This window comes from Arenibacter algicola, from assembly GCF_018860365.1.
GTDB lineage: Bacteria > Bacteroidota > Bacteroidia > Flavobacteriales > Flavobacteriaceae > Arenibacter > Arenibacter algicola_B.
Window position 1 is genome coordinate 1 of record NZ_JAHKPO010000015.1, and the last position, 102,912, is coordinate 102,912.

The following is a 102,912-nucleotide window of genomic DNA, read 5'->3' on the forward strand; positions in this document are numbered from 1 at the left end:
CTTATTTTAGGACGGGACAGCCATAGTAAAAAAAAGGCCCTAATTTCTTAGGGCCTTTTTTTTATAGGAATGGGGATCTTATCCTATCCCCATTAATTCAACGTCAAATATAAGGGTGGCATTTGGTGGAATAACCCCTCCAGCGCCTGCACTTCCATAGGCCAAATTAGAAGGAATTACAAACCTGGCCTTGTCCCCAACCTTCAATAGGCCGATGCCTTCATCCCATCCTGGAATTACCTGGCCTACACCTAATTGAAAACTAATAGGTTCCTTCCTCTTATAGGAAGAATCAAAAACTTGACCGTTCAACAAAGATCCTTCATAATGCACGGAAACATTTTTTCCGCTGACAGATTTGGCTCCCTTTCCCTCTTGAACAATTTTATATCTAAGTCCGCTTTCAGTTTCGTTAAAGCCTGCGGCTACCTTATCCAATTCAGCAGCTAGTTTTTTCTTTTCCTCGGCAAGTCTTTTTTCCCTTGAACCCTCAAAAGTCCTAAAAGCTTCTACCGCATTCCATTTATCAGCTTCTTCACCTATTCTTTCTATGGTTAAACTTTCTATTTTATCACCTTGTTTAATAGCATCCACAACATCCTGACCTTCTACTACGCGCCCAAAAACGGTATGCTTGTTATCTAACCAAGGAGTAGCTACATGCGTAATAAAAAATTGGGTTCCATTTGTTCCTGGACCGGCATTGGCCATGGATAGTACACCAGGTCCGTCATGAGTAAGGTCTGGATGAAATTCATCATCAAATTTATAACCTCCGTCACCCGTCCCAGTTCCCAGTGGACAGCCACCTTGAATCATGAAATCCGGAATAACCCTATGGAATTTTAATCCATCGTAATAAGGCTTACCTTGAGCTTTGATACTATTTTCTAGATTACCTTCCGCCAAGGCTACAAAGTTACCCACAGTCCCAGGGGTTTTATCATGGGTAAGCTTTACCAGTATTTCTCCTTTCGAAGTATTGAATTTTGCGTAAATTCCGTCTTGCATATCGCTGTTTTTTAATTAGTCCGCAAAGGTAAGGATAAGTTTTCTGTTTATAAAAAGCTCTGTAGATTAGAAAACATTAATCTAGCCTCTTACAAGCATTATACACAATAAACTTCCTTCCGCCAGGTCCTATGCCTATCGTTAGAGGCAGTAACTATTTAATGCCATATTGATCAAAGAGGTAGATTAAACTGGCCATAGAGGCAGCTCCAAGTTCCAATTCCCTTTTATTTACATGGGCAAAGGTATCGTTTGCAGAATGGTGATGATCAAAATACCGCTGACTGTCAGGTCTTAATCCCGCTAAAACAATATTATCATTTTTTAACGGTCCAATATCCGCTCCACTCCCGCCTTTTACAAACAGATGTACCAAATAGGGTTCAAACAAACTTTTCCAACCCTCGACCTGCTTAAAATTGGCCTGATTGCAATCAAAAGAAAATCCACGAGGCGTAAAACCACCGGAATCACTTTCGAGGGCAAAAATATGTTTCTCATTATTTTTGGACGCCTGCTCCGCATAGGTGGTACCGCCACGAAGCCCGTTTTCCTCGTTCATAAAGAGCACCACACGTATGGTGCGTTTAGGCCTATATCCTGTAGCCTTTAACAACCTCAGTACTTCCATGCTCTGCACACATCCGGCACCATCATCATGTGAACCATCACCCAAATCCCAGGAATCCAAATGTCCTCCCACTACCAAAATTTCATTTGGATAGATACTCCCTTTTATTTCCCCAATTACATTATAGGAATCTACATCTGGCAATATTTTACAATTTTGTCTAAAGAAAAAATTTATGCCCGGATTAAGTTTCAAGGTAGCACTTAGCAGTTCTGCCCCATTGGTACTTATGGCCGCAGCGGGAATCCTGCTTTCCATTGGTGTGTCTCCATAACTCATAGCACCCGTATGGGGAAAATCGTCCAATCTAAGGTTCAACGATCTTACAATAACCCCTACAGCCCCGTATTTGACCGCTTCTGCCGCACCTGAATATCGTTGGTCCCCGCAGCCCTTGTAGGACATAAAGGTGTTAATATTGGTTGGGTCCATGGCTTTATTAAAAAATACGATCTTACCTTGAATTTTCTCTTTCCCCAATACTTTTAAGCCTTCGATCCCCTGCACCTCTACAACCCCGGCCTTTATACCGCCAAAGGGGGTTGCTACAGATCCGCCCAAAGCGCAAATAGGAACATTGTTGGTCAATCCGGGATCGCTCTCTATATAAGCAAATTCCGGTGTTCCCCTCACCCATTTTGGGACTTTAACGGGCTGAAGCCAAACGCGGTCCAACCCCATGGTATCCAGAACTTTTTTTGTGTAATCCACGGCCTTCTGTGCCTGTAAAGAACCTGAAAGCCTTCCTCCAATCTGATTGGATAAATAATTTAACCAAGCATAGCCCTTTCCATTGGTAAGGGCCGTATTGTATATTTCATTAATTTGTTTTTGATCATTGTCCTGCGCTTCAATCTGAGTTGTAATTAGTAAAAATACCAGCAATAAATACCTCATTCGTTTTCCAGTTGTTTTTTATATTGTTCTAAATTAGCTTTTATTTTATCATCCAGTTCCGGTTCCCTTATATCTTTGTATTTTTTTAACTCTTCATATAAAATAGAAGCAACTATTAAGCGGGCAGCCTTTTTGTTGTCCGAAGGAATAACAAACCAAGGGGCATGCGGTTTTGAAGTATTGTTAAGTGCATCTTCATAGCATTTTTGGTACTGATCCCATATAAGTCTTTCCTTTAAATCCCCAGGGGAGAACTTCCAATTTTTCTTCCTTAATTCCAACCTGCGTAATAAGCGTTGTCGCTGCTCTTCTTTGGACAAATGCAGAAAAAATTTAAATATAATAGTTCCATTTTCTGCAATATGGCGTTCAAAATTATTTATTTGCTCAAAGCGTTTGTCCCAAAAACTTTGATCTATGTCATCTACACTATGGATCCCAGGAATATGTTCGTTCATAATGTATTCCGGATGCACCCTGGTTACCAAAACATTCTCGTAATGTGTGCGGTTAAAAACCCCAAATTTTCCCTTGGCAGGCAGGGCAATATAATGCCGCCAAATATAGTCGTGCTTTAATTCCAATTCTGTTGGCACCTTAAAACTGTGGACTACCACTCCCCTGGCATTAAAATCTTTGAATACTTCCCTGATCAAGCTATCTTTCCCTGCAGTATCGGTACCCTGTAAACAAATTAAAACGCTGTATTTACCATGGGCATACATGGTATCCTGAAACTCCCCCAGCTCTATCCTAACGCTTTCCAGCGCTTTCCTTAATTTTTTGTCCAAGGACTCCAAATCTTCCCTTGTATTTAAATCTGCTAATTTAATTTCGCTATCAACCCTATAAGTCGCTGCTTCTATGTTCTTCATGAATTAGTTTTAGTGCTCCATTATTGAGCAATTAAAAACAAAAAATATATGAAATTTTTCATATTACCTAAAAGATAAGGCTAGAATCCCTTAAGTAATAGGAATTATTGGAGATTTCTAAAATATTAACTCTTGTCGTAAGCCATATGCCATTTATAGGGCATTAAATCTGTTTCTGACAATAGGGAATTGCCTTTACTTTTCCAAAGTAAAATAAGAGACCTTGTGGGACTTTATCGATCATTTATTAGGAAATCCGTAGAAAAAAATAACCGTATATCCATAGAAAGCTTCAATTGGTCTAAAAAAGTAGTCCATATCTGTACTTCATCGAAAAAATCATGAAAAAATAAAGTCGTAAGATTACCTTTACAAGGTTATATTTCCCAGTATAACGATAAACTAAAACCTACTTTATGAGACTTTCCGTTATAACTGTTTGTTCTTTGGCGCTGTTTATTTTTTCATCCTTTAAGAGTAACAAAGCCTGTGAATACGCCGGTTCCAATATCGGTTACATCCAATCACAAACTGAAAAGGCAATAGCCAACGAAGACATTAACATGTCCAAATATTTTGCCTATAAAGCGTTGAACGCCATAGTGAAATCCAAGTCCCAATTAGAAGATTGCGGCTGCGAGCATGCCATGGAGCTTATACACGAAAGTTCTGTTAACTTAACCAACGCTACCAGGGCTACCTCTCTACCAAGTGTCAAAATATTACTAAAAAAGGCTTTGGATAATGCTTTGGGAAGTATGGAAGCCTTGGACGAACACGACTCCCATGATAGCAGGTACAATAATGATGTTCTGGCCATGAACACCAAGACTTCCATAGCTGAAAAAGAATCACATAGACCTCTGGATAAAAATACCCTTGAAATCAAAGTGGATATTGCTTTGGAAAAGTTCAAGGAATCTTTGGACAAGGTGGTAGAGTCTGTGGACTGCAAGGAAGCCACGGCATTTGCACAAAACGTGTACAATATTTGTGAACAGCAACTTATGAAACCTAATCTTTCCGAAGGCAAAAAATATTACAACTTAAAAACCAAGGAAATTGCTGCCAATGCCCTTAAAAAGTTGAGCGGTTGCAATAACTAGGAATTAGGCTGAAAAATAGATAAATAAAGCGGGATTTATCCCCAAACGGCTAATTATCACCTTTAGCCATAGATACCCAATTAGCCCTTCACCATTACAACCAATGTTGTTTATTTACTGGCAAAAGATTTTACATCTTCCTCGTTTACCTCATTGCCCCCAAGTATTATAAGGCGCTCTACAACATTTCTCAACTCCCTAATATTCCCTGTCCAATCATACCCCTTTAATAGGGAAATGGCTTTTGCCGAAAATGTTTTTGGCGCACTTCCATGCTCGGAGGCTATTTTTTCGGAGAAATGCTTTATAAGTAAAGGAATATCATCCCTTCTATCGTTTAAGGCAGGAACCTTAATAAGAATTACGGCCAGCCTATGGTATAGGTCTTCACGGAACCTTCCGTTTTCTATTTCCTTTTTTAGGTCCTTATTGGTTGCGGCCACTACTCTGACATCTACTTTGATATCTTTATCCGACCCAACCCTGCTTATTTTATTCTCCTGAAGTGCCCTGAGTACCTTTGCTTGGGCAGAGAGGCTCATATCCCCTATTTCGTCCAAAAATATAGTTCCACCATTGGCGGCCTCAAACTTACCGGCCCGGTCCTTTACAGCTGACGTAAAAGCTCCCTTAACGTGCCCAAAAAGTTCGCTCTCTATCAATTCGGAAGGGATTGCCGCACAGTTGACCTCTATTAAAGGATTGGCATTTCGTTCGCTTTTTTCATGGATCCAATGGGCCACAAGTTCCTTACCGGTACCATTGGAACCCGTAATGAGGACTCTGGCATCGGTTGGGGCCACCTTCTCTATCATTTCCTTAATTACGGAGATTTCTTTGCTTTCTCCGATCATTTCATAGTTTTTACTAACTTTTTTCTTTAAGATCTTGTTCTCCACTACCAAATCCTTTCTATCCAAGGCATTGCGCACGGTAGTCAACAACCTGTTTAGATCTGGCGGTTTCGAAATATAATCGAAGGCACCGAGCCTCATGGTATTCACTGCCGTATCCAAGTCTCCGTGCCCGGAAATCATAATAAAGGGGATTTCGGGCTTTATTTTTCTAGCTGCTTCCAAAACTTCGACCCCATCCATTTTGGGCATTTTTATATCGCACAGTACAAGATCAAAATCATCTTTTTTTATTGTTTCCAACCCCATCAACCCATCTTCGGCCTCCTCTACTTTATAGTTTTCATTTTCCTCCGAAAGGATTTTTACCAAAACCCTTCTAATGGCCGATTCATCCTCTATAACTAGTATTCTAGACATAATTAAGTATTTTAAATTCCAATTCTAAAACCTGTTCTAAAATAGAAACTAGGCTGATCGTTCAATGTAAAAATATCATTTCGGTCTTCATCCCTCAGCACACCTGCCTGAAACAAGGTATGGCCGGCATAGCCATAAAAGAAAATATTTTTGGCCACCGCATATTGGTATCCCAATGTAAACAAAGCAACCGAGGTGGAAATGGAAGAGGCAACACCAGAATCCGAGCTAATCACCGTATTCTGTAAATTTACGTAATATCCATCCAAAATAAACTCCGTTTGCAGCATATGATTATCGTTAAAAAAGTACTTCATACCACTTTTTGGAGCCCCCACCACATATGCCCAATTGGGATGAAACCTCTTTTCAAAATAGACCAAGGGCAAAGGCACTCTAATGGCTACCGTTGAGTTATAGGCTATTCCCAATACCAAGCGTGTTGGTTTCTCAATTTTTGGTCTATCCCGAAGCGCCCCTATGGTCATGTTCACGGAGACATCCCCTTGACCAATATCGTTGGTCAAAGTTGACGATAAACGAGGTGTTAACACCCCAACAAAGCGCCAGTCCGTATTGTATTGCAATATGTAGGCCATATTTAAATCGGCCACGTGAAATGTTTCTGTGATTACATCGTCATAAGGTGTTCTACGATTTAGATCGTATTCAATGCGGTTGTATTCGCCCCCGACAATAATATTGTCGTTCTTCCCCACTTTAATTGGCACGTTGGCCACCAATTTAATTCTGGACAACTTTGCTTCAGCCGTATTTCTGGGCATTAGCATATACTCCAACCTAAAAACATCCGGTGTTTGGGCAAGACAAAAATTGATCGACAATAAGAATCCCAATATGAATTCCCTACCCTTTATTCTAATTCCCATTCCCAACATCCTTTTTTTCGACTTGCATTGTTTGAATTGGACGGGATTGAAACATATGCACATCCCTTTGAGGAAAAGGAATACTTATATTATGTTCCCTAAATTTAGCATCAATCATATACCGCATAGCACTTTTAATTTTTGGATCTCCATAACTGTCATTAATGAAAAAATTGATGGAAAACAATAATGCAGAATCCCCAAAGTCTTCAAAAAGAACAAATGGCTTGGGATTTTTTAAGACCCCTTTCTGTTCACTAGCGATATTTTCCAAAATTTTAGTCACCAAAACAACATCGCTTCCATAGGCCACTCCAACCTTAACGTTCTCCCTAGTACTTTTATGATTTTGAGTATAATTATAAATGCTATCCGTTAAAAATTGATGGTTGGGAATTATAATTACCTTGTCATCCCTTGTAAGTGCCCTCGTAGTCCTTAATCGTATTTCAAACACCTGTCCTACTTTTTGATTTACCTCCACAATATCCCCAACGCGCAAGGACTGATCTGTTATAATCAGAATACCGGAGATGATGTCCTGGAACAAATATTGAAGGGCAAATCCCAAACCAACAAACAGTGCCGCCGACGCGGTCAACAAGACGGTGAGATTAACCCCGGAGGTATGCAGAATAACCAACACCACAAATATGTAGAACAAGTATCTTAAAAATCCAAAAACACTGATAAACTTATTCTTGTCCTCTTCAGGCAACTTTGCAGTGACCAGTTTGTGAACCAGTTTTAGGAAAAAGTTTACTACAATTATTGAAATAATTATGGTTAAAAAGGTAGCTGCCGTTATATCCACCTTATCCCCATTCCAAATTTTATAGCTTAGGAATTCATTCAAGCCATTAAAAAAATTCTTTAGTTCTTCCATACTAATATTTCAGCCATTTAAGCAAATCCCTATAAGAAGGCTTTTTTCCGTACATCAATATCCCTACCCTATATATTTTGGCCGCCAGCCATACAATACCGATAAAAGTGATAATTAATAGTAGAATAGAAACCACAACCTCCCAAATTGGCACCCCTCCTTCACCGATACCGCCCGGTAGACGCATGAGCATTACAATAGGTGATGTTAAAGGAAATAATGAGAATCCTACAGCAATAGGGCCATGAGGGTTATTAAAGACAGAAAAGAAACCTACATAAATGGCCAACATTAATGGCAATATAATTGGAAAAATAAACTGTTGTGTATCTGTCTCGTTGTCTACCGCAGCCCCTATTGCCGCATATATTGAGCTATATATTAGGTAGCCGAGGACAAAATAGATCACAAAAAAACAAATAAGCATTATCCAAGGTATCCTAAAAAGTTCGTTCGCATATAATTGCATGGCAGAATCTGATGCTGCCACATAGGCAGCCCCCCCTATTAAACCAGGTGCATTAGTTGCCCCGGAATTAAGGGCGGATGGATCAATGTCGAAAACAAGAATCAATACACCGAACATTACAAAAGCCGAAATAATCCAGATAGCAAATTGGGTTACTCCGGCCAAGGAGGTCCCAATAATTTTTCCCAGCATAAGCTGAAAGGGTTTCACTGAAGAGATAATTACTTCTATTATCCTAGTTGTTTTTTCCTCTATCACACTGCGCATAACAAATCCACCATAAATAATGATGAACATCATGATCAGGTACCCAAATGCCCCACCTATAAACGCCTTGATTTCGGTTATTCCCTTCAGGTTCTGTTCCCCGGTAAAGGTAGCAGTCTTGATTTCAAAATTATTGCCCACACTCTCGAAATCGGATACCGACACCCCTAGTTCCTGTAATCGCTGCAAACGTAAACGGTCTTCGAACACATCTTCCAAATTATCCAATAAAGAAGAACCCGGAGCATCCTTGCTGTAAAAGAAAGACCTGCTTGCCACTTGTTCCAAGTCCTGTTCATTGGGAATGTAAAGCAAGCCATAAAATCCCATTTTCTGAATAGAGTCCTTCGCCGCCTCCAAGCCAATATCCTTAAACTTTACATACGAAGTGCTTTCCGTTCCCTGAAAATCTGTGGAAAAATAATTGCTTTCATTTAATATGCCAATAGTCCTTATTTCGTTATCATTGATCTTGGTCAGATACACAATAAGAACTACCATTCCCACCATGAGGATCGGACTCAAAAAAGTCATGACCACAAATGATTTATTTCGAACTTTTGCTAAATATTCGCGTTTTATGATGAGCGATAACTTACCCATAAACATTATTTGGATTGAACGGTTCTTATAAATATGTCGTTTGCTGATGGAATTGTCTCCATAAAATTGTTGACATTTGCCTTGCCCGATAAATGGGATAGAAAGGGACCTGTATCATCAGAGGGCAATTGCACCGTAAAATTTAGTTGCAATCCATCGTCTACATATTCCGAAGATAGAATTTCAAATTTATCCTTTAGATCCTCCAAGAGTCCGTTGGCGCTTTGTATACCTAGTCCTACCTTATAAATATTATTCCTATATGCTTTTTTTATATCACTAAGTTTGCCATCCAATATTTTCTCGGACTTGTGTACCAAGGCAATATACTCGCATAATTCCTCCACAGATTCCATTCGGTGCGTAGAAAAAATTATGGTGGTGCCTTTATCCCTTAATTGAAGGATTTCATCTTTAATAAGATTGGCATTTATAGGATCAAAACCGCTAAAGGGCTCATCAAAGATCAGAAGTTTTGGCTCGTGTAAAACTGTAACAATGAATTGGATCTTTTGAGCCATGCCCTTGGAGAGTTCCTGTATTTTCTTATTCCACCAATCCCCGATCTCCAGTCTATCGAACCAATATTTTAACCTGTTTTTGGCATCGGCCTTGGACAGTCCTTTTAACTGGGCAAGATATAGGGCCTGCTCCCCCACTTTCATACTTTTATAAAGTCCCCTTTCCTCGGGCAAATATCCAATCATAGAAATATGTTGGGCCTGCAAAGGCTTGCCATCAAAGAAAATTGCCCCATGATCCGGATAAATTATTTGATTAATTATCCGTATCAATGTGGTTTTCCCAGCTCCATTGGGTCCCAGCAGACCGTAGATACTATTTTTGGGAATTTCCAATGAAACTTTGTTGAGAGCTATATGGCTCCCAAACTGCTTGGAAACCTCATTAGCGACCAATATATTATTCATGTATGCAATTTCCCCAAAGATATATAATTGCTATTTAAGAGATAGGCCGGAAATTTATAAATTATACTTTTTCACATTATTTAACTATGACAATATTATGAACCGCGGACTACGTAAAATTTCGAAATAAGAAATGCCAAAATACCCTATGCTACAAATAAAAAATCTTGATAGAAATGGGTTTCAGCAAAAAAACTTACCAAGTTCAACGCTGAGATTCCGCCAAGGGGCGGGATTAGTTCAACCAACCATGTTTACTGCGCTCCTTCGGAGTTTTCGGACATCCCTACTAAGAGATCCCGCCAAAGGGCGGGATTAGTTCAACCGGCCGTGTTTACTGCGCTCCTTCGGAGCTTACGGACATCCCTACTAGGAGATCCCGCCAAAAGGCGGGATTAGTTCAACCATCCAACTTTAATTCGCTTCCCTGAAGCTCTTAAAGTCAGGATTTCACTAACAAAACCCACCCGGCATAACGTTAAGATCCCGCCAAAGGGCGGGATTAGTTCAACCAACCGTGTTTATTGCACCCCTTCGGGGCTTATAAAAACGGGGTTTCACTAAAAAACAAAACCCACCCTTAACGAATCAAGGATGGGAAAAAAAATTGCTATGAAAAAGAAAATAATACTGGTTTCCCAATATTATCTCAAATATACGTTTTTTATTTAAAACCGTAATCGCTCTTCTAGGAGAACATATCCTTGACCTTTTCGAAGAAAGATTTATCCGATTTCTCGGGTCTAGGCTCAAAATTTTCGTTGTTCTGCATACGCTCGAAAAAATCCTTTTGCTCCTTATTTAATTCTTTTGGTGTCCAAACATTTACGTGCACCAATAAATCTCCACTGCCATAGCCGTTTAAACTGGTAATACCTTTTCCTCTTAACCTTAAGATTTTACCGGACTGAATCCCAGCTTCCAATTTAATCCTTACCTTACCTCCAACGGCATCAATCTCTTTAGAGGTACCTAAAACTGCTTCAGAAATACTAATATAAAGGTCGTAATGAAGATTATCCCCTTCGCGCTTTAGCGTATCGTGCTCTTCTGTCTCAATGGCCACCAATAAATCCCCGGGAACTCCATTTCCTGGAGCATCGTTTCCTTTGTTGGGTACTTTTAACTGCATACCATCCTCTACCCCAGCAGGAATATTGATACTCACGGTTTCCTCAGAAACCTTTAGTCCATTGGCATCCGCATCACTAGGTTTCTTATCAATAATTTGTCCACTTCCCCCACAGGCACTACAGGTAGCTGCGGTCTGCATTCTTCCGAGAATTGTATTGGTTATTTTGGTTACCTGTCCACGACCTCCACAGGTCCCGCAGGTTTGATAGGTTACCCCTTCTGCCTGAACTTTTCTCCTTACTTTTATTTTCTTTTCAACCCCATTCGCTATTTCCTCGAGGGTCAACTTAACCCTGATTCTTAAATTGCTTCCCTTTACACGTCTTTGGCCACCACCGCCACCAAATCCGGAAAAGCCACTAAAGCCTCCACCGCCAAAGGCACCGCCGAAAATATCACCGAACTGGCTAAAAATATCATCCATATTCATGCCACCGCCGCCAAATCCGCCGCCGCCCTCAAAGGCTGCATGACCATACTGGTCATAACGTGCTTTCTTATTAGGGTCGCTTAATACTTCATAGGCTTCGGCCGCTTTCTTAAACATTTCCTCTGCCTTGGCATCACCAGGGTTCTTGTCAGGATGGTACTCGATTGCCTTTTTCCGGTAAGCTTTCTTTACTTCAGCCGCTGTAGCATTTTTCCCAATGCCCAAGATGTCATAATAATCCTCCTTCATAAAATATTTTTAATTTCCAACAACCACTTTTGGATGGCGTATAATTTTATCACCCAGTTTAAAACCTTTTTCTACTACATCTACTACCTTTCCTTTCAACTTTTTACTAGGAGCTGGAATTTGGGTGATAGCATCGTGAATTTCCGCATCAAAAGCGTCACCTTGCTTGACTTCAATTTCTTGCAGACCTTTATTTTTTAAGGTTTCCTTGAATTTATTGCTTATTAATTCTACGCCCTTGAACATTTCCTGATCCTCCGATTTGGTAATTTCCTTTAATGCACGGTCAAAATCATCAATAACTGGCAGTAATGACACAATAACTTCTTGGCCTGCCGTTTTAAACAAATCCATTCTTTCCTTGGATGTACGTCTTTTATAATTCTCAAATTCTGCAAAAAGACGTAAAAACTTGTCCTTTTCCTTATTCAGATCTTCCTGCAATTGCTCTTCCTGGCTAAGTTCTTCTCTTTGATCAAAGTCCCCGCCCCCGGTAGATGAACCGTCTTGTTCCGATTCTTGATTCTCTATATTGTTCAGAACATCATCTTCCATCTCTTCTGTTTTATTTTCGTTGCTCATTTAAAATACATTTATATACTTCCGAATTTCAAATGGCAAAAGTACTGCCAATTCTTTAAAAATGTCATAATGTCATTAAACTTTATAAAAAAACATCCGCCAATGGCGGATGTTCAGAACTCAAAAAACTATTATGATTATTATGCCTATGAAAAAAACTCATTCCGGTAGAGCGCATCCATAGCCCTATACTCTCCTTTGTCCAAATAAATATTTTCCAATGCCCTGCAAATATTGGGATATATAAAATCAAAACCCGAATCTTCAATTTTTTTACTACTTACACGCTGACTGGCAAATAACAAATAGGACATTTCACCTAAAACCAAACGCATCAGTGTTCTTGGAATATTGGGCAGAAACAAAGGTCTTTGCAAAACTCTTGCAATTTCCTTGGTAAGCTTAACATTGGTCACCGGATTTGGGGCCACCGCATTATAAATTCCCGTTAGGTCATTTGAAATTACATGTAGAAATAACCGGCCTAGATCTTGAAGATGAATCCAAGATTGCCATTGATTGCCCGAACCCATGGCAGCCCCCATATAATATTTTACGGGCTTGGCCATTTCCGGCAATGCTCCTCCTTTATCGGACATTACCAATCCTATCCTAATCTTGGCAGTTTGGATATTCAATTTTTCAAAGGCATCTACCTCTTTCTCCCAAATAGATACCACCTCGCCCAAGAAACTATCATCTATATCTTCTACATCTTCCCTATAATATTGGGAAAGGGAATTGGGGTAAATCCCTATTGCTGAAGCAGACACTATTGTTTTAATACTATGCGCTCCTACTTTGGATATAGCCCCCAACAAAGTTCTCAGGGATTTTACCCTACTGTTAAGTATCTTTTTTTTATTGCTTCGTGTCCATCTCTTAGATATGCTGGACCCTGCTAGATTGATTATTGTAGTTACCCCATTGAAGCAATTTGCATCTATTTCATCTTTTTCCGGATTCCAGTAAAAGCCATTAAAATCCGTCTGGGAAACGATTTTATCCTTATTGGTGGTCAAGTAATTTACCGAGATATTGTTTTGTTTGCACAAATTCACAATTTCACTCCCCACCAAACCTGTTGCACCTGTTATCAAAACCTTCATACCCTTGCTTTCTTTCTATCAACTTTGATATAAATATATGGGTTTTTAGGATTTAAATGATTGAATTTAGTTTAGGTTTAACAGTCCAAGTCCTTGAGATGTGAAGTAATCCATAATAATAGTACAACAATTAAGAAACCTTTAAGGCTCTCAGCATTTCCCTTTTCCCTGGAGGCCCTGGTAAACGTTCCACAACAAACCCTACAGCCTGCATAGCTCTCCTAACACTTCCTTTGGCCGAATAGGTAACCAACACCCCATCTTTTTTCAATGCCTTGAACATAATGGCAAAAACTTCCTCGGTCCAAAGTTCTGGTTGCACCCTGGCACCAAAGGCATCGAAATAAATCAGATCAAACAGATTAACGTCTGAAATTTCCTTAAAATCGATCTGCTGTTTTATCAGTGAAAAATTGGCCGATATTGGATGTGATTGCTCCCAAGAAGTTTGGTGCATATTAAAAAAATGCTGTTCAAAATCCTTTGCATCCAGTGCCCCACTATAGTTTAACTGCTCCAGTTCTTCAGGGAGTACTGGATAAGCCTCTACACCTTTATAAGCTATATCCAAACCTAGCTTTTCAGATTCCACCAATGTTATAAGTGCATTCAAGCCCGTTCCGAAGCCTATTTCCAAAATAGACAATTGTCGGTCACGGAACAAGGACAAACCGTGCTTTATAAAAACATGATAAGCTTCCTGTACAGCACCGTGAATTGAATGGTACTGTTCGTTCCAATCTTCGATCTGAATGGTTTTGGAACCATCTGCGGTAGTTATGATTTTCCTTTTCAAATTATTCTTTTATCAGTATTCCATCTGCCTCAAAAGCATATTTTTTCTCAACCTTTATTATAGCAGCAATTTCCTCTTCAGATTTTCCCCCATCACGGGCAAAATGTCTTTGGTCCGTTATACTCATTTCTTCAACAAAGGCCAAACCATTTACAATAACCTCTTTTCCCACTAATTCCTGTGGTACAAAGAAACCATAGTCCTTAAATTTAACCATGCTTACTTCGCCATTCCCCAATTGCAATTTCATCCAACATCCTTTTGCCTTACAAACCTCCGTTACCAGACCGGAAAACTTGGATACAAGCCTATCTGCTTTGGACATTTTTTCATAATTCCCAAGCATTTCCCCACTACTTAAGGCGTCGGAATCGTCAAATTGAGTTCCAAAATATTCATAACTCTCGTCAATTAAGGATGTCTTGGTCGGCACCAACGTCTTATTTTGCGCCACACTAGCCGAAAACACCATAAAAATCACAATCAAAATGTTAAATTGCCTCAAAATATTCAGAATTTAAATCACTTTACAAAACTGGGTATTTTTAGACGAAAAAAGAAGTACTACTAATGATATTTGCTTAATTTTATTGCTTTAAATTAAATCTCTATGCAAACTGTTTCAAATTCAATAATAGTTGAGAAAGTTAAAGACTCGAAAATTGATAAAGTAGATTTTGATAATTTATCGTTTGGGAAGTATTTTACAGATCACATGATGGTCTGCGATTATAAGAATGGCGCTTGGGAAACACCAAAAATAGTTCCCTATCAACCCATTACGCTTGACCCATCCGCTAAAATTTTTCATTACGGACAATCTGTTTTTGAAGGAATGAAGGCCTATAAGGACAAAGATCAAAATGTCTGGCTCTTTCGTCCTTTGGAAAACCAAAAACGGATCAACATATCGTCCAAAAGACTTGCCATGCCGGAATTCCCTGAAAATTACTTTATGGACGGTTTAACGGCACTTTTGAAATTGGATCATAAATGGATTCCAACTGCCGAAGGAAGCTCCTTATATATTAGACCTTTTGTATTTGCGTCTGGATGCGGATTCCATGCTTCCCCCTCGGACGAATACAAATTTATTATTGCCTGTTCCCCATCGGCCTCCTATTTTGCTGGGAAGGTAAAAGTTTTGATAGAGGAGAAATATTCAAGATCGGCGAATGGTGGTGTAGGTTTTGCAAAGGCCGGTGGTAATTACGCCGGACAGTTTTACCCTACACAGTTGGCAGTTGAAAAGGGTTATAACCAAGTAATTTGGACCGATGACAACAGCCACGAATATATTGAGGAGGCTGGTGCCATGAATATTTTTGTTCGAATAAATGATACTTTAATTACCAGTCCTACGAGCGATAGAATATTGGACGGTATAACCAGAAAGAGCATTATAGAGATTGCCAAAGACGAAAACATAGCGGTAGAGGTTAGAAAAATTACAGTAAAGGAGGTTGTTGAAGCTTCAAAAAACGGTAGTCTTAAAGAAATGTTCGGAGCAGGTACCGCTGCGGTAATCTCCCCTATCGCCACTTTTGGTTACCAAGAAAAGGATTATGACCTTCCGGAAATAAAAGATAGTTACGCCTCCATTTTAAAGAAGCGTATTACAGACATACAATATAACAAGGCCGAAGATAAATTTGGCTGGAGATATCAAGTGGATATCAAGTAATATTAAATTTACACCTATAGAAAGCCCTTCTTCTGTAATAAATAGATGAAGGGCTTTTTTTTTGATTCAATTGTACATCCCAAAATTCGATGCCCTATTTTTTATCCAAAATGTCTACCAAGTTGGGCTTAAAATAATTGGGCCCTTTAAGCACTTTTCCATCCTCCCTATAAATAGGTTTGCCATCTTCTCCCAATTTACTCATATTGCTCCGTTGTATTTCCTCGAAAACTTCCTCAATTTTATATTGCATACCATGTTCCAGTATAGTTCCACACAATATATATAACATATCACCAAGGGCGTCCGCCACCTCAACTACATCGTTGTTGGTTGCAGCCTCCAAATATTCCTTATTTTCCTCGTCCATCAAATTAAACCGAAGTAAATTCTTATCCTTGCCCAAATCTGCCCTGATCTCTTTGGAAACACCCAACCCAAACGAATTATGAAACAATTCTACCGCACTAAGTTTACTTTTCATTATTGTAATTATTTAAGTTAGATTTGCGTAAAAATATAAATATGTTCAGTACCGGACAATTAATTTTTGCAGGTCTTTTCTTTGTCGCTTTTGTAGTAATTACTGCGATATCCTATCAAAAAGACAAAAAATTACATGAAAAAAATTACAAAGGCGTTAAATGGGTAGGACTTTTCTTCACATTATTCATAGTAATATTATTCCTTATTAAATATTTCCTTAAAAATTAACATTTATTTTTGCTTCCCCATAAAAAGAACACCCTCATATAACAAATTGGACTTTTAGAACGTTTAATGTACGAAATGACGTAATTTTGCGTTAAGTAACTAAATCACTTAGTTGTATGGTAACTTTTTTCAGTATTTTATTAGTTCTTATTGGCATAAACGCATTACTTTTTTTAGTTAGTTTTAACAGTAGCCCCAAAAAGAAAGAAAAGTCCGTCAAAAGTATTTCAGAATCTACTACAGTAATCTTCCCCCTAGATTTAATTAACTCGAAATATAAGAAGGCAGTTTAATTCTTGTCTAAAAGAAAATTAATGCACCTTTGCCTAAATACTATTTTATGGTAGTATTTACAATTACACTATGCCCATTATTGAGACCTTTATATATATGATATATTTTATTTACCTTGACCAAGGAATAAAAGCAATATGTAAATGAAGCAGTTTCTACTCGTCTTTCTTGGAGGGGGCCTAGGTAGCGGCTTACGGTTTTTAATAAGCAAAACATTCAATAATACTTTTCATAATTTTTTTCTCGGCACTTTTATAGCGAATATATTAGGTTGCCTGCTTATTGGTTTTATCTTAGGACTTTCTATTAAAAACAATTTCCTTACAGCCAATCAGACCTTATTATTAACTACAGGCTTCTGTGGTGGCTTCACTACTTTTTCAACTTTTGCCCTGGAACAACACTCCTTTCTAAAAACCGGGGACCTCATCAACTTTGCTGCTTATACCCTTGCCAGTCTTGTAATTGGAATCCTTGCCGTAGCTATGGGATTCTGGTTTTCCAAGTTATAAACTCCCATCAAAATCTTTTAACACATTTATTGACCTTTCTATTTATTTTGGTGGAATTGGTCATTTTCCTGCATTATCAATAGTAAAACACCAGAAAAGACGCGATTTTTTCAGTTTTTGACCAAAACAAGTGTTAAAAGTTTTAACAAATCAACATAATAATCTTTATGAATCACTATACCCTTAAAATAAATGGGGCATTTTTATATAAAATGTAATTCTAACGCATATACCCCCTAAAAAATAGGGGGGTATGCATTTAATATATATTTTTGTCTCATAAATAATAAATCAATTATGAAAAAAATCGAGGCAATTATTAGGAAGTCAAAATTTGATGACGTAAAAAAAGCGTTACATCAAATTGGAGTAAACTTTTTTAGTTACTGGGACGTAACGGGAGTTGGAAATGAAAAAGAAGGTCATGTCTATAGAGGCATTTCCTATAGTACATCCGACATTCAACGCAGGTATCTTTCCATTGTAATATCGGACGATTTCTTGGAGACTACCGTAAACACTATTCTGGAAACAGCGTATTCCGGCAACGTAGGTGACGGTAAAATTTTCGTTTCCGAAGTTTTGGAAGCCTATCGCATCAGAACAAAAGAAAGCGGAAAAGCAGGAATTAACTAAAAAAATTAAGAACCAACAAACAACAACAACATGGACGTAGGATTATTTACAGCAAATAACGTTTGGATGATGATATGTACGGCTCTCGTATTCTTCATGCATTTAGGATTTTCACTTTTGGAAATCGGACTAACCAGACAAAAAAACACAATCAACATTTTATTTAAGAACGTATTCATCATTTGTATAGGATTACTCCTATATTATATAGGAGGATTTAACCTTATGTATCCAGGTGATTTCAACGGCTATCTTGGTTTTGCAGGATTCGGCCTTGAAGCCCCCATACTCCCAGATGGTAGTTTGGACCTTACCTATAGTGAAGGATATACCTATTGGACAGACTTTCTTTTCCAAGCGATGTTTGCCGCAACAGCTGCTACCATTGTTTCTGGAGCAGTAGCAGAACGTATTAAACTAGGCGGATTCATGATATTCACCATAGTATATGTAGGTCTGGTATATCCAATTGTAGGATCTTGGCAATGGGGTGGCGGATTCCTTTCCACACTAGGTGGTGAAGATGGAGGTTTCCATGATTTCGCAGGATCTACCTTGGTACATTCCGTTGGAGGATGGGCAGCTTTAATTGCCATATATATATTAGGACCAAGAATTGGTAAATTTAACGAAGATGGCACACCAAATGCAATTCCAGGACACAACATTCCTTTGGCAGCAGCAGGGGTACTTATTCTTTGGTTAGGCTGGTTCGGCTTTAATGGAGGATCGGTATTATCTGCAGATCCAGCTGGGACTTCAATAGTATTGGTTACAACTTGTTTGGCAGCAGCTGCAGGTGGTATAGGATCTTTTATTTTATCTACAGTTCTTTACAAAAACTATGACCTTACCATGATGTTGAACGGTATCTTGGGCGGTTTGGTAGGAATTACAGCCGGAGCTGACTTAATGTCTCCTTTCGAGTCCATCCTTATAGGTCTAATTGCAGGTGCAGTTATTGTATTGGGTGTTGCCTTGGTGGACAAATTAAAACTGGACGATCCAGTTGGAGCAGTTGCAGTGCACCTTATCTGTGGTATCTGGGGTACTTTGGCAGTAGGAATCTTTGGAGTTAAAGCTGGTGTAACACAATTTTTATATCAGTTAACAGGAGTAGCTGCAGCTGGTGTTTTCTGCTGTGTTACTGCATTTATCATTCTTTTCGCAATCAAGAAAACTTCTGGTATCAGAGTTTCCAAAGAAGAAGAATTGGAAGGCTTGGATTTACATGAGCACGGAATGGATGCTTATGCCGACTTCAGAATGAACCAACACTAATAAACAAAACAAAAGGTAACGGAGCGTTTTGCAGAACGCTCCGTTAATAACCTTTTTTCATCACAATACTCAATAATTAGCTAACATCCTTAGACAAAGGATACAAACAATTGAATTATGAAAACGATTATTTATACAAAATACGTAAAAAATTTACTATTACTAGCATTTGCCCTTGCCTCAACAGTAACTTTCGCCCAAGAAGACGAAGAGGAAGCCAAGAAATTTAGCCTAAGCGGAAGTGTTGATGCCTACTACAGAACTAACTTAAATGGTGACAACGGTTTTGACGATACTTCTGGCCTACCTAATGCCGCTCCTGGATCTTCATTTGCCAACTTGCCTGGTTTTGCTTTAGGAATGGCCAATGTGATTGCCGCTTACGAAGGAGAAGATGTTGGGTTTGTAGCCGACCTTGTTTTTGGACCTAGAGGAACAGATGCTATTTTTGCTTCTCCTTTATATTCAGCTACCGGAAACATTGTAAACCAATTGTATGTATACTGGAATTTAAGCGAATCGGTTAAATTGACATTCGGTAACTTTAACACCTTCTTAGGTTACGAAGTAATATCCCCTGTTGCCAATTTTAACTACAGTACATCCTACTTGTTTTCTTACGGTCCTTTCTCCCACACTGGGTTGAAAGCAGACTTTGCCCTATCTGATGATTTTAGCTTAATGTTGGCGATCATGAACCCAACCGATCAAACTGAATTGAATCCTACAGAGAAATATGCTTTCGGTGCTCAATTGGGATATAGTGGTCAATTCCTAAACTTCCTTGCTGATGACGGGGCATTTGAAATTGACTTCACAGGTGGATTTGATTTATCAGAATCATTCTTTTTAGGAGTCAATGCGGCCCTTTACGATAATGATGATATTGGTTTTGCCGGTGTAGCTCTTTATCCACAATACGCTACTTCTGATAACTTTACCTTAGGATTAAGAGGTGAATATTTCACAGAAACAGGAGACTATGGCGCCATTGGAACTGGGGTTGAAGATTCCAGTGTTTTTGCAGTAACTCTTACAGGTAGCGCCACAATAGGCAATTTAATAATCAAGCCTGAGTTGCGATTGGATAGTGCATCAGATGATTCCTTTAATTTTCTAGATTCGGATTTGGCCCCACAAAAGAGCTTATCCTCATTTGTACTAGCAGCCGTTTACTCTTTCTAAAAAAATTGAGTTTATTATTTATAGCCCCGCTTAATGCGGGGCTTTTTATTTTCATTCCTTTTTAAACGCCTTCACCCCTGCTGTAATCTCAATATCGAGCCTATTCTGCTTGGGAACCAACGGACAGGAATATTTTGGATTGTAAGCACAGTATGGATTATAGGCCTTATTAAAATCCAAAAGAATTGTATCTCCTGTGGGAATGGTCAAGTCTAAATATCTTCCCCCACCATAAGTTTCCTCCCCATTGGTAAGGTCCGCAAAGGGCAAAAACAAATAATCCCTGTATTTCTCCTGTTGCATCAATTCCTGATTTTGATAAACTTCCAATTTATGGGTACGTCCTTTTAGACTAAAAGTTATAATCCCAAAAACAACCTCCTCCGTCTGTCGTTCTGTAGTGGTCGGCATCATAAAAGGTAAGGCCTCGGGGGTCCGAGTGAATTTTGCGATAATCCTATAGGTGGTATCCGGCTCATAAAAATCCAAAGTTGTAAAATCCTTTCTAAACCTATCCGGCAAGGGCGAGGTTTCAGGATCCTTGAATTCTTCATTCATTTTTTTCTGAAATTGCACAATATCCTCCATGGCCCCGGACTCCAGTTCCACCGTATTCTTTTCCTCTTGATCATGGTACCTCTTTTCCTTACAGCTCAATGACAATAAGAATAAAACCAAAAATAATTGCTTCATTTTCCTACTTTTGGCATAAAAATACAACATCCATTTTTCTGAATAAAAGAATTTTGGATAGCAACCCTACCTTAGGCCGGTTTATGAAGTAAATCCGAAACTATTAATGGAAGTTTTTTTGTAAAAAAGTTTAAATCTAAAAAATAGTTACCCTCGCCCTTGTCCGTTTCCCTGAAATCGGAACTAAATATGTGATGAGGAATGACACTAGGAATCAATAGCCTTCAACAAGCCATAATTACCCCTAGGACAGTTACTTATTCTTCAATGGTTTCGTAACGGGCATCTTTTAAGTATTTGGCCACAATGTCATTGAATTCGGGGGTTATACGTAGCAAAGCGGTATTTTCCAAACCATATAATTCAACTTTGTCCGTATATCCTTTCTTTAATAATTCTTCCAAATAAAACAGGGAGGTTCCGTAATCCTCCATTCTAGCACTATTCGATATTATTTTGAGGTAATAGCTATGGTCCAAGGGATCCGTTATCGTCTTTAGCATCCAAAGCAGACTCAGAACTTCCTGATCTACCTGACTTCCGGAATTTACTATATCTATATTATCTTCGATCAGTGCATTTACATAACCCAAAAGACGTTTTCCCATTTCTCTTTCCGCCTCTATTTTACTGTTATCGTATTTCTTCAACTCACCCATTTGATAAATCCACCAACCCAAATTATTATAATTATAGGTTGCTAAATCCTCCTCCAAATAATATACATAATCCTCCTTAATAAATGACTCCTTCAATAAAGTGTTGTTCTCATTGCGTGTCATGGTCTTAAAAAGCTTATCTTTTTTAAGTTCACGCTTTATTTTTTTAAGGGAATCCGTATCCTTCAAGACCCTATATACGGACATAACTTCATCCAATAAATTATCGGCCTGAATTAATCTGTTGGATCTAATCAAAAGATTGATTTCCTCCAAATTTTGGGCATACGTATCATTTATATAAACCTCATCATTCTCCGATTGCCCTTTAGCCATGGCTGACAAAGTGAAAATTTCCAAGGCCTTTCCAAGATATTTGGTATCTGGCCATTCATGCCCCCCGTTAAATACCAATAATTGATTGGGAAATTTTAAACGCCCCATAAGGGACTTCCCAACCAACATTTCCGGATAGGCATAATCCTCCTTTCCTACAATACCTATAAAATGAAATAAATTGTTCGTATCCAATATATCCATATTGGGATATACGGCGCCGCAGGAAATTACGCCAGCTATACCTCTTACAAAAATAGGTAGCACTGATGCAAATCTGGCACCACTATCAAAGCCGGCACTATAGGTTCTATTCTTATGAATGGGCAACAGTCCAATAATATCATTGAACATTCTTCCTGTAATCAGGATATTCTGGGAAGTGGTCAAAGAATCATTTACATTGTTTGGTGCCGCAAGAATATACCCATGCTTTTCCGCCGCCCCCTTGAACATACGTATGGCCCTTTTTCCTTGACCTTCCATATCAAAAACAAAAAGTATGGGCCAATTCCTATCCATTTCAAAGCTGGTAGGTAGAAATAGGGAATAACTTTCAGATATGGAATCCTTTACCACAATTGAATCGATTACGACACCTTTTTTCAAGGTCATCTGTTGTGAACTACCCAATAAACCGACTCCAAGAAACAGAAATAATATTATTTTTCTCATAGAATTATTGTCATCAAATATCTAGCCAAATTAATATAATATTTCGGCCATTCCGAAACGCCATAGATACTGTTAACCGTTATTACAGCTAAAAATACTTCCAGCTCTTTGCACCTAGGCGTTACAATACATTAAATTAAATAATAAAAATATAGCACCAAAGCTATCAACCTCTTTTAATTACAATTTACCTGTTATATAGCTACTATTACGCCTCTCTTTTTTTAATGGGCGCGTTGGACACTACATCGGATAGAATAATATGGGTACGCGTCTCCCCATATTGAATAAGCTTGTCTATAAATTTTTCCAAATGAAATTGATCTTTTAAGACCACCAACATTATAATATTTTCATTGCCCGTAATCCTATAACAATTAACTACTTCTTCATAAGTGTTTACAATATCCAAGAAAGGCCGTAACTTCCCCATAAAGGCACGCAGCGTAATTATAGCTTTTAATTGATAACCGGTATGTGAATGGGACACCACAGCTTTGTAACCTGAGATAACCCCGATGTCTTCCATTTTCTTCACTCTTTCGGCAACCGCAGGGGGTGTTAAGCCCACTTTTCGGCCAATATTGGCAAAAGATTCCCTGGCATTTTCCTGAAGTAATTTTAAAATCTTCCAATTAAGGACATCAATCTTTGTATTCAAAACTAAATGGATTAAAATTATTAACTTTCAATAGCTAAAATACAATTTTACTTTGTTATATAAACTCCAATTTGCTAATTTCGACGTAATTTTATATAATAGAAGTTGTTATAAAAAGATGCCTTACAAAAACTTAAGTACGATTCCGATTTATCGCAAATCCTTGGATCTTTTACAGATGAGCAGGGAAATTGCTTCGTACCTATCCTACAACAAGGATCTGCTTAAATTATATCAATCTAACAGCCATAGGGATATTATGGTAGATTCCCTATTAACTGATTCTATTTTAATTCCGCAACAAATTGAAGCAGCCGAACGCTCCGAGTGCTATGCTGCCCGAATGAGAAGTGCCACCTTTATCAATGTTATCATAAGAAATATAAGTTCTTATTGTACCGGTTTGGAAAAAGATGGGGTTAAGGAAAAGGAATACTTAAATCTTTTGAGAAGCGAAATTAAAAGTTTCAGAAGGTTGTACAAGGTGTGGAGACGATCTATTAGGAGCTAATCCTTTCTGCTTATTTCCCTGTATTTTTAATTCATAAGAATCTTATATTTTACCCATAATCGACCTTAAAACCAATTGAGTCCATATCCGCTCAGCTACATATTCCTCCTGTACTGACCCCCTACAGCAAACAACGCATCTGTAATTTGCCCCAAGGAACAGAACTTGGTAACCTCCATCAACTTTTCAAAAATATTCTCGTTTCTAACCGCTATTTCCTGTAACTCCTTTAATTGGGTATTGGCAGTCACCCCCATCATAGCATGTAAATTTTCCAAGGTACCTATTTGGGCCTGTTTTTCGGACTCTGTAGCACGTATAACTTCTACTGGCAAAATTGTTGGCGAACCTTTGGAGCTCAGAAAGGTGTTTACTCCTATAATTGGAAATTCCCCGTTGTGCTTTAACGTCTCATAGTAAAGGCTCTCCTCCTGAATTTTGGATCTCTGATACATTGTTTCCATGGCTCCCAGTACACCCCCACGTTCTGTAATACGGTCAAACTCCAATAACACGGCTTCTTCCACAAGATCTGTCAACTCTTCAATTATAAAGGAACCCTGTAAGGGGTTTTCATTTTTTGTCAAGCCCAACTCTTTGTTTATGATCAATTGAATGGCCATAGCTCTACGAACGGACTCCTCTGTTGGAGTGGTTATTGCCTCATCATAGGCATTGGTATGCAAAGAATTACAATTGTCATAGATAGCATATAGCGCCTGTAATGTAGTACGGATATCATTAAAATCTATTTCCTGGGCGTGTAAGCTTCGCCCAGAAGTTTGGATATGGTACTTTAACATCTGCGCCCGGGGATCAGCTCCATACTTAAGATGCATTGCCTTTGCCCATATGCGCCGCGCAACCCTTCCAATTACGGCATATTCCGGGTCTATCCCATTTGAAAAGAAAAAGGATAGGTTGGGACCAAATTTATTGATATCCATCCCCCTACTTAAATAATACTCCACATAGGTAAAACCGTTAGACAGCGTAAACGCCAATTGGGTAATGGGATTGGCCCCTGCCTCTGCAATGTGATACCCGGAAATGGAAACCGAATAAAAATTGCGTACTGAGTGCTGAATAAAATATTCCTGAACATCCCCCATTAGTCGGAGGGCAAATTCCGTTGAAAAAATGCAGGTATTTTGAGCCTGATCTTCTTTTAGGATATCTGCCTGCACCGTACCCCTTACCGTATTGAGAGTCTTCTTTTTAATTTCGGCATATACACTTTTGGACAAGACCTGGTCTCCCGTAATACCCAATAGCATTAAGCCTAAACCGTTATTTCCTTCCGGTAACTCTCCCCTGTATTTTGGCCTAGGGACACCTTTTGACTCGTATAATGCAGCTATTTTCCCATCTACCTCATTTTCCAGCCCATTTTTTAAAATATATTTCTCACAATTCTGATCAATAGCGGCATTCATAAAATAACCCAACAACATGGGCGCAGGACCATTGATGGTCATACTAACAGAGGTAGTGGGGCTGCATAGATCAAATCCGGAATACAATTTTTTGGCATCGTCCAAACAGCAGATGGAAACCCCTGCGTTGCCAATTTTTCCGTATATATCAGGCCTATAATCCGGATCCTGACCATACAGGGTTACCGAATCGAATGCCGTGGATAAACGCTTGGCCGGCAATCCCAAACTAACATAATGAAAACGCCTGTTTGTACGTTCAGGGCCACCTTCCCCCGCAAACATTCTTGTAGGATCTTCTTCTGTTCTCTTAAAAGGATAGAGTCCGGCTGTATAAGGAAATTCACCAGGTACATTTTCTTGGAGAATCCAACCCAAAATATCGCCCCATGCCCTGTATTTTGGAAGTGCCACTTTTGGAATATCGGTTTGGGCCAGTGATTTTGTATGAGTTTCCAATTTTAACTCTTTTCCCCTTACCTTAAAACTAAAGATTGGAGTTTTGTACTGTTGAACCTTTTTTTCCCAATTTAGGATCAGTTCCCAATTATGGGAATCCAGATCCATTTTTATCTCATCGAACTCTTTGAACAGGAGCAACAATAATTGTTTTTTATCCTCAGGTAGGGATAACTCTAAAATTGCTTCCGTATTTAACCCTTCTTTTAGGAGAAATTTATTAAAATCTACCTTGGCATCCACCCTGCAAATAGCTTGTATAGTCTTAAAAATACCGTATAACTTTTGGGCCAACTCGGCTTGATGAAGCACCTTTTTATCATAGGCCCGATTGTTGTCGGCTATTTCGGACAGATAACGTGTACGCGAAGGAGGAATTATATAAACCTTCTCTTCATCGCCATTTCCTATTTGGAATTGGGAATTTAAGGCTGTTCCGGTTTTTGAAACCAATTTATCCATTACGGACTTATACAAACGATTCATGCCCGGGTCATTAAATTGTGAGGCTATTGTCCCAAAAATAGGTAGCTCATCCTGATCAGCCTCCCAAAGTCCATGATTGCGCACATATTGCTTTTTCACATCCCTTAAAGCGTCCAGAGCCCCTCTTTTATCGAACTTATTAATAGCTACGATATCCGCAAAATCCAACATATCTATTTTTTCCAGCTGGGTGGCCGCCCCAAATTCGGGTGTCATAACATATAAGGAAACATCACTGTGTTCAATAATCTCGGTATCCGATTGGCCAATTCCCGAAGTTTCCAAAATAATCAAATGGAACCCTGCCACTTTTAGAACCTGAACTGCCTCGTCTACGTGTTTGGACAATGCCAAATTGGACTGCCTAGTAGCCAACGATCTCATATAGACCCGGGAATTGTTGATGGCGTTCATGCGTATCCGATCTCCCAACAAAGCACCCCCCGTTTTCCTTTTGGATGGATCAACAGAAATTATCCCGATGGTTTTAGCTGGGAAATCCAATAGGAATCTTCTGACCAATTCATCTACCAAACTAGATTTTCCAGCACCTCCCGTCCCCGTAATTCCAAGTACCGGCACGGTACTTTTCAATTCAGCCAAATCCGAAAAATCCTTTAGAAAATCCTCATGCCTATTTTCGGCCAAGGTAATCAGCCGCGCTATGGCATTTACATTCTTTTCTTTTAATAATTGGACCATTGACCGCCCCTCTGGAATTTCCAAAGAAGGAACGGGAAAATCACTTTGCCTAACCAAATCATTTATCATTCCCTGTAGCCCCATGGTCCTGCCATCATCCGGAGAATATATTCTGCTTATCCCATAATCCATTAATTCTTTTATCTCCGCAGGAAGAATTACCCCTCCACCACCTCCAAAAATCTTAATATGGTCCGCACCCCTATCCCGTAAAAGATCGTGCATATACTTAAAATACTCCATGTGCCCTCCCTGGTATGAAGTAATGGCAATGGCATTTACATCTTCCTGTATGGCACAATCAACCACCTCGGACACACTACGATCGTGACCCAAATGAATTACCTCCACACCGGTAGACTGAATAATACGCCTCATCATATTAATCGCCGCATCGTGACCATCAAACAAGGATGCTGCCGTAACTATACGAACTTTATTTTTAGGAATATATGGTGGCTTCTGCTTCATAACTTCAATACTAATTCCCTTTTATCGATTTAATAAAATACCCGTATTCACAATCACTGCTCCATGCGATTATTCAAGGAATTGGATTAGGGAGGCGCACTCTTTTTAATAGACAAAAAAAGGACCATTATTTGGGTGCAATTTAACGAAAACGCAAAAATTATAGCAATAAAATTAGAATTTTATAAAAATACCCCTCAACCTGAGTACTTCATTCCTAAAATCCTAATTTTGCGACCTAAAATGATTAAACTTTGAAGACAACTATCCTCATTAATTGCCCCGACCAATCCGGAATTATCAGTTCGGTAACCGGATTTATACATAGAAAAGGTGGCAATATTATTTATATTGATCAGCACGTAGATAAAGAAGCGGGTGTGTTTTTCATGAGACTGGAAAGCGATTTTGAAAAGAACATTCCAGCTGTGAAAAATTTGAAGCAAGAGTTTGAAAATGAATTGGCCCTACCCTACCAAATGGAGTGGAGTTTGTATTTGGGATCCGTAAAACCTAAAATGGCCCTTTTTGTTTCCAAATACAATCATTGTTTATACGATTTATTAAGCAGGTACAATTCAGGTGAATTGGAGGTTGATATACCCTTCATCCTAAGCAACCACAGTGATTTGGAATATGTGGCCAAACAATTCGATATTCCATTTTTTCATGTACCTGTAACAAAAAGCACAAAAAGTGAGGCCGAAAACCAGCAATTGGCACTTTTGAAAGAATATCAAATAGATTTTATAGTACTGGCTAGATATATGCAAATTGTAACCAGCAAGGTTATTGACAACTATCCCAATAAGATCATCAACATACACCATTCCTTTCTTCCGGCCTTTGCCGGTGCAAAGCCATACCATGCCGCCTTTGAGAGGGGGGTTAAAATTATAGGTGCCACCAGTCATTACGTTACCGAAGAATTGGATGCCGGTCCTATTATAGAACAGGATGTTACCACTGTGACCCATGCGCATAGCATCAAGGACTTTATAACCAAGGGAAGGGATTTGGAAAAAATTGTACTATCCAGGGCCGTAAAGCTTCACATTAGAAGGAAGACAATGGTCTACAACAACAAAACCGTAATTTTCTCGTAGCCCCAAGTACTAAATCCCTATAGCATAAGTTATAGTTGTAACTCTAAAATTTTAAAATGAAAAAAATCTTATTAGCCGTAATCCTATTTCAATTTATTGGATGTTCGGAATTACAACAGGTAGTGAATCAATTACCCCAAGGAGGTACCATTGGCAATGACGAAATTGCAAACGGATTAAAGGAAGCCCTTAATATGGGAATCGATAAACAGGTAAGTAAACTTACCGCAACCGATGGCTTTTTTGGTAACGAACTGGTAAAAATTATGCTGCCCGAGGAATTACAGAAAGTAGACAAAACCCTCAGGGACATTGGCCTGTCCAGCCTAGCCGATGAAGGCCTAAAAATACTGAATAGGGCCGCAGAGGATGCCGTTGGTGAAGCGACCCCCATATTTGTCAACGCCGTAAAGGGAATGACCTTTACCGACGCCAAAAACATTCTTTTGGGATCGGACAATGCAGCAACCATATACCTTACCAATGCTACACAAACAGAACTCTACAATAAATTTAACCCTGTGATCAAAAACTCCTTTGAAAAGGTGGGGGCAGATAAGATCTGGAACAACCTAATTACGAGATACAATAACATTCCCCTTACCAATAATGTAAATCCGGATCTTACAGATTACGTTACCCAAGAGGCCTTGAATGGGGTATTTACGATGATTGCCGTTGAAGAAAAAGAGATTAGGAACAAGGTTTCTTCAAGAACCACGGAGGTGTTGAAAAAAGTTTTTGCCCTACAGGATTAAAAATGAACAATTTATGGGCTTTTTACGCAATTAATCCTAAAAATTTACGTTACACTTAAACAAGCAGACATTACAACCTTTAATTTGCCTAGAAAAGCGATACAGTTATATCTAAAGAATTTGAGTTAGTATTTTTTGAGTTAGTTAGTTTAAAACCGGTGGGAGCACCGGTTTTTTTGTGCAGTATACTATTTACAAAGAACCCACATCCATTTGGATTTAACAACAATGTCAGATCCAATATCAACTATTCCCTTAAAGGATAAGTTTAAATTATTTTACCAAAAGATACTGTATGACCGTATCATTAAAAAACCGTGGCTGCTCCACATTTACAACATGTCCACAGTTTTGGACCACTATCAGTTCGGCACTTTTATGATCCAACACAATTTGTTTAATTGTGGGCAAGAACAAATAGTCCTCTGCCCCCATTACGTAAAGCGTAGGAATTTTTATATCTACCGTTCTAAAAAAGTGGAGCAATGGATTAATCTCCGAGGTTAACTTGAACCATCGGATAAATTCCTTTTGGTACAATTTTTTCGCCTCGCGAACAAAAAGTAATCGCGATTCCTTATGGTTCTTATTCGGCATAATTACAAAGGCAAAAAATTTGTACAGCCATAAATAAGGGACTATGGATTTTAAAATAACCCCAAGTCTCATCAATATTTGAGACCTTAGGTTTAATTTCATAATGGCCCCTCCCATAATCATGCTCTCCACCCGATGGGGGTGCTTCTCTGCTAAATTTCGGATCAAGATTGTGCCCAGGGAAATTCCAATAAAATGAGATTTTTCAATCTTTTCAAAATTGATCACCTCCAATATATCCTCAGTTATATTATCAAAAGTATACTTGTTCTTAAAGGCATCCTTTAGATGTATCTTAGAATTGCCATGCCCCCTTAGATCCAATAAAAGCACATTAAAATGCTTTTTAAATTCCCTAAGCTGCTTGTACCAAATAGTAGAGCTACCTCCTGCACCATGCACAAAAGTCACCCATTTGGTAGAGGTATCATGGCTATGTATATTATAACTTATCAATATTCATTTTTTATAAATGTAGTGTAAATTCCAATACTCTTGATAGGGCTCAAATAAATCAAAATATACTCTCCAACATTGCCACAAGGTTAAAAAATAGACAAATTACCTGATTATTAGATAAATGCACTTTCAGATAGCTCCCCTTAAACCTTGTTTCTAGTTATATTTGTAAGAAAAAAATTATATGGAAAATCAATATTGTAAAGTTGGCTCGGTATCCCCAATGATCAACAGTTCAAAAGAAATAAGCTTTTTGGAATGTCAATACCAAAGTTTCATGGACAAGGCGACCAGTAAAAAATATTCCGATTCAAAACTTGCCGAATTTTTTGAATTGAAAGCTTCAAAAATCCAAAAAATCATTCAAACCCTGACACATTAGAAAACTTAGCGTTTTTTAAGTTCCACACTCATTTCCTGTTGCAATTCTTTTGCCTTTTCGGCAGAAGCCTGCGCAAAATTTTCTTGGTCCGAGGCATAAATAATCCCCCTGGATGAGTTTACCAAAAGACCTACATTATCGCTCATCCCATATTTGCACACTTCAGCTAAGCTGCCTCCTTGCGCCCCTACTCCCGGAACAAGAAGAAAACTATTTGGAATAATATTTCTTATTTCAGTCAAAAAAGTCGCCTTGGTCGCACCAACTACATACATTAGATTTTCGGAATTTTCATAAGTTTTTGAAATCTCCAGTACCTGCTTGTACAGCTCCTTTCCGTCTACCATTTTTGTTTGAAAATCGAACGCCCCCATATTGGAAGTTAGTGCCAGTAATATGGTATGTTTATCCTTAAAAGCTAAAAATGGCTCCACGGAATCCCTTCCCATATAAGGTGCAATAGTTACAGAATCGAATCCCAAATCCTCAAAAAAGGCTTTGGCATAACGGGTGGAGGTATTACCAATATCTCCACGTTTGGCATCTGCAATTGTAAATATTTCGGGGTAGTTGCTATTTAAGTAGTTGATGGTTTTCTCCAAAGCCTGCCATCCTTTTATCCCATAAGCCTCATAAAAGGCGGTATTGGGCTTATAGGCAACACATAAATGGTGTGTGGCATCAATTATAGCCTTGTTAAAAGCAAAAATGGGATCTTCCTCTTGTAATAGATGCTTTGGAACCTTATCCAAGTCCGTATCCAACCCAATACAAAGAAAGGATTCCTTTTTTCGAATCTCTCCAACTAAAAAATCAGTGGTCATAGGAATTAAAATATCTCAGAGGCCTCCTTTAATTTCTCCGTATTCTCAACCAAACTCAATTCGTCTATGATACGTTGAATATCGCCATTAATAATGTTTTGTAGGTCGTAAAGCGTTAATCCGATCCTATGGTCTGTTACCCTCCCTTGTGGGTAATTATAGGTTCTAATTTTAGCCGAACGGTCACCACTACTTACCTGTGAATTTCTCTTGGCGGCATCTTCCTCCTGTTTTTTGGCCAATTCCATATCATACAATCGCGAGCGTAGTACCCTAAAAGCCTTTTCCTTGTTTTTGTGCTGTGATTTCTGATCCTGACACTGTGCCACCAAACCTGTTGGTATATGGGTTAGACGTACTGCCGAATAAGTAGTGTTAACGGATTGACCTCCTGGTCCGGAAGAACAGAAAAAATCTATCCGCACGTCCTTGGGATCTATCTGCACATCAAAATCCTCGGCCTCTGGAAGCACCATTACCGTAGCGGCACTGGTATGGACCCTTCCTTGGGTTTCGGTCTGTGGAACACGCTGAACCCGGTGTACCCCTGCTTCAAACTTAAGGGTACCATAAACATCCTCGCCAGTAACCTCGAACTGAATTTCCTTATATCCGCCACTTGTACCTTCACTTAGGTCGATTACATTCGTTTTCCATCCTTTGGACTCGCAATATTTGGTGTACATTCTGAAAAGATCGCCCGCAAAAATACTGGCTTCATCCCCTCCTGTACCAGCTCTAACCTCCACTACTACGTTTTTGGAATCTTCTGGATCTTTAGGAATCAGCATCAATTTAATCTCTTCCTCCAATTTGGGCAATTTTTCCTTGGCCTCCTCCAACTGCATTTTGGCCATATCCACCATTTCAGGATCACTGCCATCGGAAAGAATCTCCTCTGCCTCAGATATGTTATTGGTATACTCCAAATAAAGATCCCTCTTATCTACCAGTTGTTTTAAATCCTTATATTCCTTATTTAGTGCCACATAACGCTTTTGATCAGCGATAATACCAGGCTGAATTATAAGGTCCGAAACCTCATCAAAACGTTGCTTTACTATGTTTAATTTATCTATCATATACAATCTACACTTGGACTGCGAATTTACGATAATTTTGTACATTTAAGCATATCCTATTCAATAGATGAATTCAATTTTCAATTTTAGAACCTTTCAATTGAGTTTCCACTTTGCCAAGCCTTACCTTTGGATATCCTTTCTTATTACCGTTTTTATGCTATTTAGCGGGAGTGTTATTTTTAAGATATCCCACCTAAACACCATGATCCTGAGTTCCAAGATATTGTTCTACCTAGGGGTCTTCCTGACGTATTTTGACATTGGATTGCGAAAGCGTTTAACGTTTTATCAAAATTTCGGCCTGTCCAAAACAGTCCTTATCCTAATTTCATTTCTCTTAGACACCTTCATAACCCTATTATTCATTAAACTCGTCCGTTTATTTTGACCTTGGAAATAGACAGCGTTGATTTGGAGTTTGATGGAAAAAAGGTTCTGTACGGCATTTACATAAAGTCGGAACGCGGAAAAGTTACCGGAATCCTCGGAAGAAATGGCAGTGGAAAAACTTCCTTGTTGAGAATATTATTTGGGGATCTACAGCCTAAATACAAGAACATCCGTACTAATGGAAAGTGCCTGCCCAGACCTTTGTACCGAACAGAAAAAATAGGTTACCTACCCCAATATTCACTTTTGCCAAAGCATTTAAATATTAACCGTGCATTTAAGCTATTCAATGTTTCATGGGAGCAGTTCCTTAACCTTTTCCAGAGTTTTAAGATATATAACAAGAAAAGGATAAAAGACTTATCCAGTGGGGAAATTAGGGTTATTGAAGCTTACTTAGTTCTCATGTCCAATAAGGAAATTATACTTTTGGACGAACCCTTTTCATTCATTGCACCAATATATGTGGAGAAATTCAAGGCCCTTATCCGCCAGGCAAAGAAAAGGAGTATTATAATCCTGACCGATCATTTTTACAATGATATTTTAGCTGTCAGCGATACGGTCTATCTTCTTAAAAATGGTTGTTCAAAAAAAATAGAAGACAAGGCAGAACTTAAGAGAGAAGGCTATATTAATTAAGGCTCAATTGAATAAGATACCGCTGCTTTTGTGCATTTTATTATTACTGTCCACAATAATGGCCTCGGTCCCCTTTAATTGGTTTATCAGTGCCATTCCCGAATCAACTCCAAGTACAAAAATAGCCGTGGCCAACGCATCTGACCATTCGGCGGTTTTGGAAAAGACCGATACACTATTTATTCCTGAAATAGGGTTTCCGGTCCGGGGATCAAGTATATGGGAATATTTCTTACCGTCAAATGTGATAAATTTATCATAACTCTCGGAAGTAGCTACAGAAGATTCCAGAACGGGCAGCCACGAAAATATCTTGTCCTTGCTCAGCGGATTTGCAATGCCGATCAACCACTTTTCCCCGGTAGCCTTGGTACCCCATGTAGTTAGATCACCGGAGGCATTGATAACCCCTGCGCTAACCTGCTTCCCCACCAAAAGTTCTTTGGCCTTATCGGCCGCATAACCCTTTGCTATACCGCCTAGACCGATCTTCATCCCTTTGAATTGCAGGAATACCGTACGATCTTCCTCGTTCAGGATAATTTTTTTATACCCCACCTTGCTTACGGATTGTTTAATTTCCTCCTTGCTAGGCTTATATTTCATGGAACCATCAAACTTCCAGATCTTGTCCAACCCGGCAAATGTAATATCAAATGCACCATTGGTTATTTCAGAAATCTGGTTTGCCCTTTCAATTAGCTTAAACAGCTCTACACTTACCTTAACAGGCTTTATTCCGGCATTTTTATTGATTTTTGAAGTTTCCGATTCCTCGTCCCATGAAGATATCAGTTTTTCTATTCTTTTAATTTCAGAAACAGCCTCTTCAATATTTATATAGCCTATTTCCTCATTATCGGCTACTACGGTAATATCAAATTTATCGCCCATTAAGTTCACCGATCGCTGAACGGTAACATACTTAAGCTCCTGGGCATGGCCTATTAGGACCATACAACATATTAAAAAAGAAAATAAAACCCTCACCCTAGAACAAGATTAAACATTGAACATTTTTTCTTATTGCCTAGAATAATTGTATTGTAATTGCAGGGCCCGGATATACTTAATGTAAACCCAAAAACATTAACCGCAAGGGCACTACCTGACTTGAGAATTGTGTGCGACTTCCTACTGCAAAAAGACAGCAAAGAAAATGGCCATAAGACATAAAACAAGAGTCCGAACAATGATTTTAAGGAAAATCCCATGTAAGCAAGTAGGTTAAAAATCAGTTTTGATTATTCAAAAACACGCAGGATCTGCCCGTCTAACTCCGTTTTAAATATTTTAAGGGGCTTTGATGGATCATTGCCAATTTGATTTAAAGGGGTACCGGTCTGACTAAAGGTAGAACCATGCGTGGAACACTTGAAATAGCCACCATTATCCGTTTTAAAACTTATCCCATCGGTCTGTTGATGACTACAGATTTGGCTTGCTGCCACAAAATCACCTTCCAAGTTTTTTACAACGACCACATAATTCTTTATTATAAAATCGCCATTGTTTTGCAATTTGGCACCTTCTGCCGAACTTAAATCAATGGTAAAATCGACCCCCGTTGGCACGGGTTTAGGATCTATAACTTCATCACTATCTGATGAACAACCATGTAAGCAGGGAAAAGCAAGGGCAAATGCCGCTCCGGTACCTAAAGTCCTTAAAAACTGCTTTCTTTCCATAACGTAATTTCTTTATAAAACAACGTAGGAAAAAGGGTATTCGTATACCTTAATACACAAAGGTGCCGTACTCGCTTTTAATTGTGAGCTTTTTAACAGAATTCTCTTCCACCCTACCTACAATTTGGGCTGAAACCCCAAAGCCTTCCGAAATGGCAATAAGGTCTTCCGCAATAGCAGGATTTACATACAATTCCAACCTATGTCCACAATTAAAAACTTGGTACATTTCCTTCCAGTCGGTCCCCGATTGTTCTTGAATTAATTGGAACAACGGAGGAACGGGAAATAGGTTGTCCTTAACAATATGGAGGTTATCTATAAAATGAAGAATTTTGGTCTGTGCACCCCCACTACAGTGTACCATTCCATGAATATCTTTAGCACTGTATTTACCTAGAATTTTTTTTACAATGGGGGCATAGGTACGGGTTGGGGATAAAACCAATTTCCCCGCATCCAAAGGAGCATTGGGGACCTTATCGGTCAACTTCACCTTACCTGAATACACCAAATCTTCCGGCACTGCCGCATCATAACTTTCAGGATACTTTTCTGCCAAGTATTTGGCAAAAACATCATGTCTGGCAGAGGTAAGCCCATTGCTTCCCATACCTCCGTTATATTCCTTTTCATAGCTGGCCTGTCCTGAAGAAGATAAGCCAACAATTACATCTCCAGCTTCTATTTTGGCATTATTGATTACCTCACTCCTTTTCAATCTGGCCGTTACGGTTGAATCAACGATAATGGTGCGCACCAAATCCCCAACATCTGCCGTTTCCCCTCCCGTTGATCTTATCGTAATCCCGTGTTTTTCCAAATCCTCTATCAACTCTTCCGTACCATTGATTATGGCTGATATGACCTCTCCAGGAATTAAATTCTTATTTCTTCCTATGGTAGAGGACAACATAATATTGTCCGTAGCCCCAACGCAAATAAGATCGTCCACATTCATGATCAGGGCATCTTGTGCTATTCCCTTCCACACGGAAATATCACCTGTCTCCTTCCAATACATGTAGGCCAATGAGGATTTAGTTCCGGCACCATCGGCGTGCATCACCAAACAGTACTCATCATCATTGGTCAGGTAATCGGGTACAATTTTGCAAAAAGCCTTGGGAAACAAGCCCTTATCTATGTTTTTTATGGCATTGTGCACGTCTTCCTTGGAAGCAGAAACCCCTCTTTGATCGTATCTTTTGCTATTGGATGAGCTCATGAATAAAAGTTTGCGACAAAAATAGGAGAATCCACAAAAAAAGCCCACTAATTGTGGGCTTTTAATACAATAATTTCTAAATGACCAATTTATTTAATGAACAATAGTTCCCTATATTTGGTTAGAGGCCAATATTCGTCGCCTACCAATTGCTCCAGTTTATCGCAATGGTACCTTATTTCATCAAAATAAGGCCTCACATTATCGCAATAAGCAATGGCCTTTTTATTGATGTCGGTCATATTATTGGCTATCTTTCTTTCGTCTACCATAGCATCGGTCTTAATTTTGATGGCACGAATATGCTCGGAAATTCGCTCAACAACATCCAACTGACTTTCTGACATTTTTTTGTGGGCGGCACCATAAATTTCTTTTAGACCTATCACATTTTTTATCAATTTATTCTGATATTCCACTGCAGCAGGAATAATATATGCATAAGCCAACTCATTAAAGACCCTACCTTCTATTTGAATATGCAGGATATACTCTTCCAATTCCACCTCTTGTCTAACCCTAACCTCAATTTCGCTCATGACATTCATGGACTTGAACAGCGCCAAACTTTCTTTTGAGGTAAGTATCTGCAGGGCCTTGGGGGTATTTTTGTTATTGCTCAAGCCTCGGGATTTGGCCTCATTTTCCCATGCTTCACTGTAACCATCGCCCTCGAACCTAATTCTTTTGGAAGTTTTTATATATTCCCTAAGGACATTAAAGATAGCCTCATCCTTTTTAAGACCTTTTTTATCCACCAGTTGATCTACCTCCTTTTTAAAAGCCATAAGTTGCTTGGCAACAATGGTATTTAATATCGTCATAGGTTTGGCACAATTGGATTTGGAGCCTACGCCCCTCATCTCGAACTTGTTTCCTGTAAATGCAAAAGGGGAGGTACGATTGCGATCGGTATTGTCCAGAAGAATTTCTGGAATCTTACCTACCACGTTCAACTTTAATTCCGTCTTTTCCTCAGGCGACAACTTCCCTTTGGTCACTCCTTCCAATTCATTTAAGACCTCATTCAGCTGTTCCCCTATAAAAATGGACAAGATAGCTGGAGGTGCCTCATTGGCCCCCAATCTATGGTCGTTTCCTGCAGAAGCAATGGAAGAACGCAATAATTCCTCATAATTATCCACCGCCTTTATAGTGTTCACGAAAAAAGTTAAAAACTGGAGATTTTTCATGGGAGTAGAACCAGGACTAAGCAGATTAACACCGGTATCCGTGGACAAAGACCAATTGTTGTGCTTACCAGACCCATTTATACCCCTAAAAGGCTTTTCATGAAAGAGTACTTTAAAAAAATGCTTATCAGCAATCTTTTCCATGACATCCATGAGCAATAGATTGTGATCTACGGCCAGATTGGTTTCTTCAAAGATAGGAGCCAACTCAAATTGATTGGGAGCTACTTCATTATGTCTGGTTTTTACGGGAATCCCCAGTTTAGTACATTCCCTTTCCAAATCTTTCATGAAATTCAATACGCGATTTGGAATAACTCCAAAGTAGTGATCGTCCAACTGTTGGCCTTTTGCCGCGGAATGGCCTACTAACGTACGGCCTGCCAAACTAATATCTGGTCGGGAAAAAGCCAATGACTTGTCTATTAAGAAATACTCCTGTTCCCAGCCTAAGGTGGCGTATACTTTGGTTACATTTTTATCAAAGAATTTAGCTACTGCAGTCGCGGCTTCATCCATGGCATTCAATGCCCTTAAAAGTGGAGCCTTATTGTCCAAGGCCTCCCCGGTATAGGCTACAAAAACGGTTGGTATACATAGGGTGGTGCCATAAAGAAATGCCGGAGACGTTGGATCCCAGGCCGTGTAGCCCCTGGCCTCAAAAGTATTACGTATCCCCCCGTTTGGAAAACTGGAGGCGTCCGACTCTTGCTGCACCAACTGGCCACCACCGAACTTTTCCATCACTCTTCCTTCTGGCGAAAAATCAAAAAAAGCATCATGTTTCTCGGCTGTGGTTCCTGTAAGCGGTTGAAACCAATGGGTGTAATGTGTTGCACCCATGGATATTGCCCAGGTCTTCATCCCTTCCGCTACTTGATCGGCAACTTTTCTGTCTATTTTAGCACCGGACACGACGGCTGCCTTTACCCTGTCATAAGCATCCTTGGTCAAGTATTGTAACATACGTTCCTCATTGAACACATTCATCCCAAAATATTCCGAACGTCTGCCGGTTTCCTCCACATCTATTTCAGTTCTGGCATGACTGCTTGCTATGGCCTTAAATCTTTGATTTGACATAAATACATTTTTTGACAAAAATAACAATTCATTAAAATAATCTACATAAAATACATATTTAATAATATACCCCCAAAAAAATAGGGGTCTCCGAAAAAATATCAACATTATAATCATTTAACCCACTAAAAAATGGCATATGTGTTGAAAATTATTATTTTTGTCTGCGTTAATAATAAAAATCAACAATACATATTATGAGCAAGTCTAAATTAGAATACATTTGGTTGGATGGGTACGAGCCCACACAAAACATGAGGAGTAAAACTAAGGTTGAGGAAAATTTCAGCGGTAAACTGGAAGATTGCCCAATATGGTCCTTTGATGGAAGTTCAACCCGACAGGCTGAAGGAGGATCTTCTGACTGTGTGTTAAAGCCAGTAGCCATTTATCCTGATCCACATCGCATCAACGGCTATTTAGTAATGACAGAAGTTATGAATGCCGATGGTACTCCCCACGTATCCAATGGTAGAGCCACAATCGAAGATGAAGACAATGATTTCTGGTTTGGATTTGAGCAAGAATATTTCATAATGGATACAAGAACAGAACTTCCTTTAGGTTTTCCTAGAGGCGGGTATCCAAAACCACAAGGTATGTACTACTGTTCTGTTGGTGGTCTAAATACTCATGGGCGTGACTTGGTAGAAGAGCATGCAGATGCCTGTATCGCTGCCGGTTTAAACTTTGAAGGAATTAACCAAGAAGTTGCCTGTGGACAGTGGGAATTTCAATTATTCGCCAAAGGTGCCAAAAAAGCAGGTGATGAAATTTGGGTTGCAAGATATCTATTGGATAGATTAACCGAAAAACATGGTTACTATATAGAATACCACCCGAAACCTCTAGGTGATACCGATTGGAACGGTTCTGGTATGCACGCCAACTTCTCCAACACTACTTTGAGAACTTGTGGTTCAAAGGAAGTCTACGAAAAAATATGTGAAGCCTTCCGTCCAGTTGTAAAAGAGCACATTGCCGTTTACGGTGAGTTCAACGATCAACGTTTGACAGGAAAACACGAAACTGCTTCTATTAATGACTTTAGCTATGGTATTTCCGATAGAGGTGCCTCTATTAGAATCCCTATCATTACAGTACAAAAAGGCTGGAAAGGTTGGTTGGAAGATAGAAGACCAGCTTCCAATGGTGATCCATACAAAATAGCAGGAAGAATTGTTAAAACGGTTAAATCCGTTAAAATATAAAGAGTAAAAAAATAATTGTTGATTATTTTTACCGACCGTTCCTTTTGAGAAAGAGGGGCGGTTTTTTTATTTAAATTATTTTATGATGGCACCTTCGTTACGCAGCGGAGTGTTCATCCAAAAATCACTATAATTATCAGGTTTAATAATGGGTTGGTCCTGAAATATAGGCCAATTTTTGTCCATATAAAGATGCTTGTCAGGATATTTCACTACCGGTTTGTGTTGCTGAACAAAAAATTCCCTGAATTGCATTAAGGAATACGTCTCGGAGTAATCCAACTTGTTCCCATCCATATCTATAATGTTATCCATGACTATCCGAAAATCATCTTTGGCTATTTCTCCTGGTTCTTTGTAAAAAACCTCCAAGGCCTGATCTCCAAGGTTCATCTTGGGATACAACTGTACGGTTGCACTATCCGCAAGAACAACCTTCTCGATATCTATACCCTTACCCTTATAACTAATATTGTAATTTTTGTCCTTAAGCACCTTGAAATGCAAGGGCACCCTGTTGAATGCAATTTCAAATCGCTGGTTTTCAAAGTCTATAAGCACGTTCTTGGCGGTAAAAAGCGGTGGTACTTTTACCTCAAATTTATTACTAAAGGAAATGTAACTGGGAAACATTTTGTCATCCTGTTTCTTGTACTCCACTACAGTTCGGTAGAGCAATCTATCCTCTATTTTTTTACTGGTCTTCCTTATTTTTCTTGTCCCCAATAAAGCGTCATAGGTGGCGTATTCCAATTTAACGATTTCAAAGTTATCCTTTGAAATATAAATCTTGCCCCGGACCATAAACTTCCAATTGTGCTTATATATGTCTATAACATACAATGCTTTACCGTCCAAATAAGTATCATCTTCCAGAGAAAAATCATGGTTCTTTAAAAAATCGGTATCCAAATGATCAACAAAGGTATAAGAAAAGGTGTTATAATTCCTAATGGCATCCATGATACGTAAAATTACAAACTCATTGCCCCCGTAACTTTTTAAAAAAGCTTTAGGGATAGTTTTGGTCTTGTATTCGCCATAGTCATATAGCCTTTCACTTAAAGAATCAATTGGAAAGTTCATGTTTCTGGAGTACTCATAAATCCTTGTATTGGAATCCTCATAATCAGAAGTCCCGAAACCCTTATCAAAAACCTCAACAATCGCCTCATTCAAATTGGTATAACCTCCTGATTTCCATTGGTAATCCCTGTAGTAGCCAACGTAGGACTGGGGATTAAAGGGGTAATTCAATGGAATATTCTTGATAGCCTGGCCAATAATCTCCTCTGCAGAAATAGGCTTTTCATTATTTCCAGCATTTCTTCCTTTTCCTCTTTTTTTGGAAGCCTTTAATGTTACCTCATCCAATTGGATAAGCATGGGATTTAAATACAACCTATTGAGCTTATCCTTAATTAAATCGCCAATTATAATTTCTCTGGAATCATAACCCATAGAGGTAATCTCCAAAGTGTCATTAAGGTCCCTAAATTTAAGAGGAATCCTAAAACTGCCGTCATTGTTGGAAATTACCCCCACCGCCCTATTCTTGACCCTAATACTGGCAAAAGATATAGGCTCTATGGTTTCGGCATCGAGGAGCATTCCACTTACAAATTCGCTTTCTTGGCCATGACCAACCGTACAAAAGAAAATTAAGAAAGCTATAATGTTCAATCTTATCCCCATACGCCAAATATGCTATCGTATTTTAGGTTATAGTTAAATATACAAATACAACGTACACAGCCAAAAGGATTACTCCGTCCTTCCACCCTAACCTAAGTCCTTTGGGCAAAAACACTAGGGGAAGGATTAAAAAGGATGTACCCAACATCCAAAAAATATCGTTGGTCAGCAAGCCTTGATCCGATACTTTAATGGGCGTTATCATTGACGTAATACCCAAAACAGCCAATAGATTAAAAATATTGGACCCTATAAGATTTCCTAAAGAAATGGCCTTTTCCTTCTTTAACACTGCGATTACAGAGGCAGCCAATTCTGGAATACTGGTCCCGATAGATACTACGGTTACCGCAATTACCCGCTCACTAACACCATAAAAAGTAGCGAGCCCTACGGCACCCTTAATCAATAGTTCAGAACCTCCCCAAAGAGCAAGTCCGCCCAAGCCCAAAAACAGCACCGTTTTATATAATGGCAACGGAACATCATCCTCAGGCAATTCATCTACAACCGCAGTTTTCTGAAAGCGCAAGAGATATACCAAGAAAATAAAGAGCACAATCACCATTACAAAACCCTCATATCTTTGTAACTCTCCATCAAAATAAATAAAACCAAAAAACAATAGGGATGCCAGCATCATAACCGGCCAATCCGTAGTATAAAAACTCTTTCTAACCTCTATACTTCCCAGAATAACGGTTATCGCCAGTACCAGACCCAGATTGGCAATATTGGAGCCTACAACATTACCCAGCGCCAAATCCGGAAAGCCCTCCAAAGCAGCATTTATGCTAACGATCAGCTCGGGCGCAGAGGTCGCAAAGGAAACCACTGTCATACCTATAACAATCTTTGGTATATTAAGTTTTAATGACAAGGCCACTGCCGCCTTTAAAAGCCAATTTCCTCCCGCAATCAACAATACCAGTCCTAAAACAATAAAAAGTATATCCAGCATCAAAAAGTTTTCCTACAAATATAACCAAGAATCCGACTTTTTTCAGCAACATAACTGCCTTTCAAAAAAAATCAAGAAATACAGCTTAACTTCCTAAAAACATCTCCGACAATAATGGAAATCCATTAAAAAAGTTCAATTTCAAATCACCTTTGGCAATTTGATAAGAATAAAAACGAGAAACCATTGACACTTAATCGCAAATTGTCTCCTGATGAGAATTTTCGGAAAGCCTGTTTTACAGGGCGACCCATACAACTCTTGACTACGCCCAATAAGCATAAAGCTCCCTATTTAGCAGCCACTACACGCCTAACAAAGCACCTTTCTTTTTATGCGGGACACCTAGGTTTACGCGCAATTTAAAAATAGATTTTTCAAACAATGCCATATATTATTAAATTGTATCTTTGCGCGCATGAATTTAGAGATTATAAAGGCAATAAAAGGGTTATTGGAGAAGCCCCAGAAAATTGTAATTATACCGCACAAAAATCCGGACGGAGATGCTATTGGTTCCACTTTAGGGCTTTGGCACTACCTGAAGGGCAAAGGTCAGGATGCTACCATCATTGTTCCCAATGATTTTCCCAAATTCTTAAAATGGATGCCGGGAAACGAGCAAATAGTCAATTTTGAAAGAGACTCCTCAACCGCTAAATCCCTTATAAACAGTGCTAGCGTAATATTTACTTTAGATTTCAACCACTTGGGAAGGATTGGGCAACTACAACCTTTATTAGAAAGTTCTACGGCCACATTTGTGATGATAGATCATCATCAGGAACCAGATAATTACGCCAAAATTACGTACTCCGATGTTAGCATGAGTTCTACATGTGAAATGGTTTACAATGTAATTGAAGGACTAAACGAAGTGGAAAGCATCACCCCCGACCTTGCAATTTCATTATACACCGGTATCATGACCGATACCGGATCTTTTAAATATTCTTCCACCACCAGTAGGACTCATACGGTTGTTGCCAAATTAATAGAGAAAGGAGCCAAAAATACGGAAGCACACAACAAGGTTTACGACACCAACACCCCTAGTAGATTGCATCTTTTAGGTTGCGCTTTAAAAAACATGGTCATCCTAGAGGAATTTTATACCGCATTTATCACCTTATCTCAGGACGAATTGGACACCTACGATTACAAAAAGGGAGATACGGAAGGCTTTGTTAATTACGGTTTAACCTTGGAAGGAATTGTTTTTGCGGTTATTTTCATTGAAAATCGGGAGGAAGGAATTATCAAGATCTCTTTTAGATCTGAAGGTGATTTTTCTGTAAATGAATTCGCTAGAGCCCATTTTAATGGAGGCGGACACACGAATGCGGCAGGTGGACGAAGCGATGTTTCCATGGAAGAAACAATAAGCCAATTTAAGTCCCTACTACCCCAATATAAAGATGATTTAAACGCATGAAACACCTAATATTTCTTTTGCTTATTATCGCCTTTTATAGCTGTAATGGACCTGAACCACGTAAGCCGGTCAAAGTTAAAACCGGAAGTATTTTACAAAAATCGGTGGAACGGAATAAGGACCTATTGGCAAAGGAAGAAAAACAAATCATGGAAATCATTAAAAATGACTCCTTGAACACCTATTTCTCCAGTGGCATCGGTTCTTGGTACCATTATATTGACAAGAACGACCAGACCGATTATTACCCCAAAACAGATGACCTGGTTACACTGCAATACAATGTTATGACTTTTAACAATGACACCATATACTCCAAAGAGAATATTGGAACCATAACTTATAAAGTAGATAAGCAAGACCTTTTTCCAGGCTTGAGAAATAGTATAAAACTTTTAAAGGAGAAGGAAAGTGCAACGTTTTTATTTCCTTCCTCCCTATCCTACGGTTATCACGGGGACAATAACAAAATTGGGGTAAATGTCCCCATTAAATCCACCATTACCATTTTAAATATAGATAAACAAAAAGAAAACAATTAAAACTAATTACAATGAAGAAAATTTATTTATTATTGGCAGTAGTATCCATAGCATTTTCCAGCTGCAAGTCCAGTAAGCATGCTGATTTGGGAGATGGTATTTTTGCGGATATTACCACTACCAAAGGTGAAATCCTCCTTAAATTGGAGTACCAAAAGACTCCTTTGACCGTTGCCAATTTTATATCCCTGGCCGAAGGAAACAATCCTTTTGTTACCGACAGTCTAAAGGGCAAAAAATATTATGATGGTATTATCTTTCATAGAATTATAAAGGACTTTATGATTCAAGGTGGAGATCCAACCGGAACGGGTATGGGAAATCCTGGATATAAATTTAAGGATGAATTTAACGATTCCCTTACACACAATAAGGCAGGTATCCTATCCATGGCCAATTCCGGACCTACCACGAACGGAAGTCAGTTTTTCATTACCCACAAGGAAACTCCCTTTTTAAACGGCAGACATACTGTTTTTGGTGAAGTTGTTAAAGGAATGGACGTTGTTGATTCCATTGCCAATGTTAAAACGGCTGAAGGCGACAGACCGGTTACGGATGTGGTTATGAACACCGTTGAAATTATTAGAAACGGTAAAGAAGCCAAAAAATTTGATGCCGTAAAAGTAATGAGCGCTTACTTTGCCGAGGCAGAGGAAAAAGCCAAGGCAATGGAAAAAATGAAAACCGATTTCGTTGCCCAAATTACAGCAGAGGAAGGTAAAGCAGAAGAACTACCATCCGGGCTTAAAATACTTACCCTAACTGAAGGCAATGGAGAAAAACCCAAAGTGGGGCAAAAGGTTAACGTACTGTATGCCGGATATCTATCGGACGGATCACTTTTTGACAGTAACTACGAAGAGATCGCTAAAAAATATGGAGTTTATCAGGAGGCCAGAAAACAAGGTCGCGGTTACGAAGCCATTCCAATGGACTACAGCCCGGAAGCCAGGATAATTCCAGGGTTTAAGGAAGGCCTTATGCAGATGAAGGTAGGCGACAAGGTTCGTCTGTTTATTCCATCCCATTTAGGTTATGGTGAGGCTGGATATGGTCCTATTCCGCCAGATGCCAAATTAATTTTTGATTTGGAAATTACTGGAATAGCCCAATAATTATATTCCAAAAGATATAAAATCCTTGTTGGCCTCTTTATTAGGGATCAACAAGGGTTTTTTTTATTACTTATTTAAATATAGCGGTACATTTCAGAACTAAAAAGCATCAGGGCGAAAAAGAATTACCCCCTTTGACCCAATCCTGGAGAAAAATCTATTTATAGTTTTGTGATTTAAACTTTAAAGTCGCCTTTAATATATCTTTCTGGGAAATTTGCCCGACCAACTTACCATTTTCCACTATCGGAAAACGTCTACGCTTTTCGTTCAAAAACTTATTGGCCGCATCAAAAATATTCATATTGCCGTCAATAGTTTCCACATTTTTTATCATGTGTCCTTCCACGGTTAAATTAGAGCTTGGTAGATTATGGTATCTGTTTTCGCTTATGTACTTAATACAATCGCCTTCAGAAATCATCCCTATCAATTCATTTCTATCATTCACTACCGGACCACCAGAAATTTTATACTTCAATAAGGCCACTACTACTTCTTCAACAGATTGTTCAGGTCTAAAAGTAATCAGTTTTCTGGTCATATAATCACATACCCTAAGTGGTGCTTCTTCACTGGGTTGTTGAACTCTAGGACCTTGAAAACTTTTGATTCCCATCTTGACTTTCTTATGATTCTCTTAAATATAAGAAATTTAATCTTCTTAACCTAAAAAAAAACACCTCCATATTTTTAAAACGGAGGCATTTTCAACAAGCTAAATAATTGTTTTACAGCCTTGTACATCTTACACCTTATATGGCTCTCAGGCCATGGTCTATCTATTTTTTGGGGATTTCAGAGAGTATTTCCAAAATGAACTTCCAAAATTTTTGCAACGAAGATATACTGGCACGTTCATCGGGAGAATGGGCGCCTTTAATAGTTGGTCCAAAACTTATCATATCTACCTCAGGATAATTCTTTCCCAAAATTCCACATTCCAAACCTGCGTGACAGGCAACTACCCTGGGCTGCTCATTAAAAAGCTCCCTATATTTTGTACGTAAGACTTCCAAGATAGTCGAATCAGGATTGGGATTCCAACCAGGATAATCTCCACTTAACGTCACCTCATACCCGGCCTTTTCAAAATTAGCCTGTAAGTTCTTGGCCAATTCCATTTTACCGTCCTCTACAGATGACCTGGTTAGACATGCTATTTTTATTTCACCATCGCCTACCTCCACTCTAGCAATATTATTGGATGTCTCTACCAAGTCCTTCATGGTTTTGCTCATGGCATAGACGCCATTATGAGCGTTCTTAATAGCTCCCGTTAAAGCTTGCTGGTCATTGGGCTCCATTACCATTTTTGAAAGATGCGCAGGTTCACAAACAATTTTAAGATTAGGCTCTGTGGCTGCAAATTCCTTCTTTAAATTATTGGACCAATCTTTAAACAAGGCATCCAACTTATTGGAATCCGATGCTTTTATCGCTACCCAGGTGGTGCTTTCCCTTGGAATTGCATTTCGCAATCCTCCACCGTCAATTTTAGAAATCCTTAACCCAAGTTGCTCCTGCCCCATTATCAATAAAGTATTCATGATCTTATTGGCATTACCCAGTCCTAAATGAATATCCATTCCACTATGACCTCCGGACAGTCCTTTTACCAATATTTTGTAGGCAGCGTAGCCCTCGCCCAAAGGAATCTCCCTATATACTCCTTTCGCCGTAATATCTACACCTCCAGCACAACCAATATCAATTTCATCGTCATCCTCTGTATCAAGATTCAACAGAATATCACCTTTCAACAATCCTCCCTTTAATCCCTTGGCCCCCGTCATTCCAGTTTCTTCGTCGATCGTGAACAGGGCTTCCAAAGGAGGATGGGAAATATCCTTGCTCTCCAGCAATGCCATAATAGTAGCTACCCCAAGGCCGTTATCGGCCCCCAAAGTGGTACCTTTTGCCCTTACCCAATCTCCGTCAATATACATCTCTATGCCCTGGGTATTAAAATCGAAATCGGTATCAGCATTTTTTTGGTGTACCATATCCAAATGCGACTGAAGAATTACCGTCTTCCTATCTTCCATACCCACAGATGCAGGCTTCTTAATGATTACATTTCCCACAACATCCTTGGTAGTTTCCAGACCAAGGGTCTTTCCAAAGTCCAACATAAATTGTGTTACCCGTTCCTCATGTTTGGATGGTCTTGGAACAGCATTTAGATCTGCAAATTTATTCCAGATATTTTTGGGCTCTAGAACTCTTATTTCCTTATTCATATTTATAATTTATGAAGTCAAAAATACAGATAGAAAAACAACCATGCTAGATTATTGGCTATTTTTGGCTTGATGAAAACTAAAATTAAGAATCTTATTGCCCTTTTATTGGTTCCACAAATAATCTTGATAAAATGGCTAGGGCAATACCCTGAATTTATAGAAACCTATTACAGTAAAGGGATATACCCTGTTATATCCGGATTTTGGCGCACCTTAATGGGTTGGGTTCCCTTTTCTGTAGGTGACATACTGTACGCGCTTCTAATTATTTTGGGAGTGCGCTATATCATTGTGAACAGAATGGCCATTAAAAAAAACCTGTTGGGGTTTATCAGAGACATTGCAATGGTCTTATCCGTGGCCTATTTTACATTTCATCTCTTATGGGGATTAAATTATTACAGGCAACCCATTTCGAAATCCTTGGAACTGGGCGAAAAACACAGCCAGCAAGACCTGGAAAATTTTGTGGCCCAACTGGTGCTAAAAACCAATGAAATCCAATTCAGGATTACTGCTGATACCAGTAAAATAGTTCAAGTTCCCTATTCCAAAAAAGAAATTATGGACCGTACCATAGAGGGTTATGAATCCTTAAAAAATAAAATCCCTCTTTTTGCCTACCATCGCCCCAGTTTAAAAAATTCCATATTCAGCGTCCCTTTAAGCTATATGGGTTATGGCGGCTATTTAAATCCGTTTACCAATGAAGCCCAGGCCAATAGTGAACTCCCGAATTTTAGATTCCCCGTCATATGCGGTCATGAGATAGGCCATCAATTAGGATTTTCCGCAGAAAATGAAACCAATTTTATTGGTTATTTGGCAACGGTTAGCAATGAAGATATTTATTTTAAATATTCGGCATACGCTTATGCCCTAAGTTATTGTCTAAATGATCTTGCCAGTCGGGACCAGGAGGAGTTTAAACAACAATACAACAAACTTAATCCCGGTGTAAAGAAGAATTATAAGGAAGTGGCCGAATTTTGGGAAGCACATGAAAATCCTATGGAGCCCGTTTTTAAATCTATATTCAATACTTTTCTAAAAGCCAACAATCAAAAAGACGGAATAAAAAGCTATAATGCCGTAGTGACCCTTTTGATCAATTATTACCGAAATAACCCAATCTAGTGGACAAGCTATAACGGTTTGCCATCCCATTATGCATAAATGGCCAATGCATAGCAGAATTTTTTATTTATCTTCAAAATCCAAGACTGATTTTTATGGCATAATAAGTTTAAAACATATTGATATTCTTATGGGATATATTATTTTTAAACCCATTTAATAAAGAATATATTGAAATATGAGAATACAATTTTATGTGCTTATTACACTTTTCTGCGGGTTATCACTTTCTGCCCAAGACTACTTTCCAAAAAATGACGGTGTTAAAGCGGAAAATAACAATTTTACAGCATTCATTAATGCCAAGATCCATATAACCCCAAACAAGGTATTGGACAGGGGTACATTGCTTATTCAAAAGGAAAAAGTAATAGAGGCAGGAAAAACAGTACAACTTCCAAAAAACACAATATTGATCGACTTAAATGGAAAATCAATTTACCCTTCATTCATTGATATCTATTCCAATTTTGGGGTAGAGAAACCCAAACCAGCAACTTCTGGGGGGCGTTCTGCACAGTATGGACCCTCAAGGGAAGGATATTACTGGAACGATCATATAATGCCGGAAAACGATGCAATTTCCAAATTTAACTATGACAATAAAAAAGCGAAAGAATTACGGGAAGCCGGTTTTGGGGTTGTAAATACCCATATACAGGATGGAATTGCCCGTGGAAACGGTGCCCTTATTTCATTGAACGATATAGGCAATGATTCGGATAGGGTTCTGGCCGATAAATCGGCACAATACTTTTCAATGACCAAAAGCGTTGCCAAACGGCAAGCCTATCCCACTTCCTTAATGGGCACCTTGGCATTATTGAGGCAAATGTACTTTGATGCAGATTGGTACGCCCAAGGGAATGTAACCACCAAGGATCTTTCCTTAGAGGCTCTGAACACCAACAAAGGACTAGTTCAGATATTTGAAGCCAAGGACAAAGACAATGTATTAAGGGCGGATAAGATTGGGGATATGTTCAATATCAATTATACCATCCTTGCAGGAGGAAATGAATTTGAAAGCGTAGCGGAAATAAAAGCCACAAATGCCTCCTTGATCGTTCCAATTAATTTTCCCGATCCCTATGACGTTTCCGACCCATATTTGGCGGAATATGTAAGCCTGGAAGATATGCGCTTTTGGAACCAGGCACCCACAAACCCTAAAGTCCTTGAAGAAAACCACATCACTTTTAGCCTTACACTTCACGATCAGAAATCTACCTCCTCTTTCAGAAAAAATTTATTAAAGGCTATTGAGTACGGCCTATCCAAAACTAAAGCTTTGGAAGCACTTACCACGATTCCCGCACAGATCTTGGGCAAATCCAATATAATCGGCTCCTTACAAAACGGTAGTCAGGCTAATTTTTTAATCACTTCCGGGGACATTTTCGACAAGGAAAGTGTTCTCTATGAAAATTGGGTGCAGGGCCAGAAGCATATTATCAATAACAAGGAACTTAAGGATATCCGTGGAAACTACAATTTAGCGGCCGGAAAAAAAATGTATCAATTATCAATTACCGGAGAATTGGACAAACCCAAGGCCGAGATTAAGGAAGGAGAAGATAAATTGACTTCCAAAATTAATTATGAAGACCATTGGCTTACCCTTTCCTTCAATACCAAAGAAGGTGACCAGGCATTTAGATTATCAGCAATGGCAACTTCTGCCTCAGACAATCTTGAAGGCAAGCTTTTGCTGCCCGATGGTACCGAAACCACTTTTAATGCCACTAGGACCTCAGCATTTTCCGAAAAGGAAAAAGATGGAGCCAAGGAAACACCAGTAGTAGTACCTATTGCTTTTCCCAATATTGGTTACGGCTATTCGCAGCAACCCAAACAAGAATCCATGCTGTTCAAAAATGCCACGGTTTGGACCAGTGAGGATATGGGTATTCTAGAACAAACAGACGTACTTGTTAAAAACGGTAAAATTGCTAAAATAGGGAAAGACCTTAAATCCATCGGGGCTACGATAGTAGACGCCACGGGGAAACACCTTACCGCCGGCATTATCGATGAACATACGCATATTGCCGCTTTGTCCATTAATGAATCAGGTCAGAATTCCTCTGCGGAGGTAAAAATGGAGGATGTGGTAGACCCGAAACACATTGGAATTTATCGTGATTTGGCCGGTGGTGTAACCTCCGCCCAACTTCTGCACGGTTCTGCCAATCCTATTGGCGGACGATCGGCTATCCTAAAATTAAAATGGGGTGCCGGTGCGGATGGGATGATTTATAACAACTCTCCCAAATTTATAAAGTTTGCCCTTGGTGAAAATGTAAAACAATCCAATTGGAACAGTTTTAGTAGATTTCCACAGACCAGGATGGGGGTGGAACAAACATTTATCAATTATTTCCAAAGGGCAAAAGAATATGATATCAAGAAAAAAAGTGGGCAGCCCTACAGATTTGATGAAGAGATGGAAACCTTAGCTGAAATAATTAACGGGGAACGTTTTATAAGCTGTCATTCCTATGTTCAGAGCGAAATTAATATGCTCATGAAAGTTGCGGAAAAATTCGACTTTAAAGTAAATACATTTACCCACATATTGGAAGGTTACAAGGTAGCCGATAAAATGGCAGAACATGGTGTAGGGGCATCTACCTTCAGTGATTGGTGGGCCTATAAATACGAAGTAAATGATGCCATTCCGTACAATGCAGCCATCATGCAAAGTCAGGGCATTACCGTTGCCATAAACAGTGATGACGCTGAAATGTCCAGACGATTAAACCAGGAAGCTGCCAAAACTGTCAAATATGGCGGGATGACAGAATTAGAGGCATGGAAAATGGTCACTATAAACCCTGCCAAGCTTTTGCATATAGACCATAGGGTGGGAAGTATCAAAGAAGGAAAAGACGCGGACCTGGTACTTTGGAGCAATAACCCGCTATCCGTTTATGCCAAGGTGGAAAAAACAATAATCGAAGGAGCTGTATACTTCGATCTGGAAAAGGACAAACAACAAAGGGAAGCCATAAGAAAAGAAAAAGCCTTACTTATCAACCTTATGCTAAAAGAGAAGGACAATGGCAGCCCTACCCAGGAACCGAAGAAAAAAAACCAAGAGGAATTACACTGTGACAGCCTTTAAAATTAAAATTAAGATGAAAAATATTAGAAACACAATAGCACTTGTCCTTTTGTCATTTACTATTAAAGGAACCGCACAACAAACCCCCGCCAGTACACAGAAGGAAGCCATAAGCATTGAAGGCGCTGTAGCCCATTTGGGAAATGGCGAGGTTATAGAGAACTCCCTTATCATGTTCGAAGGTGGAAAAATTTTCTTTGTAGGGGATGCCAAAACAAGAATTGCCAGAAAGGGAACTATTATAAATGCCAACGGAAAACACATTTACCCTGGTTTCATTGTCACCTGCGCCTCCTTGGGCCTGATAGAGGTAGACGCTGTTAGAGCTTCCAATGACAAGGATGAAATTGGGGAATTGATACCCCATGTACGGAGCTTAATCGCCTATAATGCAGAATCCAAAGTTGTGGAAAGTATGCGCCCAAATGGGGTACTCCTGGGACAGATATCCCCTAAGGGAGGCACCATTTCAGGAACCTCATCCGTTATGCAATTTGATGCTTGGAACTGGGAAGACGCAGTGGTAAAGGCGGATGACGGTATACATCTATCGTGGCCAAATAGCTTTAAACTAGGTCCTTCCACCGAAGGCCAGGGCCGTAGACATAAACCCAATGAAAATTACACCAAGGAAAAGGAGAAAATAGTAAGCTTTTTTAAAAATGCCCTGGCCTATGGAAAAAGTAAAGCACCAGAAATTAATCCGGCATATGCCGCTACCCAAGGCTTGTTCAACGGAACACAAAAGCTTTATGTTTATGCCGACGGTGAAAAGGAAATATTGGATGCTATTACCAATACCAAAAATTTAGGAGTCCAGGAAGTTGTTTTGGTAGGTGGATATCATTCCTATAAAATCACCGATTTCTTAAAACAGAATCAAATATCCGTATTGGTAAGGGCTCCCCACAACCTACCGTCTTCTGAAGATGACGACTATGACCTTCCCTATAAACTGCCCAAAATACTATCCGATAGCGGACTATTGGTAGCTATGCAAAACACGGACGCGAAAAATTTTCAAAACAGAAACCTGCCGTTTTATGCCGGACAGCTCGTTCAACAAGGACTTTCCCGTGAAAAAGCACTCCAAATGATTACACAAAATCCGGCGAAAATTTTGGGAATAGACGAGGTCTACGGAACCCTGGAAGTAGGTAAAAGTGCCACACTATTTATTTCTGAAGGCGATGCGCTGGATATGAGGACCAACCAATTGAGTAGGGCCTTTATTGACGGAAGGGATATTTCATTGGAAACACACCAAACGGAATTATGGAAAAGATATATGGAAAAATATAACGGAAAATAGTCCAAGATTTAAAAACTAAAAAAAAGGGGCTAGAAAACAGTTTGTTTCTAGCCCCTTTTCCTTTATAAGGAGTACTACTCTTGTACTTTCCCTTCTACAAATATTCCATTTTCAGGCTTCGCAAAGAAACTTATCGGTTTAGCCTGTCCGCTAAACGCTATCGCTTCAAAAACAACCGGTTTTCTCGGCTCTTTAATCGTGCGCCCCTCGGAACTGTACCAAGTCAATTCTTTGGGAACTTTTAGGCCATTTACGTCCGTCCAATCGTGATAACCTATCCAACTTACTTTATCGGAACGTTCACCACTTCTATAACTCACTGTATATCCAAGCCAAGCCATTTTAAAGGTCTGGGGGTCATAATGTAAGAAATACTCATCCTTATAAGAGGTGCCTATTCCCGAATTGAATCGAACTGCAATACCGGGATAATTAACCCCTTCATATACCAAATCCTCCGTTTCATCATAAACAATACCCTTATCCCCCAAAACAAAAGGCATATTAAAAAAATAAGACCTAAGGTTGTGATAAAACACTGGATCGCCCTTAAACGCATTTTCTTCGTTAAGCAACCATACCTTATCACCGTCAAAACCAAGGGAATAAGCTGGTCCGTCCACCCTATCCATTCTGGTTTGTAAATCAATGGTATGAAGCTCTTCCCCTTGCTTAAAAACCAAACTCTTCTTGTTTTTCCAATTCGCCAACCCGCCATGAGCCTCAAAAACCTTAATTAACTGCTCTGGATATCGTTCCAGATCAACCCTTGATTCTGTCCTAGGTTCGGCCATTTCCACTTCGGCTTCCTTTGTTTTGTTTTCCATTTTACAGGATAGCGTACTAACCAGTAGCACCACTACAATTACATATTTCATCTTACTTATTTTAGTTGCCCCATTGGTCGTATTACTATAATTAAGTTAACATAATATATTATTTTTGCACCAATGAGCTATATAAAAGAGATTAGCAGTATCCATAACCCCTTAGTAAGGAGCACAATATCTTTAAAGGAAAAATCCCGTGAACGAAAAAAAAATGGGCTTTTTGTTATTGAAGGCATCAAAGAGTTACAGCTCGCAATTAAGGGACAATATACTTTAAAGACTATTCTTTTCTATCCCGAGCTCGTTACCGGCGAGGCTATTATGGAATTAGTACATGGAATTTCACCTACACCAGAAATAATTGCCATATCAAAGGATATATTTCAAAAATTGGCGCATAGGGAAACCACTGAGGGCATATTGGCCATAGCAGTGGCCCGGGAGCATTCCCTGGAGTCGTTAAAATTTAAAAACGACAGTCCACTTATTTTAGTGGCGGAAGCTCCTGAAAAACCAGGCAATATTGGCGCCCTCCTTCGTACCGCCGATGCTGCCGGCCTGGATGCCGTAATTATAGCCAATCCGAAAAGCGACCTATACAACCCAAATATAATCCGCTCGAGTGTTGGATGTGTTTTCACTACCAATATAGGTATGGGATCCACACCCGAAATTATCCAGTTCTTAATTAGTCGCAATATCAACATCAACTGTGCAGCACTAAGTGCCTCCAAGCCATATACAGAAATAGATTTTACCAAAGGCACGGCAATTGTGGTGGGAACAGAGGCTACCGGGCTATCCGAACAATGGCTGAACAAGGCAACCCAAAATATTATAATTCCCATGCATGGAGAAATAGACTCCATGAACGTCTCCGTATCCGCAGCAATACTTATCTTTGAGGCAAGGAGGCAAAGGGGATTATAAAGAAAAAACAGGCATCCACAAAACTGCAACATAAAACAATATTGAAATCCATTAATTTTTTAAATGAACAGTAACATCCTATTTTATATCATCATAGCCATTTTGTTGATTCAGTTTTTAATTGAAACTGTGCTGGAATATTTAAATGCCAAACGCTATACGGATGTTGTCCCAAGTGAACTCAACGACGTTTTCGACCAAGAGGAATACAGAAAATCACAGGAGTATAAGAAAACCAACTATCGTTTTGGGATGGCAAGCTCTGTCTTCTCCTTAAGCCTAACCTTAATTTTTCTAATTTTTGGGGGATTTGAATGGATAGATACCATTGCCAGGAGCTTTAGCGACAACCCTATTCTGATTGCACTTATTTTTTTCGGAATAATTATGATAGGCAATGATATTGTTACAACCCCCTTTTCTTACTACCACACCTTTGTAATTGAGGAAAAATTTGGCTTTAACAAAAGTAGCAAAAAATTATTCTGGACAGATAAAATTAAAGGTTGGATTATGATGATGATCATCGGGGGAGGAATACTGTCATTGATCATTTGGTTTTTTCAATGGGCGGGCACCAACTTTTGGATTTATGCCTGGGCTCTCATAGCCGTTTTTTCACTTTTCATGAACCTGTTTTATAGTAAACTGATCGTGCCCCTTTTCAACAAACAAACTCCCTTGGCAGAAGGTAGTTTAAAAAGCAAAATAGAAGCTTACGCCAAAAACGTGGGATTTGAATTAAAGAATATATTTGTGATAGATGGATCAAAAAGATCTACCAAGGCCAATGCCTATTTTTCTGGATTTGGCAAAGAAAAGAGAATAACCCTGTATGATACCTTGATCAACGACCTGGAAGAAGACGAAATTGTAGCGGTGCTTGCACATGAAGTGGGACATTACAAAAGAAAACACATCATCTTCAATTTATCCGCCTCTATTTTACTTACCGGTCTCACCTTATTTATCCTTTCAATTTTTATAAATAATCCGGAGGTATCTTTGGCTATTGGCGTTTCGCAACCTAGTTTTCATGCAGCGCTTATAGGTTTTGGAATCCTATACAGTCCTATTTCGGAAATAACAGGATTGATCATGAACGCCATGTCCAGGAAATTTGAATATCAGGCAGATGACTTTGCTAAAAAAACTTTTGCCCCCAAACCTCTGATTACGTCCTTGAAAAAATTATCCAAGAACAGCCTAAGTAATCTTACACCTCATCCTGCTTATGTTTTTATGCACTATTCACACCCAACCTTGATGTCCAGAATTCAAAACTTAAAGGCATAATTTTTGTTGTCTACTATCATAGTTTGTGCTATTTTTAATTTATGATGACCGAAGCTGCAATAGAGAAAGAAAACAAGGAAATAGCGAAGCAATATAAGGAACTGCTGCGCATAAGCTATCAAAGTCTTACCGATGAGGATAAGAAATTGATACGCTCTGCCTTTGATATTGCCGTAGATGCCCACAAAAACCAAAGAAGGAAATCGGGAGAAGCATATGTTTTCCACCCCATAGCGGTAGCAAAAATTGTGGCTTCCGAAATGGGTTTGGATGCGGTTTCCATAGCATCTGCCCTACTCCATGATGTTGTTGAGGATACCGAATACACCCTAGCGGACATAGAACGCCTGTTTGGCGAGACCGTTGCTCGGATCGTAGACGGACTCACTAAGATTGCCCACCTGAAAAAGGATATGAACATTTCCCAACAGGCGGAAAATTTTAGAAAAATGCTCCTTACCCTTAATGACGATGTAAGGGTTATCATTATAAAGATAGCAGACCGATATCACAATATGCTCACTATGGATTCCATGCCAGAGCATAAACAAGTGAAGATAGCCTCTGAAACCCTGTACATATACGCCCCATTAGCGCATAGAATAGGGCTCTACAATATTAAAACGGAACTGGAAGACCTTAGTCTTAAATACACTGAACCAGATGTTTACGAAGATATTTTAGGTAAGATTGAAGAGTCCAAAGAAGAACAACAGGCCTATATCGATGCTTTTTCCGGAGTAATAAGCGACTCGCTGGATAAAGAAAATCTCAATTACTACATTAAGGGCCGAATGAAATCTATATTCTCCATTCGCCGAAAAATGAAGGTTCAGAATGTATCCTTCGATGAGATTTATGACAAATTTGCGATTCGGATCATATACAAATCGGACCGGCACAACGAAAAGTTTTTGGCCTGGAAAATATATTCCATTGTTACTGATCACTTCACCCCTAACCCTGTTCGCTTACGGGATTGGATTTCCTCTCCCAAATCTACAGGTTATGAAGCCTTACACATCACTGTAATGGGCCCAAAGGGCAAATGGGTAGAAGTTCAGATCCGTAGTGAAAGAATGCACGAAATAGCCGAAAAAGGCTATGCCGCGCATTTTAAATACAAGCACGGCAATCAAAAAGAACAGGGAATTGAGGAGTGGCTCAACAAACTACAGGAAGCTCTGGAAAATGCAAATACCAATGCGGTTGATTTTGTAGAAGAGTTTAAACTAAACCTTTATTCCAAAGAGATTTTTGTATTCACGCCCAAAGGAGAATTAAAATCCCTACCTAAAGGAGCCACCCCTTTAGATTTTGCTTTCAATATACATACCGAAGTGGGCATGCATACCCGTGGGGCCAAAGTAAATGGCAAACTGGTTCCCTTAAATACTACCTTGCAAAGTGGTGACCAAGTGGACATTCTCACCTCCGACACGGCCAAACCCAGTCAAAGTTGGTTGGATTACGCTACTACGGCAAGGGCCAGGTCTAAAATAAAATCCTCCTTAAGGGAAGAAAAGAAATCTACGGCTATGGAGGGCAAAGAAGTCCTTAGACGTAAATTAAAATCCCAGAAAATCACCCTTAACGAGGATACCATAAATAAGTTGGTCGTCTATTTTAAGCTCAAGACCAGCTTGGACCTGTTCTATAGAGTGGGCATAGGGGCCATTGACAATCAGATGCTAAAGGATTTTGCGGCCTCCTATAGTAACGCGTTCATTACTTTCTTTAAAAATAAGATAAAGAGAACCCCGGTTCCGGAGGATATCCACAAGGAAGAAATTACCTCAAAATATGACACTCTTGTCTTTGGAAAGGAAGAAGACAAGTTGGAGTATAAATTATCCCAGTGTTGCAATCCCATACCAGGTGACGAGGTATTCGGATTTGTTAGTGTAAACGATGGAATTAAGGTGCATAAGAAAAACTGTCCCAATGCCATTTCCCTGCAGTCCAACTATGCCTATAGAATCATCTCGGCCAAATGGATCGATTCTTCCCAAGAAGAATTTACCGTGGAAATAATGCTTACGGGGATAGATAATATAGGTTTGATAAGTGAAATTACCGAGGTAATCTCTGGCAACTTACATGTGAATATGAGGAATATTAATTTTAGTACGGATGGCGGAACATTCTCGGGAAGAATCACCCTTGTTGTAAAAAACAATGCTATCCTTAAAAAAGTTATAGATAATCTAAAGCGCATTAACGGCATCGATAAAGTATCCAGAATTTAAATTTTAACTGTACATTTGTACCCTAACGCTGGGTAAATGCTATGGGCGAAAATAAGAATCAAGAAATAGTTAAAAATGTCTTCACCACTTTCCTGGAGGAAAATGGTCACAGAAAAACACCTGAGCGCTACGCAATCTTACAGGAAATCTACGACAGCGAAGAACATTTTGATATAGAATCGCTCTATATCACCATGAAAAACAAGAATTATCGCGTAAGCAGGGCCACACTGTATAACACTATTGAGCTTCTCTTGGAGTGCAAATTGGTAAGAAAACATCAATTTGGAAAAAATCAGGCCCAATACGAAAAATCTTATTTTGACAGGCAGCACGATCATGTAATCCTTACGGACACCGGTGAGGTCATGGAATTTTGCGATCCACGTATTCAAAGTATAAAAAAGACCATTGAGGAAGTTTTCAATATTAAGATCAACACTCACTCGCTCTATTTTTACGGAACAAAAAATAAAGAAGAGAACACGAATAATTAATCCAATTACATAAATAATGGCAGTAGATTTACTACTAGGACTCCAATGGGGAGATGAAGGAAAAGGGAAAATAGTTGATGTTTTAACAAAAAACTATGACATAATTGCACGTTTCCAAGGTGGACCAAATGCTGGCCACACATTAGAATTTGATGGTATAAAACATGTTTTGCATACCATTCCTTCAGGAATTTTCCATAAAACCGCGGTGAACATTGTTGGCAACGGGGTGGTAATAGACCCAGTTATCTTTAAAAAGGAGCTGGATAATCTTAAAAAGTTCAATCTAGATATTAAATCAAAATTATTTATCTCTAGAAAGGCCCACTTAATTCTGCCCACCCACCGGTTACTGGATGCTGCTTCGGAAACCGCCAAAGGCAAGGCCAAAATTGGATCCACTCTAAAAGGTATTGGCCCGACCTATATGGACAAAACCGGAAGGAACGGAATGAGGGTAGGCGATTTGGAATTCTCGGACTGGAAAGAAAAATACAGGATACTGGCCAACAAACACGAGGCCATGATCAGCTTTTACAATGTAGAGATTCAATATGACCTAAAGGAATTGGAGGCCGACTTCTTTATGGCGGTAGAAGAACTAAAAAAATTAACCTTCATAGATAGCGAAGAGTATATTTTCAATGCTCAGAGGGAAGGTAAAAAAATATTGGCGGAAGGCGCACAGGGATCCCTATTGGATATCGATTTTGGAACCTATCCTTTTGTAACCTCATCCAATACTACGGCAGCGGGAGCATGTACAGGATTGGGAGTGGCACCAAATAAAATAGGTAGCGTATTGGGTATTTTCAAAGCGTATACCACTCGTGTAGGCAGTGGTCCTTTCCCTACAGAACTTTTTGATGAGGACGGTGCAACCATGGGCAAGGTCGGCAACGAGTTTGGCGCAACCACAGGTAGACCAAGACGATGCGGATGGTTAGACCTGGTAGCACTTAAATACGCCGTTGAAATTAATGGGGTTACGGAATTGATGATGATGAAGGCGGACGTGCTTAGTGGTTTTAAAACTCTAAAAGTTTGTACGGCATACAACTATAAAGGAAAACAAATTAAACATTTACCCTATAGCATAGAACCGGAATATGTGACCCCGGTATACACGGAAATGAAGGGTTGGGCAAAGGATTTGACCAAAATGAGCAAGTCCGATGAACTTCCGGACACCTTAATGGATTACATAAAGTTCTTGGAAAAAGAACTGGAAGTCCCCATTAAGATTGTTTCGGTAGGACCAGATAGGACCCAGACCATATATCGATAACAAAAAGGCCATCTTAAAAGATGGCTTTTTTGTTATTGGTGTTTTACTAAAACTATCCCAAACTATATTATCCTCCCTCAAAATATACTATTTTTGACCAAAATTTTAAACATTGCTTAAGTCCATATTATTCTTATTTATTGTATTCATTTGTTGGAATGGCCGGGGCCAGGAGCCCAAGACGGAGGTTAAACAAATAAACATTGTTTATGGGGCCAACTTCACCAAAGATGAAAAACAATATCCCGGAGCAGCCATCTTTAGCAAGGATGATCGGCAAGTGCAATTTGAACACGAAGGAGCGGATCTATGGTGCGATATTGCCATCTATTATCAAAAAGAAAATAAACTCAAGGCCATTGGGAACATTAAATTGCAACAGGGAGATTCCGTACAATTGACCAGCGGCAAAATTGATTATGATGGCAACCTAAACCTTGCCAAGGCCTGGGAAAATGTGGTATTGAACCATACCAGTATGACGCTTACCACGGACACCTTGCGGTTTGACCGGGAAAAACAAGAGGCTTTCTATGAACATAACGGAACAGTAGTTGATTCCTCCAATACGCTTACCAGTAAAATAGGGCGCTACTTTACACAACTTAAAAAATCCCAGTTCTTGCAAAGTGTGAACCTTGTGAACCCAGAATTCAATTTGGTCTCAAAGCAGTTGGATTATTATACCGAGTCCAAAAATGCCTATTTGTACGGTCCATCCACCATTACCGGAGAAACCTATAAAATGTACTGTGAACGTGGGTTCTATGACACTAAAATCGAAAACGGATACGGAATCAAGAATACCCGTATAGACTATAATAACCGTATTATTACAGGGGATAGCTTATATTTTGACAAAAAAACGGAATTTGCCTCCGCAACGAACAATATTACCATAAGGGACACCATAAACAATGGATTGATCAGGGCGCACTATGCAGAAGTATATAAGGCCAAGGATTCCGTTTTTGCCACCAAAAGGGCAGTATCTATCAATCTGGTAGAGCAGGATTCCCTATATATGCACGGTGATACCCTAATGATCACGGGCAAGCCGGAACAACGTATCCTAAGGGCATTCAGGAATGCCAAATTCTACAAGACCGATTTAAGCGGTAAGTGCGATTCCATCCATTTCAACCAAAAAACTGGTATTACCGAATTAATTACCAATCCGATTATTTGGAACGGCGAAAATCAGATGACCGGGGACAGTATCCACTTACTTTCCAACCTGGAAACGGAAAAATTGGATTCCTTAAAAGTTATCAATAATGCCTTTATTGTTTCTTTGGATACGGTGGGCAAAGTAGGCTACAATCAGGCGAAGGGCAAGGATCTATTCGGAAAATTTATAGACAATAAACTAAGTCTTATCGACCTTGTAAAAAACACCGAGGTGATCTACTACATGTACAATGATGATCAGGAACTTATTGGAATAGACAAGACCATATGTAGTGCCATTAGAATGACCCTCGCCAATAATGAGATTGAGGATATTACCTTTATTACCAATCCTGATGGCGATATTTTCCCGGAAAAGGAACTCCCTGAAAACAGTAGGCTATTGAAAGGTTTTATTTGGCGTGGAAAGGAAAGGATTCTTAGCAAGGACGATATCTTTGATGAGGACGACAACAACATTAAACTAGTTACCATTCGAGGAGTGGAAAACCCTATAGATTTGGACGTGGAGCCAGAGGAGGCCCAAGAGGATCAAAGGAAACGGGATTCCATAAATTCTTCAAAGTTATTGCCTCCCAATCCTTTGAAGAAAATGGAACCAACCAAAAAAGATCAACAGAAAAAGGAGCCCAAACCCAGCGTTTCTGAATCAAAAACAGAGGTACGTTACGAGGAGGGCGACAAAGAGGACGGTCTGGATCCCGGTTACTATTTAATAGCGAACGTTTTTGAGGTGAAGGAAAATTATGAGAAATTCATGAAAAGCCTAACTAAAAAAGGTTTAAAACCCCAACACTTTTTACGAAATTTCAACCAATACCACTATGTCTATTTAGAGCGCTATAACACCTGGGAAGAAGCGCTCCAATCGCGCAACGACAATTTTAATGGTAATTACATGGAAGAAACCTGGATTTTAAGGATCCTTGACAAATAGAACAAATGAAAGAGGATTATTTTAAGTACCAGGCACAAACTTCTTCACACCCTTTGGCTTTGGAAATTTCACACGCCAAGGGAAGTTATATTTACGACACCAAAGGAAGGGCACATCTCGATTTTGTTGCCGGAGTATCCGCGTGCAGCCTGGGACATTGCCATCCAAGAGTGGTAAATGCCATTCAGGATCAAGTACAGAAATATATGCACGTAATGGTCTATGGCGAATACATTCAGGAACCCGCCGTTGCCTATACCAAGTTGCTGGCAAGCCTTCTCCCTGCACCGTTGGAAACCACCTATTTGGTGAATTCCGGGACGGAAGCCATTGAAGGGGCATTAAAATTGGCCAGAAGGTTTACAGGGAGAAGTCAAATTTTATCAGCCAAGAATGCTTACCACGGAAATACCATGGGAAGTTTAAGCATTATGGGCTATGAAGAGCGTAAAAGTGCTTTTAGACCACTTATCCCAGATGTTGGTTTCATTCGTTTTAATTCCGAAGAGGATTTATTAAAAATAACGGAAAGAACTGCGGGAGTAGTTTTGGAGACCATTCAAGGTGGAGCCGGTTTTATTTTACCGGAGAACGGGTACTTAAAAAAGGTAAGGGAACGATGTACCGCTATGGGAGCCATGCTAATCCTTGATGAAATACAACCTGGATTTGGGCGCACCGGAAAGTTGTTCGCCTTTGAGCACTATGATTGTGTTCCGGATATTCTGGTTATTGGAAAGGGAATGGCCGGTGGTTTGCCGGTAGGCGCATTTGTAGCTTCCCACCACATGATGCAATCACTAATAGAGAACCCTAAACTAGGTCATATTACCACCTTTGGAGGCAATCCTGTAATTGCTGCGGCCTGTCTAGCAACCCTGCAGGAAATAACCGAAAGCAAGCTTATTCAGGAATCCTTGGAAAAGGAAGCACTTTTTAGAAAACTTTTGCAGCAACCATTAATAAAGGAAATTCGAGGTAAAGGATTGATGTTGGCTTTAATAATGGAAAAACCTGAAGTGGCCAATGAGGTAATCCTTAAATGTGCCGAGAAAGGCCTAATATTATTTTGGCTACTTTTTGAACCAAATGCAATTCGTATATCACCGCCATTGACCATTAACAATCAGGAAATTAGCCTTGGCTGTGCGCTAATTCTAGAGGTATTGAACGGCCTTAAACAATAAATTGTTAACTAATTTGTTAATATAATAGACCAAATCTGTCGGAATTAAGGGTTTCAAAAGACTACTTTAGTTCCAATGAATAATTAGAAGTTCCTATGGCGTTAGAACCAAACGAGAGACCAGGGCAACCAATTGCTAAGTTTGAATCCATGCTTAAGACAGATGATGTCTACTTCTTTGACGCGGAAGATTTTCAAGATATTATTCACCACTACCTCAATAACGGTAAAATTGCATTGGCCAAAAAAGCCATTAAAATTGGACTACAACAGCATCCCGGCAGTATAGAACTTAAGTTATTGTCCATAGAAGTCCTTGTGTTTGAAAATAATCTGGAGCTGGCAGAGAAGATGCTGGATGAGCTACAGGTATTAGACAGCAATAATGAGGAAATATACATTCAAAGGGCCAATATTTATTCCAAAAAAGACAATCACGAAGCGGCAGTCTCTCTTTTGACCCATGCATTGAATTTAACCGACGACAGTTTTGACATCCATTCCTTACTAGGGATGGAATATTTGTTCATGGATAATTTTGAGGACGCCAAACAAAATTTCATGATGTGCGTATCCTATGACGAAGAGGATTATTCATCACTTTACAATGTTATCTATTGTTTTGAATTTCTTGAGGATTACGACGGAGCCATCGTGTACTTAAATGATTATCTTGAACGTAACCCTTATAGCGAAGTAGCGTGGCACCAATTGGGCAAAATGTATTTTACGAAAAAGATGCACAAGGAGGCCTTAACCGCTTTTGACTTTGCCATTATTTCCGATGACAGTTTTATAGGTGCCTATTTTGAAAAGGGGAAAGTTCTTGAAAAAATGGGTAGATACAATGAGGCCATTGAGAATTATGAGACCACCATTGCCATTGAAGACCCTACTTCCCATGCTTATTTAAGGATCGGCAGATGTCACGAAAAATTAAAGAATGATGAATTGGCCAAATCCTATTATTACAGAACGGTTCATGAGGATCCGTTGTTGGATAAGGGATGGTTGGCAATTACGGAATACTACATTAGACAGGAGGATTATAAAAAGGCACTGTACTACATCAATAAAGCCATAAATATTGATGGGGAAAATTCCAAGTACTGGAAAAAATGTGGAAAGATCCACGCCACTTTAAAAAATAATGACGAAGCCTATTATGCTTATCAGCAGGCAGTAGACCTAGGAAATTATGAATTTGACACTTGGTTTCATTGGGCCGATGTGGCAGTACAAAACCTGGACGTTCATGCGGCCATAGAAATATTGCTACAAGGTCATGAATTTTATCCACAGCGATGTGAAATGCAGTATAAAATGGCAGGATTTTATCTGCTAATAAGCGATTTCCCCAGAGCTCAATACAGATTGCTCAACGCCCTTAAAATAGACCTTGACCAACTACATTTATTTGAGGATGAATTTCCCCAATTCTTCAACACGGAGTGGGCCCAAAACTTAATTGAGGATGTGAAAAAAGCTTCCAGATAAATAAACTATTTTTGTTTTTTTATCATTTATGGAAAATCGCAATCTTTTATCTTACATCATTATTTTATTAAAGGGAATGGCCATGGGCGCAGCAGATGTTGTGCCGGGTGTGTCGGGAGGCACCATTGCTTTTATCTCCGGAATTTACGAAGAACTTATCACCAGTATTAACAACGTTAACGTAGCCCTTTTAAATACATTAAGAAAGGAAGGCATAAAGGCTTTTTGGACCAAACTTAACGGTAATTTTCTACTTGCCCTGCTTCTTGGCATCGGTATAAGTGTCCTTTCCTTGGCCAAACTCATTAGCTGGTTAATGGAGAACGAACCCATTCCCCTATGGTCCTTTTTCTTTGGCCTGGTTGTAGCCAGCATTATATTGGTGGGCAAGGAAATAAAAAAATGGAATTTGGCTGCAATATTAATATTGATCATGGGAGCTGCCATAGCTTTTTACGTTACAAAGTTGCCCCCTTCCGAAAATTCGGGATCTCTCCCCTATTTGTTCCTGTCAGGGGCACTGGCCATATGTGCTATGATTCTACCCGGGATATCCGGAGCTTTTATCCTAGTGCTACTGGGATCCTATAAAACGGTATTGGATGCAGTGCACGAGCGCGATCTTAAAATTGTAATCACTGTTGGCCTAGGAGCCATTTTTGGACTGTTGAGCTTTGCAAAACTTCTAAAATGGATGTTTACACATTACAAGAACCTGACCTTGGCGTTATTGACCGGATTTATTTTAGGCTCATTAAACAAAATATGGCCATGGAAGGAAGTCTTGGAAACTAAAATGTTCGGAGAGAAAATAATTACCATCAAAGATCAGAATATCTCCCCATTTAATTTCGAAGGAGACCCTCAATTAATAAGTGCGATTATGCTAGCTTTACTTGGTTTTTCCCTTATTTTTATACTGGAAAAATTGGCCGCTAAAAAATAAACGCACAGTCCCAAATGAGAAACCCCAGAACATTCACGGATAAATTTTTCCTTGTTATTAAGGGCTTATTTATGGGTGCGGCCAACAAAGTTCCGGGCGTATCAGGAGGTATAGTCGCTTTTGTGGGCGGGTTTTATGAAGAGTTTATCTATTCCCTTCAAAAGGTAAACGGAAAAGCCTTTAGACTTTTGATCAGTGGAAGGTTAAAAAGTTTTTATCACTACACCAACGGGCAGTTTTTAACGCTGCTAATTTTTGGCATGCTGGTAAGTTATTTCAGTGTCTCCAAAATTTTGGATTATTTTTTGGAAAGAAATGAACTCTATGTGTGGTCTGCCTTTTTTGGGATGATTTTGGGCTCCATTTACTATATAGGAAAGGACTTTGGGCATTGGGGAAAAAAGACCGTTCCGGCAGGAATAATTGGATTAATCATAGGTATATCCATAAGCTTCCTTAATCCTGCTACTCAAAACGACAATTTGATATTTATCTTTTTCTGTGGCATAATCAGTGTCTCCGGCATGACCTTACCTGGACTATCCGGTTCCTTTATATTGATCCTTCTGGGTAATTATGTGCTTCTTTTGGTAGATTCCGTAAACGCCCTTTATGATACCTTTTCGGAAGTCTTAACGGGCGACTATAGTTTTATTAAAAATCCAACACGGCTCAATACCTTAAAAATACTGGCAGTATTTACTGCGGGATCGGCTGCCGGCTTGGTAACCCTCTCCCATCTATTGACTTTCGTACTAAAACATTATAGACATATAACAACAGCCGTAATTATAGGTTTTATTACGGGCTCATTGGGAGTGGTATGGCCCTGGAAACGCACTTTATTTAAAACGGATATCAATGGCAATTTGCTCTTGGATACGAACCACAACCCGATAATAAAGAATTATGAAAGATTCCTGCCAAATTTGGGATCTTCCGAGACTTGGTGGGCCATATTTTTTATTTTTTTTGGGATATTAATTTTATTAGGATTAGACTGGTATGGAAAAAACAGAAAGAGATAAAATTAGATTTGGGTTAATTGGAAAAAATATTTCCTATTCATTTTCAAAGGGATATTTTACCAAAAAATTCTCTGAAATGGGACTGGAAAGGCATTCATACGAGAATTTTGATTTGGAGAATATTGACCAGTTTAAGGGCCTATGGGAACAAAACAGCAATATCCAAGGCTTTAACGTAACTATTCCCTACAAAGAACAGATTATGCCCTTTTTATCGAAAATAGATGCGGAAGCCGAAGCCATTGGAGCTGTGAATACCATTAAGATAAACGGAAAACAAACAGTAGGCTTCAATACAGACGCCTATGGCTTTCAAAAATCCATACAACCCCATCTTAAGGAACACCATAAAAAAGCGCTTATCCTAGGTACCGGTGGTGCTTCCAAGGCAGTGGCGTATGTACTTAATAAATTGGGGATATCCTATATTTTTGTCTCTAGAAACCCCAAGGACAAACAACTCAATTACACAGATCTGAACAAGGGCGTGATGATGGACCATACGGTCATTGTTAATTGCACTCCTTTAGGCACTTACCCCAACATAAACGACAAACCAGACCTGCCTTACAACTTCATTACCAACCAACATTTACTTTTCGATCTTATCTACAATCCGGAAAAAACAGCATTTTTGCTGGCAGGTGAGCAGCAAGGCGGTAAAATAAGCAATGGTTCCAATATGCTTCAATTTCAGGCAGAAAAATCTTGGGAGATATGGAATTCCTAGTAAAAAAACAAGTAAGCCCCTTAAAACCATAAAAAACACAGGAGTCCCCTCTCCAAAAAAACCTTAAAAAGAAGTTTCATTACCTTTGATATATAGACGGATGTAATTATATTTCCGTACATTACATTTAGAAAGCTATAAACATTCATAAAATGTTAGAAGATAAAGAAGACAACCTACAGAATAATGTAGGCACAGAGGAAACCTCAGGAAATACCGAAGCCATAAATAATTCGGAAGCCGAGACTGAAACAAAATCCGCTCCCAGTCCTGAGACCATTGAAACAGATTCCGAAATTAACACCAAGGAAATGGTGGAGGATAAAGGTACATCTATCGATTCAGAAACCAAGGAGGAGGAAAAGCTGGAAGAGAATTCAACTCAAAAAGCTCCGGAAAAAGTAGCTTCCATTGAAGAAAACGAGACTTCTGAAGATATCGTGGAAGATTCTACCAACAATGCAAAGTCCACCGGGACAACTGAGGAAAAAGAGGAAGATGTTCTGGAAGAAATAGATGAATCCAATGCAGAGGATGCCGAAGATTCTGACAACCATCAGCGACACCATATTCCCATGCCGGATTACCACGCTATGTCCATGGAGAATTTGGTAGGTGAACTACAGCGATTGGTAAGGAACGAAAAAGTACAGGCTATTAAAAAGCATGTTGATGGAATTAAATATGAGTTCGATCAAAAGTTTCAGGAATTTATAGACGAAAAGAAGGAAGACTTCATAAATAGCGGTGGTAACGAAATAGATTTCCGATACAATTCCGTTGCCAAAAGACAGTTTAACGAGGTATATTCAGATTATCGGGAAAAGAGAAATAGCTATTACAAAAACCTGGAACAGGGACTTAAATCCAATCTTGCCCAAAGACTGGAAATCATCAACGAACTCAAGGCTTTGGTTAACGTTGAAGAGGATATCAATACCACTTATAAGAATTTCAAAGATCTACAGGAACGGTGGAAAAATGCCGGCCCAATACCACGCGCCAATTACAATGATGTTTGGCGAACATACCACCATCACATTGAAATATTTTACGACTTCCTACACTTAAACAGGGAATTAAGGGATCTGGATTTTAAGCACAATTATGAGGAAAAACTAAAGATCGTGGTGCGGGCGGAAGAGTTGGTCCAAATGGAGGATTTAAACAAGGCATTTCAAGAACTTCAGACCCTGCATAAAATCTGGAAAGAAGATATTGGTCCCGTTGGCAAAGAGCACAGGGAAGAGATTTGGGACCGGTTTAGCAATGCTACCAAATTGCTGCACCAAAGACGACAGGATTACTATAAAGACCTAGAAAAAGTCTACGAGCAAAACCTGGAAAAGAAAAACGAAATTATAGGATCCATAAGCTCGATAGCCGCCCATATTGCCTCAAGTCACAAAGAGTTGCAACAACAAATAAGGGAAGTTGAAAAATTGCGAGATTCTTTCTTTAAAGCTGGGAAAGTACCTCAGAAAGTAAATGAGAAGACTTGGGCAAGTTTTAAGGATGCTGTGCGTGAGTTCAATAGAAACAAAAACAATTACTACAAAAATTTAAAGAAAGACCAGCAGGTCAATCTCGATAAAAAAAGGGCATTGTTGGAGCTTGCAGTCTCCTTAAAGGATAGTGAAGAATGGGATACTACCACCCAGGAGATGAAAAGAATTCAGAACGAATGGAAAAAAATAGGACATGTGCCCAGAAAATACTCCGATAAAATATGGAAGGAGTTCAAAACTGCATGCAACCATTATTTTGATCGTTTACACGCCTTAAAAAATGAAGCCCACAAGGAAGAGATAGAGAATTTTGACAAGAAAAATGCATGTCTGGAAAATTTAAAGAGTTTCCAACTAAGTGGGGATAAGAGTAAAGATTTAGCAGCTATCAAAGAGTTTATTGCCGAATGGAAAGAAGCTGGCAGGGTGCCCTTCAACAAGAAGAGCATAAATGCCAAGTTTAACAAAATTCTTGATGCCCTATTCAAAAAATTGGATATCAACAGACAGGAAGCGGAACTGCTGAAATACGGTAACAAGATTCAGCAGCTGGCCAACAACGACAACGACTACGCCATCTCTAACGAACGTACCTTTATCAGAAGAAAAATAGACGAAAGCAAGAGTGAAATTAGGCAATTGGAAAACAATCTTCAATTCTTTTCCAATGCTTCCGAGGATAATCCTTTGGTAAAAGAAGTAATTAAAAACATAAACAACCACAAGGAATCATTGGCCACATGGAAGGCCAAATTAAAAAAGTTGAACATTCTGGAAAATAATTTGATAAAAGAGGCCGAAGAAGCGGAAATTGAGGAAGAGTCCTCTGAGGACGAGGAATAGACTTCAATCAAAACAATTTTAAAATAAAAGCACATTAGTAAATATAGGGTTAGTGTAATGATGGTTTTATGGTTTGTTACTTCCCTAACAAGCTGTGGTACGCCTAGAATAATTGTAAAAGAAACCGCTAGCCCCCCTACCGACCAATTACCGGAACCAAATTTAGTATTTGTTATTACCAAAAAGGATCCAAACCTCAGCGATTCCCTACTTATTGGCACTATCGCTACCAAACACAATGGCTTTAACGGGGACTGCAACCTTCGACAAGTTAAACGGGCGGCAGAAAAGGAAGCGAAAGAAATTGGCGGTAATTTAATATTTATCACAAGACACAAGCTACCTAACACCCTTTTAAATCCTTGCCATAGAATTAGGGGAAATATCTATTCCGTTCCCAATCCAGAAGCCTTTGAAAAGGAAATTATTTGGAATACCAATAGAAAACTTAAAGTGACAGATTTTAAGGGGTCGTCCAAGGGCAAACCCTTTGTTGCAGCCACAAATACCTATTTTGGCTATACAACCAGCGTAAAATCAGAGAAAAACAGGGTTATTGTGGAAGTAGATACCTATTTCGATTGCGAGCTATCCTACTTTAAAGATAATAAAAACCAAGCCCTAGTGTTAAATCACGAACAATTGCATTTTGACATTACGGAACTCTACGCCAGGAAGTTTATCCAAAGACTACATCATGAGGTTAAGAGTTTTAAGGATCTGGTAAAGAAAGTGGAGCTCATAGGGAATGAAGTAAATAAAGAGCTTCAATTAAAACAGGACACTTATGATACGGCAGTGTATAGTGATCTATCAAAACAATCCTATTGGGACGAATGGACCGAAACAGGTCTGAGGGAATTGGACATGTACAAAAACAAGACCATCAGCAGACCTTATAAAGAGGATTAGGGAAGCAAAGCTAAAGCTACCAAACAACATAATACCATTATTTAAATCGGAACTAGTACAACAAAAAAAAAGCCTGCCCAATAAATGTAAAGTCCATTTATTGGGCAGGCTTTTATAAAATTAGTATATATTACTTGGCCACGTTTACCGCTCTAGTCTCCCTGATGACAGTAACTTTCACCTGACCAGGATAGGTCATGTCCGTTTGAATTTTTTGGGAAATTTCAAAAGAAAGTTCGGCAGCTTTGTCATCGCTCACTTTTTCACTTTCTACAATAACCCTTAATTCCCTTCCTGCCTGAATAGCGTATGCCTTTTGCACTCCACCAAATCCGAAGGCGATATCTTCCAAATCCTTTAAACGCTGAATGTAAGAATCCAACACCTGTCTTCTTGCTCCTGGTCTTGCCCCACTAATGGCATCACACACTTGGACTATTGGCGCAATAAGTGTTTTCATTTCAATTTCATCATGGTGGGCACCAATGGCATTGCACACATCGGGTTTCTCACCAAATTTTTCGGCCCATTGCATACCAAGAATGGCATGTGGCGTTTCAACCTCTGCCTCGGTATTAGGAACCTTCCCAATATCATGTAATAGACCGGCACGTTTTGCCAGTTTTGGATTTATTCCCAACTCGGCCGCCATAACACCACATAATTTGGCAACTTCTCTGGAGTGCTGTAAAAGGTTCTGTCCATAGGAAGAACGATATTTCATTCTACCCACCGCCTTGATCAGTTCTGGATGCAGGCCGTGGATTCCTAAATCGATCACCGTGCGCTTACCAATTTCAACAATTTCCTCCTCTATCTGTTTCTCTGTCTTTTTAACAATTTCCTCAATTCGGGCAGGGTGAATCCTACCATCTGTCACCAGTTTGTGCAATGACAAACGTGCAACCTCTCGCCGAACAGAATCGAAACAGGAAAGAATAATGGCCTCTGGAGTATCGTCCACTATTATTTCAACCCCTGTAGCCGCTTCCAATGCCCTAATATTTCGTCCTTCACGTCCTATAATCCTTCCTTTTACATCATCGGATTCCAAATTAAAGACGGAAACACAATTTTCCACTGCCTCTTCGGTGCCGATTCGCTGAATGGTATTGATAATGATTTTCTTGGCTTCTTGTTGTGCGGTAAGCTTTGCTTCTTCCACAGTAGTTTGAATGTAGGCCATAGCATCCGATTTAGCCGTATCCTTAAGGGACTCCAACAATTGTGATTTGGCCTCCTCGGCAGACAGACCGGAAATTACCTCCAACTGTTGTACCTGGCTTTTGTGAAGTTTTTCGAGCTCGGATTGTTTCTTTTCCAAGAATTCACTCTTATAATCTACCTCCTTCAGCTTATTTTCTAACTGCTCCCCTAATTTCTTACCTTTTGCAAGTTCACTACTGACCTGGGATTCCTTATCCCTTGTTCGCTTTTCTGCTTCTGAAATTTTCTTGTCCTTATTGATAATAACCTTCTCGTGCTCCGCCTTTAGTTCCAAGAACTTTTCCTTAGCCTGAAATATTTTATCCTTCTTAATATTTTCGCCTTCAATGTTGGCTTCCTTAATTATATTGGCCGCCTCTTTTTTTGCGCTGGCTATGGTTTTGGAAGCCTTGCCCTTTTCCATAAACTTCGCAATGGCAAATCCAATTCCCAATCCAACCAATCCTATTATTATTGCTATACTATCCATATTTATTTTGAAAATTATTTATAAAAAAAGCCCACATTGATGGAAGTTTTGTACAAACCCCGATAAACAGGTTTAGGGCTACCAGACTGCTCAAGGATCCTTATACAAGTAAGGCCTGCTTTTACAATCTAAACTCACCCTTTTCAAACAAATTAGTGTTGAGTTTGTCAAAAATTAATTACCAATGTGGGCAGTAACTATATTTATTTTAAAGAACGTTATTTCATCCCTAGCTTGGAACTAACCAACATATTTAGTGCTTTTAGTCGCTCTGCGGCTTCTTTTACACCTTCTGAATGGTCTATTCCTTTTTGCTCAATCTTAGAGGCAAACTGAAGTGCGCACATGGCCAGCACATCTTGTTTATCCCTTACGGCATAGTTTTGCTCAAATTTCTTTGCCAGCTGTTCTATATTCTTAGCGGCCTTTCTTAAGCCCTCCTCCTGTAAAGGATCAATCGTTAAGGGATATACCCTATCTGCTATAGAAAGCTTAATTTTGAGCTTCTCTGCCATATTGTTTATTTACACTATTCTGAAAGTTGGGCAATGCAATGGTCCAACTCCCTAATCAATGTGTTTATTTTAAGCTTAGCTTCGGTCTTATTCGTATCACTGCCCAGCATAGAACTTGCCAATTTTAGTGAATTGTATTTTTCCTGCCATTCATTCACCGAAACTCTTGTAGCTTCATGATCATTTTTTACAGCAACCAATTCTTCTTCCAATTTTATATTGGTATGGTGCAACAGCTCCAGCTTATGCAACAACTTACTAATTTTATTTTCTAAAGAATCAACAATATCTACCAATTCACTCATTTGCAAATATCAATGCATTTTACACAAAGTTAACACACCTCTTTATACTTAGCAATTCTTTTTTGATTTATTCTCAAAGTAAAATTTCCAACCTCAATTTAAGAAAAATAATTGATCCTTTTTATAAATTATATAACACAGACTTTTTTTTGAATTAGAACGGTATTAATTACTTTCGTACCAATTATCACATATATGAAAGGCTTTTTCTTAGGATTTTTTCTTTTTACCTCAATGTTTTATGGGCAAGCTCCATATCCAAAGGATTTTTTCCGCTCTCCCTTGGATATTCCAATAGTTCTATCTGGAACATTTGGGGAATTGCGCTCCAACCATTTTCACGCAGGAATCGATATTAAAACACAACAGAGACAGGGATTACCGGTCTACGCTATAGGTGAGGGTACGGTTACCCGAATAAAAGTTTCGGAATGGGGCTATGGAAAAGGACTTTATATTGCCCATCCCAATGGTTACACTTCTGTCTACGGACATCTTCAAAAGTTTTCTCCTGAAATAGAAGCCTACGTAAAGAAGATCCAATACCAAAAAAAATCTTTTGAAGTGGAGATTTTTCCTGAATTTTCAGAGCTTAAGGTTCAGAAAGGTGATCTTATCGCCTTCACAGGAAATACAGGTGGATCTGCCGGACCCCACCTACATTTCGAAATTAGAAACAGTGCCTCCGAAATGCCGACGAATCCACTTTTACATGGAATTGAGGTACGGGATGCTACAGACCCTACTTTGTTGAATGTTTATGCCTATCCACTTTCGGAGAACGCTCAGGTAAATCAAAGTCAGGAAAAAATAAAACTAAAATATCATAGACAAAGTGATGGCACCTATCTTGCCGACAAGGTAACTGCGCTTGGCACCATTGGGTTCGGAATAAATGCATTTGACCGCCAAGACCTTGCTGCCAACCAAAACGGGGTTTATTCCGTGAAACAAATAGTGAACGGAAAATTATACACCGAATTTAATTTTGAAACATTTTCATTTACAGAAAGCAGATACATAAACACCTTGATAGATTACAACCATTACAGTACTTACAGGGAAAGGATTCAAAAGTGTTTTAAGGACGAAAGCAATCTTTTGGGTATATACAAGACCATTTATAATAATGGAAAAATAGAGGTTAGTGAAGGTTTATCCTATAATGTGGAAATTCATATTTATGATCTTGCCGGAAATCTTACCAAATTGGTTATACCTGTGGAAGGAAAACTTGAAGAAATTAAAATTCCTAAAATAGAAGAGAAAACGGACAACTATATTATTGCCAAAAAACCTAACAATTTTGATTTGGGCGCAGCAAAAGTATACTTCCCGGCCAATACGTTTTACGACAACTTTTATATAGATCTAAAAAAAGGAAAGGATACCGTTACAATTCACAATAGTAAGGTACCCGCTCATAGAAACTTTACAATAACCTTTGATGTTTCAAAATATTCGGAAGAGGAAAGGAAACAAATGTACATTGGACGATTGGACAATAATAGAACTGCAAATTACGCCTCTACCTATAAACGGGGCACTACCTTTACAACAAGGACCAGGGACCTTGGCACCTATACCTTGGCAAAAGACACTGTGGCTCCGCAAATTAGACCTAAAAATTTCAAAGACAAACAGTGGCTTACCAACTACAGTTATTTAAGCTTAAAAATTACGGACGATCTGAGTGGAATAGACACCTACAATGCAACCCTCAATGGTGAATGGATACTTCTGGAATATGAGCCAAAGACAAATACCATCACCTATAATTTTGATGACCTTATATTGGATAAAAAACAATGTGATTTGAAAGTAGTGGTTACCGATAATGTTGGTAATAGCAGTACTTTCACAAGTACTTTTTACAGAAAATGAAACATTGAGACTTTTTAAACTATTTTTCCTTGTCGTTTTAACATCCTCGGCAACCGTTCTAAAGGCACAAACGGCTACCATAACCGGTGTGGTTTTTGACGAAAACCAAACCCCATTGCCCAATGTTAATATTGCATCCAAAAACCAAGGAACTTTTTCCGATGTGAACGGGTTTTATATTTTGGAAATAATAGCGGACCAGGAAACAACAATAACTTTTTCCCATTTGGGGAACGAAAGGCTAATTCTCAAAGACCTAATTCTGAATACCAATGAGAATTATGAATTCAACCCTGTTCTAAAAAATGAGGCAATACTTATTGCCGAGGTTGTTGTAACCCCTGTAGGCAACAGGTACGCTGAGGGAATTACAACTATTTCATCAGATATTGTGCGAAATATTCCAGGACCTAATTCGGGGGTGGAGAACATCTTAAAGCTTTTGCCAGGGGTATCCTCCAACAATGAGCTCAGTACCCAGTACATGGTAAGGGGGGGCAATTTTGACGAAAACTTGGTGTATGTCAATGACATAGAGATTTATAGGCCCTTTCTAATACGCTCCGGACAACAGGAAGGCCTAAGTTTTATAAATAGCGACATGGTGGGAAACTTGCAATTTTCCGCAGGAGGTTTTCAAGCCAAATATGGGGACAAACTTTCCTCTGTTTTGGATATCACTTATAAAACACCTGTTTCCTTTGGACTTAAAATAAATGCGACCCGTCTTGGGACTTCGACAACTTTGGAAAGCGTATCCAAAAACAAGAAATTATCTTCCTTAACCAGCATCAGGTCTCGGGACAACAGCCTCCTTGTAAATAGCCAGAACACCAATGGCAACTACGACCCCTCTTTTTTTGATATTCAACAATTTACTACCTACATATTTTCCAACAAATTTAGAATCAGCTATCTAGGAAATATTTCGATCAACAATTATAGAAACCAACCCTTTACCAGGCAGACCAATTTTGGGACCCTGAATGATATAAAGACTTTAACGGTCTATTACTCCGGAAGCGAAAAAAACCAGTACAGGACCAACCTAAACGCGCTGAAAGCGGAATACCAATTAAATGACAAAACCACTTTAAAACTTATTTCCTCCCTGTATTTTAATAGGGAGCAAGAATATTCCGATGTAATATCCCAATACCGGCTTAGTGAGTTAAATGCAGGTCTTGAAGACGATATTTTAGGGGAGCCTACCCCTATAAACGGATTGGCCACACAATACAATCGGGCCAGAAATGATCTGGATGCTAAAATCTTCAATTTGGAACATAAAGGCATCCACACCAAAGATGGGAAGGCTATTTCATGGGGGCTTAAATACGAGCATACCGATATTAGGGACCAAATTAGGGAATCCGAATTCTTAGACTCTCTGGGATATATGGTACGGCCTCCAAATTCTGGTTATAATCGTAATGAACCCGAAACACCCTTTGAAGCGCCCTTGGTGCCTTACGAGGGTATTTTTGCCAGGAATTCGGTAAACACCAATAGACTCTCCGGGTTTGCGCAATACAGCCATAGAACACAATGGAACGACCATAACATTTATTATAATATAGGAGCCAGAGCCAGCCATTGGGTCGTGAATGGCAAAAATCTTAAAAGTAGCGGACATACCATATTTAGTCCCAGGGCCCAATTTTCCATTAAGCCAAATTGGAAAAAAGATATGCTGTTCAGACTCTCCGGGGGAGTCTACCAACAGCCGCCATTATACCGGGAATTAAGGGATAACAATGGTATTGTTCATCCTGAGGTGGAGGCCCAAAAATCCTATCATATTGTATATGGAAACCAATACAGTTTTAAATTATGGCAAAGACCGTTTACGCTGATCGGTGAGGCCTATTGGAAAAAAATGACCCATGTAAATCCATATACCTTGGAAGATGTCCGTATAAGATATGCAGCCCTAAACAATGCAAAAGCTTACGCTTACGGGGCAGAATTAAGATTAAACGGCGCCTTTGTTCCCGGTACGGAGTCATGGTTTAGTTTAGGCTACCTTAAAACAGAGGAGAACATTAATTACCGGGGATATATTTCGAGGCCCACAGATCAGCGTTTAAAAGTAGGCATTCTCTTTCAGGACTACATGCCAGAAGTACCGGACCTTAAAATGTACTTAAACCTAGTTTATAATACAGGACTGCCCGGAGGCTCACCTAGCTATACCGACCCCTACCTTTATCAAAATAGATTAAGGGATTATAAGCGTGCAGATTTAGGAATTTCCTATATTTTTGTGGGAGCCAATAAATCCAATGACAAAAATGCGTTTTTACGTGTTTTTAAGGATCTGAGTGGCGGCTTTGAAATATTTAATTTATTTAACAATCAAAATTCCATAACCAACACATGGGTAAGGGATTTGTTAAACGAACAACAATTTGCCGTACCCAATTTTATGACCGGCCGTATCTTAAATATTAAAATTGAGATGCGTTTTTAGTACTGAAAATAAGTTTTAACCGTAAAATGGACAAGCACATGGGGCAATAACATTTTTAAGCCCCCTGGAAGTATCAACAGAGACTGTGCTGTGTAAAAAGAACAAATAGCATTAGATGAAAAATATTCTTATAATTATTTTTACCCTTAGTTGCCTAGGTGTATCCGCTCAAAAGAACATTTATGAAAGTGAAAAGTTCGATGAATTGAGCCAAGACCATACTAATTTGGCCATAATCCCATTCTTGACCAATTTGGAGTTGAAAGATGAAATATCCAGTGCTGAATTAAAAGATTTGGAGGAGAAGGAAGGCTACGCCGTACAGGATGCACTAGAAACTTATTTCTCTAAAAGAAAAAAGAAAAAGAAATTTTCCGTAGAATTCCAGAATATAAAAAATACCAATGCCATCTTAAAACAAAATGGTATTTCGTACGACAATATTGATGTTTACAGCGTAAAAGAGCTAGCTCAAATTTTAGAAGTTGATGGCATTATAAGTGGTACTTTGGACTTAAACGTACTTCTATCCAAAGGAGTCCCTACAGAATTTAGCCTTCTAGATTATATTAACGGCGATGCCAATTACGGCCGAATTGGGGTAAAAATAAGTGACGGCATAACTGGCAAATTGCTCTGGAAATACGAAAAACAAATCAATAAGAAATCGGGAAAGAACACTACAGACCTCATAGACCTGATGATGAAACTGGCTTCCAGAAAATTCCCTTACGACAGGGAACGCCCACGAGATAGAAAAAAGAACTAATTGGAACCAAATTCCTTTAGTACCTCAACCACATAATCCAATTCTTCTTTCGTATTATATTTTGAGAACGAAAATCTCAAAGAAGGCTTTTCCATGTCTTCAGGGGAAAGTATTTCAGTAAGAACGTGCGAACCGATATCGCTACCGGACTGACAGGCACTGCCTTTGGAACAGGCTATACCCTTTAGATCCAAATGAAACAACAACATCAACGCCTTTTCAGAATCAAAAGGGAGACGCGCATTCACAAGGGTATAGGTACCTCCCTCCATGTCCCCGGAAAGACCATTAAAGGCTACATCGGGAATTGCATTGGATAATTTTTCTATAAAATATCTTTTTAGCTCCGTCACATAATTCCTTTCCTCTTCCAAGTGGTCATAAGCCGCTTTAAAGGCCTCTTCCAAACCCACAATATTGTGAAACGGTTCAGTTCCTGCTCTAAAGCCACGCTCCTGCGATCCCCCAAAAATCAAGGGTTTTAGACCAGCATTTCTTTTAATATAAGCAAATCCAACCCCCTTGGGACCATGAAATTTATGTGCCGCGGCGGTCAGGAAATGAGCATTGGTTTTCTGCACATCCCATGGGAAATGTCCAATAGACTGTACCGTATCGGAATGAAATAAGGCATCGTTTTCTATACAAAGTTTACCAACAGCGGCTATATCCGTAATATTTCCTATTTCATTGTTCACATGCATCAAACTCACCAGTTTCTTACTGCCATCCCTCTTCAGCAGTGACTCCAAATGGGCAAGATCCGGATTTCCATAGCTATCCAAATCCACATACTGGAGACCTATACCATATTCCTGGGCCAGCGCCTCAGCCGTATGCAATACGGCATGATGTTCTATTTTGGAGGTAATCAAGGTTTTTATCCCAAGATCCCTGACACTGCACCTAAGAATCATATTATCAGCTTCGGTACCTCCCGAAGTAAATATTATCTCCGCGGGGTGGGCATTTAAGTACTTAGCAATAGTTTTTCTTGTTTTTTCAATAGCCGTTTTAGCTGTCCTTCCAAAACCATGGGAAGAAGATGGATTACCATAGCAGCTTGCCAAGGCATCTTGCATTTTTGAGATGACTTCGGGTCTAACCTGAGTGGTTGCGGCACTATCCAAATAAACCTTTTTCATTAAAAAATAAATCAAATTAAAAACTTTCCCAACTCCAGGAGAGTTCGCCAAAATTACTTGAAATAAAGTTAATTTCCTGTAAAATGCTTATAAACCTCTAGGATTATAACCTATATTTCGATTAAATTTGAGGCATGAAAAATCTGTTGACTTTCCTTTTGTGCTTAATCCTTTTCTCATGCGATGATGGGGATTTAACCATAGAAACTATAGACTTTGACGATATTGACATAGATTACTGTGACACTACAGTAACGACCAGCACCACTTTATTCTTTAAAATTAACGGCAACGAGGCTCTAATTCTCACCTTAGCAAGTGGAACACTTAAGAATGAAGCATCGGACGGAGAGGTTGAATACCCTATCTCCACCAGTACCACCCTCACCTATCGTGATTTTTCCGATGATGTATCCAGTGATTATTTTTGCGATGTTATCCCAGTAACGGAACCCACGGTAATTGAAGAAATAGAGGCTCAAAGTGGTTCTGTACTAATAACCACTACGGCAATAGTTGATGGAGAAAGCACTTCTTACGAACACACAATAAGGCTTAGCGAGATTACTTTTATCAATGCTTCCAACAATCAGCGGATAACCGATTTAAGTATCAATGATTTTGGAACGGTGACAACCAATTGATTATTGGGTGTTCTGAAAAAAATATACTTCTGTGGCCCCTAGGCCATATTTCTGGTAGTCGGCATCATAATACTTTGCATTTTCGTACCGTTTAAAAAGAAAATATAGCTCTTCCTTTAATATACCTTCCCCAACACCGTGAATAAATACAACCTTTTGTATCTTTTTACGAATAGCGAAATCCAGTTGACGTTTGGCCGTATCGAGTTGAAGGTTCAACATTTCAAAATTGGTCATTCCTTTTGTAGAGGGTGTTAACTTATCTATATGCAGATCAACTTCCATTTGTGGGGCATACCGCTCCTTGCTTCTTAATTTCTTGATATGCCTATTCTTTGGCACTTCTTTCTCCGCTTTTATTTTAGCTACCTCATAATTGGATACTTTAATAGCATTGGAGCCGCTAACTTTCAATAATTCAGCTGCCGTATATTTCAATAAGAACCCGTCATTACTTTCCACTGTAATTTGCCCATCATTTACTTTTATAACAACCCCTTGAACAATATCATCGATGGCTTCAACTTTATCTCCTACCTTAAAACCCATTAGTTCTTTTCTTTGTCTTTGTCCTCATCCGCATACTGATCTATACTCCACAATTGTGTGGTCTTGTACAAACCGAACATTAAAAGCACAATTCCAATACTCAAAGCATATTCCTCATGCATAATACGGTCTCCCAACCCCGCAATTGCAGCCCCTACAATAATCAATACCAAATAAAAAGTCCGTTTTGTTTTCATTGCCCAAAAATAATAGTAATTTTCGGTAAAGAATTATATTAGTACTTTAAATAATCCTGATGGCAATTCTCTTGGAACTGGAAAATTATATGCTCCCATGCATGAACAAGCAGATTTTCGGCATTGAGTGTCCCGGTTGCGGAATTCAACGATCTATTTCCTATCTATTGGAAGGCAATTTTATAGATGCCTTAAAGATATACCCGGCCATTTATACCATTATATTTCTAGTTGGTTTTATTGGTGCCTCACTATTGTTCGATATCAAAAATTCCTTCAAGATCAAAATCTATCTTTTATACCTAAACGCTGGAATCATCATTGTAAGTTACATTTACAAAATGGTTCACCTAATACATTAAAAAAGAATTATGGAACAACAAAAATTACCCAACGCAACACTAATATTAGTTTTCGGGATTATTTCAATAGTTACCTGCTGCTGCTATGGAATTATTGGATTGATATTCGGTATCGTCGGCCTTATTCTAGCAAAAAAGGCCACTATCCTCTATGCAGTAAACCCCAGTATGTATGAAGGATACAACAATGTTAAGTTAGGGAAAACCTTATCGATTATAGGTATTGTCTTGAATATTCTAGTAATCTTCTTCTTTATTTGGATCATCTCTATTATTGGTTGGGATGCATTACAGAACGAAGAACTTATGAGGGAGAGAATGGAAGATTATTTTCAAAACCTTCAATAGATTTAATTATAACCCATCAATTTAATTAAGCATTTTTATGGAAAACAACCAAACCCATCCCAAACCGAACAACTATTTGGTTTTAGCTATTATCAGCACTGTATTTTGTTGCCTAATACCCGGTATAGTAAGTATAGTAAATGCGGCCAAGGTAAATGAGGCCTATGCCCTTGGCAATTACGAACAGGCAGAGAGAGCTTCCAAAAATGCAAAAACATGGGCTATTGTTGGTATTGCTATAGCCGGCTTGTTCTGGCTTTTATATATCGCATTTTTTGGCCTGGCCATTTTTGGAGGATTAATGAGCAGTAGTGATTTCTAATAGAAAAAAAATAGTAGTAGCGATCATATTGGGAGTGGTATTCCTTGGAATACTACTCCTTTATTTTTTCTACAACCCCAGTAATTCCAACCATTTTCCACAATGTCCATTTTTGACCGCCACAGGCTATTACTGTACAGGTTGTGGAAGTCAGAGGGCATTGCACGATTTACTCCACTTGGATATAATGGGTGTTGCCAAACACAACCTACTCTTTATTCCTGCATTTTTATTGATTGCCTACCATTGGGTGCGTAGTTACGCCCCCTTAAAGGGCAAAGAAAGCTTACCAGATTTAATATATCACCCCAAAACTCCCATAGTGTTGTTTATAATAATTACCCTGTTTACCATTTTAAGGAATATTCATCTTTATCCTTTTACCCTTTTGGCTCCAGAATAAAAAAAGCCCGCTATAAAATCAATAACGGGCCATCTCTTTCAAGGTGAAGATCACTATTTTTCAAACTTCTTAAGCGTTTTAATTATAATTCCAACACATTCCAATAGCTGTTCTTTATTCATCACCAATGGAGGTGCGAACCTGATAATATTTCCATGGGTTGGTTTTGCCAAAAGCCCGTTATCCCTTAATGCCAAGCAAATATCCCAAGCGGTTGAGCTATCTTCGGTGTCATTTATCAAGATGGCATTTAACAATCCTTTACCCCTTACGGAATTTACAATATTACAGGTGGGTATAAATTTATTGAGCTCTTCCCTGAACAGCACGCCCAATTGATAGGCGTTTTCTGCAAGTCCTTCTTCTTTGACTACTTCAAGAGCCGCTATGCCCACTGCTGCTGCCACGGGGTTACCCCCAAAAGTACTACCATGGCTACCAGGTTTTATAACCTCCATGATTTCGTCATTGGCCAATACCCCGGAGATAGGATAAGCCCCTCCTGAAAGCGCCTTTCCCAAAATTAAAATATCCGGTTTCACCTCAGGCGTCCCACTGCAATGCCTGTCAGGACAGCTGCAATTGCCGCATGTAGCCAATAATTTGCCTGTACGGGCTATTCCTGTCTGTACCTCGTCGGCAATAAAAAGGACATTATGCTTTTTACAAAGCTCCCGCGCCTTGGCAAGATAGTCTTCAGAAGGCACATATACCCCAGCCTCTCCTTGTATAGGCTCTACAAGGAATCCCGCAATATTCTTATCGCTTTCCAAAACCTCTTCCAAGGCGTTTAGATTATCGTATTCAATCTTTATAAAGCCTTCTGTAAAGGGACCATAGTTTTTGCGGGCAATAGGATCATTGGAAAATGAGATGATAGTGGTGGTTCGTCCGTGAAAATTATTCTCACAAACAATAATCTGCGCCTGGTTTTCAGGAACTCCTTTTTTCTCGTATGCCCATTTTCTACAAATTTTAAGAGCAGTTTCCACTGCTTCCGCCCCTGTATTCATGGGCAGTAACTTATTGTAACCAAATGTTTGCGCAGCCAACTTCTCAAATTTCCCGAGCATATCATTGTAAAACGCCCTGGAAGTCAAAGTCAACGTTTGTGCCTGTTGTATCATGGCACTGACAATTTTAGGGTGACAATGCCCTTGGTTTACCGCAGAATAGGCGGACAAAAAGTCGTAGTATCTTTTTCCTTCAACATCCCAAACAAAAACTCCCTCTCCCCTACTTAAAACAACAGGTAGCGGATGATAGTTGTGCGCTCCGAATTTTTCCTCCAATGCAATTGCATCTTTAGAAGATAATTTTTCCAAAACCGACATGATTAAATAACTTTTAAATAAAACTTTAGCAATTCCTTCTTGGGGAGAGAAATCATCCATTTTTTGTAGAGACTGCAAATTACGAATTGAAACTTGCATCCTAAAATTTTTGGACATTGATTTTTGCCCGGAAAAACCTACCAATCAATCTTTTAGATGAAAAGTGGCACTTACAGGATAATGATCGGACAAAAACCAATTTTCCGGTCCGTTGTGGACTTGTGCATCCTTACATTTTTTGGAGAGCTCAGGTGAAACCATAATATAATCTATCCGTTCCATACGCGAAACTAATAGTTCCATGCTTTCTTGGTTTACCTCACCCAAAACCCGACCGGGAAAACTGCCTCTTTCCATCAATCCTGCTGTATATTTTTGAACCGGATCATACAAGGGCACCGCAAGAAATTTAGAAATTACGGCGTAATCCAGACTTTCGTTCACCAAATTCCCATTTATGCCTTTTTCTTTATTGGATTCCCGTAATCTGGTCAACAAGGAACCCTTGGGATCGTACAAATCAGCATCAAAGGGGGAATGGGCATTGAAATCTCCCAAAACTACATATTTGGAACTGGTTTTAATGATTTCTTCCAATTTCCTTGATAGTATATTGGCCTCCTCCCGCCTTCTAGCGAAGCTCCCCGGATGTAGATGAATTACCAAAAATTCAATTCCGCTTGTTGTACAGTGCAAGGCACCATGGTGCATACCTTCTAGAATTTTTTCTTTTAGCTCTATGGGGTATTTGGAGGTAAAGCCAACCGAGTAACCCGTTGTTTTCAATAAAACAGAATAATCATGGCCCCACGCCAGCGCATCCTCCCGCAATTTTTCCGGGGTATAGGCACATAATTCCTGAAGTGCCACTACATCTGGAGTTTGGGTATTTATCCAATTTTGTACTTTTTCCCTTCTTTCATTATCCTTGCCCCAATCATAACCGTTCCAAATGTTGTAGGTGATGATTTTAAAATCAGTTTTTTTGTCTTGGGACGCTAATAATAACGGGAGCAATACAAGAATCCAAAAAATATTTCGAAAATTCATTCTTTTAGATTTATTTTAAAAACATGGCCAACTGTTCTGTCCCCACCAAAAATATTCCAACCAGATGGGCCGTACAAATATGCCGGTTTGTTATTTATCATTAAAACTTTGGGGCGTTCCAGCTTAGGGGCGACACCATATATCTTCACCGCTTTTTTAGGGTCATAATCCTTATAATAGGTGGGCAATAAATCATAACCAACCGTGGCATCCTCCAAATTAAAAGTAAGTCCGTCCTTTGACTTCCATAGTGTTCCTCCACCAACTATGCCCGTATTTTTACCATGATTATCCGTGGTCAATAAAAAAATATGATCTTGATAAGCAAAAACGGTTCCATCTTCCAATGTACCCTTATTGGAGGTAACCGGTTTATCCTGAATAATATATGGGCCCTTTAACTCAGTAGCTTTCGCCAAACCATACTTTAGAATCCCATCCGTGGTTTTGGTTTTAAAATACAGAAAGTAATTTCCATTTACTTCCAAAAAGGCAGGATTGGCCACTCCCATATTGGATTTATAATTCCATTTTTGAGGATTATCGGCATGTAAGACCATCCCGTCCTTGCCCACTTTTTTCCATGGGCCATAAGGAGATTTTGCAATTGCCATTCCAATACGTTGATTACCCGGATGTGGTGGTTGATGATAATTATTGTTGGCAATATACAACAGCACAAAGTACTTGCCCAGCTTCTTGATTTCCGGATTGTGCGGTGCATATTTATCCCAGGTATCCTTTCCTGTGCCCTTTATGGCCACATCTGAAAATAAAAAAGGTCCTTCAGGTGAATCCGCAACATAATGGGCAATTTCGGAAGACCTTCTCCATGCGGGATTAACATTCTTTTCCGGCCAACGCGCTACGAATAAGTGCGTTTTTCCATCCTCATCCATAATGGGTGCGCAACCCCAAAAGGTATAATTATCATCTTGAACCGCAACCCCTTTGTATTCCAAATTTTGGGCTATAAAAGATAAGGGCATCTGAAGGGACTTTTCTTGGGCATATCCAAAATCAACGACCAAGAGTATGATAAAAATAAAAAAACTTAAAATGTGCTTCACTTTATTCACAATAATCAATATACTTTTAAATCGGCACTAATGCCCAGCTGATACGGTATTTTATATCTGAATGGATTAGTAATTTTTATTTTATTCCAATTCAACTTCCAAGGGAATCTGTACATTAAAAGAACTGCCATCGTTTTTAACGTTTACATTGCCTAGGGCAGATGCGGCATATAGATATTGGGGCATACCATCTTCACTCAACAATAGTTGCGGGCGTTCCAATCTGTCTACCTCTATAACCGACCCATCCATTAAATGTAACTTCCGCTCCATAAATAGTGGTTTTGCCGTCAAATCCCAAACAATCCCATCCGTCGATGATAATAAGGCCAGTGTCTTTTTATGGCCTGTTAGTCTTCCTGTAAAATCCTTAACAATGGCCATATATTGTTGAAGTTTTGGGGAGTACCAGACAAAAGGGTCTTCAGTACTTGCCAAAGTGCCATCGGGCATTCTTACATCAAAAACAAAATTTTCCAAAGGTTTAAATGGGCCTTTTGGGGTATCGGCAATGGCCACTCCATGGACTCCTTTCCAGTGTGGTTCATAGACGTTGCCTTTAAAGTACAGCATATATTTTTGAATCTTTGGGTTATAAACCACTGAGGGGTTCACCACTATTATGTTGTCAGGTTTTGCCACTGTCCCAAAGGGAGATCCATTAACAATATTATTGGCCTTTACCCTAGTTCGCGGTGTTAACAATGGCTGTTTGGAACGTATAAAGTTTCCCAAAAGTAAATTTTCAAAACTATCAAATTCCAACACCCCTATACAGAGGGATTGTTGAACCCTACCGCGTTTGTCCAAATTTTCGCCTGTAGAACCTTGAGGCTGTTCCCCTGGATCTTTAGATCCTATATAATATAGATAATACTTTCCGTTAAATTTTTTGATATGTGGATTGTGCACCATTTGCGCATCCCAGGACACATTGTCCCCGTGATAGCGTGTACCTTTCAATACTATTTTTTGAAACCTAAAGCCCTTGTCCGGATAATCTGAAACGGCATATCCAATTTTGGACTGCAGCACCCAGTCCTTGACAAAACTACCTCCTTCCGCCCCACTTTCCCAAAGTGAAAACAGCATATGATACTTGCCGTCGTCACCTTTTATTACGCTAGCTCCCCAAACAAAATAATTTGGAATTTGAAATATGGATGCCCCCATGATTTCGTTTGGACATTCCTTTAGCCCTACTACTCTGGCGTCTATTCTCCCTGGCGCAATCTTGATATTTTGGGTCCAGCATAAAAAGCTGTTAATAAAGCATATCAACAAAATGCCCCCTTTAAAACAAGTAAGTATTCCTTTCATTTTTAGCTTGTAATCTTACCCATTACAGATACTTATTTTTTCTACAAAGACTTATCAATTTTGTTAATTGGAACCATATGATATAGCCAAGTCATTTGTTCTAATTTCTGTTAATTTTTCCCGTAAAATCATTTGCATCTGCTTGACCACATCACTATAAGCCGGGTTATGCGCCAAATTATTGTATTGTTTGGCGTCGTGCTCCATATCGAAAAGTTCCATTCCAGATCCGGCATCCTCATCATACTGAATATATGCCCATTTATGGCTTCGCACTAAAAACGACTTACCTCCTTGGCTTACAGAAAATGCATACTCCCTGATTTCATACTTTGGATTATCCAATGTTTTAACAAGGCTTTTTCCCTGTATATGCTTGGAAGCTTTTAGCCCTGCCAACTCGGCCAAGGTAGGATATAGGTCCAAAAGTTCAGAAAAGGAATTACAGACCGCCGGTGCTTTTCCTGGCACTTTGATAATCATAGGCACCCTAACCGATTCCTCATGTAGGCTTACCTTCATCCAAAAACGGTGCTCCCCCAAATGAAACCCATGGTCAGAAGTAAAAACAACAATGGTATTATCCTCCAAACCTTCTTCCTTTAAAGTCTTTAGTATCTTTCCTACCTGTGCATCCATATAGGCTACAGAAGCGTAATACCCAGCTACTGCCTTTTTTTCCTGTTCTTCGGACATTTCCCCATTTACACTGGTCACGTAGTTGATGCCACGGGCGGGAATATCGTCCCAATCATTTTCAACTTTAGGGGGCAATACCATTTGCTCATGTGGATAAGGTTCAAAATACTTTCTTGGGGCAACAAATGGCACATGGGGCCTTACCAACCCCACTGCCAAAAAGAAGGGATTATTTTTGTGTTGCTTAATAAGTTCGATAGCCTTTACAGCGGTTTTACCATCGGAATGTACCAAATCGTCCCCGTCTGCCTTTACAATGGTCATAACATTACCCCCTTTTCTTGGTTTAAGTCCGTAAGGATTATTTTGCACCAATTCGGCCTCCCCTTCTACAGTCCATTCCGGTCCCTGACTATTAAACCTTTGGGACCAAGAGGCCTCATCGTCCTGTCCGTTGGAACCTGTTTCAATATCTATGGGAACTCCCATATGGTAAATCTTGCTTACCCGTGCTGTATAATAACCGTTATCCTTAAACAATTGTGAAAGTGATTTGCGTGAAGGTCCAACATTCTCCCTCCCGCTTACGTATCCGTAGGTGGTAGTAGCATTGGGGTAATAGCCAAACATTAAAGAGGCCCTTGAGGGACCACAGACCGGATATTGGGTATAAGCTCTGGTATATTTAACACCTTGTGCCGCCAATTGATCAATATTTGGGGTGAGTGACGCCCGATTTTCATAGGACGAAATAGCGGTGGCCGTTAAATCATCCGCAATTATGAACAAGACATTTGGCTGGTTATTCTTTATTTTTTTTACAGTTTTGCCTTGCTGTGCATGTCCAGTAAAAAAGCCGATCATAAACAGACATAAAAGCAATTTTCCCATTTTAACCAATTTATTAAAATTTAAAGATTGATAATTGTTCCTACTTTCCAAAAATAAGACTTAGTTCCCCAATATTTAATACGGGCCTACACTTCATTTATTACGAATCAATTCTTCCAACCCAATCGTATTTAATTTTCCTATTGCCAAAACGAATCTAACAAATACAAATAAGACTCTGTTAAAAAGCTACATAAATCCTAAAAAATTCTTCTATTTTTGCGCCATGGGCAGAAAGAATACAAGACAAGTTTTTGAAAACGTAGAAGTAGTAGATGCAGGAGCCAAAGGTAAGACCATTGGCAAAGCACCCGACGGACGGGTAATTTTCCTGACCAACACTGTCCCAGGGGATGTAGTGGACGTAATGACTACCAAAAAAAGGAAAGCTTATTTTGAGGGTGTTGCCACTAAATTCCATACTTTTTCGAACAAACGAACTACTCCTGTTTGTGAGCATTTTGGAGTTTGTGGCGGCTGTAAATGGCAGGATATGGGCTATGAGCACCAGCTATTTTACAAACAAAAAGAGGTAGAGAACAACCTTCGAAGAATTGGTCATTTGGAATTGCCGGAAACGAGTAGCATTTTAGGATCCAAAAAACAATACTTCTACAGGAACAAGATGGAATTTTCCTTTTCTGACAGTAGATGGTTGACCTTGGAAGAAATAAACTCAGGTAAGGAAATTGATGACAAAAATGCGCTGGGATTTCATATTCCCGGTATGTGGGACAAAATTTTGGACATTAAAAAATGTCATTTACAAGAAGATCCTTCCAACGCGATTAGGTTGGAAATAAAGGATTTCGCCATTAAGAACAATATATCTTTCTTTAATCCCAGGAATCAATGGGGCATGTTGCGCACGGTAATGATACGCACCTCCTCTACTGGTGAAATTATGGTCATGGTCCAGTTTTTTGAGGACGATTTGGACAAGAGGGAGTTATTGATGAGCCATTTGGCAACAAGCTTTCCAGAAATAACTTCCTTGTTATGTGTCATCAATCAAAAACAAAATGATACCATATATGACCAAGAAATCATATGCTATTCTGGACGGGATCATATATTTGAGGAAATGGAAGGGCTACAGTTTAAAATAAATGCCAAATCCTTCTATCAAACCAACTCGGACCAAGCCTATGAACTATACAAGGTAACCCGCGATTTTGCGGAACTTAGCGGAAACGAATTGGTTTACGATCTTTACACCGGTACAGGGACCATTGCCCAATTTGTAGCCAAAAAAGCTAAAAAGGTAATAGGTATTGAAGCTGTTCCCGAGGCTATAGAAGATGCCAAGGCCAATGCAAAAAGAAATAAAATAGACAATGTAGATTTCTTTGTAGGGGACATGAAGAATGTCTTTAATCCCAGCTTTATTAAGGAACACGGTAGGCCCGATCTAATTATTACCGATCCTCCCAGGGATGGTATGCATGCGGCCGTTGTACAGCAAATACTATCCATTGCTCCAGAAAAGGTCGTATATGTTAGCTGTAATAGCGCTACGCAAGCCAGGGATTTGGAAATGATGAAGGAGGATTATGAAATATTAAAAGTGCAGCCTGTGGATATGTTTCCACAAACCCATCATGTTGAAAATGTTGTACTTTTGAAAAAACGGACCAAATAGTTCACCCGAACATGAAAAAAATCTACATTCCAATACTAGTTTTAATTACATTCATCAGCTTTGGAGCCTGCGAAAAAGATGATATCTGTATAGATGGGGACACTCCACTACTAGTGATAAGATTTTATGATGTGGACAACCCCACTGAATTAAAAAAGGTAACCAAATTTAGAATTGTGGGTATTGGTCAGAATACTACAGTCACAACGGTATCCGACAGAACCGATTCGGATTCCATTGCCATTCCCTTAAAGGTTACAGAAAACACCACAGGGTTTTATTTTATTAGCAACTCTTCAGATGTTGAAACTACAGATTCCAACGATGAAACCATTACCGTTGAAGGGGGGGATTTAGATACCTTGTACTTCAATTACTCTAGAATAGATAAGTTTGTTTCCAGGGCATGTGGATATATTGCCAATTATGAAGATTTAACTAGCGATCTAAAAACTGAAACTGATAACTGGATAAAGGATATAGAAATTGTAACCCCATTGGTAGAAAATTCAACAGCGGCCCATGTTAAGATATTTCATTAGTAGTTTTTTATTTTTCACCTTTCTTTTGGGGTATACCCAAAGCAAGCCCATTGACCTTCAGCCAAAAGACACCGTGGCCCACACCGACCCGTATGGCATTAGGGTGGGAATAGATCTTAGCCGCCTGTTAATTTCATTTTTAAATGATGATTACCAAGGATTTGAAATAGTTGGGGATTATAGGATTACGAACAAACTATATGTGGCTGCGGAACTTGGTAATGAAAAGAATACCAAACAAGAAGACCTATACAATTTTACCACTTCGGGAAGCTACTTAAAATTGGGGGTGGATTATAACACCTATGCGAATTGGTATGGCATGAACAATTCCATACACGTAGGGGGGCGCTATGCCTACAGCACCTTTAGTCAGACCTTAAATAATTATCAAATTTTTGACACCAACCGGTATTGGACCGATCCGGATTATCAGATCAACCCTGATCCGGATGCCGTAAACGACTTCGCTGTTGGTTCGGATGTCGCCCAAGAATTTAGCGGACTAAATGCCAGTTGGCTGGAGGCTGTGCTTGGTGTAAAAGCCGAACTCTTCGCTAACATTTTTTTGGGAGCAAGCGTTCGCATTGGATTCTTGGTCAGCAACAAGGAAACGGACAATTTCAGCAATCTATGGATTCCTGGATTCAATAAAGTTACCGACGGGAGTAAATTTGGCGTGGGATACAATTATTCCATTACCTATTTTATACCGCTCTACAAAAAAGCAAAAAAAATTAAGGAAAAGGAAGAAAAGCAACCGCCGATACCAGAAAAACCTAGAGCTCCCGAAAACCCTTAATAAAAATCCATTTCATCATCAGTTTCTCTCCTGATTTTGTTTTTACAGCACTGAATTTGGGCGCCAAGAAGCTTGCGGCCACCGCGGCTATAAAAGCCAGGACCAGAGTGTTGATCGACAATAACATACCAAGTAATAATCTGCCCACCACAAATAAAATGGCAAAGCCTAGAAAATTAAAGATGAGGGCCTTATGTTTCGGTTTCAAAATTTCTATCCTTTAAATGACTATATACGGCCTATTCCGATTTGTTAAACTTGGCCTTCTTGCTCCCCTCGTACATTACGTATTTAACCAGGCGCGACTCCAAATGACTATTAAAGACCTTGATCTTCCTGGAAGGACGAAGCCCTACAAACTTTAAGGCCTCCAAGTTGGATGTTATGAACCATGCATCGGTCCCTGGATAATTACGTTTTAAAGTGTTTCCTATATCGGTATAAAAATCCTCCATTTCTATATCCAATCGCTCGCCATAAGGTGGATTGAACACCATATGCAAATGTTTGTCCGTAAATTTTTCCGTATCAAAAAAGTTTTTCCTTTCCACGGTTATATAATCGGATAAATTGGCATTGACTATGTTATCCTGAGCTTTTCTTACTGCAGATGGCGCCTTGTCATATCCAATGATCTTATGGTTAAACTCCCGTGTTCTTTTGAGACTGCTGTCTACAATTTTTTCAAAAAGATCGGGATCAAAATCGTGCCATTTCTCAAAGGCAAATTCCTTCCTATTAATGTTGGCTGGAATATTACAGGCAATCATGGCTGCTTCTGTCAATAAAGTGCCACTACCGCACATAGGATCCAAAAAGTCGCATTGTCCATCCCATCCACTCAACAACAAAATACCGGCGGCCAATACCTCATTAATAGGAGCAATATTGGTTGCTGTCCTGTACCCTCGTTGATGTAACGACCTCCCTGATGAATCCAAGGCCACATTGCATTGATCGTTTTGAATATGGATATTGATCCTAACATCCGGGAATTTTATATCTACATCCGGCCTACTACCATCCGTATCCCTAAACTTATCCACTATGGCATCTTTGGTTTTTTGGGATACATATAAGGAGTGGGTAAAATTTTCACTATTTACTGTGGCGTCTATAGCAAAAGTTGTGGAGGTCGAAAGATAATCGAACCAATCCATGGCATAGATTTTTTTATAAAGATCGTTTTCATCCCGAACGCGAAATGAATGAATAGGTTTAACGATTTTAATTGCAGTCCGCAAACAAAGGTTTGCCTTGTACATAAAACCCGTATCTCCTTCAAAAAAAACACTCCTAACCCCTTCTTCTACATTTCCGGCACCAAGGTTACGCAGTTCCTTTGCCAAAATTTCTTCAAAACCAAACATGGTCTTGGCCACCATTTTAAAATTATTGTTCATATCTACCTTTAAGATTACCGCAAAAATACGTTAATTTTAGCCCTTATTAGCCAATATGGTAATTTTGTAGAATACCAGAACCAATCATAAATGAAATATTTATTGCCCATTCTTGGCGTATTGCTGAGTTTTATATTTGTATACTTCACAAAACCAAAAAACAAGGAAGTCTTTAAACTACTCCTAGCTTTTAGCGGGGCTTTTTTACTGGCGCTTACGGTATTTGAATTGTTCCCTGAAGTTTACGGTAGTGCAGAACCAAAAACGGTCGGGGTATTTATTATGTTGGGGATCCTTCTCCAGATTTTTCTTGAATTTTTTTCCAAGGGGGCGGAACACGGGCATGTTCATTTAGATCCTGAAAAATCGGATTTTCCGTGGATGCTTTTCATAAGCCTATGTATCCATTCTCTGCTAGAAGGATTACCTATAGAAAATCACAATACTATACTATATGGAATTTTAATACATAAAATTCCTATTGCCATTATCCTTAGCATATTTTTATTGAGCTCGAAGATAAAGTTGCAGTCGGCAATATTTTTTATAGTGCTTTTTTCCTTAATGACCCCCATTGGCACCTACATTGCTGCCAATTACGAGTTTGTCCACACCTATGCCGTCTTGCTGAACGCTTTGGTAATTGGTGTTTTCCTTCATATCTCAACGGTAATTCTGTTTGAAAGTTCGGAAGCACATAAATTCAACCTACGTAAATTGGTAGTTATTATACTGGGTATCGTAATTGCTTATTCCCTATAGATGTTTAGTAAGGAAGAAGCAAAAAAGTTAAGGCAGGATTTCTGGATTTCCTTTGGAAAGTCATTCCCAAGAAAATGGATTCTTTACAACACCGGAATAAAGGATTTCTCATTTAAGTTCCACTTTGATTTGTCCACTGCCATGGTTTCAATGGATATTGAAAATCAAGATCTGGAGAAACGGATGGAATTATGGGAAAAATTAATTTCACTTCAGTCGCTTTTCAAAGAGGAATATCTACCAAATGCCCTGTTCCAGGATACGGTTTTCCTAGATAGCGGTAAGGAAATATCGAGGGTCTCCGTTAGTTTGAACAATGTTTCCATTCATAACAAAAACACCTGGCAGGAGACCATGGTATTTTTGAAGGAAAACATGGCCAAATTTGAAGATTTCTTCAACGAATATGAAGATATTATTCGTCCCTAAACCACATCGATCAAAATAAAAAACCAATGACTTATGGCACCTCCCAGCACGAACAAATGCCAGATAAAGTGATTATAAGGGATCCTTTCCATAGCGTAAAACAGTATCCCTAAAGTATAAAATGCACCCCCTAAAAAAAGGGTTCCCAGTCCAATGGTCGTGGTATTGCTTAGTAAATTATCCAAATCCAATACGATCAACCAACCCATTACCAAATAAAGTAAAAGCGATATAAATTCGTATTTGCCAGTGTAAAACAACTTCATTAGCGTACCAACAGCAGCTATACCCCAGACAATATAAAATAGTAGCCACCCATTACCTTTTTCCAACAATATCAAGGCCACTGGTGTATAGGTCCCCGCAATTAAAAAATAAATACTGATGTGATCCAATATTCGTAATCTATTTTTCAAATTTGGATCCTTTACAAGATGGTATAAGGTTGATGCCGTAAATAAAAGCACAAAGGTAAAGCTGTAAACAACAATGGAAAAAATTCCATAGGCATTGTGCCGATCGTTTATCTGATAAAGCACAATAAAGCCTATCAGCCCAAGAAGGATGCCTAGGGCATGTGAAAGGGTGTTCAATTTTTCCTCTTTTTCCAGCATTTGTTGGTTGTTGATAATGTAAAATTAACCAAAGTAAATTTTACATGAATGCCATATCATAGGAAATAAATAATATTGCCCCGTCTGCACAAACAACACTTATAACCAGACAAATAGTTCCATTACGCCATTAAATCTACGTATTACCGCAAAAGCTTATTGGGCAACGATCAATCTACTTCAAAAACAGCTTCGGAAGCCAGTGGTAAACCATCGTTGGTAATTCCTTGTAAAACAACTCTATAGATGGAAGATTTCGTTCCTGCAGGAAAAATCACTTTGCTCTTTCCATTATTATCCATTTTCACTGTGGGCTCCCAATGGAGGGTGGAACTGAATTTTTTCCTATTCGCTCCCAGATCGTCATTTCCATACGCCGGTTCGTAAAACTTTCTGGGCTTATAAAATCCCTGGTAGTTAAACACATTGCCAGCAACTTTATTTTTCTGATCCTTAAGCTCCTTACCTGTTAGGGTGTACACTGCAATAACACCGTTTCCTCCTTCGGAACCAAAAATTGAAGCTCTAGCCCCCTTTAAAACATCTATAAAATCGACCTCCCAAACAGGGACGTTTTCAATTGCTTCTTGGTTTACTGGTACACCATTTAAAAGGAAAAGGGGGGTGGTTCCTCTTTCCGAACTCATGGAATTAACACCTCTAATAGCCACAAATCCACCATACACATCAACCCCAGGGACACGGGCACGTAAAGCCGCCAAAATATTCGGATAGGGCTGATTTCTTATTTCTGAAAAATCCACTGTATTGGATACACTGCTGTAAATAGAACTTGTACTTCTTTTTGTATCCATCTCCTTCTTCTTGGACCTTCCTTCAGTTATGATCAATACTTCATCCAATTGGATCAATTTCATCATTTCGTTTTCAAAATTTGTATCAAAACCTTTTCTTGCAACAGGATTTTCCAAAAATTGTTCAAAGCTGGCAGTCTCCCCTAGCCTATGCTCTTTCTTAAGGGAACTAATCGGTGCAGGTCTTATGGAATCCAATTGAATAGCAAATTCTTTCATTGGACGATCATAATCCACCATTTCAAAAGCCAGCTTATTATCTTCCATGATATCCAGCCCCAAAAACTTAAAACGTCCGTCTTCATTTGATTTTACGCTAAGGCGACCCATCAAATTACTGTCTTGAAAGGTCAATTTCACAGTAGCTACATCCGGCTTATCGGGATTATGAAATTTACGTACCTCTCCTTCCACAGAGATTCCCATTTCTTTAACAAAAGCAAAGGAATCACCCCTAGTATTTGGCAAATCGTTTACAATAAATTGTCGCCACCCTTGGGTCATCATCAACAGGTCCAAAAACTGTCTTCTTTTAGGATCTTCAGAATAAAAATAATAACCAGGATTTTCTATTTTCCCTTTTACTTCTGAATTCAATAACAAATACGTTCGTATGTCAGCCTGATGCTCCCTAGGTGATGAAGCCGCTAAATCCGTAACGGAAATAGACATATTTGCTCCAAAATTCGATATATCCTGTCCTTTGGAATCCAGCTCAATACTAAGTTGCACCGTGCCATTTTTGGTATTTGTTTGGGATAAAGGAATAATTTTAATTTCGGGAGACGAACTACCATCATCATAAAACACTAATCGCTCACATATGGCCGTGCTCTTTTCATCCACAAGTGTAAATTGGGCAATTCCGGTCACAAGTAGCTCTTTATCGACTTTAAAAACAGCTAGAGATTTATCCTGGTCAATTTTGGCATTATATATTGTTCCTATTCGCTGGCTTCCAAATAAGTTAAAACCGTTAAGCCCCTTGTCACTTGATGTTTGAATATTTATCTGATAATAATCCTTTAATTCCTGTACCCGCATTACAATTCCGTCTTTGACCCCTTGTGGCAGATTATAGGAATATTTTTTGCCATTGTGCACAATATTGGCAGTGTATTTTCTTCCCTCCACGGGTTTAATATCAAAGAGTCCCATCCCTAAATGGGCAGATGCGAATTCAGAAATTTGTGCACCTGTTTCATCCAAAATTACACCTTCAATATCTATTGATCTGCCATCTACCCCCAATATCTTGAAACCAACACGGTTAAAATAATCATTGACCAAGTTCCCTCCCTCTGGGAAAAATTGCAAATCTGGCATTTGTCCTTCCAACACCAGTTCCGATTCCACCTGTTCATTCCCATCCAAAGCCGTCCCAACGTTTTTCGTTATAAAATTCAATGGGCTAATGTATAACTGTTGCCTAAAAAAATAGGTCTCGTCAAAATTTCGCATATAGTTTGTATAGGCCCTTACCGTATACTCGCCTCCATATAAATCTGAAGGCAAGGCGAAGTCCCCATTTCCAATACCATCTTCTATCCTAATTATTTTGAAGTCTACAATTTTATTGTCAGGGCCAACAATATCTACATACACTACATTCCTTATAGCATCCCATAGGTGTGAAGCCGCATTTAAAAGGTATACTTTAAACCAAATATCTTCCCCCGCATTGTAATATGATTTATCCAAGTGCAAGAATACCTTTTCCCGATAGTTTGTGGAATCGTTAGCTATAAAATATTTTGAATTGTCCTGTCCTTGGGAATAAGTGCAATCAGTGAACGCTATCCAAAGAAATAATATTAATGCTGTTATTTTCAAAATGTTCAATACTTAGTTCGACTGTACAATTAAATCTACAATTTTTTTCTTTACGAAAAATCATAATTTAACTGTGGTAAAGAGAAATATTCCCAAACCATTTGCACATTAAGACATAAGAGTGAACATTTTCACCAAGAACCAACTAGTGTCGGTTGAAAAATAATAAACCAATAAATTGCAGATAATCTCTTTCAGTATTATTGGACGATAAGCTTGGCCCTCATCACCGATGAATGACCTGGAAAAGTACATACTATCCAATATTCACCTGGTTCCTCTGGCATTTTAACATAAATCTTTTCAGCTGTTTCCGGTTGCATAATAGCGGTGTGATAAAGCACTAAATCGGTATCCGGCACATAGTTATAGTCAGGACCGTCCAATCCCAGCATTAAGGCCAACTGACCGACCTTATCAACCGATTCCTTACCCTTTTCCGTAATAACCAGATTGTGCATCATATCGTCGTTATTATTAAAAGTGAGCTCTACCTTGGCCCCCCTTTGAACCTTAACTTCCTCTACATCATACTTTAATCCCGGCTTGGTTCCTATCATCAATTTCTGATCGGATTTATTATTCCAATCAGCTGGCATTTTTGTTATTCTTTTTGGCTGAACAATTGTTTTCCCGGACTTGGCCATCCCGGTCATTTGAGGTGACTTCAATTCTCCTCCTGGTACTTCGTTCAGGGTATAATAACCCGTGTCATGCAGTAGTTTCTTTCCCGAATTGGAAGCAAGGTTTGGAATTTTTATCTCGTGGATAAAGCCCAATCGCATACCGTGCAAAGTTAATTTCACAGATAATCCATCTGCGGAAACCTCTGCATTGTGGACCATTACTGGTTGTTCCTCCGTAATTGGGCTACCATAGTCACTGTGATATTTATAGGTGAAGCTTTTCATTTGATAGCTAGCAACATCACTGGCCAATTTTTTATTGACGGGTTGGGTGAATTCCAATTGAAATCCATCATCCAACGCTTTCATCGTTTTTACTTCAAAAGGTACTTTCCCTGTCCACTCCAATCTTTGCAGACCATATGGAGCTTTTCCTGTGGAGGCCCATCCCCTACTTGTCATACCCACAAACATGCTGGAATCACTACCCCAGATCATACGCAATATTCCTGAGGAAAAACCCTCTCGAAATAAAAAGGAAGCCCCTTGGTACACCCCATTGACCTTTTCCATATATACTCGCATTATTTTACTATGTCCCTGATCACCGATAAACATCTGGCCTTCAAAGGGTCCAAATTTTCCATGGGTGGTATCATAAAGGATATCCGAAGTTGAAATCCCCTGAATGGTGTGCGGGAACCAGATGGCTGGAGCCTTAAGAGCAGGTACCTTTTTTGCATATTCATAAAGACTTAAGCCCGATTGCTTTTCAATTTCTTCCTGTTTCAATTTTAAGGGCGATTGCGGATCGTCTGTCCACCGCAACCCTTCCGGATTACCAGCAAAATCGCCTACTTCCAAATGGGTCATCCTTCCGGAACCTACCCAATCCCCTTGATTTTCGGTATAGAAATAGTCACCTTCAGAATTTACATTAAATCCTGCAGGAGACCTTAAGCCGGTTGCAATAGGGGTCATTTCCCCTTCTGGTGTTATTTTTAACATCCATCCCCTCCATTTTACCAAACTAGAGCCGTGGCCAATCCAGGATAAATTTAAAGTGACCAACATATCCCCATTGGGCAAAATTAACGGACCATAGGAATAATCGTGATAATTCCCGGACAAAGGCCATGTATATATAGTCTTATAACTGTCTGCCTTTCCATCCCCGTTCCTGTCATCCAATCTCGTAAGTTCTCCTCGTTGGGAAAGATAGAAACCATTGTCCTTATAGGCCAAGCCCAAGGTCTCGTGCATCCCGTGAGCATATCTCTTATAAACTGGGCTTAGACTATATGGCTTATCTATTAACCATACCTCGCCCCTTCTGGTAGACACCCCCAATTTATCGTCATCCGTAAACGCCAATCCTCCTACTTCCAATACAATATCATTTGGAATTGGCACATCCACTATTTTATAATATTCTGCTTCCTTTTTGGCCATTTCCGAACTTTCCTGTCCAAATGTACCTTGTACTGTTCCTAATAGGAATACAAAGAAAACTGCCTGTCTTAAAATCTGCATAATTGGTTGTTTTGGGTTACCAAATAATATTGTATGTAATGTTCCCACTGTCCGCGGGTATTTTTAGAAGTAATTCATCCTTTCCATTGGATTGACGGATTATAGGATCTAAGTCACTATTTCCGGAGAAATCGATAAAATAACTTTCATCATTGACAATGAATGTGCCATCCTCCAATTGTTTAATGGATTCCCCTTCGGCAATTTTATGCCAGATGTCCCCATTGCCCTTAATGCTGATGGTACGCTCAAGGCCACGTCCGTCCTTTGAGGTTTTAAATGAATTGCTAATAGTAGTACCTTCTTCTTGATGTAAAAAAACCGGTAATCCATTGTCATGCATTTCATAACCCAATGGCTTAAACCTTATGTTGGAGGGAATGCTGTCTGGCCAAACCATATCCTTATCCTCCAAAGTCATAAAATCCGGATCTCCATGAAAGGATACTGAAAATCCCTTTGGTTCCGCCAACTGATTGGTACCTCTAAGATGCCACATCTGGGTAACATCAAGAAAATCGCCTTGCCATACCTGTAGTATAGCTCCTCTACTTAAATCGTATGAATAATTTATACGGTCAGGACTCCCAACCGCAATACAGTGTGTCCTTTTTTCATCACCATGCATCATATATCCACGTTGGGTTACAGTCTCCTCTCCTACTGTAATAAGTATATCATTATCTGACCCCTTTTTAGCTGAACTTAAAGAGTTCTTTGCATGTAGGGGCATTTTTTGCATTTCAGGGCCCTCTGCCGTAATACTAAAACCTGTAAACCACGGATAATTCTTATTATAAATGAAGGTAAAAGGTACTTTCCCCTTTTCTAACATAATTTCACCTATACCAGGTGTATCCAAATCGAACTTTCCATTTAGATTAACCACGGTATCATTGCCGATCAACAGCAAGGCACCACCGTGATTTAAACCAATATTGAAGAGGTAGTTGCCAGAGTTTGGAATATCCATTTGTCCCTTATAACTTAGAATTCTTGTAACCCTATTTCCAGTTACCATATTGGCAGAAATACTATCTACATTTTTCTCTCCAATAACCGTAAGCGTATCCAAACCGGCAATTGTATCAGAATTACTTTCGTATTCTGTCATATACATATCGGACAAGGCCAGCTTTTTATTTTCGTACTTTTTATACTTGATGTTTTTTAAAGCAACTGGACCGTGATCTCCTTGAATCATTAATGGTCCTCTAGCTTTTTCATCATTAAAGGCAGAAGCCCTTGTAGGGCCAGTTACCTCCACATTTTCCTGAATCAATACCCCGTTAAGCCATACTTCCTGAAAAATAGCATTTTGTATTTTCTCGCCCGCATTATTAAACCTAGGTGCATGGAACAGTATTTTAAAATGTTGCCAAAGCCCAGGGGATTTTGAAGCGTTGGTTCTTGGGGGGTTCCCCTGGTAACCACCATCCTCATTAAAATTTGAACTTTGATAAATACCACCCATATCCGCATAAGTAGTCTCCTTTACTCCCCAACTATCCAATAATTGCACTTCATACCTACCTTGAAAATAAAGTCCCGAATTTGAGTTCACCGGCATCATCACATCCAGTTCAATTTCGAGATCCCCATGTTCAAAATTTGTAAAGATGTGACCATTTTTGGTTTCCACTTCTGGAATGTTGGCCAAAATTCCTTTTCCTGTGGAGGATGTCAAAATTTTGTCTTTTGATCTATCCACATATACATCCCCAACAATTTTCCAATTGGGAGTCTCCACTTTAAACATGGATAGGTCATCCAATGCCAACTCAGAGAATGGTAAATAATCCTTTATTTTAGGAGATTCTTCGGTGGTAGTTGCAGATTCCTTGGATGGACGATCACCGCATGAAATAAAAATCAGCAATAATCCACTTAAAAACAATGGAATTTTCATAAAATTGAAGCTTAGGTTACTTGGAACAGTTGTTCCAAACCCTAAAGATATAAATATAAGTTCTAAAACTCCAATATTAGCCCGGTCCAGCAACAATACACCTTAGTTCTATCCCCATAGCAATGGCCATTTCAACTACGAAAAGGTTTTCGTAACTTTATGAAGTCATTTACAAAAGTAAGATATAAGCAGAAACCTATAATGGAAAATAATCATATTTACCCGTGTTTTCAAAGACTGTTTAGCCAATGAGTCAATTTGAAAATGAGATAATTTGTTGATTTGAAAATGTACCAATGAATTGATGCAACAATTGGTTAATTTGAAAATGTAGCAATTGTTCAATGTACCGATTGCTTAGCAAACCTAATAATGACCGTCCCTGGGTACAAACGCAGTGCAGTGGACATGGAAGCAGGAACCGATCACGCCAGCGGCGTGCCATATTTTGGATATA

At 39.1% G+C, this 102,912-nt stretch carries 90 protein-coding genes and 1 other RNA gene; 43 read left to right on the top strand and 48 right to left on the bottom strand.

Annotated elements, in window-relative coordinates; all coding sequences use genetic code 11:
* Positions 1 to 78: 78 nt before the first annotated feature.
* From KO529_RS14405 to KO529_RS14415, 3 genes are all read right to left on the bottom strand, one after another.
* Positions 79 to 1,011 carry a peptidylprolyl isomerase gene (locus KO529_RS14405; protein WP_215948585.1) on the bottom strand — a complete coding sequence of 311 codons (933 nt, stop codon included), beginning with the start codon at positions 1,009 to 1,011 and terminating at the stop codon, positions 79 to 81.
* A gap of 154 nt (positions 1,012 to 1,165) precedes the next feature.
* Positions 1,166 to 2,539, bottom strand: coding sequence for a M20/M25/M40 family metallo-hydrolase (locus KO529_RS14410; protein ID WP_215948586.1), 1,374 nt, complete (start codon positions 2,537 to 2,539; stop codon positions 1,166 to 1,168).
* Positions 2,536 to 3,414 carry a PPK2 family polyphosphate kinase gene (locus KO529_RS14415; RefSeq protein WP_215948587.1) on the bottom strand — a complete coding sequence of 293 codons (879 nt, stop codon included), beginning with the start codon at positions 3,412 to 3,414 and terminating at the stop codon, positions 2,536 to 2,538. The genes KO529_RS14410 and KO529_RS14415 overlap by 4 nt, the downstream gene beginning before the upstream one ends.
* A 416-nt stretch (positions 3,415 to 3,830) precedes the next feature.
* Here KO529_RS14415 and KO529_RS14420 point away from each other — a divergent pair, with 416 nt between their 5' ends.
* On the top strand, positions 3,831 to 4,520 hold the full coding sequence (locus KO529_RS14420; protein WP_215948588.1) for a hypothetical protein: 690 nt from the start codon (positions 3,831 to 3,833) through the stop codon (positions 4,518 to 4,520).
* Between the two features lie 110 nt (positions 4,521 to 4,630).
* On the opposite strand, the gene KO529_RS14425 is transcribed toward KO529_RS14420, so the two are convergent.
* From KO529_RS14425 to KO529_RS14470, 10 genes are all read right to left on the bottom strand, one after another.
* The gene (locus KO529_RS14425) at positions 4,631 to 5,794 is read right to left on the bottom strand and encodes a sigma-54-dependent transcriptional regulator (RefSeq protein ID WP_215948589.1); all 1,164 of its coding nucleotides are present in this window, start codon (positions 5,792 to 5,794) and stop codon (positions 4,631 to 4,633) included.
* A gap of 11 nt (positions 5,795 to 5,805) precedes the next feature.
* Positions 5,806 to 6,684: a DUF6268 family outer membrane beta-barrel protein gene (locus tag KO529_RS14430; protein WP_215948590.1), complete on the bottom strand. Its 879-nt coding sequence runs from the start codon at positions 6,682 to 6,684 to the stop codon at positions 5,806 to 5,808.
* The gene (locus KO529_RS14435; RefSeq protein ID WP_215948591.1) at positions 6,674 to 7,570 is read right to left on the bottom strand and encodes a mechanosensitive ion channel family protein; all 897 of its coding nucleotides are present in this window, start codon (positions 7,568 to 7,570) and stop codon (positions 6,674 to 6,676) included. Before KO529_RS14435 ends, KO529_RS14430 begins: the two co-directional genes overlap by 11 nt.
* 1 nt (position 7,571) lies before the next feature.
* Positions 7,572 to 8,909, bottom strand: coding sequence for an ABC transporter permease (locus tag KO529_RS14440; protein ID WP_215948592.1), 1,338 nt, complete (start codon positions 8,907 to 8,909; stop codon positions 7,572 to 7,574).
* Between the two features lie 5 nt (positions 8,910 to 8,914).
* Positions 8,915 to 9,838 (bottom strand): ABC transporter ATP-binding protein, encoded by a 924-nt coding sequence (locus KO529_RS14445; protein WP_215948593.1) that lies wholly within the window; start codon positions 9,836 to 9,838, stop codon positions 8,915 to 8,917.
* A 688-nt stretch (positions 9,839 to 10,526) separates the two neighbouring features.
* Positions 10,527 to 11,651 carry a molecular chaperone DnaJ gene (gene dnaJ, locus KO529_RS14450; protein WP_215948594.1) on the bottom strand — a complete coding sequence of 375 codons (1,125 nt, stop codon included), beginning with the start codon at positions 11,649 to 11,651 and terminating at the stop codon, positions 10,527 to 10,529.
* A gap of 9 nt (positions 11,652 to 11,660) precedes the next feature.
* Positions 11,661 to 12,233 (bottom strand): nucleotide exchange factor GrpE, encoded by a 573-nt coding sequence (locus tag KO529_RS14455; protein WP_215948595.1) that lies wholly within the window; start codon positions 12,231 to 12,233, stop codon positions 11,661 to 11,663.
* A gap of 146 nt (positions 12,234 to 12,379) precedes the next feature.
* The gene (locus tag KO529_RS14460) at positions 12,380 to 13,342 is read right to left on the bottom strand and encodes a TIGR01777 family oxidoreductase (protein ID WP_215948596.1); all 963 of its coding nucleotides are present in this window, start codon (positions 13,340 to 13,342) and stop codon (positions 12,380 to 12,382) included.
* Between the two features lie 130 nt (positions 13,343 to 13,472).
* The gene (gene mnmD, locus KO529_RS14465; protein WP_215948597.1) at positions 13,473 to 14,138 is read right to left on the bottom strand and encodes a tRNA (5-methylaminomethyl-2-thiouridine)(34)-methyltransferase MnmD; all 666 of its coding nucleotides are present in this window, start codon (positions 14,136 to 14,138) and stop codon (positions 13,473 to 13,475) included.
* Between the two features lies 1 nt (position 14,139).
* The gene (locus tag KO529_RS14470; RefSeq protein WP_252734423.1) at positions 14,140 to 14,643 is read right to left on the bottom strand and encodes a DUF4920 domain-containing protein; all 504 of its coding nucleotides are present in this window, start codon (positions 14,641 to 14,643) and stop codon (positions 14,140 to 14,142) included.
* Between the two features lie 105 nt (positions 14,644 to 14,748).
* Between KO529_RS14470 and KO529_RS14475 the strand changes: the two genes are divergently transcribed.
* Entirely contained in the window at positions 14,749 to 15,822 is a 1,074-nt protein-coding gene (locus KO529_RS14475; RefSeq protein ID WP_215948598.1) for a branched-chain amino acid aminotransferase, read from the top strand.
* Between the two features lie 94 nt (positions 15,823 to 15,916).
* Here the strand turns inward: KO529_RS14475 and KO529_RS14480 are convergent, their stop codons facing one another.
* Entirely contained in the window at positions 15,917 to 16,306 is a 390-nt protein-coding gene (locus KO529_RS14480) for a nucleoside triphosphate pyrophosphohydrolase family protein (RefSeq protein ID WP_215948599.1), read from the bottom strand.
* Positions 16,307 to 16,973: 667 nt separating this feature from the next.
* On the opposite strand from KO529_RS14480, the gene crcB reads away from it, so the two are divergent.
* The 4 genes from crcB (at position 16,974) to KO529_RS14500 (ending at position 20,444) form a co-directional block, all read left to right on the top strand.
* A complete protein-coding gene (crcB, locus tag KO529_RS14485; protein ID WP_215948600.1) occupies positions 16,974 to 17,342 on the top strand; it encodes a fluoride efflux transporter CrcB in 369 nt (122 codons plus the stop codon).
* Positions 17,343 to 17,639: 297 nt separating this feature from the next.
* On the top strand, positions 17,640 to 17,978 hold the full coding sequence (locus KO529_RS14490) for a P-II family nitrogen regulator (protein ID WP_111625191.1): 339 nt from the start codon (positions 17,640 to 17,642) through the stop codon (positions 17,976 to 17,978).
* Between the two features lie 30 nt (positions 17,979 to 18,008).
* Positions 18,009 to 19,259 carry an ammonium transporter gene (locus KO529_RS14495; protein ID WP_215948601.1) on the top strand — a complete coding sequence of 417 codons (1,251 nt, stop codon included), beginning with the start codon at positions 18,009 to 18,011 and terminating at the stop codon, positions 19,257 to 19,259.
* A gap of 117 nt (positions 19,260 to 19,376) precedes the next feature.
* Entirely contained in the window at positions 19,377 to 20,444 is a 1,068-nt protein-coding gene (locus tag KO529_RS14500) for an outer membrane beta-barrel protein (protein WP_215948602.1), read from the top strand.
* Between the two features lie 51 nt (positions 20,445 to 20,495).
* On the opposite strand, the gene KO529_RS14505 is transcribed toward KO529_RS14500, so the two are convergent.
* The 3 genes from KO529_RS14505 to KO529_RS14515 all read right to left on the bottom strand — a co-directional run bounded on the left by KO529_RS14505 (position 20,496) and on the right by KO529_RS14515 (position 23,468).
* Complete coding sequence (locus KO529_RS14505) at positions 20,496 to 21,137, bottom strand: DUF1684 domain-containing protein (protein ID WP_215948603.1); 642 nt, start codon at positions 21,135 to 21,137, stop codon at positions 20,496 to 20,498.
* A 257-nt stretch (positions 21,138 to 21,394) separates the two neighbouring features.
* Positions 21,395 to 22,807: an alpha/beta hydrolase gene (locus KO529_RS14510; RefSeq protein ID WP_215948604.1), complete on the bottom strand. Its 1,413-nt coding sequence runs from the start codon at positions 22,805 to 22,807 to the stop codon at positions 21,395 to 21,397.
* Positions 22,808 to 23,015: 208 nt separating this feature from the next.
* Positions 23,016 to 23,468, bottom strand: coding sequence for an Lrp/AsnC family transcriptional regulator (locus tag KO529_RS14515; protein ID WP_111625259.1), 453 nt, complete (start codon positions 23,466 to 23,468; stop codon positions 23,016 to 23,018).
* Positions 23,469 to 23,586: 118 nt separating this feature from the next.
* On the opposite strand from KO529_RS14515, the gene KO529_RS14520 reads away from it, so the two are divergent.
* Positions 23,587 to 23,979: a hypothetical protein gene (locus tag KO529_RS14520; protein WP_031444683.1), complete on the top strand. Its 393-nt coding sequence runs from the start codon at positions 23,587 to 23,589 to the stop codon at positions 23,977 to 23,979.
* A gap of 95 nt (positions 23,980 to 24,074) precedes the next feature.
* Here the strand turns inward: KO529_RS14520 and KO529_RS14525 are convergent, their stop codons facing one another.
* A complete protein-coding gene (locus tag KO529_RS14525; protein WP_215948605.1) occupies positions 24,075 to 27,533 on the bottom strand; it encodes a methylmalonyl-CoA mutase family protein in 3,459 nt (1,152 codons plus the stop codon).
* A gap of 254 nt (positions 27,534 to 27,787) precedes the next feature.
* Between KO529_RS14525 and purU the strand changes: the two genes are divergently transcribed.
* Together purU and KO529_RS14535 are read left to right on the top strand one after the other, a co-directional pair.
* Positions 27,788 to 28,639, top strand: coding sequence for a formyltetrahydrofolate deformylase (gene purU / locus KO529_RS14530; protein WP_215948606.1), 852 nt, complete (start codon positions 27,788 to 27,790; stop codon positions 28,637 to 28,639).
* Between the two features lie 56 nt (positions 28,640 to 28,695).
* The gene (locus KO529_RS14535) at positions 28,696 to 29,397 is read left to right on the top strand and encodes a DUF4197 domain-containing protein (RefSeq protein ID WP_215948607.1); all 702 of its coding nucleotides are present in this window, start codon (positions 28,696 to 28,698) and stop codon (positions 29,395 to 29,397) included.
* 273 nt (positions 29,398 to 29,670) lie between these two features.
* Here the strand turns inward: KO529_RS14535 and KO529_RS14540 are convergent, their stop codons facing one another.
* The 3 genes from KO529_RS14540 to prfA form a co-directional block, all read right to left on the bottom strand.
* Entirely contained in the window at positions 29,671 to 30,450 is a 780-nt protein-coding gene (locus KO529_RS14540; protein WP_215948608.1) for an alpha/beta fold hydrolase, read from the bottom strand.
* A 390-nt stretch (positions 30,451 to 30,840) separates the two neighbouring features.
* Entirely contained in the window at positions 30,841 to 31,659 is an 819-nt protein-coding gene (pyrF, locus tag KO529_RS14545) for an orotidine-5'-phosphate decarboxylase (RefSeq protein ID WP_215948609.1), read from the bottom strand.
* A gap of 5 nt (positions 31,660 to 31,664) precedes the next feature.
* Positions 31,665 to 32,741 (bottom strand): peptide chain release factor 1, encoded by a 1,077-nt coding sequence (gene prfA, locus KO529_RS14550; protein ID WP_215948610.1) that lies wholly within the window; start codon positions 32,739 to 32,741, stop codon positions 31,665 to 31,667.
* A 387-nt stretch (positions 32,742 to 33,128) separates the two neighbouring features.
* Here prfA and KO529_RS14555 point away from each other — a divergent pair, with 387 nt between their 5' ends.
* A complete protein-coding gene (locus tag KO529_RS14555; RefSeq protein ID WP_215948611.1) occupies positions 33,129 to 33,776 on the top strand; it encodes an ATP-binding cassette domain-containing protein in 648 nt (215 codons plus the stop codon).
* A 3-nt stretch (positions 33,777 to 33,779) separates the two neighbouring features.
* Here KO529_RS14555 and KO529_RS14560 read toward each other — a convergent pair whose 3' ends face one another.
* The 4 genes from KO529_RS14560 to KO529_RS14575 all read right to left on the bottom strand — a co-directional run bounded on the left by KO529_RS14560 (position 33,780) and on the right by KO529_RS14575 (position 38,968).
* Positions 33,780 to 34,733, bottom strand: coding sequence for an FAD:protein FMN transferase (locus KO529_RS14560; RefSeq protein ID WP_247096217.1), 954 nt, complete (start codon positions 34,731 to 34,733; stop codon positions 33,780 to 33,782).
* A gap of 287 nt (positions 34,734 to 35,020) precedes the next feature.
* Positions 35,021 to 35,464, bottom strand: a complete 444-nt coding sequence (locus KO529_RS14565; RefSeq protein WP_215948612.1) for a ubiquinol-cytochrome c reductase iron-sulfur subunit — start codon at positions 35,462 to 35,464, stop codon at positions 35,021 to 35,023.
* 49 nt (positions 35,465 to 35,513) lie between these two features.
* Positions 35,514 to 36,692: an AIR synthase related protein gene (locus KO529_RS14570; RefSeq protein WP_215948613.1), complete on the bottom strand. Its 1,179-nt coding sequence runs from the start codon at positions 36,690 to 36,692 to the stop codon at positions 35,514 to 35,516.
* An 89-nt stretch (positions 36,693 to 36,781) separates the two neighbouring features.
* A complete protein-coding gene (locus KO529_RS14575; RefSeq protein WP_215948614.1) occupies positions 36,782 to 38,968 on the bottom strand; it encodes a glutamine synthetase III family protein in 2,187 nt (728 codons plus the stop codon).
* A gap of 197 nt (positions 38,969 to 39,165) precedes the next feature.
* Between KO529_RS14575 and KO529_RS14580 the strand changes: the two genes are divergently transcribed.
* On the top strand, positions 39,166 to 40,179 hold the full coding sequence (locus KO529_RS14580; RefSeq protein ID WP_215948615.1) for a glutamine synthetase beta-grasp domain-containing protein: 1,014 nt from the start codon (positions 39,166 to 39,168) through the stop codon (positions 40,177 to 40,179).
* A gap of 75 nt (positions 40,180 to 40,254) precedes the next feature.
* On the opposite strand, the gene KO529_RS14585 is transcribed toward KO529_RS14580, so the two are convergent.
* On the bottom strand, positions 40,255 to 41,874 hold the full coding sequence (locus KO529_RS14585) for a carboxypeptidase-like regulatory domain-containing protein (protein WP_215948616.1): 1,620 nt from the start codon (positions 41,872 to 41,874) through the stop codon (positions 40,255 to 40,257).
* 22 nt (positions 41,875 to 41,896) lie between these two features.
* On the bottom strand, positions 41,897 to 42,835 hold the full coding sequence (locus tag KO529_RS14590) for a calcium/sodium antiporter (RefSeq protein ID WP_215948617.1): 939 nt from the start codon (positions 42,833 to 42,835) through the stop codon (positions 41,897 to 41,899).
* A gap of 418 nt (positions 42,836 to 43,253) precedes the next feature.
* On the opposite strand from KO529_RS14590, the gene KO529_RS14595 reads away from it, so the two are divergent.
* Genes KO529_RS14595 through KO529_RS14605 form a run of 3 tightly spaced genes read left to right on the top strand, consistent with a single transcriptional unit; the run spans position 43,254 to position 45,930 of the window.
* Positions 43,254 to 44,270 (top strand): DHH family phosphoesterase, encoded by a 1,017-nt coding sequence (locus KO529_RS14595; RefSeq protein ID WP_215948618.1) that lies wholly within the window; start codon positions 43,254 to 43,256, stop codon positions 44,268 to 44,270.
* On the top strand, positions 44,267 to 44,812 hold the full coding sequence (gldI, locus tag KO529_RS14600) for a gliding motility-associated peptidyl-prolyl isomerase GldI (protein WP_215948619.1): 546 nt from the start codon (positions 44,267 to 44,269) through the stop codon (positions 44,810 to 44,812). Before KO529_RS14595 ends, gldI begins: the two co-directional genes overlap by 4 nt.
* Positions 44,813 to 44,823: 11 nt before the next feature.
* Positions 44,824 to 45,930 carry a peptidylprolyl isomerase gene (locus KO529_RS14605; protein WP_215948620.1) on the top strand — a complete coding sequence of 369 codons (1,107 nt, stop codon included), beginning with the start codon at positions 44,824 to 44,826 and terminating at the stop codon, positions 45,928 to 45,930.
* A gap of 157 nt (positions 45,931 to 46,087) precedes the next feature.
* On the opposite strand, the gene KO529_RS14610 is transcribed toward KO529_RS14605, so the two are convergent.
* Entirely contained in the window at positions 46,088 to 46,549 is a 462-nt protein-coding gene (locus KO529_RS14610) for a CBS domain-containing protein (protein WP_215948621.1), read from the bottom strand.
* A gap of 163 nt (positions 46,550 to 46,712) precedes the next feature.
* The gene (locus tag KO529_RS14615) at positions 46,713 to 48,173 is read right to left on the bottom strand and encodes an aminoacyl-histidine dipeptidase (protein WP_215948622.1); all 1,461 of its coding nucleotides are present in this window, start codon (positions 48,171 to 48,173) and stop codon (positions 46,713 to 46,715) included.
* Positions 48,174 to 48,245: 72 nt separating this feature from the next.
* Here KO529_RS14615 and KO529_RS14620 point away from each other — a divergent pair, with 72 nt between their 5' ends.
* From KO529_RS14620 to KO529_RS14630, 3 genes are all read left to right on the top strand, one after another.
* The gene (locus tag KO529_RS14620; protein WP_215948623.1) at positions 48,246 to 49,313 is read left to right on the top strand and encodes a DUF3810 domain-containing protein; all 1,068 of its coding nucleotides are present in this window, start codon (positions 48,246 to 48,248) and stop codon (positions 49,311 to 49,313) included.
* Positions 49,314 to 49,491: 178 nt separating this feature from the next.
* On the top strand, positions 49,492 to 52,440 hold the full coding sequence (locus KO529_RS14625) for an amidohydrolase family protein (protein ID WP_215948624.1): 2,949 nt from the start codon (positions 49,492 to 49,494) through the stop codon (positions 52,438 to 52,440).
* Between the two features lie 13 nt (positions 52,441 to 52,453).
* Positions 52,454 to 53,752 (top strand): amidohydrolase family protein, encoded by a 1,299-nt coding sequence (locus KO529_RS14630; protein WP_215948625.1) that lies wholly within the window; start codon positions 52,454 to 52,456, stop codon positions 53,750 to 53,752.
* 74 nt (positions 53,753 to 53,826) lie between these two features.
* On the opposite strand, the gene KO529_RS14635 is transcribed toward KO529_RS14630, so the two are convergent.
* Complete coding sequence (locus KO529_RS14635; RefSeq protein WP_215948626.1) at positions 53,827 to 54,630, bottom strand: DUF6503 family protein; 804 nt, start codon at positions 54,628 to 54,630, stop codon at positions 53,827 to 53,829.
* A 72-nt stretch (positions 54,631 to 54,702) separates the two neighbouring features.
* Here KO529_RS14635 and KO529_RS14640 point away from each other — a divergent pair, with 72 nt between their 5' ends.
* The 13 genes from KO529_RS14640 (at position 54,703) to KO529_RS14700 (ending at position 71,620) form a co-directional block, all read left to right on the top strand.
* Entirely contained in the window at positions 54,703 to 55,512 is an 810-nt protein-coding gene (locus KO529_RS14640; protein WP_215948627.1) for a TrmH family RNA methyltransferase, read from the top strand.
* Between the two features lie 63 nt (positions 55,513 to 55,575).
* On the top strand, positions 55,576 to 56,808 hold the full coding sequence (locus KO529_RS14645; RefSeq protein ID WP_111625219.1) for a M48 family metallopeptidase: 1,233 nt from the start codon (positions 55,576 to 55,578) through the stop codon (positions 56,806 to 56,808).
* 44 nt (positions 56,809 to 56,852) lie between these two features.
* Positions 56,853 to 59,057 (top strand): RelA/SpoT family protein, encoded by a 2,205-nt coding sequence (locus tag KO529_RS14650; protein WP_215948663.1) that lies wholly within the window; start codon positions 56,853 to 56,855, stop codon positions 59,055 to 59,057.
* A gap of 41 nt (positions 59,058 to 59,098) precedes the next feature.
* Positions 59,099 to 59,554, top strand: a complete 456-nt coding sequence (locus tag KO529_RS14655; protein WP_215948628.1) for a Fur family transcriptional regulator — start codon at positions 59,099 to 59,101, stop codon at positions 59,552 to 59,554.
* Between the two features lie 16 nt (positions 59,555 to 59,570).
* Positions 59,571 to 60,842 (top strand): adenylosuccinate synthase, encoded by a 1,272-nt coding sequence (locus KO529_RS14660; protein WP_215948629.1) that lies wholly within the window; start codon positions 59,571 to 59,573, stop codon positions 60,840 to 60,842.
* Positions 60,843 to 60,954: 112 nt separating this feature from the next.
* On the top strand, positions 60,955 to 62,970 hold the full coding sequence (locus tag KO529_RS14665; RefSeq protein WP_354667784.1) for an OstA-like protein: 2,016 nt from the start codon (positions 60,955 to 60,957) through the stop codon (positions 62,968 to 62,970).
* Between the two features lie 5 nt (positions 62,971 to 62,975).
* Positions 62,976 to 64,157 (top strand): aspartate aminotransferase family protein, encoded by a 1,182-nt coding sequence (locus tag KO529_RS14670; protein ID WP_215948630.1) that lies wholly within the window; start codon positions 62,976 to 62,978, stop codon positions 64,155 to 64,157.
* A 95-nt stretch (positions 64,158 to 64,252) separates the two neighbouring features.
* Complete coding sequence (locus KO529_RS14675; RefSeq protein ID WP_215948631.1) at positions 64,253 to 65,653, top strand: tetratricopeptide repeat protein; 1,401 nt, start codon at positions 64,253 to 64,255, stop codon at positions 65,651 to 65,653.
* Between the two features lie 28 nt (positions 65,654 to 65,681).
* Entirely contained in the window at positions 65,682 to 66,599 is a 918-nt protein-coding gene (locus KO529_RS14680; protein ID WP_215948632.1) for a DUF368 domain-containing protein, read from the top strand.
* A 14-nt stretch (positions 66,600 to 66,613) separates the two neighbouring features.
* Positions 66,614 to 67,627 carry a DUF368 domain-containing protein gene (locus KO529_RS14685; protein WP_215948633.1) on the top strand — a complete coding sequence of 338 codons (1,014 nt, stop codon included), beginning with the start codon at positions 66,614 to 66,616 and terminating at the stop codon, positions 67,625 to 67,627.
* Positions 67,605 to 68,357 (top strand): shikimate dehydrogenase family protein, encoded by a 753-nt coding sequence (locus KO529_RS14690; RefSeq protein ID WP_215948634.1) that lies wholly within the window; start codon positions 67,605 to 67,607, stop codon positions 68,355 to 68,357. Before KO529_RS14685 ends, KO529_RS14690 begins: the two co-directional genes overlap by 23 nt.
* A gap of 152 nt (positions 68,358 to 68,509) precedes the next feature.
* Complete coding sequence (locus KO529_RS14695) at positions 68,510 to 70,708, top strand: DUF349 domain-containing protein (protein ID WP_436835204.1); 2,199 nt, start codon at positions 68,510 to 68,512, stop codon at positions 70,706 to 70,708.
* A 57-nt stretch (positions 70,709 to 70,765) separates the two neighbouring features.
* Positions 70,766 to 71,620 (top strand): hypothetical protein, encoded by an 855-nt coding sequence (locus tag KO529_RS14700; RefSeq protein ID WP_215948635.1) that lies wholly within the window; start codon positions 70,766 to 70,768, stop codon positions 71,618 to 71,620.
* Between the two features lie 130 nt (positions 71,621 to 71,750).
* Here the strand turns inward: KO529_RS14700 and rny are convergent, their stop codons facing one another.
* The 4 genes from rny to KO529_RS14720 form a co-directional block, all read right to left on the bottom strand.
* Complete coding sequence (gene rny / locus KO529_RS14705) at positions 71,751 to 73,316, bottom strand: ribonuclease Y (protein ID WP_215948636.1); 1,566 nt, start codon at positions 73,314 to 73,316, stop codon at positions 71,751 to 71,753.
* Positions 73,317 to 73,370: 54 nt separating this feature from the next.
* A non-coding RNA gene (gene ssrS, locus KO529_RS14710) (6S RNA) lies at positions 73,371 to 73,480 on the bottom strand.
* A 54-nt stretch (positions 73,481 to 73,534) separates the two neighbouring features.
* Positions 73,535 to 73,831 (bottom strand): cell division protein ZapA, encoded by a 297-nt coding sequence (locus KO529_RS14715; protein WP_031444722.1) that lies wholly within the window; start codon positions 73,829 to 73,831, stop codon positions 73,535 to 73,537.
* Between the two features lie 14 nt (positions 73,832 to 73,845).
* Complete coding sequence (locus KO529_RS14720) at positions 73,846 to 74,136, bottom strand: hypothetical protein (RefSeq protein ID WP_031444723.1); 291 nt, start codon at positions 74,134 to 74,136, stop codon at positions 73,846 to 73,848.
* Positions 74,137 to 74,331: 195 nt separating this feature from the next.
* On the opposite strand from KO529_RS14720, the gene KO529_RS14725 reads away from it, so the two are divergent.
* From KO529_RS14725 to KO529_RS14735, 3 genes are all read left to right on the top strand, one after another.
* Positions 74,332 to 76,020, top strand: a complete 1,689-nt coding sequence (locus KO529_RS14725; RefSeq protein WP_215948637.1) for a M23 family metallopeptidase — start codon at positions 74,332 to 74,334, stop codon at positions 76,018 to 76,020.
* Entirely contained in the window at positions 75,974 to 78,493 is a 2,520-nt protein-coding gene (locus tag KO529_RS14730; RefSeq protein WP_215948638.1) for a TonB-dependent receptor, read from the top strand. Before KO529_RS14725 ends, KO529_RS14730 begins: the two co-directional genes overlap by 47 nt.
* Positions 78,494 to 78,608: 115 nt before the next feature.
* Complete coding sequence (locus tag KO529_RS14735) at positions 78,609 to 79,262, top strand: hypothetical protein (RefSeq protein WP_215948639.1); 654 nt, start codon at positions 78,609 to 78,611, stop codon at positions 79,260 to 79,262.
* Here the strand turns inward: KO529_RS14735 and KO529_RS14740 are convergent.
* Positions 79,259 to 80,407, bottom strand: a complete 1,149-nt coding sequence (locus KO529_RS14740; RefSeq protein ID WP_215948640.1) for a cysteine desulfurase family protein — start codon at positions 80,405 to 80,407, stop codon at positions 79,259 to 79,261. The genes KO529_RS14735 and KO529_RS14740 overlap by 4 nt on opposite strands.
* Before the next feature lie 134 nt (positions 80,408 to 80,541).
* Here KO529_RS14740 and KO529_RS14745 point away from each other — a divergent pair, with 134 nt between their 5' ends.
* The gene (locus KO529_RS14745) at positions 80,542 to 81,051 is read left to right on the top strand and encodes a hypothetical protein (protein ID WP_215948641.1); all 510 of its coding nucleotides are present in this window, start codon (positions 80,542 to 80,544) and stop codon (positions 81,049 to 81,051) included.
* Here KO529_RS14745 and KO529_RS14750 read toward each other — a convergent pair whose 3' ends face one another.
* Both KO529_RS14750 and KO529_RS14755 read right to left on the bottom strand, forming a co-directional pair.
* Positions 81,052 to 81,600: a Smr/MutS family protein gene (locus tag KO529_RS14750; protein ID WP_215948642.1), complete on the bottom strand. Its 549-nt coding sequence runs from the start codon at positions 81,598 to 81,600 to the stop codon at positions 81,052 to 81,054. It lies immediately after the preceding gene.
* Positions 81,600 to 81,797 carry a hypothetical protein gene (locus KO529_RS14755; protein ID WP_215948643.1) on the bottom strand — a complete coding sequence of 66 codons (198 nt, stop codon included), beginning with the start codon at positions 81,795 to 81,797 and terminating at the stop codon, positions 81,600 to 81,602. The genes KO529_RS14750 and KO529_RS14755 overlap by 1 nt, the downstream gene beginning before the upstream one ends.
* A gap of 101 nt (positions 81,798 to 81,898) precedes the next feature.
* On the opposite strand from KO529_RS14755, the gene KO529_RS14760 reads away from it, so the two are divergent.
* From KO529_RS14760 to KO529_RS23510, 4 genes are read left to right on the top strand one after another with little or no spacing between them, the layout of a single operon-like run.
* Positions 81,899 to 82,159, top strand: coding sequence for a DUF2752 domain-containing protein (locus tag KO529_RS14760; protein ID WP_252734425.1), 261 nt, complete (start codon positions 81,899 to 81,901; stop codon positions 82,157 to 82,159).
* 9 nt (positions 82,160 to 82,168) lie between these two features.
* Complete coding sequence (locus tag KO529_RS14765; RefSeq protein WP_215948644.1) at positions 82,169 to 82,507, top strand: CCC motif membrane protein; 339 nt, start codon at positions 82,169 to 82,171, stop codon at positions 82,505 to 82,507.
* Between the two features lie 37 nt (positions 82,508 to 82,544).
* Positions 82,545 to 82,829, top strand: coding sequence for a CD225/dispanin family protein (locus tag KO529_RS14770; protein ID WP_215948645.1), 285 nt, complete (start codon positions 82,545 to 82,547; stop codon positions 82,827 to 82,829).
* On the top strand, positions 82,819 to 83,232 hold the full coding sequence (locus tag KO529_RS23510; RefSeq protein WP_215948646.1) for a DUF2752 domain-containing protein: 414 nt from the start codon (positions 82,819 to 82,821) through the stop codon (positions 83,230 to 83,232). Before KO529_RS14770 ends, KO529_RS23510 begins: the two co-directional genes overlap by 11 nt.
* Positions 83,233 to 83,285: 53 nt before the next feature.
* Here the strand turns inward: KO529_RS23510 and rocD are convergent, their stop codons facing one another.
* From rocD to KO529_RS14800, 5 genes are all read right to left on the bottom strand, one after another.
* Complete coding sequence (gene rocD, locus KO529_RS14780) at positions 83,286 to 84,566, bottom strand: ornithine--oxo-acid transaminase (RefSeq protein ID WP_215948667.1); 1,281 nt, start codon at positions 84,564 to 84,566, stop codon at positions 83,286 to 83,288.
* 144 nt (positions 84,567 to 84,710) lie between these two features.
* Positions 84,711 to 85,616 carry an endonuclease/exonuclease/phosphatase family protein gene (locus KO529_RS14785; protein WP_215948647.1) on the bottom strand — a complete coding sequence of 302 codons (906 nt, stop codon included), beginning with the start codon at positions 85,614 to 85,616 and terminating at the stop codon, positions 84,711 to 84,713.
* Positions 85,613 to 86,686, bottom strand: coding sequence for a glycoside hydrolase family protein (locus KO529_RS14790; protein WP_215948648.1), 1,074 nt, complete (start codon positions 86,684 to 86,686; stop codon positions 85,613 to 85,615). Before KO529_RS14790 ends, KO529_RS14785 begins: the two co-directional genes overlap by 4 nt.
* Positions 86,687 to 86,776: 90 nt before the next feature.
* Positions 86,777 to 88,015 carry a glycoside hydrolase family protein gene (locus KO529_RS14795; RefSeq protein WP_215948649.1) on the bottom strand — a complete coding sequence of 413 codons (1,239 nt, stop codon included), beginning with the start codon at positions 88,013 to 88,015 and terminating at the stop codon, positions 86,777 to 86,779.
* A gap of 63 nt (positions 88,016 to 88,078) precedes the next feature.
* Positions 88,079 to 89,545, bottom strand: coding sequence for a sulfatase (locus KO529_RS14800; RefSeq protein ID WP_215948650.1), 1,467 nt, complete (start codon positions 89,543 to 89,545; stop codon positions 88,079 to 88,081).
* Positions 89,546 to 89,771: 226 nt separating this feature from the next.
* Between KO529_RS14800 and rlmD the strand changes: the two genes are divergently transcribed.
* Genes rlmD through KO529_RS14815 form a run of 3 tightly spaced genes read left to right on the top strand, consistent with a single transcriptional unit; the run spans position 89,772 to position 92,531 of the window.
* A complete protein-coding gene (rlmD, locus tag KO529_RS14805) occupies positions 89,772 to 91,187 on the top strand; it encodes a 23S rRNA (uracil(1939)-C(5))-methyltransferase RlmD (protein WP_215948651.1) in 1,416 nt (471 codons plus the stop codon).
* 11 nt (positions 91,188 to 91,198) lie between these two features.
* The gene (locus tag KO529_RS14810) at positions 91,199 to 91,729 is read left to right on the top strand and encodes a DUF6452 family protein (RefSeq protein WP_215948652.1); all 531 of its coding nucleotides are present in this window, start codon (positions 91,199 to 91,201) and stop codon (positions 91,727 to 91,729) included.
* Positions 91,710 to 92,531, top strand: coding sequence for a DUF6048 family protein (locus tag KO529_RS14815; protein ID WP_215948653.1), 822 nt, complete (start codon positions 91,710 to 91,712; stop codon positions 92,529 to 92,531). The genes KO529_RS14810 and KO529_RS14815 overlap by 20 nt, the downstream gene beginning before the upstream one ends.
* Here KO529_RS14815 and KO529_RS14820 read toward each other — a convergent pair.
* Complete coding sequence (locus KO529_RS14820; protein WP_215948654.1) at positions 92,509 to 92,739, bottom strand: hypothetical protein; 231 nt, start codon at positions 92,737 to 92,739, stop codon at positions 92,509 to 92,511. The two genes, KO529_RS14815 and KO529_RS14820, sit on opposite strands and share 23 nt — an antisense overlap.
* A 31-nt stretch (positions 92,740 to 92,770) precedes the next feature.
* Entirely contained in the window at positions 92,771 to 93,934 is a 1,164-nt protein-coding gene (locus tag KO529_RS14825) for a THUMP domain-containing class I SAM-dependent RNA methyltransferase (protein ID WP_215948655.1), read from the bottom strand.
* Between the two features lie 90 nt (positions 93,935 to 94,024).
* Here KO529_RS14825 and KO529_RS14830 point away from each other — a divergent pair, with 90 nt between their 5' ends.
* The gene (locus KO529_RS14830; RefSeq protein ID WP_215948656.1) at positions 94,025 to 94,696 is read left to right on the top strand and encodes a ZIP family metal transporter; all 672 of its coding nucleotides are present in this window, start codon (positions 94,025 to 94,027) and stop codon (positions 94,694 to 94,696) included.
* Positions 94,697 to 95,125, top strand: a complete 429-nt coding sequence (locus KO529_RS14835) for a DUF4268 domain-containing protein (RefSeq protein ID WP_215948657.1) — start codon at positions 94,697 to 94,699, stop codon at positions 95,123 to 95,125.
* On the opposite strand, the gene trhA is transcribed toward KO529_RS14835, so the two are convergent.
* From trhA to KO529_RS14855, 4 genes are all read right to left on the bottom strand, one after another.
* Entirely contained in the window at positions 95,122 to 95,739 is a 618-nt protein-coding gene (trhA, locus tag KO529_RS14840; RefSeq protein ID WP_215948658.1) for a PAQR family membrane homeostasis protein TrhA, read from the bottom strand. The genes KO529_RS14835 and trhA overlap by 4 nt on opposite strands.
* A 170-nt stretch (positions 95,740 to 95,909) precedes the next feature.
* The gene (locus tag KO529_RS14845; protein WP_215948659.1) at positions 95,910 to 98,387 is read right to left on the bottom strand and encodes a TonB-dependent receptor plug domain-containing protein; all 2,478 of its coding nucleotides are present in this window, start codon (positions 98,385 to 98,387) and stop codon (positions 95,910 to 95,912) included.
* Positions 98,388 to 98,587: 200 nt separating this feature from the next.
* Entirely contained in the window at positions 98,588 to 100,546 is a 1,959-nt protein-coding gene (locus KO529_RS14850) for a plastocyanin/azurin family copper-binding protein (protein ID WP_252734427.1), read from the bottom strand.
* Positions 100,547 to 100,562: 16 nt separating this feature from the next.
* Entirely contained in the window at positions 100,563 to 102,455 is a 1,893-nt protein-coding gene (locus tag KO529_RS14855) for a 3-keto-disaccharide hydrolase (protein WP_215948660.1), read from the bottom strand.
* Positions 102,456 to 102,912 lie beyond the last annotated feature (457 nt).

Coding starts and splice junctions, on each gene's coding strand:
- KO529_RS14500 (WP_215948602.1), top strand. CDS start 19,377: ATGAAAACGATTATTTATACAAAATACGTAAAAAATTTACTATTACTA.
- KO529_RS14760 (WP_252734425.1), top strand. CDS start 81,899: ATGAACAAGCAGATTTTCGGCATTGAGTGTCCCGGTTGCGGAATTCAA.
- KO529_RS14445 (WP_215948593.1), bottom strand. CDS start 9,838: ATGAATAATATATTGGTCGCTAATGAGGTTTCCAAGCAGTTTGGGAGC.
- KO529_RS14590 (WP_215948617.1), bottom strand. CDS start 42,835: ATGCTGGATATACTTTTTATTGTTTTAGGACTGGTATTGTTGATTGCG.
- KO529_RS14680 (WP_215948632.1), top strand. CDS start 65,682: ATGGAAAATCGCAATCTTTTATCTTACATCATTATTTTATTAAAGGGA.
- KO529_RS14785 (WP_215948647.1), bottom strand. CDS start 85,616: ATGAATTTTCGAAATATTTTTTGGATTCTTGTATTGCTCCCGTTATTA.
- KO529_RS14605 (WP_215948620.1), top strand. CDS start 44,824: ATGAAGAAAATTTATTTATTATTGGCAGTAGTATCCATAGCATTTTCC.
- KO529_RS14505 (WP_215948603.1), bottom strand. CDS start 21,137: ATGAAGCAATTATTTTTGGTTTTATTCTTATTGTCATTGAGCTGTAAG.
- KO529_RS14750 (WP_215948642.1), bottom strand. CDS start 81,600: ATGGGTTTTAAGGTAGGAGATAAAGTTGAAGCCATCGATGATATTGTT.
- KO529_RS14440 (WP_215948592.1), bottom strand. CDS start 8,909: ATGGGTAAGTTATCGCTCATCATAAAACGCGAATATTTAGCAAAAGTT.
- KO529_RS14715 (WP_031444722.1), bottom strand. CDS start 73,831: ATGGCAGAGAAGCTCAAAATTAAGCTTTCTATAGCAGATAGGGTATAT.
- KO529_RS14620 (WP_215948623.1), top strand. CDS start 48,246: ATGAAAACTAAAATTAAGAATCTTATTGCCCTTTTATTGGTTCCACAA.
- KO529_RS14670 (WP_215948630.1), top strand. CDS start 62,976: ATGAAAGAGGATTATTTTAAGTACCAGGCACAAACTTCTTCACACCCT.
- KO529_RS14745 (WP_215948641.1), top strand. CDS start 80,542: ATGAAAAATCTGTTGACTTTCCTTTTGTGCTTAATCCTTTTCTCATGC.
- KO529_RS14635 (WP_215948626.1), bottom strand. CDS start 54,630: ATGAAATATGTAATTGTAGTGGTGCTACTGGTTAGTACGCTATCCTGT.
- KO529_RS14570 (WP_215948613.1), bottom strand. CDS start 36,692: ATGAGCTCATCCAATAGCAAAAGATACGATCAAAGAGGGGTTTCTGCT.
- KO529_RS14825 (WP_215948655.1), bottom strand. CDS start 93,934: ATGAACAATAATTTTAAAATGGTGGCCAAGACCATGTTTGGTTTTGAA.
- KO529_RS14565 (WP_215948612.1), bottom strand. CDS start 35,464: ATGGAAAGAAAGCAGTTTTTAAGGACTTTAGGTACCGGAGCGGCATTT.
- KO529_RS14855 (WP_215948660.1), bottom strand. CDS start 102,455: ATGAAAATTCCATTGTTTTTAAGTGGATTATTGCTGATTTTTATTTCA.
- KO529_RS14415 (WP_215948587.1), bottom strand. CDS start 3,414: ATGAAGAACATAGAAGCAGCGACTTATAGGGTTGATAGCGAAATTAAA.
- pyrF (WP_215948609.1), bottom strand. CDS start 31,659: ATGACCACTGATTTTTTAGTTGGAGAGATTCGAAAAAAGGAATCCTTT.
- KO529_RS14835 (WP_215948657.1), top strand. CDS start 94,697: ATGTTTAGTAAGGAAGAAGCAAAAAAGTTAAGGCAGGATTTCTGGATT.
- rlmD (WP_215948651.1), top strand. CDS start 89,772: ATGGGCAGAAAGAATACAAGACAAGTTTTTGAAAACGTAGAAGTAGTA.
- KO529_RS14595 (WP_215948618.1), top strand. CDS start 43,254: ATGAATTTAGAGATTATAAAGGCAATAAAAGGGTTATTGGAGAAGCCC.
- KO529_RS14625 (WP_215948624.1), top strand. CDS start 49,492: ATGAGAATACAATTTTATGTGCTTATTACACTTTTCTGCGGGTTATCA.
- KO529_RS14755 (WP_215948643.1), bottom strand. CDS start 81,797: ATGAAAACAAAACGGACTTTTTATTTGGTATTGATTATTGTAGGGGCT.
- KO529_RS14575 (WP_215948614.1), bottom strand. CDS start 38,968: ATGTCAAATCAAAGATTTAAGGCCATAGCAAGCAGTCATGCCAGAACT.
- KO529_RS14645 (WP_111625219.1), top strand. CDS start 55,576: ATGAACAGTAACATCCTATTTTATATCATCATAGCCATTTTGTTGATT.
- KO529_RS14815 (WP_215948653.1), top strand. CDS start 91,710: ATGTTAAGATATTTCATTAGTAGTTTTTTATTTTTCACCTTTCTTTTG.
- KO529_RS14525 (WP_215948605.1), bottom strand. CDS start 27,533: ATGAAGCAGAAGCCACCATATATTCCTAAAAATAAAGTTCGTATAGTT.
- KO529_RS14560 (WP_247096217.1), bottom strand. CDS start 34,733: ATGGTCCTAATAGGCCATGCCCAGGAGCTTAAGTATGTTACCGTTCAG.
- KO529_RS14690 (WP_215948634.1), top strand. CDS start 67,605: ATGGAAAAAACAGAAAGAGATAAAATTAGATTTGGGTTAATTGGAAAA.
- KO529_RS14830 (WP_215948656.1), top strand. CDS start 94,025: ATGAAATATTTATTGCCCATTCTTGGCGTATTGCTGAGTTTTATATTT.
- KO529_RS14615 (WP_215948622.1), bottom strand. CDS start 48,173: ATGAATAAGGAAATAAGAGTTCTAGAGCCCAAAAATATCTGGAATAAA.
- KO529_RS14610 (WP_215948621.1), bottom strand. CDS start 46,549: ATGGGAATCAAAAGTTTTCAAGGTCCTAGAGTTCAACAACCCAGTGAA.
- KO529_RS14475 (WP_215948598.1), top strand. CDS start 14,749: ATGCAAACTGTTTCAAATTCAATAATAGTTGAGAAAGTTAAAGACTCG.
- KO529_RS14585 (WP_215948616.1), bottom strand. CDS start 41,874: ATGGGGATAAGATTGAACATTATAGCTTTCTTAATTTTCTTTTGTACG.
- KO529_RS14850 (WP_252734427.1), bottom strand. CDS start 100,546: ATGCAGATTTTAAGACAGGCAGTTTTCTTTGTATTCCTATTAGGAACA.
- KO529_RS14405 (WP_215948585.1), bottom strand. CDS start 1,011: ATGCAAGACGGAATTTACGCAAAATTCAATACTTCGAAAGGAGAAATA.
- KO529_RS14655 (WP_215948628.1), top strand. CDS start 59,099: ATGGGCGAAAATAAGAATCAAGAAATAGTTAAAAATGTCTTCACCACT.
- KO529_RS14490 (WP_111625191.1), top strand. CDS start 17,640: ATGAAAAAAATCGAGGCAATTATTAGGAAGTCAAAATTTGATGACGTA.
- KO529_RS14495 (WP_215948601.1), top strand. CDS start 18,009: ATGGACGTAGGATTATTTACAGCAAATAACGTTTGGATGATGATATGT.
- KO529_RS14650 (WP_215948663.1), top strand. CDS start 56,853: ATGACCGAAGCTGCAATAGAGAAAGAAAACAAGGAAATAGCGAAGCAA.
- KO529_RS14740 (WP_215948640.1), bottom strand. CDS start 80,407: ATGAAAAAGGTTTATTTGGATAGTGCCGCAACCACTCAGGTTAGACCC.
- KO529_RS14800 (WP_215948650.1), bottom strand. CDS start 89,545: ATGGGAAAATTGCTTTTATGTCTGTTTATGATCGGCTTTTTTACTGGA.
- KO529_RS14695 (WP_436835204.1), top strand. CDS start 68,510: ATGTTAGAAGATAAAGAAGACAACCTACAGAATAATGTAGGCACAGAG.
- KO529_RS14700 (WP_215948635.1), top strand. CDS start 70,766: ATGATGGTTTTATGGTTTGTTACTTCCCTAACAAGCTGTGGTACGCCT.
- KO529_RS14725 (WP_215948637.1), top strand. CDS start 74,332: ATGAAAGGCTTTTTCTTAGGATTTTTTCTTTTTACCTCAATGTTTTAT.
- crcB (WP_215948600.1), top strand. CDS start 16,974: ATGAAGCAGTTTCTACTCGTCTTTCTTGGAGGGGGCCTAGGTAGCGGC.
- KO529_RS14735 (WP_215948639.1), top strand. CDS start 78,609: ATGAAAAATATTCTTATAATTATTTTTACCCTTAGTTGCCTAGGTGTA.
- KO529_RS14425 (WP_215948589.1), bottom strand. CDS start 5,794: ATGTCTAGAATACTAGTTATAGAGGATGAATCGGCCATTAGAAGGGTT.
- KO529_RS14510 (WP_215948604.1), bottom strand. CDS start 22,807: ATGAGAAAAATAATATTATTTCTGTTTCTTGGAGTCGGTTTATTGGGT.
- KO529_RS14455 (WP_215948595.1), bottom strand. CDS start 12,233: ATGAGCAACGAAAATAAAACAGAAGAGATGGAAGATGATGTTCTGAAC.
- KO529_RS14640 (WP_215948627.1), top strand. CDS start 54,703: ATGAGCTATATAAAAGAGATTAGCAGTATCCATAACCCCTTAGTAAGG.
- KO529_RS14480 (WP_215948599.1), bottom strand. CDS start 16,306: ATGAAAAGTAAACTTAGTGCGGTAGAATTGTTTCATAATTCGTTTGGG.
- KO529_RS14720 (WP_031444723.1), bottom strand. CDS start 74,136: ATGAGTGAATTGGTAGATATTGTTGATTCTTTAGAAAATAAAATTAGT.
- rocD (WP_215948667.1), bottom strand. CDS start 84,566: ATGTCGGTTTTGGAAAAATTATCTTCTAAAGATGCAATTGCATTGGAG.
- prfA (WP_215948610.1), bottom strand. CDS start 32,741: ATGATAGATAAATTAAACATAGTAAAGCAACGTTTTGATGAGGTTTCG.
- KO529_RS14685 (WP_215948633.1), top strand. CDS start 66,614: ATGAGAAACCCCAGAACATTCACGGATAAATTTTTCCTTGTTATTAAG.
- rny (WP_215948636.1), bottom strand. CDS start 73,316: ATGGATAGTATAGCAATAATAATAGGATTGGTTGGATTGGGAATTGGA.
- KO529_RS14660 (WP_215948629.1), top strand. CDS start 59,571: ATGGCAGTAGATTTACTACTAGGACTCCAATGGGGAGATGAAGGAAAA.
- KO529_RS14430 (WP_215948590.1), bottom strand. CDS start 6,684: ATGGGAATTAGAATAAAGGGTAGGGAATTCATATTGGGATTCTTATTG.
- KO529_RS14675 (WP_215948631.1), top strand. CDS start 64,253: ATGGCGTTAGAACCAAACGAGAGACCAGGGCAACCAATTGCTAAGTTT.
- KO529_RS14435 (WP_215948591.1), bottom strand. CDS start 7,570: ATGGAAGAACTAAAGAATTTTTTTAATGGCTTGAATGAATTCCTAAGC.
- trhA (WP_215948658.1), bottom strand. CDS start 95,739: ATGCTGGAAAAAGAGGAAAAATTGAACACCCTTTCACATGCCCTAGGC.
- KO529_RS14460 (WP_215948596.1), bottom strand. CDS start 13,342: ATGAAGGTTTTGATAACAGGTGCAACAGGTTTGGTGGGGAGTGAAATT.
- KO529_RS14795 (WP_215948649.1), bottom strand. CDS start 88,015: ATGAAAGGAATACTTACTTGTTTTAAAGGGGGCATTTTGTTGATATGC.
- KO529_RS14770 (WP_215948645.1), top strand. CDS start 82,545: ATGGAAAACAACCAAACCCATCCCAAACCGAACAACTATTTGGTTTTA.
- KO529_RS14420 (WP_215948588.1), top strand. CDS start 3,831: ATGAGACTTTCCGTTATAACTGTTTGTTCTTTGGCGCTGTTTATTTTT.
- KO529_RS14630 (WP_215948625.1), top strand. CDS start 52,454: ATGAAAAATATTAGAAACACAATAGCACTTGTCCTTTTGTCATTTACT.
- KO529_RS14535 (WP_215948607.1), top strand. CDS start 28,696: ATGAAAAAAATCTTATTAGCCGTAATCCTATTTCAATTTATTGGATGT.
- KO529_RS14810 (WP_215948652.1), top strand. CDS start 91,199: ATGAAAAAAATCTACATTCCAATACTAGTTTTAATTACATTCATCAGC.
- KO529_RS14410 (WP_215948586.1), bottom strand. CDS start 2,539: ATGAGGTATTTATTGCTGGTATTTTTACTAATTACAACTCAGATTGAA.
- dnaJ (WP_215948594.1), bottom strand. CDS start 11,651: ATGAAGGAGGATTATTATGACATCTTGGGCATTGGGAAAAATGCTACA.
- KO529_RS14730 (WP_215948638.1), top strand. CDS start 75,974: ATGTTGGTAATAGCAGTACTTTCACAAGTACTTTTTACAGAAAATGAA.
- gldI (WP_215948619.1), top strand. CDS start 44,267: ATGAAACACCTAATATTTCTTTTGCTTATTATCGCCTTTTATAGCTGT.
- KO529_RS14580 (WP_215948615.1), top strand. CDS start 39,166: ATGAGCAAGTCTAAATTAGAATACATTTGGTTGGATGGGTACGAGCCC.
- KO529_RS14765 (WP_215948644.1), top strand. CDS start 82,169: ATGGAACAACAAAAATTACCCAACGCAACACTAATATTAGTTTTCGGG.
- KO529_RS14520 (WP_031444683.1), top strand. CDS start 23,587: ATGCCTTACAAAAACTTAAGTACGATTCCGATTTATCGCAAATCCTTG.